This is a genomic window from Priestia abyssalis, from assembly GCF_002019595.1.
Classification (GTDB): Bacteria; Bacillota; Bacilli; order Bacillales; family Bacillaceae_H; genus Bacillus_BA; species Bacillus_BA abyssalis.
Genome location: NZ_KV917369.1, coordinates 850,516 through 965,858, shown reverse-complemented (window position 1 = coordinate 965,858; position 115,343 = coordinate 850,516). Strand labels below are relative to the sequence as shown.

Below are 115,343 nucleotides of genomic sequence, written 5' to 3'. Positions count from 1 at the left end.
CCGTTAATGCGGGATAAAAATCGCACTTATTTATGACCTTTGCCGCTTTCGTGCAAGCAGCCTTTGTCATTAAAAAGATGCAGATAAAATACCTCTTTTTAACTTAAAAAATTCCCAAAAACTTCTTCCGTTTCACCTTCTCCGGTTCCATTCGATCGACCATCTGTCCTTTGACTAAATACTCTGCATTCTCTGTAAAGAAGTACACCATGTCGACGCCGTATTGGTTTTCGATGAGGTCATACGCTTCACTAAGCTTAAATGTCCGGCCGTTTATATTATGGGCATCCGATGCGATGAAGTGCGTCAAGTTCGATTCGATGAGCTGCCCAGAGAACTTTTGGATTTTCTTTCCGAATAAGCCGGTGAGGCTGGAAGCGGTCACTTGGGTTAATGCTCCCTTTTTCACAAAGTTGTATAAGATGTCAGGCTGTTCCATAATTTGGGCGTTCCGTTCCGGATGAACGATGATCGGATTCAGCCCTTGCAGTTGGACGTCAAACAATAGCTGTTCTGCGTATTTTGGAACCTGACTCGATGGCAGTTCCATCATGACGTATTTGCCGCCGTTATTCAATGTAAGGATGTCACCTTTTTGATAGTCTTCGACGAGTTCTCCGTATATGCGTGGCTCTTGTCCTGGCAGGATCGTTAGTGGGATGTTGTGCTGTGTCAGTTGTCCGTTTAGTTCTTGTATCCGTTCGATAATACTACTTTTTTCATTGATGTAGCGTCCGTTTTGATGATGGGGCGTGGCAATGATGGTCGTAATTCCGTCTGCGACTGCCGCTTTCGCCATGTTGATGCTGTCTTCCATTGTTTTCGCTCCGTCATCAATTCCCGGTAAGATATGACAATGTATATCAATCAAGTTGAACACCTCTTAAACTATGAAAGTAGTATTTTAAAACATGTAGTATCGTACCACAAAAAAACTTTGTTGGGTATGGTTGTATTTTGTCGAATTATGACAAGCACTCTAGTGATAGGCATCGTTAAAATATGCCAAATCGTTTCTTTCCGATTCGAACAGGCTGCTCGCGGTGGACCATCTGGCCTTTCACGATGTAGTCTGCGTTTTCCTGCAGCATGTACAACTTCTCGATCCCTGCTTTTTTCTTGATTTCCGCATACGCATCCTTCAATGAATAGCTGTCTCTTGATTGATAAGCCCCTGATGCTATCACATGAGCGAGATTGGCTTTCAATAATTGAAACGCGAACTTTTTCACTTTCGCCCCGAATGCGCCTTGAATGCTTGCGGCCCCCAGCTGGACTAATGCCCCTTTTTTAACGAGCTGATAAATGATATCAGGCTGCCCCATGATTCGCTCATTGCGTTCTGGCTGAGAAATGATGGGCACAAGCCCTTTTAGCTGCATTTCATAAAGGAGGTTTTCGATATAAGACGGCAGCTCATGTTCCGGACAAGCCAGCAGCAAATACTTGCCGTTATCATTAATCGTCAGCAGCTTGCCTTCTTCAAACATCTCGAGCAAATCTTCCGTTAGATGAATCTCTTGCCCTGGCAATACTTTCAGCGGGATGTTGTGTTCAGCTAATAGCTTTGCATAGGTATTCACACGTTCTACTATCGCCGTTTTCTCATTTTGAAACGATTCGTTAAGATAACTCGGTGCTGCCACAATCGTATGTACTCCTTGTTTGTTTACCTGCTTCGCCATCTCCAGGCTTGCGGTCACATTTTTTGGCCCTGCATCCACATTCGGCAAAATGTGACAATGCACGTCAATCATTTTTTCCATCTCCTATCTTGATTTATACCCTGAAGTCCTAGTTCAAAAGTAACATATAGTTCTTGTTGACTACAACATATTCTAAAAATATTTTTATAAATTCCTTTTTTTAGAATATCACAGGATAAAAGAATGGGATACGGGTGAAAAATGTCGAAAATAGACTTTTTCTCCTATCCAGATAGAAGAAACTTCAAAACGCTATCATTCTAACAGAACTGGAACAGGGAAACAACCTTTCCATAAATCTTCCTTTCACTCCAAATATTCCCTGTTGATATAGGTTACAGCAGCCTATACACGAAAAGATTTGTCACAGATGATAAGTTGAGCTACAATTAGACAGATTTTGAAATAAATTCATGATGTGCGATGTGCTAATAATCTTGTTAATCAGATGATGAAAGATAGAATGATGAAATGACTATTGAAGAGGATTGTATTATGCGCAAACGACTATTAATCTTATTAATGCTTTCCATTTTTTATACCTCGAATACGCCAGGGCTGCGGGTGACGGAGCCGGCGACATGGATTTCCCTGCCGGCGTTGAAGGAGGATGTAAGTCTTTTCTCGATTTTGGAACCGGGAAGCCGTTTTTATAACCCAGTTGAATTGGAATTGGATCTAGAATTTCTCGCACGAAAACTGGTCCATCTGATATCTTTTGGATTGCTTGCTTTTTTGTTTTATTGTAACTTGCGAGATCGAAGAGGACGCTATATGTTGGCAGGTTTGCTGACAGCGATTTTTGCTTTTACGGATGAGGTTCATCAGGCGTTCATTTTGAATCGCGATGGACGATTGACAGATGTCATACTTGATACGGTAAGCGGTGTTGTGGTGATGCTAATTTTGTACCGCATCAAGCAAATGAAAAGAGACGATTGATTGTCTAAAGAGAAGTATTGAAGCGGGCATCTGTACTTACTGAAAAAGGTATACTTAAACAAAAACAGTCTTCCCATTCGGAAAGACTGTTTTTGTTTCGAAATATTATTTAAAAAAGGCTGCCTCTTTAATACGGTTAAAATAATCTGCACTTCTGATCATTGGAGTGCAGTCACGGTGATCGGAGGAACTTAGATTGATTTCGAACACAAAATCTGTATCCTTCACATATGGTTTCACCATTGCCCATTTGATGTTCCCCTCGCCTAATGGCAATGAATCATGAGTAACACCCATGCTATCGACAACGTGAAAATACTTTGCATATGGACAAAATCCCTCTAAGTGCTTTTGTAGTTTTTGGTTATCACCTTTTAGCGCGATAAACGAATGGCTGATATCAATGTTTAACGGTAACTGTAATGGATCGACCATTTCTGAAAGCAGGAATGGGTTTTCAGCCGAGAAGATCCCTCCGGTCGTATCTTCCCAAAGAAAAGACTTTTCACAAATCTGTAATACCGTTTCAATTCGCTTTCTCGTTTCTTTCCTTTTGGCCCGATCTTGATAATCCGAGCTTTCCGAGGATGCATAATGGCAATGAATGACACATTTGATCCCTTCTTGTTGACAAATGGATGCCAGAACATTGCAGGACCAGTCATAATGATCTCGCATCTCTTGATTTGAACTGATAATATCCAAGTATTGTCCTTTGTACGTCATCGGATGATGCAAGTACACACGAACATCTTTAGATTTTAACCATTGTACACATTCCACGATTCTTTCCGGGTGATACAAATCGTCTTCCACTAAGTGAAGCTCGATAATTTCTGGGTGGTATGTAAGCCGCTCTTGAATATGGTCCGCATTTAGCCCGGTTTTCAAGCGAATATAGCTCATCTTTCACACTCCTTTTTGAATGCTCCCCCCTATTGTAACCACCTTTTTTAGATCTCTAGAACACATTACATTAAAATCTTGTTCATTTTTCATGACCGTTAGAATGAATAACAACCCGTTCTTAGATTTCAATATCCACGACGATGCTGTCCACTCTTCCAACTTCTCGAATAAAAGCAGCGACAGCTTGATGCTCGGGATGCGGCCCATATGCTTCAAGCGCCTCACGATTTTCAAATCGAACAGTCAATACAACGTCGTAGCCTTGACTTTTTTCCGAAAAGTTAAGGCCCGCTTGAAGATCAATGACTCCTGATAGATGGTTCTTTAACGCTTTAAACCGTTCAACAACTTCTAGTAATTGTTCTTGCGTTGTCGTCTCACTAAATTTCACGATCACAATATGATCAATCATATTACAGCCTCTTTTCTCATTTTGATATCTTCGACTATATCAGCACCACAATCATTCTTGGCTTAGATTTAATATTTCGATTCCAATTTCAGCTATATATATATCCTACTTCATAACTCGACACGTCTTCATTCAATCGAGAGGCATCACAATCGGAGATCCAGACAACTTGATTGAATTCGCCCTCAAAGGTTCTCGTATAAGCGGCTGACAAGAGCCCTTAATGTCGCTTGGCAGCCGCTTATGCGTAAATAATATGACATGGGCGCTTTTTGCCCATATTAAATTATTTATGTGGATTTATATATTTACATATATCGACATATAACTAGTTAAGTATTATACTAAATTCTGTCAGCTATAAAGCATGCAGGCATATTTTCAGAATAATTTTCCACTCTATAAGGTATTCCATTATATACTAATAAGAGATGGACAAGAAGTAAATGCTGCGTCATGTGACAACAATTTTTATTGACAAACATATTTTCATGTGATATAGGAAGTGAGTTTCATGTTAGAACAACCGATGAGATATATGACCGTGATAAAGGCTGGCGGTAAAGGTGTACCCTCAACGATCGAGTGCATTGATTTACGTGAGGTAGACTTTATTGAAACGATTAACCGCAAAGTCATCTTCCATATAGGGACTGATCAGTATTACCAGATAACGAGTAAATCTGATTTCGATGAGTTTCTAATGAAGGAAGGATTCGACAACCTTGATCGAACAAACCTGGTAAATCTGAGGAAAATTAAAAAGTTTGATGAAGAGCTTGGCAAAGTGTACTTTACGGAAAATCCGGATAAGGACAGTAAATATGCTCTGGTGGCCAGGATTAAATATAAATTCATTTCCAGCCTTCTCAAGCGTATCGCTTCTTCCAATAACGGAACGACGCTGGAAGTTAAGACACAGTCGGAAAAGGGATGGAAACACATATTGAAAGGATTGATTGAACACAAGTGAATGGGCTGGAACTTAGCATACAAACGGTTTTTGGTATATTCGATGTACTTGCCATGCTATTTTTGTCTCTGGCTTTGTACCGTATCCCATATCGTTCCTATTTCTATGAAATGGGGATCATGTCTGTCATCATTTCCATTATCCAAACGATTGGATATGATGTCATACAATGGCACTTTATGTACAATGAATTATTACTCGTTTTTTCCACATTCGTTCTTCTGATGATGTTATGTAAAACGACGGTTTGGCACTCCTTTTTATTAACAATCAGTGGATATGTCATGACCAATTTATTCTTTGGACTGTATGGATTTTTCATTGAGCTGTCAGGGATTTATACAGTGGAAGATATGCTGCATAACACTCCCGTCACATGTACCGTTCAATTTACGCAATTTGTGGTAGCCTATGTCCTCTCGCAGCTATTTTACAAAAAGGGCTTAGGCTTTATGCTTATAGCTAAAAGTATGAGTTTTAAACCAGAAATAAAGAGATTAAATATGCTCATTATCACAACCACCCTGCTATGTTTCGTAGTAGTAGAAATTGCTATTGAATTAGTCGCTTATCACCGTGTAAAAGTTTTTATGCCTCTTATTATTGTGATTATCTTCTTTAACTCTGCTTTATGGGCGATCTATATGAGATCAAACAAAGAGTTGGAGCAATACTATGAAAAACAAGACCTTACTAAGTTTATGCCATAACGCTTTCAAAACTTGCAAAAAATGCATCAATCTTTTTGAATATGTATCGATTGCGAGTGCAAGGCTTGTGATTTCCTCAACAAAAACGGTCTTTCCGATGGAAAGACCGTTTTTGTTGAAACGTCTTATTTAAAATAATTCACGACCCCATTACTCATATTAATGGCGGACTGACGGAGGAAATTGCTGTCGCCTAAATATTTCGAGTCGTACGGACTGTCAAGGAAAGCAAGCTCTACCAATACAGATGGCACGCTGTTTTTCCTTAGTACATAAAATTCGTTTTGCTTCATTCCTAAGTTTTTCGTCGGCAGTTTGTCCAGCTGGACTTGAAGGGCATAAGCCAGCTTTTTGCTTTCTTCGGGATAAGGATTGACATCGTCCTTATACACTTGATCGTTGTAGTAGGTTTCAGTTCCGCTCGCATTATGGGAAGCGGTTGAGTTCATATGAATGCTGATAAAGATATCCGCTCTTCTCGGTGCAGAGAAAAGCGCCCGGTCATCCAGTGTCACAAACTTATCTTCAGGACGGCTCAAATAGACGGTAGCCCCTTTCTTTTCAAGCTCTGTTTTCAAATAGTAGGACGTCTTTAAATTGATGTTTTTTTCGACTAAAGACCCATAGACGGCACCGCTGTCCGTTCCGCCATGCCCTGCATCCACCACGATGACTCGTTTTTCTAAAGGAAGACCTTTTAGACGATAATATTCGAGATTATTGACCTGTACATATCCCGTTATATCTTTATAGGTAACTTTCACCCATCCTTTTGTGCTTGATGGTGTGATTTGCACAAGAGCCCTTTCATACAATGTTCCTGTGGCGGAGCTCGCTGTGTTCGGCTGGCTGCGTACATTCAATGAAGCCGTTCCCGTCCGAACCTTCATATACATCGGCGGTTTAAAGGAAGGCTCCAATGTTCGGGCCAGCATCATGCTGTAATGCTTTCTTGTTGTGTTTTGCTGCGGCTTGAACGTGTTGTCCGCATACCCTGTCACAATTCCGTTAGAAGACAGTGCTTGAATGTCCGCATAAGCCCAATGCGTATTTTTAACATCGATGAACGGAATGGCAAAGTGTGTTTGATATGTAAACTCCCGCTGTAAGATGGCGGACATTTGCCCTCTCGTCAATACATGGTCAGGGCGGAATGTGCCGTCTTCATAGCCTGAAATGATTCCTTTTTTAGCAGCTTCTATAATGTAGCGGTTGTCATCGCTATTGGCGGGAACATCCGTAAAGGGCGATGTGTCCGTTTGAGAAATATCCCAATTCAACGCCCTTCCCAACATGACGACCGCCTGTCTCCGCGTTACATCGTTATCTGGACGGAAGGTCCCATCCGAATAGCCGTTAATAATATCACGTTCGTACAAATAAAAAACCTCGGCACCGCCCGCTTCTGTTTTGTTAAGATCACTAAATTCAGCATGTGCGCCTCCAGCGGCATACATTCCGGCAAAAATCCCTAAGGCCGTTACGCCCAGAATTTTCTTCGGAAAAGACCATGCCTGTTTCACTTTCTCCAAAAACCTCATTCTGTCTAATCCTCCCTTGATGGTTACATCTTCAATGCTTTCTCAAAGAAAGAGAGCATTGAAGACAAAACAGAATTCGTTCGGGTGGATTTCTTTATGGAGGTCCTTTGTTGTTTTGATTCAAAATCTCCACGTCTACGTTTTGAACACGGACAAATATATATCTTAATTCATAGAAAAAAGAAAGAATTTGTCAATGCCAACCATTCCTTTTTGACAATGACATCTCTCTCTATATAAAACTAAAGCAGTCTCTCTGAAATCAGAAAGACTGCTTTTTCATGACCATTGTAGCTATGAAGTTGTCCTCTTTTGTTATACCGGTTTAGACGTTCATAATAGAAATTGTATGTTTAATTCGTGATATCGGCCGTTATCACTTATGAAGTTATTGTCAAAAATTGTCGAATCAAAGAATAGAAGTCCTATGTTACAATGGACAGAGCCACTGGAATGCTAGCGTTTATCACTAGAATGGAGGTGTGCTTCATGAAACAAACAATGAACGAAGTGTTTTGGCTTCGCAGTATCGCCTGCTTGACGGTCGTATTGCTTCACGCGATCTCGTCAACGATATTGGCTGCCAGTCCGGATCCGGAATCTTCGACAGCCATGGGCTTGCGTTCCCTGCAGTTGTTGATGATGTACGGAACGCCGATGTTCGTGTTCATTTCTGAATTTCTCATTGCCTACCGCTACCGCGATGGTGTGAGAAAAGGTTTTTTTCGTAAACGCGTAAAATTTATTTTACTGCCATATATCATCATGGGGCTGTTTTATGCATGGGTGTACCAACATAACCACGGGTTGGACTCCGTTCTTTCCAAATGGGGAGAGCATGTATTTTTCGGTGCTTATCATGGTTATTTTATTTTGATCATTTTTCAGTTTTATATTCTTCATATGCTGCTTGACCGCTTTTTGCGAAAAGCGAATATGAAGGCCGTCCTTTTGGCGGCATTGATCATCAATATCGCCTATTTGGCCTTTTTCAATTTCAATGAACCGGAAGCTTATGATCTTCTCCCTGTAGTCTGGACGCGCTTGACGATTCTTCCGTTTTTTGGATGGTTGTTTTATTTTGTGGCCGGCTATTATGCAGGGCGCCATTTTGATGCTTTTAAGCGATTCATTGCGTCGACACGCAAATGGCATCTTCCTCTCTACATCGGGGCGGCGCTTCTTGTGCTGAACCTGTATTGGACGGAGGCACTTGTCGATATCAGCTCGAAGCGGTTCGATATGATCTTTTTGACGATGGCCGTCATGGCTCTTATCGTGTCCTTCGCATCACGTATGAAGGATATCCCAGCGTGGCTCGTCACCGTCAGCCAATATTCATTCGGCATTTACTTGCTTCACCCTTTTTTCCAGCATACACTTTCACTGCATGCCAAAGATTGGATCAAAACGGACAACATCTTTTTACTCGTCTCTATCTTCTTTTTGGCAGGTGTCGTTCTTCCGATCATCGTCACCTATATGCTGAACCGCATCCCGTACGGTCACTATATCGTCGGGAAGGTCGGAATCGGAACGAAAAAGAAACGGACAGACGAAACGACTCAGAGAACAAACAAGGCAGCGTAATGCTTTATGCAAAGAAAGGATAGAAGATCAGATCATATCTGATTCTCTATCCTTTTTTGTATTCTTAAGACTATATATGCTATTTAACGGATGCATGCAAATGAAGTAAAAAGGATCTTCTAATCAAGATGACAGATGATCATGAATTATTGTAAAGCCTTTCACTTTGTTCGTCCCCTTTTTTCGAAGCATACATAAGACTCATAATGACCAACATCGAAAAAGATCCAGCAACTACACCTTGTATAAACAGTAACATATTATTATTCCTCCCTTTCGTTTTTCATAAATCGCAGGAAGGTTATCATATTCGGCAACTGGCTGGCATAGTCAAATTGACCTTAGCCCCTGTAGTTTTGCGCCCCCATTTTTCAATGGATTAGCCCTTTCGTACGACTTATGGAATTTCTTTCATTATAATCCATTATTTTCAGTGTGATATGTGTCTTTATGCTCATTTTGTCAAAACAAGTCGAAGATAGTAATAAAGAAGGATTGTTTTGGAACAAAGAGGAATTTACATCCTCATGCTTTTCCCGTTCCCTACTGCCCCCAAACAAGCATAAGAATACGATTAATGATGACTGCTAGGCAGAATATCCAGGCCAAAGTCGGTTTGCCGGCCGTAAACAGCGCCGCCGCAGGCAGACCGAATACCAGCACCGTTAACCTGTTATGAAAAAAACACCCCTTTTAAGAGTGTCCTCAGTCTCTGTCTACAGATTCAATTTAATAGTTCAACATTTACTATGAACTCTTCCTCTGCCTACGCTTTTCTGTTCTTCCATCTCGAATAAGTTTACAACAGTCTAGAAACGTCGACATGGTTGCTCTTTAACCATGTCGACGTTTCTAGTCAGGAATAAAAACCCATTTTTGGCACAAGCTAAAGAAAAAATAGTTGAGGTGATAGTATTGGGATTGTTTCATGCGATTTCGAATTGGCAAGCAGGAAGGGAGGAAAAGCATCGGGCTCATATGGAGGAACAGGGCAAGTGCCCGGAGTGTCATGGACGCGGGTTTCCAATCACATACAGCGCGGTTTATCCTGCCATGAGTTCCGTATATACCACTCCTGCTGATTGCCTCGGCTGCAGCGGCAGCGGACTTTATTCGGATTGGGTAGAAACAAATCAAGAGCATGTTTAAGAAAAAGAACCTGACTCCAAAGATAAAAAGCACCCTTTGGAGTCAGGCTCTAGAAAGGAGGGGATGGCTAAAGAACAGCCATCCCCTCCTTTTTAGGTCGATTTTTATTTTCATACCACTCTTCAAACTGGCCGACGGCGAGCGGCTTGCTGAAATAGTAGCCCTGCACTTCGTGGCAGTTTTCGTCTTCGAGGATTTTCACTTGCTCCGAGAGCTCGACCCCTTCGGCGACGACCGATAGATTCAAGCTTTGGGCGATGGCGATGATGGCGCGGACAATCGATGTTTCCCGCTGGTCTTGGCTCAAATCGAGAATGAAGGAACGGTCGATTTTGAGCGTGTCGATCGGCAGCTTTTTCAAATAGCTCAAGGACGAATAGCCGGAACCGAAATCGTCGATGGAAATGGCGACACCAATTTTCTTCAACGCTTCGAGCTTTTCAATGACATCGTCGATATTTTTGATGGCGACGCTTTCCGTAATTTCGAGCTCCAAGTATTGCGGTTCGAGTCCCGTTTTCTGCAAGATGCGAACGACGGTCTTGACGAAGGATCTTTGGGAGAATTCGATGCTTGAAATGTTGACCGCCACTCTCACTTTCGGATAGCCTTTATCCTGCCATTCCTTGTTTTGTCTGCATGCCTCACCTAGTGTCCATTCGCTGAGCGGGATGATGAGTTCCGTTTCTTCGGCAATGGGAATGAATTCTCCCGGCGACACCATGCCAAGTTCCGGATGATGCCAGCGAATGAGCGCTTCCATCCCGGTGATGTCTCCGGTCGCAAGGACGATTTTCGGCTGGTAATGAAGCTCGAATTCGCCGTTTGCGATCGCTTTGCGGAGCCCGTCTTCCAGCAGCATGCGCCGTGTCGTATGGGCCTGCATCGATTCATTGTAGAAGATGATGCCGTTTCGGCCCGCTTTTTTCGTTTCATACATCGCAAGATCTGCCTGGCGAATGAGCGTATCGAGAGTGGAGCCGTTTTTCGGATATAAGCTGATGCCGATGCTTGCATGCAAATACACCTCATGATCGTGTACATGAAACGGTTCCGCAATGGCTTTTTGCAGACGACGGGCAGCTTCGTATACATCGTCTTCACTTCCTCTGCGGACGAGCAGCAAAAACTCATCCCCGCCGAAGCGCGATAAAATATCGGTTGCTTCAATCGCATTCTGGAGGCGGCGTGCCACTTCCTTCAAAATCTTGTCTCCCGCTTGATGGCCATGCGTGTCGTTCGCTTGCTTAAAGCGATCAAGATCCATAAACAAAATCGCGAATTCTTCCTCTTGGCCCTTTTTCTTATCGATGACCGCCTGTGCGAGCGTGTCAAACAAGCTTCGATTCGGTAAACCGGTCAGCGAGTCATGAAACGCCATATGATGGAGCGTCTGCTTTGCCTTGCGCTGTTCGGTGATATCACGGACGACCGTCTGAATGTAATCTTCTTCATTGATTTTGATGACGTTCGATTTCGTCGTGATCCATCTTTCTTCACCATTCACGTCATAAATTTTCAATTCCTTCATAGCTACTTCCCGGTTCATTTTCGTTTCCATCATCTCTGCGATGATTTGCTGGACGCTTTCCATTTCATCACATGCGACAAACGAGTCAATGCCCTTGCCGATGACCTCGTCCATACTGGAAGCCCCGATAATGTTCAATACTTCCTGGTTGATGGACACAATTTGGCTGTTGCGGTGGACGACGATCGCCAGCGGCGAGGAATGAAACAAGCTTTGATAACGGTTGTTCGTTTCCTGCATCTGCTGTTCGAACTTTTTTTGTTCGGTCATGTCACGGAGATAAATGATGTATTCCGTCCCCAGCTCTGCTTTTACTTTCGTAACGGTTACTTCGGCGATTTTTTCATCTCCGTTTCCGACCATCATCACTTGTTCATGACGATAGCCGACAAGTTGATCAATTTGCCCTAAACGTGACAGAAACGATGCAGCGGATTGGCCGATCATCTCCTCTTTTGAACGCTGTAAAAAAACAAGAGCCATATGATTGACGTTCGTAATGACACCTTGTTCACTTGTCACGATGATGGAATCCATCGCCGCTTCGAAAATCGCCCCTTTCATCGTTTGCTGCTGGTTCGCTCTCCTGTCAAAAAAGATGGTAAAAAATAAGACGGCGAACATGATAAACGTAAAAATTGCTACGATAAGGGTGAAAAACGGCGGATCGATATAATACGTAATGCTCGAATTAATCGTCGCATAGGAATCCGGCAAAAAGGAAGCCGCGTTCATGCCCATATAATGCATGCCGGTAATGGCAACGGCCATCAGGACGGAAAAACCCAATTTTCCAATGACCGAACTGCCGCCGTTATTGACGTTCGAGTAAAAGGCGAGATACAGTGCCGCAATGGAAGCCGTAACGGCAATCACCATCGAAAGAAGAACGAGGAACGGATCGTACGTAATCTCGACAGGCTCCATCGCCTCCATGCCGGTATAATGCATAAAACCGATGCCTGCTCCCATCAATTGCCCGGCTATCATGAGATGTCCGATCGTGCGTTCAGAGCGGTGAACGAAAAATAAGCCGCCGTAACAGCCTAAAAGGGCCCATACGACTGAAAGGGCCACGAGCAATAAATTATAATGAATTTCCATATCCAAGTGAAACGCCAGCATGCCGACAAAATGCATCGACCAGATGCCAAAGCCGAGCGCTCCTGCCCCGCTAATAAGCCAAAATCGCTTCAACTCCCGGTCTGACGCCTTTACCCGATTGGCCAGCTCAAACGACGTATACGCCGCCACCATCGCAATGACAAACGATAAGGCGACAACCAAGATGTTGTAAGAGCTCTGTAAGTAATGTTCATGATTCATAATAAATGCCCCTTCAGAGAGTAGAATATAGAATGTATATCGGCGGAAAAATGATGTATTGAAGAGATTATATGAAAAAAGATGGTATTAATCCCATCTTTTTCTAACAGGCCGCGGAATGGGTAATAAAAAAAGACCCCTTCACGAAATCCTGATTTCGTGAAGGGGCCATCCTTTGTCTTCAAGAAGAGGGGAAAATATCTTTGTACCTTTTCTTCCCTTATAATCCTTTAAGTGTGTGTTCAAAAAGGAGGACAAAAAGGACCGAGAAGTTCAAGGAAGCGCCGTCTCGAGCAACGGAGCGTATGCTGTTAATACGTGAGTAGCGGAGAGACAAGCTTATGAAGCCCGACTAAGAACCGCCACGTCCTGTGGCGAACGTCGGATCAGTACGTCCTGTACAAGTAATTTCGACGGTTATTTTTCCCGATCTTTTTGAACATCCTCTTTAATGTAAGCTGAAGAAATATAACCTGCTGTCTTTTGATCTGCCGTGCTGACACGGTACCATACAAATTGATTTTGACTGTTCAGGTTTTGATCATATACAACGTTTCCTTGAATGATCAAGACGGTATTTTTGGCTAACTTACTGCTAGCAGAAGAAGTGCTAGGTTGTGCCCTTAAATTTACATCATCTGTTACAACGACTTTGTCTCCTGTTTTAAAAAAGTAGGCAGAAGTATGTGTCTCATCCGTTAGTGTATATTCCATCTTTCGGAATACAATATTTTCGCTGCTGTTAGGGTCATATTCAAAGTCAGCTGTATGAAAAGGGAACTGTCCTAATTTAGGACCGTTTAATTCAAGGTTTTTATTTAAGAAACTGTCGTTTTCAATATGGGTAAAAACTTGTTCTTGGTACGCGTTTTTATTTTTCTCTCCAGTTTTCTGGACAAGAGGACTGTTTACAGGTTTGATACCGTTGTAAGCCATGACAGGGAAGTACCAGTTTTCAATTACCTGCTGCCCTGCACCTTCTATTTTAGGAAGGTCTCCTCGATTGTACATCTTGCTAAGAATGTCAACGCCTGCCTTGATATTGTAGTAGATGTCGTATTTTAATTTCTGTTGATCGTAGTTTGATTGATTGGTAATTTGCATGAGACCAATTCCGCCATCTGCAGAGATGACAGGCTCACCGTTCTCATTAAATTGTTTCCAACCACCACTTTCTTGGGCAGCCACAGCTTTTACAACTTCAGGAGGAATTCCTTTTTCTATAGCCGCATTCGTCAGTAAACAGTTCATGTGTTGGAAAGAAGGGTTGGTATTTGGCTTAATTTCACCATACGATGGGCATTTGGTAAACGTTTTTGACAATGCACGATACATAAAAGTCGCAAATTGGCCGCGAGAAACTGGTTCTGTTGGACGGAATTCTTCTACTGTTGTCACTTCGTGTTGAGAAAGAATTTGGATATACTTGCGGGAGTCAGGACTCGCTTTATCTAAATCCTTTACGATGCTTTCTTTCCCCTCAACAGCTTCTAAGTCAAATGTTTCTACGATTACTTTTGCCATTTGTTGGCGAGTTAAGTTAGAAGCGGCATTAAATTTGCCGTTAGAACCAGTGAAAACACCAGCAGCTTTCATCTCAGATGCTGCCTTCACTAATTCCTGATCAGAATGGTTGGCTGGAAGGTCCGTAAATACTTGTTCCACTTTGCCTTCACCGGCCAAGTAACGAGCAAAAATTTTCGCCACTTGACCGCGAGTGATCGATTTTTCAAGACCGAATGTACCGTCCGGAAGTCCGTTGATCATTCCTTGTTCCGTTAACGCATTGATTGCTTCTGCATGAGTGTGTTTAACAGGAACATCTGAGAAGCCTGCTGCACTTGCTGCCGTTGGAATAAGGGAGCCGGCTAAAAAAGCTGCGGTGGCAGCAGAAGCTAAAAACTTCTTCACTTTCTTGTTTTTAAACATGAGTAATCCTCCTAGCTTGTTGTTAACCTCTATGTATCTATCTCACTAGCTGCTAGAATGATAATATCATGGCGGATTATGGAAAGAAACTATTTTGACACTGAATGGTTGAAAGATAAACACCAGTCTGAAAGCATGAGGATTGTGCTAGGGGCAGGAGTTCTATTACTTCGTATTCTTTATTTCATCACATATCATGAAGGGTAGAGCATATTTTAGACACTGATTAGGATATTACTTTTTTAATCTATAATAAAATGGTGACCGAAAAAAACGGTCACCATTGCAAGGACATTGTCAAAATTCCGAGATATTCTTTTAACGCAATGCCTGTGTAAGTGGAGCTCGTCGGAACGAAATTGTTCGGATGGGCCTCAAGGGCAAAGCTCTTTTTATAATCGGTCGGGTACGGCTGTGCCTTCAGCCCGGCCTGCGCAAAATTGCGCACCGCCCGCTCCATATGAAACGCAGATGTAACGACGATTGGCCGCTCCCATTTCTGCTTATCCATGATTTCTTTCGTATATAGGGCATTTTGCTTCGTATTCAAGCTTCTCGTCTCCGTCAGGATGTTCTCTTTCGGCACCCCTAAATCGATCAGCTGACGTTTGGCGATGTCCGCTTCAAGTCCCGAATCGCTGTAAACCGAACCTCCCGACACAATGACCGGCAGTTTCGTTTCATGATAAAGCCTCGCTGCCGTCAGCAGGCGATTGGCCGCAGATCCGGATAGATGGCCTTCCCCGGTAATGTCAGGCGTATCGGACGTCGCCCCGCCCCCAAGCATGACGATGACATCCCCTTTTACGACCTCCGGCGGCTCATATCGTGCCTCCAACGAATGAATCAGCCTGTCTCCCACATACGGAGTCGAAAACACATATAAACCGATCGTCACCAAAGTCAGCAGTTTTCCTTCCCATCTCCCCTGACGATACAACCGGATACTCAACCACAACAACGCCAAAATAAAAATCCCCGGCGGCAGCAAAAATCCATAAACAAACTTCGTTATGTATAACATCAATCCAAAACCTCCATCGTCCATTATACAAGGAAACTTTCTTCTGTGGGGAGGTTTTGGTTACTAAAAAAGGGAAAAAGAAACAGGCTCGCACATAAGCCGACATGAAAGAAGATATGCGGGTGAGCCAAAAGCTCCCCCCGCATCCTTCATGAAGCTACGATTTATCGGCAATCATATCGTGGTAAGGCAGAATCAGCTTTTCCACCTTTTCGTAGCTCAATGCACTGATTTCTTTCAATAATCTTGGAATGGCTTCTTCAGGATAGCCGTAGTAGCGAAGCAATTGTTCCTTCTTCTCTGCATGATCCATGACGAACACCTCCGTTATATATCATTCCCCATTTTATCAAGACACTAGCTGGTATTTTTACGTGATGATGGCATGAATGTCATTTTTGGTAGCTCCACAGCACCTTCCATTCCCCTTTTTCCTTTACGGCAAAGACATCTTGCTGCAAATCGAAATTTCCGTATTTGCCTTTATATGTTTGGATGACCGTTATTTTATATACATGTTTCAGCGGCTTTGCACCCTTTTCGATGCTCCAGCTGTCCAGCTTCTCAGCACTATCCATCGTAAACGAAAAAGTTTGGACGCCAAAATGGTTCATGAAGACATGCGCCCTGTCCTGCAAATAATGACCTTTTGGAAATTTGGCTTTCATCTCGGTATGAAACAGCTCCCACGACTCGGCAAAGGCCCCTTCCTGTTCATATGTATAAAACTGTTGGACGACATCCTTTGCCTGGCGTTCACCGGAGAAAAAGCCGGCGATCACCCAAACGAGACCCCCTATCATCAAAATCCCCAATACGAGCGGCAAGATGTTTTTCGGAATTCCCCTTCTTCTGCGCATTCTCCCGCACTCCTTTGTAAGAGGCTGTCTCTTCATGGATATTCAGTAACCTCATCAATTATCCCGCCTGAATGGACAGCAGGTCTCTCAGTGCTTAAAAGTTCACGATTATGAATTATAAAAAAGAGCGATTCTTCCCATAATGAAGAGGAAAAGCCGGACGTGAATCAATAAGGAGTGATTTCAATGGAAGCGCAAGGGAATTTTTTCGCCGGTCTGCTATGGGGAGCATCGCTGGGCATTCCGTTATGGATTTCTTTTTTTGGGTGGGTGAAGCTGCTTAGCCGCATTTTTTGATCTTAATAGCCGGACACTCTATCCATCCAATACGTCAGCTACATAATTTTCGGAGGCCAGATAAACGAGGTAATTCTTTTCCTTGCCCAATTTTTTCGCGATGGGCAGGGCTTTTCGTTTTTCCTCCAATGAGGCTTCAAAGAGTAAAAAAATGCGAATGGAGTGCTCCTGGACGAGGCGGTCTAGCCGCGTCAGCATAAAGTCAACCCACTCTTTGCTTTCTTGAAGGGTCAGCGGCGGATTCTCCCATACGATTCCGTCAATCCACGGGGCGGTCCGGAGAAAAAGCGATTCGATCCCATTATTTTGGATAAATAAATGATTTGGATATAACAAGTCCATCGTATAAAACAGATTGCTTAGTGCATCCATTTGATCGGCTTTTAACGCGGATGGAAGCTCCGCGAGCTCCAAATCTCCGACCGTATCCAGAAAAAGCCCGTCTGTACCCATTGAATGCAGACGATATCTTGCTTCCGTCAATAAATAATCCATCCACCTTTTGGAACGAAGATTCATTAAATACGTACCGAATGAATCGTTCCTGATCTTCCGCCCATTTACGGACAAAAAGTCTTCCTTTTTCAATGAAGCGAAAATCGGTTCAGACGGGTGGACTTCGATCAGACTGAGATAAGAGAAAACGAGCGTTTTTCGGTTTTGTATAGATTGAATCTCTTCAGGCCTCATCCCTTTCGGTTCGATGATGGCAATATCAAAAAAGGAAAGCTGATCGGCCTTCCCATATCCGTAATACAACGCAAATGTTTTGGACATATGCAGTCTATCTCTGCGCAAGCTGTTGACATCCACACTTGCTTTCCCCTTTTCCTCGGAATGACTCTTCCCGTATTCTTTCCAGCGTTTCCGTACACCGAAAGCAGAGATGGGGTGCTTTTCCATAAGTACCGCGAATTGCCTGATCCATTTCCATTGCTTCTTGGTGATCGTCTTAATCGGACCGATTTGGATGATGGTCCTTTCATTTATGACCATATTCAATAACGTCACTTCTCCTTGTTGAATGACGGCGGTCTTTTTCAGATCCTCATGGCAAGGAAGGCTGAGCGGTGGATGGTACCGTTCTTTTTCATATGGTACGAGGCCGCTGTAGGATGGCCCCACCTTCAATCGGGCATCCTCTTGAATGCGGACAGACTTTAACACATATTGCCCGTTTCGCACGTCTAATCGATACAATCCATATGTCGGGGCATAAATAGCTTCCTCCGCCATTTGCAATACCCGGCTTACATGGTGATCCAGGTCGTGAAACAGACCCACCTTCAGCAGCCGTTCCATCGACTGGCCTTTGTTTTTCATGATTCGCGCTTGGAATAGATATAAAAAGGCGAGGAGCGTAATGCTTCCCATGAATACAACCGATACATACAGAATGAAGAGGTCATCCATCATCGTCACTCAAATTCCTTTCTTTATCAGCTTGCGGACATGGATTGTGCGGCGCTGACGGTTCCTTTCCTTCATGATCATAGAAGGCCATATGCTGCGCCAAATCCTTGATTTTTTTGTTCAGCTTGGTCATTTCCATCGACTGATGCAGATTATATACCCATATGACAAGAATCGATAAAAGAAATAGAAGGGACGGAGGATAATCGATTCCTACCCGCCGGGCCATATGATCCAGCATGTCCGGATTGCCCGACAGCAACAGAACGCACCCCCCTCCCAACAGCCAAACAACCGAATATTTTTCGGTGATTTTACGGCGAACCAGCAAATATAAAATCATCATGAAAGACAGCACACCGCATAGAAGCAAAAAAGCCTCCAATTTTAGGTTCATTCCGCTCCCTCCTTTTTCAGCCATTTACAGCGGAGCCAGACGATGATGATACTCAATACCACTTGGGCGACATACAAGACCGGCCTAAAGCCCGCATGCATGCTGATGCCGTGCTCCCTGTTTTTCATGTTTACGGGTATTTCCACCAGATTATATTCTCTTAAAAGCAGCTCAATGATAAAATTGCTGTCGGGATATTCATTGGGGAAAGCATGCGTAAATCGGCGGTATACATTATGCTTATAACCGCGAAAGCCGGAAGTCGGATCGGTGATCTTCGCTCCCGTTATAAGCCAAATGAGGAAGCGAAAAAAGAAAATGACCAGCCTTTTCGATACACCGGTTTCCATTCCGCTTTTTCGTAAAAAGCGCGATCCTAATACAATATCAGCACCTTTATCGGAGAAAGCATGCAGCATATCCCCCACATAGTGCGGATCATGCTGGCCATCGCCGTCGAACTGGATGACGATGTCATATCCTTTTGCTGCGGCATATTTGAATCCCGTCTGCAAAGCCGCCGCATAGCCCAAGTTCGTCGGATGGGAGATGACATATACCGGGAATGCCTTGGCGATGTTTTCCGTTTCATCCGTGGAGCCGTCGCTGACGATGAGAATGTCCGCATCCGGCCGGACATCGGTAAGAGACTGTAATACTTTTTTTAAGTTTCCTTCTTCATTGTAGGCCGGAATCAAGATCAAATGCTTTTTCATCGACTAACCTCCTTGGCATATGACGCTGCCATTCCCTTTTCAAATAAAACAGAAAAAACGTACAATTGATAACCGAGCCGACAGCCGCACCATATCCAATAGCAGCCGCACCGTATAAAGGAACCAAAAACCAATCAAACAAAATCGATGTACAGCTCGATAACATAACAGCAATCAACGGCTCTTTCATTTTATTTCGCGCGATGAAATACCTTAAACAAACAAGAGAAATGCTTTGTCCCGTTATGGAAAGCGCATATCCCGACAAAATGCTTGATGTGATCAGGACTGATTCCCTATTGAACGCCCCCCTTTCAAACAAAAGAGCCACGATCGGCTCCCCAAAGAAAAAGAGAAGCGAGCTCGCGAATATGGAGATGGGCGTACATAACCATAAAGCTTTTTTCATTTGCAGGCGAATGGATGAATACCGCCGCAATGAGGCGTCCCGGGAAAAGTCAGGCAAAATGACGGTCGTAATCGCGGCCACGAATACCCACACCGGAAATTGCGCCAGGCGATACGCATAGCTTAAAGAGGCGATGGTCCCTTCCTGCAAGCGGGCTGCGAGTAAACGTTCCACCACCAATACACTCTGCGAACATAATAAAATCAATAAATAAGACCAAAACGTACGTAAGATGACGGCCGCATATTTGCCAGCATGACGGCCGGCCTCCTTGCCGATGTTGACGCCGAAATCCAACCTCCGGACATGATGCCATGTGTACAGCAATTGACACATGGCCGCCGCTGTAATGCTGGCGGAAAGGACTGAGCCTCCCCGCTCCGGCTCCAGAGCCGCCAGGGAGCACGATAGAGCAGCCAAAAGGAACATACTGTTGAATAGAACAGGACCGGAAGACGGAACAAAAAAGTTCCGATCGGACTGCAGAACGGAAGAACCTATGAATATAAAAGGAAAAATCAGCATGAGCGGAATGAGAATGATATAGTATTGAACATGGAACGATCGAAAAGACCCGGTCAGTCCTCCTCCATATACCTCTAAAAGCGGTTTACCGAACACCAGCAGTACGATGAAAGGCGGTCCCATCACGATCACGATCCATACGGCCAGCTTTCGGAGCACCAGTTTGAGCAGAGGAGTATTTTCCTTCGCGATCAGTCTCGAAAAAACGGGGATACAGGCAACCCCGAGAGCGGAGGCCGCCAAATTATTCCCAATCGTATCCGGAATGAAATAAGCCAAAGAAAAAGCATCCGCTATATCTGATGTTCCCAAGTATTCAGCCAGGAGCACATCTTTAAAAAAAGCACTTGCCGCCAGCAGCATGTTCATGATGACAACGATGGAAAGGGCATTTCCTTTCAAAAGGCTCCAGCCGTTTTCAGCCATTATTCTCCACCGTTTCATGACGTCAAATCGATGGAAGAATAAGAAGGATTTCGTAAGCTTTCTCCCATTGTTTGAAAAGAGAAAGACTGAAGCAGCCCTTCCATTTTCGTTTTGGTCGAATCGATGTTATAGGAGTGGACAAACGAAACGAGAGGTCCTTTTTTCACGTTACAGGCAGCTTCATCGAACTCCCATGGATGCACATACACGACGCCCTCTTGCCAGCGGTTCACCCGTTTCATCGCCTGCTTCACAAGGAACAATGGCATACACCTTAAATAAAAGCCCCCGGCAAACGGGATGCGAAGGCCCGCCAGCTTCATAACCGTCGGCGGAATTTCGAGGAGCTTCAGCCGACGTCCATTGATCACGGGATAAAATGGCTTGCACGGAATTCGCAAGCTTCCTGACAGCGGTGTCCAAAACGGCTGCAAGCTCGAATCCCCCAGGTACCCCTCCTCTTCCAATATTTCCAGGCGGTCCGCTCTTTCAAAAGGGATGGACCATGAAGGCGCCCGGTAAAACAGGACCGGCTGCCCTGTCATATCCTCCAATAATGCCTTGGAAGTACAAACATCTTCCCTGAACCTTTCGTCGGACAGCGTTCCTGCCAGCTCATGATACATGCCATGCGAGGCAATTTCATGCCCCTTTCCGGCAATCTCTTTCACTAATGAAGGGTCGTTTTTCGCCACATATCCAAGAATGAAAAAAGTCGCCTTCACATCGTACCGTTCAAACAGTTCAAGGATAATGCGGGTGTTTTTCGCGACCGTCTTGTCGCATTGATCCCATTCATTCCGCGGAATCTTCAAGGCGTTCGCGTGATACCAATCCTCTACGTCAACCGTCAATATATTCTTCATCACTTCAGCTCCTATAGATGACGCTTGAACATCTTCTTCCACATTTCCTTTTGGAGAGAATACCGCAGGCAGGCCAAAAAGAAGCCCAGTGCCGGCAGCGGGTCGGAAACGGAGAGAATGTCATCATATACGTTTTTTGCCTTGCCGCTAAAAAAGGAAGGGTGCATCCGGAAACGATCAGGATTTGTCACGTAATGCAGCACGTCTCCCGGGAGAACGTTGCGGCAGCGGATTCCCTCTTTGTACCAGCATTGCTTTTGAACGTCCCCCCGTACAGCCAATTCGTATAACATATACGGAAAATCGATGCCCGCTTGGATAGCGCACTGTAAAGAGTTCCAAAACCTCGGATTGGCCTCCATGAACTTCGCGGTCCCGTCCCTCGGATCGATCATGAATTCCAGTTCGATCACGCCATACCAGGGCAGTTTGCTCATGAAGCGAAGACTCTGTTCGACCAATTCGTCATGAATGACACTTTCCTGGACGGTACTTGGGCCCATCGGAATCGGGAAATGCCGGATCTCCCGCTGGACAAATGCACTTTTCATTTCGTGATGCTGATCGAACAATAAGCAAACATCGAACCGATCCCCCTGGGGAATATATTCTTGAATCATCGGGCGTTCATATTGCAAAGCCGCTCGTTTGTATGCTTCCAGCAAATCCTTCCCCTGCTCCACGACCTGGATTCCTCTTGAACCCGAGCTTTTTCGGGGTTTGATGATGACGGGAAAGGCCAGATCAATCATTTTCACCCTTAATTCTTCCAAGGATTGCGGAATATAGGTGCCGGGAACAGCCAATCCCGCTTTTTCGGCCAGCTGAACCGCTTCGTATTTATCTCTTGCTTTCCAGTAGCTTTCAGATGGAGGCAGAACGAGCCTGCATTTTGTCTCCCATTTTTTTCGATTATGCAAAGCGATCTCTACTGCGGCATCGTCCATCGGCAAAAAAACGTCCCACCGCTGTTTCTCCACATGGGTGTCAAACCATTCCGCAAATCGGTCCGGGGCTTGTTCCGGATCGGGATAAATGAACGAGCGGCGGCAAAATTTCGAAAAGGCGCTTGAATTCCATCTCGTTTTCTCGCCTACCGTGACGGAAATTCCCTTTTTGCCAAGAGAGCGGACAGCGGCGAGCGATTTCCGATGCAAGCCGTCCGTAATGAACACCGTCATCCCATCCCCCCTTTCTTAACGCGCGGCACCGCCATGATCCGATGCCCGGTCTTTTTCTAAGCATCTCTCCATAAATGTTTAATCCCCTTTTTCTTCGGCTGCACAATATGGAAATGATAGACGATGAAATTGGAATCTTCATAATAGACCTTGACTTTATAATGATGGGACATATAGGTGTCGAGCCATTTTCGTAAATTTCGGTTATCTGTCTCCCGCTGCTCATATTTCGGCTCTAAAAGAGAGTAAATGCTGTTTGTCTCGGATACTCGAAACACCGTTTTTTCATGGAACACAAAAATATCGGGCGGAATGTTTTGATCGGGTTTTCTCTCTCCCTTTTTCGTTAACGGAGGCTTCGCCGGGTCGTATACGTTCAGAAAATCTTCCATATACATATGAATTCCGTTTCCCAATACGGTCGAATAGCCTTCATCTTGGGATACGATCATCCACGTTTTCGGGAGATAGGCATCCCGGATGCGCAAATACTGCTCCACCGAGGCGTCCCGCTCCATTTTGTAGGCGTAAATGGGAGAAGGCTTCAGTTCAACGGCGGTAAATAAGATCAGCCCGCATAGGATAACCCCTTGCATATGCCTTTTCGCGAAAACGGCCGGGGCGCACCGGCAAACGGCAAACACGCCGACCCCGAGGCATACCGGAATCGTGATGGCCCACAAATCGACGGATCGTGCACTAATAAGCACGCTTTTCGTGATGTTTCCGCCGGCAAAGTAAAGAAAGAACACGGAGATGCCGAGCAGCAGTGAAAACAGGCTGACAAGCCGTTCCTTTATCGTCCTCCTCCCGCTGATGGAAACGAGCAGGAGAAACGGGAAAAAGGAAAGGGTCACATAGTCGATCGCATGGAGCTGTGCAAATCCGATGTCCGTTTGAATGGTTTCTATCAGATAATTAGCCGACGAGCTGTGAACATTCTTTCCAAGCAAATAGCCGATCCCTAATGGCATGATGGAAATGACGACAGACAGCAACGCGTATCGGACAACGGGAACGATTTGCGGCCAGCCGTTTTTTCCTTGCACGAATAGACCGGCAATCAACAGGAGGCCTATGCTTATCCCGAGATAGGCAAAAGCAAGGGAATGAACGAGCCCCGTAACGGCCGTTCCCATAAATGCGGTAACAAGTGCCGCCTTCTGCCGCTTCAGCATATAAAGCACATAAAAATAGAGGACTGGAAACAGAAAGACGAACGCGAACTCCTGTGAATTCGTTCCAATCTGTCGTTCGACCGCTCCTAACAGCAGCCACTCTCCCCATAATCCGTAAGCCATCGCGGCTGTAATCCCCGCCAGAAAACTGCCTGTCAGGCGCGCCGCAAAGAAATAAAATCCGAGAACGATGAAAAACGTATTTAACGGCCCGGTGTATTTCAAAATGTACATCGGGTCGATCGCGGCGAACTTCAGCAAGGTTGCCAAATAAATATGGAATCCTTGCGGGTAGATGCCGTCATGAAACAAGATCCTGCCATTGATGTATTTCATCCACGCCAATGTGACATAGCTGTCGGATAAAGGCGGGGCTGCATGGATAAGTGCGTCATAAAACCGGATGAAAAGCGAATAGCCAAACACAAACAGCACAATGAGCACTTTCGGGAGCCGCCCGGCAGATGCGTATGTCTTCGCTTTTTCTTTCACCGCTGTCCGCACTTCACCTGAAGCCATCTTCTTTATTTTTTTATGGATGGAAAAAAGACCGTCCAACACATCGAAAAAGCGGAGCGTCCATTTGAAAATGGAGTATTTCCCATCCATCGCCTTTAACTGAGGCAAAAACAGTACAACCATCACGACCGTATAGATAAACAGCAAGGACAATACTTCAAACAGCTTTGTGATGACGAGGGCATACCCGAGTATGATGATAATGAAAACGGCGCGGATGAAGTTGGAAACGGTCTGTTCGACTCTACGTTCAAACTGGCTGGGAAAAATGAGAGAAGGAGCGAGAACTCCTATGACCCAAAAGGAAAAACCATAATGCAGAAGGTGATAGATGTGATTCAAGAACGATGCATACATGATCCGGCAGGCCTCCTAAGACGCAGCATAAAGATAATAATCGACATTCTTTATCACCTTGCGAACATAATAGGTTGTCACAACACTCATATAGATCGTTCCGAGCAAAAGGCCAAAAACTGCGTATTGATAATGAAACCACCTCGTTAAAAGAAAGCCTGCCAAAATGTTGATCAGCAAAGCCGGCAGGATGGCGTAAATCACCATGTTCGGCTGGGAAAGGGCGAATAAGATGACGGCATTCATTAAGCAAATCGATAAAATCATGTAGGAGAGGATTCCCCAGAACAGAACGAATTGCGTGACATCGCTCGCCAATAAATCTTGCTCTCTTATATAAACGGACCATTCATTGTAATAAAGGGCGAATTTGTAAATGCAGATGGCACTCAATACGGCCGCTATGATGATGACGGCGAACATGTTTTGGTATTTGCGGAGAAAATGCCGGTACATGTTCTCGCTCTCTATCGCCAAGTAGCCTTTTTGACATGCTTCGAGATCCCGCATTAATTTGGATACAATGACTTCGCTCACTCCCATCGGGATAATGAGAGCCAGCAAGGCAAAGTCCAAGCCAAGTTCATACGTTCCCCTGAACCAAATCACATACGGCATATACTCTTCATTGGCCGACCATGCATTTAATCGGTCTACAAATAAAAAGGTGAAATAAAGAAAGCCGTAAAAGAAATAGCCCGCGACCGAATAGATGGTAATGGAAACCCGCGGCAATTTAAGCGATATGGCCTTTTCCGACTTGCGCTCTTCTTTCTTAAAGTAATATAAAATCAGCAGCATGCTCATGACCGACACGATACAAAGGGAAATAACCTGTGAGACGATGATATCGAGACGGACGAGTTCAAAGAGAATGAACACGATGAAAATGCCGAAAATGATCAATCCCGTAAAGGCGATTTCCTTTTCCAGAATGTACATGACCGTCACCGACAGCCAAATGGCATTCAGGAAAAAGAAATAAACGATAATATAAAGAAGCATTTTGTAAGGAAAAAAATTGAATATGACATTGCTGAAGAAAATCAACAGGCTGATCAGTATGCATATGAGGAAGCCGATCCGTATAAAGAGGAACGTATTTTTCTTCGCCAGATTGTAATAACCTTGTATCATGTAGAAGAAACCTCTTCGGGCAATGGCCTGTGTAAAGCCTCCGACCGTGATAAAGCTTAAGATCGTCCCGATTGCAATGGCGGTGGCCTGTTCCAGCGACAGATGCTCATACGCCCATAGAGAATATTGCAATGTCAGCATGGAGATGACCGATACAGCCATCGGAAAGGCAAAAATCAATCCCCTTAGGAAAGGGCGAATAAGTTGAATCATGACCTGCTTTCGTGAAGGCTTTTCTGCTGATGCAAACGAGGTGTGCACGATGCTGCCTTCTGCCGCTTCCCATATTCGGGCAGACAGTTCGAAGAGATCCTCTGCCCCGAACTCTTTCAAGGCACGCTCATCGTTCCAGCCCATCGATTCTAAAATAGCTGCAATTTCATAGAGGTCCTCAGGCTGAGTGCGGCCCTTTAGCACTTCCTTCATGAACTCATCGAAATTCTCTTGTTTACCATGCGGGAAAGAAAAAAAGGTGCCATCCTTCATGTCTCCGACTCTCCCCATTCCGGGATTTTCATATGGATGATCAGCTCTGCCAATACCCCTTCCCGGCTTGCTCTTTCGACTATGTCACTCGTGATCTTCGTATGTTCGGCAACAAGAAGATGTCCATTCAGGTCATATAAGTTGGCCCCCGCTATTTTTCCGACAATATACCTTTTTTTGATCATGTCTATCTCTTGTGCCGTGGCCTGCCCTTTTGCGGCTTGGTTTTTCTCCGCTCCGTGACCTGCCGCTGAAGGCAGGCCATCCCCGATTTCCCATCCCTCCTCGGTCGTCCGCTCTCTCTTCTCTTCCGCTCTTTCCGGCACCGGAATGGGTTCACCGTTCGACTGTCCCTTTTCCACCTTCATCCTTCCTGAATCATTGCTATCGCTAAGTCCCTTTTCCGTTTGCAATAAAGCTTTCGAAGATGAAGAGAGATCGACATCACCCCAAAAGGATGGATGTGGTCCATTAGATTGTTGTGGAACAGCGGGAGGGGAAGAAACGGGATTGAATTCTTGTTCCTCTTCATCCAGTGGGCTTTTGGATTCATCCAAACTTTCAATAACCGATTCAAACTGGCGGACCATTCTATTTAACAGCTTATTTCCGTTCTCAATTTCACGTTCTAGCTGCTGACACTGCCTTAAGATCATTTCATTCCGTTCGCTAAACTCATCGTAAAGCTTTTGGATTTCGTCTTCTGTCTGCCTTTCCAGCGCGGAAATGGAGAGCGGCATGAACGTCTTCGCTTGAAGAATGAGATTGTATTTTTCTTCATTGGACATCCGCTCTTCCACGGCTCTTATTTCTTTCTCCAATTGACGGTTCTCGTTACTGACTGATTGAATGTGGGCATCGAGTTCCTTTAATTCATTCGTGAAACGGCGTTCTGTGTCCTCAAAGAAGCGGGAAACAACCTTTTTATCCAGTCCAAACAGGCATTCCGCACGCTCCGTCATTCTATCCCCCTCCTATCCTGGATAAGGTGGACTCCAGCTGCTGCAAGCCCTCCTTTAATCGTGAAAACACGGCATCCCGCTCAAGATGCTTAGCGGTCAGCATCTTCATTTGTTTGTTCCTTCTATCTTCCATATGCGCTTTTGTTTCTAAGAGCCTGTATGAAAGCTCAAGATGTTTGCGTAAAAGAAGCTCTGTCATTTCGGATTTGATGGAATGCTGATTAAAAGGCTGTTCCTCAAGGTATTTCAATGTTTCTTTTAATCTCGCATTCTCCTCCTTTATGTTAGCCAGCCGGTTTTCGCGCTCGTTTTTTTCGATTTCATGCCGTTTTTTCATTTCTTCGAAGCGTGCCTGCACATATGTTGCTTTATATCCATATAACGCCCGCTTTCTCCATACTTCTCTCGATTTCATCGCTTCTCCCTCCATTAAACGGTGAATGATGCCGTACTTTCTTATACTGATACATGCTGAAGAACAAGAAGGGCCTTTATCCGTTCCACTTCATTCATCGCTTGATCACTCCTTCCCAATGCATCATACATCCCGGCAATTTCCGATAAATAAACGGGGACGGATGGAGATGCCGGATTTTCTTCAATGGCTGAACGAAAATGGAAAATTGCCTGCTCCACATGACCGAGTTCCATGAGAGCGTATCCTTTTTGGGCGAGCAGCCTTTGCCGCTCGTTTTGATCGGGAGATTTCTTGCTGCAGGCTTGAGGCAGCTTATCCTTCCCTTCTCTCGTATAGAGGCGATTGGAGGTCTTCGCTTTCTCTCTTTCTTTGATTTCGGAGTGTAAAGCAAGTTTCACATAGCTTTTAAAATGCTGTTCGAGCACACGCCCCAATGTAAAATAACTCAGCGCCCGTTTCCTCGCCTTCTCTCCCAATTCTGCCCGCAAATTTTCATTGATTAATAGGGAGATAAGGCCGCGCGCCAGCTCCGCCTGATTGCCCGGCTCTATCAATATTCCCGTTTCGCCGAGCGCTTCTTTAATACCCCCGACATCTGTCGTAACAACCGGTTTCCCTGTCATCATCGCTTCGACGACAGAATAGGGAAACGCTTCTGAAATGCTCGACAAGGCGATAACGTCACCGGAATGATACGCCTGTTCTATATTGCTCGTGTGCCCCGCAAATATGAAGGTTTCTTTCAATTGAAGCGTATCGCATAGAGCCATGCATTCCTCATAATATTCAGGTACGGAAACAGAACCATATACGATGAATTTTACATGAGGGATTTTCTCTTTTACGATAGCGGCCGCTTTCATCAATGTCACGATGTCCTTAATCGGATCGATTCTGGCCACCGTTACGACTGTCGGATTCTCCCTTTTTTGGGGAGCCGCTTCCGTAAAGATTGTTTTATCCACCCCATTATAAATAACTTCCACCTTGTCGGCCGGAACGCCGAAACGGCTTTCCCACCTTGTGTTGTAGTGACAAACGGGAGACACTTGATCGGCAAATTCATAATTCAATGTCGTAATGGAATGAATGAAACGAATTAAAAAGGTATTCAAGTAAGAAGAGAGCTTCCTTTTTCCAAGGGATAGGTATTGTTCCCGTAAATAAACGCCATGTTCGGTCAACAAGAACGGTGTCTTATGCTCAAGTTTTGACAATACGCATGGAATTCCGCAAAATGCCGCCGCTGATGCATGGGTAACATGAACTCTTGGCACGGGTGTATTCAAAATGTTTAAAAAGCGGTACACCCATCCAAGACTCTGAATCAGCCCATAAACATCCGGCTGGGAAATGGGGAAGTTTTTTTCGTTCGCTTTCTCGATCACGAGCTTTTTGAAAACGGACCATGTAAGTTCGGATTTGAAGCTGACTTTATATTCATATTCCTGGAAGAAGCGGTGGAGCTCCAGCAATACACCCCCAAGTTCAAGCGGGTTCTTCTCCACACTCAAAATATGGACAATAAGCTCATGAAAGAGCGGCAAAAAACGAGTGCGAATGACTTTGTTTGTTGTCCGTTTTTTCTTCAAGTAAACTAAAGAAAATGGTGCAGGCAAATGCTCACACGGCTCCTCCGTTCCCCATAGAGGCATTTTAATCAAATCCGATTGTATGGGAAGACTAAACTTTTGCGTAATGAACGGATCCATCATGACACTGTAAACGATATATTCGATTTCATCCATTTTTTGGACCAAACTATCGCACCACGTACTGACGCCGCCTTGGTTGAACGGGTATGTTCCCTCTGTCGTTAACAATACTTTCAGCTTATCCATCTCTCATCACTCAGCTTTCGATTTTGGCACAAAAAAAGACCATATTATTATCAAAATAATTGGCCGGTTGCACTACTTACTCCAGGTTATTAAAGTGCCCACATACAAATAACCCTTCAACGTATCCATATAAGGGATGAAGATGCTGGCTTCACCCATTTATTATCAGAGTATTCATATAAAAAATTCAATATTTCACTTTATTCGAAAAAATACTTTATCGTTCTTTCCAATCCTTGCTCGAAGGTTGATTCCGCCTTCCAATTCAGCATTGTGAACGCTTTGGTGGAATCTAAACAGCTCCTGTAAATGTCACCATCTTTAGGACTGACGTACCGTACTTCTAACGCAGAGGGCTTATACGGTTTCAACATGGAAACAAGCTGATTGATGGAGCATTCTGTGCCGGTGCTAATATTGAGTATCTCATTATCTCCGCCTCTCATCGCCATTATGTTGGCTTTGGCCACATCCTTCACGAAAACGAAGTCCCGCGTCTGCTCTCCGCTTCCATACACGACAGGCGACTGCTTTTTTAATAATCGATCAATAAAAAGCGAAATCACTCCAGCCTCCCCCTGCATGCTCTGTCTCATCCCATACACGTTACTGTACCGCAAAATGGTGTACGGAAGCTGAAATCGGTCATGGAACTGCTTCACATAAGCTTCTCCCGTTAATTTGGATAGTCCGTAAAAAGAAAGCGGGGACAGCTCATCCATTTCTCTTATGGGAAACGAGGCAGGATTCCCGTATACGGCGGCCGATGAAGCGTATATGAACTTTTGAACATTATGTTTAGCGGATTGAAACAAAAGATTAACGGTTCCTAAAACATTTGTTGAAGCATCGAACATCGGGCCCTTTTGCGATTTCGAAACAGAAACTTGTGCAGCCTGATGAATGACAATGTCCGGCTTTTCTTGCTGGAACACCCACTCCAAATCATTACTTCGAATATCCATTTGATAAAAAGCGGCAGAAGGATGGACAAACTTTTGATTTCCCGTACTTAAATCATCAACCACCACTACGCTATTCCCTTCTTTTATGGCTGCTTCACAAATAAAGGAACCAATGAAACCTGCTCCCCCCGTAATGAGGACCTTCATATCATTTTCTCCCCTTATCCTCCCTTATGTGATTAAGCGTCAGTAGATAAAAACTCCCGAAATAGATTCTTTAGACCTATCATCTCCTCCGCTCTTATATCTAAAGTATGTGTTATTCTTGATATTAAGACATTATTTTTTATCATGAATGTGCTCTTTCATTTAAAAATTATTTTTGGGCATTCACATATAAAAAAAGGTCTTGAAGTGGAGCTTCAAGACCTTTTTATCAGCTGATCATCACACCTCCGGCCCGTTCAATACAGCCTTTGACGATTCCGTAAAGGTCACGCAAAAACGGCTCGCGGATGAAAGCTTCTTGTTCGGCAGGAACGAGTTTGGCGAGTGTTTCCTGCCAGTTTTTTTGTCCATCCTCTTTTTCTATGGCCGGACATAGCTCTTCCTGGGCATATGCCAGCAAGTCTTGATGGAGAAAAAAGCAGATTCGCTCGATGGTCCGGTCTTTTTCCGCATAGGACGCTTCTGACAGTGACCAGCCGGACGGGTCTTTAATGAAAAAGCGGTATAACGCCTCACCCATGCATGAGGCAAAGGCGGCGGCGATTTGTTCCCGCTTTTGAATTTGCCCGCAAAACCGCTTCGCCCCTTCATAAATGGCCAGCGATACGGCGATGCTGACATAAATGGGGTGAACACGGCTTTCCCCTTTTGGAATCGTCGACTTTTCCAAAGCGTGCGTCAGTCTTTGCAGCGATTGAACCGTTTGGAGATCCGTGGAACGCCCGATAATATGGAGTCCGTTTTGCCGGCAAACACGGGTCAATGTCCTCGCCGCCTGTTCTCCTAATGTATCACCGATCGTTTCAATGCGTTCATTTAGTGAACGAAGAAGATGCTCGCACCTTTCCTCATATGTGCGGAGGCGGTTCCCGCTGATGTCATCCACATCGGTGAAAACGATCGAAAGCTTTTCCGTTTGGCCGGTAATGACCATTTCGTGCCATAAAGAAGACGGGGTGAGAGCGCCGCCCTTTTCGACCAAAACGGCTGCATCTGCCGCTGTTATTTTTTCGATTTGCCAAGCGGAAAGATGGCCGCCGGTCACTCTTCGCTCCGTTATCATTAATTTCGGAAACCCCTGTTCGTGAGACAGGGGACGAAACGGCCCCTTTAAGCGCATGCCTTCCACTAAAGACGACAGCTGCTTGCCGTCAAACGCCGGATCGTCACCGAATAGCTGATACAATACTTGCAAAAAGTAAGCGCGGTCTTTCGTTTTAAAGCGCCAGCAAAGCGGCCAGTCGTCTTCATGATACATGATATTCCCTTCTTCCAGCGCTCCAAAATTCCTCTCCACTTCTTCCACTAATGCTTCTGCAAGCTGCATGCAGCGAGCATCCCGCTCCCATGTCTCCTTGAACGACTGCGGTTCGGCAGCGGCATCCGGTTTGGAAAGAATCGCTTGCCGAACCCTTGACGCTTCCGATTGAAGTGCTTTGACGTAAGGAGCCCATCGTCGCAAATGGACTTTTTCATAAGAAGCCGGGAACCACCCGTACAAATTTGAAACCGATGAAGGGAGGAAACCAATTAAACTGCGAAGCATCCCTTCTTTTCCCATAAGGGCATCAATCATTTTTTGCTCCGAGCTTTCCAATGCATACGCCATCGCCGCCTGAAGGAGAGCCTCTTCAACATAGGCTTTTATCTTCATGAACGGAACGAAGGTGACGACCGCTTCATAACATTCTTGATCGGCCAAAAGCCATTCCGCTTCATAACGGACGCTGTCAGAGTAACCGGCTGCCGGAAAGGGTTCCGCTTCCTCATTCAATCCGAGAAGCTGCCGCAGCAAGAGCGTTTTTCCCGTTCCTCTATCTCCGATCAATTGGATGTTGGCATAGCCCTCCTCGCTTTGAAACGGGAGGCAGCTGTCGCGGACTCCCTCAAACGACGGTTCTTGCCATTGCCCGTAGACCGCGGCGACAACCCGCTCATCAAATAATGTTTTCGCCTTCATTTTCGCTTTCGGTGTCCAGAAGTTTTCATCCGCCACTAAATCTTGAAGCTGCTTTCTGAGCTTTTCCGCTTCTTCTTCATCTTTCGTATTGAGCCCTATCCGTACAGGTTGTCCCTTTTTGCCGTCCGCTGCTTTGCGAAACGGGTGCTCAAACATAACACACCAGCTTTTTCCGTTTTGCGAACGGCTCTTTTTCACCAATTCCACCGCCATCTTTTCGACATCCCCCTTATCTCCTCATTCATCATTTGTCGCCTAGATTCATATAATGCTAGAAAAGCGGAAGGCGCCTGCTTATCTATGCTTTTCTGTTTTTTCTCTTGGATATTCTCCCGTATAAGCGGTTATCCAAACAACTTGAATCTGTCCTCAAAGGTTAGAAAATTTGGCATGGCCGTTCTTTGGTCATGTCCAATTTTCTAAATCAATCTATATACTCAATATATGAAGGAAGCAGAAACGGTATGCCGTAAGAACTACATTGAATTTCGTACCGGCAAAAGGGTTTTTTCAAAATTATGTAGAAAAAGTAAAGAGAGGTGATATTGATGCTAGCGAAGATGATGACATGCCACGTTCACAACGATCAAAAAGATGTATTTTCTTATAAACAGCAGCATTGGGCGGCCCTTGCCCATGTAGACGGGTTTATCGGGCAGCTCGGGGGCTGGAATCTGGAACAGCAAGAGGAAGCGTTTGTATTCGGTTTATGGGAAAACGAAAAGTCATACCAAGATTTCATGAAGCATACCCACGACTCCATTTTTTATAAAAGCGGGCAAAGGTCGACGTACCATCATTTGCATGTCGACCTTTCCAAACAAGCTGTGACGCAAGGCGGGCGCTACAACTTTTTCCGTTCGAGCGCAATTGAATCCCGTTATATGATGGTCACCACATGCCAGATTCGTGAAGGCCAGCCCTTCACCGTCAAAGAGCTTACAGACCAACTGACACACTCCAACTATCGCTGTCTCTTCCATACGGCCGCACCGGTCACCCCCGAGACGCTCACGATCGTTTCATTATACAGTGTAGCCGTTCCGGATAAAACGGCCGATCAGCTTCTCCATCCCGCTGTCTCTTCCATCACACAGCACCTTTACAAACTTGAGCGCAATTGGCTCGTGCTTAAGGATCCTTCCTGATGGTTCATCTGAAAGATCCATCTTCCTTTCATGGTAAAACGGCAACAAGCCAGGGGGATCCCCCTGGCTTGTTATGATTTTGAAATATCCAAAAACCCTTCTCCGAATACATCACGCACATCATGGATGGCGATGAACGCATGTGTATCGGTTTTCTTCACGATTTTCTTCAGCTTGACGACCTCTTGTTTGCTAATGACGATATAAAGAATGTCTTTCGATGCTTTTGTATAGTACCCGTGGCCGGAAAAGACCGTCACCCCTCTATCCATCAACACGTTGACTTGTTGGGCAATTTCGTCCGGGTGTTCCGATATGATCGTGACTGCCTTTTTCGGGTTCAATCCTTCAATGATGAATTCCATCACTTTTGTTCCAATATACAGCATCATAACAGTCAGCATTAAGCCTTCCGCCCCGATAATAAAATAAGAAGAGAACGCCACGATTAAATCGAAAAACAACAGGCCGTGACTAATGCTCCAGCCAAGATATTTATTCGTGATTCGAGCCAGAATGGTCGTACCTGCCGTCGTACCCCCGACTCGAATAATCAACCCGATTCCGACACCTGCAAATATGCCGCCGAATATGGCATTCACGACGATTTCATCTGAAACAATTCTCCAGCTTTCGGTTAAATGGAGAAATAGAGAATGAAATATGACGGCCATGATCGTATAAATCGTTGTTGTCTTGCTCAAATATTTATATCCCACGATCAATAAAATCGCATTCAAGATTAAACTGACCAACCCCGGAGACCATTCGAACAGATAATATAAAATGATCGTAATACCCGTCACTCCGCCTTCACCGAGTTCATTCGGAATAACAAATAGATTGATAGCCAATGCAAAAAGAAAAGACCCCAATAAAATAAAAAGAATATCTGTCACTATTTTTTTCATTGCTTACTTCCCTGCCTTTTTACTCTTATATACATTAAACCCAGTATTTCACCACTCTATCTTACCATGAAACCCTGTGAACTCCTGTAAACTATTTTTTCGCACTACTTTTAATCTATGGAACTACTACGGATTCTGATTATTTGTGGCACTATTGGGCAAAGGACGTCCTGTTGCTACATAACTCAAAGAAGCTGGGTCAAAAAAGTCGTTGATCAACGACCTTTTGACCCAGCTCCTTCATTTATTAATTAAAAGAGGCGGCCTAAAAGCAATCATATTAACTACTTTTCTGCTTAAACAGCCTCTAAAGCAAAGCATTCATCATTATAGTAAACAACTTCGGAAAGAATTTTGCAGCCTTTCATTTTCCCGAACGCTTCCCGCGCTTCTTTTTCGCTGTCGAATTCAAACATGGTCGTATCATTGTCTGTTGAATACAGGGTGATCACCCACATGAAAAAATCTCTCCTTCTTGTTAGCTGTTAGCCTTTAGATCCTAACTCCTAATCGCTAAATCCTGATTGCTAATAGCTATTAGCTAAATAACCTCATACATCTCTAAAAATTTCGTGTTAAAATCCCCTTTTATAAACGCTTCATGCTCCAGCAATTTCAAATGAAAGGGAATGGTTGTGTGAATGCCGGTAATGAGAAACTCGTCCAGGGCCCGTTTCATTTTTTGAATCGCTTCTTCCCGGTCTTTGCCGTGAACAATGACTTTCGCGACCATCGAATCGTAGAATGGTGAAACCGTATATCCCGGATAAACGGCACTGTCGACCCTCACCCCAAAGCCTCCCGGCGGCAAATACATGTCCACTTGGCCGGGGGAAGGCATAAAGTTTTTCATCGGGTTTTCGGCATTCACACGGCACTCGATCGCCCAGCCGTTGATGCGGATATCGCTTTGGGTAAAAGAAAGCTCACGGCCTGCCGCGACCGCCAATTGCTCCTTGATCAAGTCGACCCCTGTGACAAGCTCTGTGACCGGATGTTCCACTTGAATACGCGTATTCATTTCCATGAAATAAAAATGCCCGTGTTTATCCAACAAAAACTCGACCGTTCCAGCTCCGTGATAATGGACAGCTTTAGCCGCCGCAACGGCCGCTTCACCCATTTCCCGCCGCAGTTCCTCGTCAAGCGCGGGTGACGGCGCCTCTTCGACCAGCTTTTGATGCCTGCGCTGAATCGAGCAATCCCTTTCACCGAGATGGACAACATTTCCATATCGGTCGGCCATGATTTGAATTTCCACATGCCTTGGTTCTTCTAAATATTTTTCCAAATACACTCCCGGATTGCCGAACGCCGTTTCCGCCTCCTGCTGGGCCTGGCAAATGGCCTTTTTCAGTTCTTCCTGGTCATAGGCGACCCGCATGCCTTTTCCGCCGCCTCCGGCTGTCGCTTTAACGATGACCGGAAATCCGATCTCTTTTGCGACCGTCAGCGCTTCCTCCTCATCTTCAATGAGCCCTTCCGTCCCGGGAACAGTCGGCACACCGGCTTTTTTCATCGTGTCTCTTGCGACCGCTTTTGCGCCCATCTTTTGAATGGCCTCCGCATCCGGCCCGATAAACACGATATTGCATTTCGCGCAGATTTCAGCAAAGTCGGCGTTTTCCGCCAAAAAGCCATATCCCGGATGAATGGCCTCCGCTTTTGTGATCGTGGCAACGCTTATTAAATTTGGTATGTGTAAATAGCTGTCTTTTGAAGCCGTCGGTCCGATGCAGTACGCTTCATCCGCAAGCTTGACATGCAGCGCTTCTGAATCGGCTTGTGAATACACGGCAACCGTTTCGATTCCAAGCTCTTTACACGCTCTAATAATCCGGACGGCAATTTCTCCCCGGTTCGCAATCAGCACTTTCTTAAACATGCAGTTTCCCCCTTTTTGATTGGTCAATCTTCCTTGATGAGAAACAACGGCTGGCCGTATTCGACAATCTGCCCGTCTTCCACTAACAAGTCAACGATTTCTCCGCTCACTTCTGCCTGAATTTCATTAAACAGCTTCATCGCCTCCACCACGCAAACGATTTGACCTTTCTCAACTTTTGTACCGACTTCTACAAAAGGTGCGGCCTCCGGATTGGAACGGCCATAAAACGTGCCGACCATCGGCGAAAGAACTTGATGGACATCTGCTTCGCTTTGTTTCGAAACGGCTTCCACCATTTTTTCCTCTTCTTTTCGTACAACGGATGGCTTCGCTTCTATGTTTTCAGGTGTTTCGGCTTGCCCGGAATGATGGTGGCTGCCTGCTTTTTTTTCGACCAATACTTTCAATCCTTCATACTCCACCTTAAATGTTTCAACGGAAGACTCGTCCACCGCTTTAATGATTTCTTTCATCTCATTGACACTTAACATTTTACCTGCTCCTTTATATAATTGACGTTTATTTAGATGAATCGATATTCAACAAAATGCCAACCTTCAGCTGTTCCATTTGCTGCTCTTGCTCCAGGTAAAGCCGCTCCGCTTCCTCCAGCGTCACTTCCTTGAAGCGAATGTTTTCCCCCGGCTTCAATTGGGCCATGACGGGGAGGTCGACCGTTATGACCTGAGCGATTTTTGGATAGCCGCCGGTCGTCTGCCTGTCCGCAAGCAATATGATTGGGTTGCCGTCATTCGGCACTTGTATGGTCCCGTTTGCAACCGCTTCTGATAGAAGTTCAAACGGCTCTTCTAACTGCAAAGCCGGCCCCTCTATGCGATACCCCATCCGATCGGACTTTGGGGTAATGCGGAATTCCTGTTCAAAAAGCCGAGTTTGACTCGACTCTGTAAACCGATCGAATTCTCCGCCCCTCATTACGCGAATGATTGGATTTTTTTTCATCGGGACGAACGCTTCCGAATTCACATACCACGAAGCTGCTGTAAAAGAACCGGAACTTTCGCTTCTTTTCAGCTGCTCCATGAGCCGGGCTGCCCGTTTGGACATCGTGTTAAAGCGCAATGTATCTTCCGCTTTCAAAGCCCGGCCCTCATAGCCGCCCATTTCCCCCCGCAAATACGTGCTTTTGCTGTTCATCACTTCTTTCACCGCAAAGCCGCCCGCGAATGCCATATAGGCGCGGCAGCCCAAACGGCATGCCTTGTAGTCAATGACACTCCCTTTTTTCACATAGACGGGCCTCCATAAAGGAACACGTTCTCCATCAATTTCTGGTGCCATATCCGCTCCTGTAATCGCTATTAACGTATCTTCTTCCACCAATAATGAGGGCCCCATCAAAGTAATTTCCAACGCGGCTTCTCCTTCCTCATTACCTACGAGCAAATTAGCGATACGAAGGGAATTCCGATCCATGGCACCGCTGACGATGACCCCGTATTTTTGAAAGCCGTACCTTCCCAAATCTTGAATACTCGTCAATAAACCTGGCCGATTCATGGTTATGCTCATCTCGATCTCTCCTTATAGCTCTTATATTCTTCAAGAGAAATAGGCTTGAACCGGACAATATCACCGGACTGGAGAAGCGTCGGGGGGGTTTGTTCCGGTTGAAAGAGATCGATCGGCGTACGGCCGATGATTTGCCAGCCGCCCGGTGTTGAAATCGGATAGACGCCCGTTTGCTTACCAGCGATTCCAACGGAACCTGCCGCGATTGATAGCCTCGGTGAAGCATGACGCGGTGTGGCGATTTTTTCCGACATCCCTCCCAAATAAGGGAATCCGGGTGCAAAGCCGATCATGTAGACGAGATATTCCGCTTGTGAATGAATGCTAATGACGTCACTCGTCGATAAATCGTGATACTTTGCCACCGCTTCCAAATCCGGACCTAACTCTCCGCCGTAACAGACAGGAATTTCAACAACCCGCGGTTTCGCTTCCGTTTTCTGTTTAAGTCCCGCTGCTAATTCTTCTACGATCGAACGAACGATTTGATATGGTGACGCTTCCTTTTCCATACTGGACATAGACTTCCTTCGTTCTTTATGCATCTGCCTAATCCGCAGCGGATTATAAAAAATGGTCACGCTTGTGAAAGCCGGGACGCATTCAATCAAACCGTCAAACGGATGTGCATCAAGATGGGCTGTTAACGCTTGTACATTCAGATGTGTTTCTTGATTCATTTCGCTTCCAAATTGAACAAGAATGGCCGAATCGCCAAGCGGCTTCATCTCCATCGTTATTTTTCCCCCTAAAATGGTCTTAGACATGTCCATCCCCTCCCCTTCCGAATTTCGGAACTTAAGTTTTATTTTTCGGACTTTATATATTTATTATAATTATCTGAATATAAAAATACAACCAATCCTTTGCATAAATAATGATCGCTACGGAAAAAATCTCACAAAACATGAATCAATTTTTCTTCCTATCAAAAAGAGACAAAATGATATAAAGGCTTTTTCCCCTGCAATATCAGGCTTTACTCTATATGTCAGCCTTCCTGACAAAATTATTTGAAAATTAAGTGATATGCAGTAAGATGATTTTATGGTACCATATTTGAAACAGTAGTTCCTAATTTCGGAATAAGAGACGGCTATTTTTATTGCTAAAGCATTCTGCCTTGAAACATCGACATCATTTATGAAAGCTCGATCACTATTAGGATGCCCCACATACTCCAGATGGTCAGAATATTTTGACAAAAAATTAATGAGCAAAAAAGATGTGAGCGCTTACTTTACGATTGTTCACTTCCTGATGCACAGCCGTATTCCGAATAAAGGAGACATTCATCATCTTTTGAATAGATAGGGGGAATTCCTTTGTATCAAATTGATTTGAATTGTGATTTAGGGGAAAGTTTTGGGGCATATAAGATGGGGCTCGATGAAGAGATTCTCCATTTTGTCACCTCAGCGAACATCGCATGCGGATTTCATGCCGGAGATCCATCGGTCATGCGCAAAACCGTCGGGCTTGCCCTTCAAAAAGACGTTAAAATCGGTGCACATCCCGGTCTTCCTGACTTAGCGGGCTTCGGCCGCCGCAACATGGCCATTTCACCACAGGAAGCCTATGACATCGTGATCTATCAAATAGGCGCTCTTTACGGCTTCGTTAAAGCGGAAGGCGCCAAGATGCAGCATGTGAAACCGCATGGCGCCCTTTATAATATGGCCGCAAAAAGCAAAGAATTATCAGAGGCTATTGTCGAAGCCGTTTATCGGGTAGACCCGCAGCTCATCCTTTTCGGACTTGCAGGAAGCGAGCTTGTGCGTGCCGGTGAAAAAATCGGCCTGCAAACGGCTCATGAAGTTTTTTCTGACCGAACGTATCAGCAAGACGGCTCATTAACATCGCGCAGTCAACCAGACGCGCTCATCCACGACGATGACCAAGCCGTTTCCCAAGTGATCCGTATGGTGAAAGAAGGAAAAGTACTCTCACAGCAAGGAGTCGATGTCTCCGTCAAAGCAGACACGGTTTGTATTCACGGAGACGGAGCGAAAGCGCTCGTATTTGCCCGCCAAATCCGGAAATCGCTTGAAGCGGCAGATATCGCCGTGAAAGCGATTAGTAAGTAAAAATAAAAGGAGGACTGTTTATGGAACCACTAAAAACATCACCGAGAAATGAAGACAAACCATCATCTGCACCAAAAATGAATTGGACGTTATTAATGGGGGCCGCCTTCTTGATGGCCACCTCAGCGATCGGTCCCGGTTTCTTGACCCAAACGACAGTCTTCACTCAAAACTTGGCCGCAAGCTTCGGCTTTGTCATTTTGATTTCCATTATCTTGGACATCTTTGCTCAAACGAATGTTTGGCGCATTATCGCCGTATCGGAAAAAAGGGGACAAGATATCGCCAACATGGTATTCCCTGGACTCGGCTATTTGCTTTCCTTCCTCATCGTGTTCGGGGGACTTGCGTTTAACATCGGGAACATCGCCGGTGCCGGGCTTGGCTTGAATGCGCTGTTTGGCATCTCTACTGAAATGGGAGCCGTCATTGCTGCTGTAATCGCTGTCTTCATTTTCCTTGTGAAAGAAGCCGGTAAAGCGATGGATCGCTTTACGCAAATTGCCGGATTTGTCATGATCGGCTTAATGATTTATGTTGCTATCACAACCGCTCCTCCTGTCGGCGAGGCTGTCGTCAAATCGATTGCGCCAGATACCATTGATATCTTGGCAATCGTGACATTGGTGGGCGGTACGGTTGGCGGCTACATTACATTTGCCGGCGGACACCGTTTGTTGGATGCCGGAGTAAAAGGTGTCGATGCACTGCCGGAAGTAACGAGAAGTTCCATCGTCGGAATTTTGATTACATCGGTCATGCGTATCGCTCTCTTTTTGGCGGTGCTTGGAGTCGTTTCAAAAGGATTGCAGATCGACCCGGCCAACCCTCCCGCTTCCGTGTTCCAGCTGGCTGCCGGTAATATCGGTTATAAAATATTCGGGATCGTCATGTTTTCGGCCGCGATCACATCGGTCGTTGGAGCGGCTTATACGTCGGTTTCATTCATCCGTACATTCAGCCCGCGTTTAGAGAAAAACTATAAACAAATCATCATTGCGTTCATTGTCATTTCAACACTTGCGTTTGTATCAATCGGAAAGCCTGTAAAAGTATTGGTGTTAGCCGGTGCATTAAACGGTCTTATTTTACCGATCGCCCTTGGTACATTATTAATTGCCGCTTATAAAAAGAGCATTGTCGGCAACTATAAACATCCATTATGGCTGACGATTTCAGGTGCGCTTGTTGTCGTGGTGATGGCGTGGATGGGTACGTACACGTTAATCAACCAACTGCCGGCGCTATTTAAATAAAAGTGAGATAGATATGGCTGTTTGCTTACTCGACCACAAGCAAGCAGCCATAAAAAACGAATGAAGACATTCAAGGGGAGATGAGAAAAAGTGATGAATAATCTAGCAGACATGAAGCCGGAACAATTACGGGAAATGATTCGAAGAAACGAATTGGTTAAACCGACCGCCGGGATGGCAAACGGGTATGCACAAGCGAATCTGGCCATTTTAAAGAAAGAAGATGCCTTCGACTTTCTTTTGTTTGCCCAGCGCAACCCGAAGTCCTGCCCGATTCTTGATGTCACAGAGCCCGGTTCTCCTATTCCGCAAATGGTGGCACCAACCGGGGACATTCGTACAGATATTCCGAAGTATCGCATTTATCGCCACGGTGAGCTGACAGAAGAAGTCATAGACATCACCGATTATTGGGAAGATGATATGGTCGGTTTTCTCATTGGATGCAGCTTCACTTTCGAACATGCCCTGTTAAATAACAACATTTCCGTTCGGCATATCGAAGAGGATTGTAATGTTCCAATGTATCTCACTAACATTCCGTGTGTCAAAGCGGGGAAATTCCACGGGATGACGGTTGCCAGCATGCGCCCGCTCCCGGCTGAAGATGTCGTGCGTGCCGTGCAAGTCACATCGCGCTTTCCTGCCGTCCACGGGGCACCGATTCATATCGGCAGCCCGGCTGAACTTGGCATCACAGACATTAACCAGCCCGATTTCGGAGATGCCGTCACCATCAAAGACGGCGAAGTGCCCGTTTTTTGGGCATGCGGCGTCACGCCTCAAGCAGTCGCGATGGCAGCCAAACCGGCCTTGATGATTACGCACGCCCCAGGTCATATGTTCATTACCGACCTGCGGGATGAAAAACTCGGAGTCTTGTAATTCGAGCTTTTCTATGCGTAAAGAAGGGATATGGGCAAAAAGCGCCCCTATCCCTTCTTTACATTGGTTGAATATATCCTAGTTTTTTTGAAATCTCCTGTGCTGCGCTTTTAACCTTTTTCACCAATTCAGGCAGCTTCTCTTCCTGGTAATTCACATCAAGCCCTGCAATGCTGATGCCTGCAGTGACCTCCCCTTTATGGTTAAAAATAGGAGCGGCGATGGCGGACGTATAGTTTTCAAGTTCAGAATAGCTGACCGTATAGCCTGTTTCTTGAGATTCTTTCAGTAAAAGACGAAGCTTCTCTTTATCCGTAATCGTTCCGGACGCAATCGGTTTCAATTCGATCTCATCCAAATATTCCTCCTGTTCATGATGCGGCATGAAAGCAAGAATCACGCGCGAACAGGCGCCGGCATAAAGCGGTGTTCTCCGGCCAATTGCCGTATAAAGCCTGACGGGCTGTTTTGTGTCTAATTTTTCGATATAAATGGCTTCCTTGCCATCTTGTACAATCAGATTCACGGCCTCCCCGACTTCATCATGAAGCTTTTGCATGATGGGCAATGCGACCTGGCGAATGTCGAGCCTTTCCGCGACAAGATGCCCAAATTGCAAGAATAATAGACCAAGCGAATATTTTCCATCCTCGTCTTTATCGAGGAGCCCCATCTCTTCAAGTGACATCACCATTCGATAGACAGATGTTTTCGGGATGCCCGAAAATTGTACTATCTCATTAAAACTTAACTTTGAATGCGTTAAAAACAGATTCAAAATATCCATAGATCTTACGACTGTCTTATTTTTGCTTTGCATGGGCATGTTCCCCTTCAATCAAGTTGGAACGTCTCAGTTCCGAATTTCGGTATGTAAATAATTATACTTGCTATGGTCAAAAACGCAATAATATAAACTCGGTTTGACGCCTGAGATCGGGTTTGACCAAAGCGGGTTTTGTCTTTTGTTGTCGAATAATCGATAAATCGGGAATTTCGTAGATAAACTCGGAAATTTCGTAGATAAAATCCGAAAGTCCACAGATAAACCCAGAAAATCGAAGATAAATTTGAAAAAGGACCTGAAGAGGAGCGCTCACTCCTGACTCAGGTCCTTTTCACAACGATATTTTTATCTTCACCCAAGGTCACCAGCATATCCGCCATCCCGACAAACAGGCCGTTTTCGACGACTCCGGGAATCATGTTCAGCTTGCGTTCCAACGTTTCCGGGTACGGAATGTCCGGGAAATTGCAGTCGAAAATATAGTTTCCATTATCGGTGATGAACGGTTTTCCTTCTTTCAGCCGTATTTCCGGCGAACAGCCAAGTTCACGAATATGGCGCTCTGTCACGCTAAAACCAAATGGAACCACTTCAACCGGCAGCAAAAAGGTGCCCAGCTTTTCCACGAGTTTGGAAGAATCAGCGACAACGATAAATGTTTTGGCCGCTTTGGCGATGATTTTTTCACGAAGGAGCGCGCCTCCGCCCCCTTTCGTCAAGTTCAAATGCAGATCAACCTCATCCGCCCCATCAATGGCAAGATCAATATGCTCGACTTCCAGAAAATTCGTCAGAGGAATACCGAACTCCTTTGCGATGATTTCTGTTTGAACCGATGTCGGAATGCCTTGAATGGAAAGCCCTTCATTAACAAGTTCCCCAAGCCTTTTCAATGTATAATACACCGTTGAACCCGTCCCGAGCCCGACGACCATCCCGTCTTTTACGAATTCGGCCGCTTTTTCTCCGACCCATTGTTTTTCGTTCATTCTTTTCACCTCTCTCTTCATTTTTACCGTTTTTGCGTTTCCAAAAACCTTTGAAATACAGGTGTCAGCAATTTGTCAAAAAGTAAAAGCGACATGGAATATTACATTCTGTTATAATGAAGAAAATGACATTTAAACAAGCTTTTCATTTTAAAACTTAGGAGCGATCTACATGAGCTTAGGATTCGGAGAAGTTGCGATTATTTTATTTGTAGCTTTACTTTTATTCGGACCGAAAAAATTGCCAGAACTTGGAAAAGCGGCTGGGAAGACATTAAGAGAGTTTAAAGACGCGACGCGCGGGATTATGGACGACGATAAACCTGTCGATAAAAAATAAACCAAAAAGCGTGCAGGGAATCATCATGTTCTCTGCACGCTTTTTGTTCTTTACGATCGGTATCGCTATCTTTTCGATTTCTGTCAAGAAGGGCTTTTTACTCGTGTTACATGACTGACCATTCTTAATACGGTTCCATACAGCACGTCTGTTCCGAGAGCCAAATCTTCATACGATGAATATTCTAATGGATTGTGACTGATTCCATCTTTGGAACGAACGAAAATCATGCCATAATCACATGCATATGACAAGATAAGGGCATCATGAAACGGTCCGCTCATCAGCTCCGGGACATCCAACTCCAATGTCTCACACTCTTTGTACATCATGTCTTTAATCCAGCCTGCACAATATCTCGGTTCGATGTTGATGTCTTCTGTAATTTCATAAGATAACCGATGCTTTTCCGCTATCTCCGTAATTCGGTTCCTCAGTTGGATTTCGTAACGGTTCCGCCGATCTTGATCGATATCCCGCAAATCGATTGTCAACACAACTTCTTCCGGAACAATGTTCGGGGAATCAGGGAAAACGCTCATACTGCCGACCGTCCCAACAGTCGGGGCATCGGGATTTTGCTTCACTATCTCATTTAGCGCAAGCGTCACCTCTGCCGCTCCGACAAGCGCATCCTGACGCAGTTTCATCGGTACCGAACCCGCATGTCCCGCCATTCCCCTTAGTTTAACCGTTAACCACAACGGCCCTGAAATTCCCGACACAATTCCAACCGGCTGATGACGGCTCTCCAATATAGGACCTTGTTCAATATGCAACTCAAGGTACGCATGAATACTGCCTGGAGGGTAGACCGATTCTGAAAACCGGTCCGGGTCGCACCCAAATTGGCGCAGCGCTTCTTCTCTTGTGATTCCATCCTTATCTTCTCTTAACCATTCCCCTTCCTCAAGCCTTCCCACCATTCCTCTTGAACCAAACAACCCTTTATTAAAACGCCACCCTTCCTCATCACAAAAGGAGACGACTTCAATCGGACGTTCCGGAACAATGCCGTGTTCTGTTAACGAAGCGACCGCTTCAATCGCACAAAGGACACCAGCAGATCCATCAAATCTTCCTCCGTAAGGCTGCGAATCTAAATGAGAACCCATCATCAATATGGGCGCCCTGGAATCCTTCCCTTCCAACCGGCCGAGCAAATTGCCAAAATGATCGATGCGTGTCGTCATTCCCGCTTCTTTCATCCATTCGGACACCACTTCAAACGCCCGTTTTTCCACTTCCGATAGAGTGGGACGGCATACGCCAGTTTCCCCGAATTTTCCAATTTGACTCAACACTTCAAAATGGGCCTTAAGGCGTTCTGCGTTAATCCTCATTCTTCTTTCCTCCTTTTGCATCGTTCAACAACAGGGCTGATCGATTAGGCTCCAATCCCACCACAAATGATGGGATTAGAGGTTTCTCTGTCGGATCTATGCTAAAGAATCGTTCAGTTCATATGCCTTATTTTTCTCTAAGTACCCGACCCACTTTTCCGATTTTTCATAGACATGGCCTACTTCAAGCAATAAGCCTTCCGAGTAAGGTTTACCGATCAATTGCATCCCCACCGGGAGCTGCTCTCGCGTAAATCCACAAGGAACGTTCAACGCCGGGAATCCAAGAAAATTTCCAATTGGCGTTCTGCCTAAATTAAAAATATTAGGAATGGATTGTTCCGGTCCGATCGTCCCGATGTCATACGGAATGATGGTATTGGTCGGAGTCAGCATCACATCACATTCGCTCATCGCTTCCAATGTAGACTGAATGAACTGTTTTCTCACTTTTTGCGCATGAAGATATTCGCTCGCAGTGACTGCCCTTCCCGAAGACAACCGAATATTCGAATCATCGCCGTACATCTCCGGATATTTCGTAAACATCGATTCATGGAAACTATAAGCTTCTGATTTAGAAATCATTTTTTGAGCCTCTAATGCTTCAGCTATTCCCGATAGATTAATCTCCACGATTTCGGCACCTAGCTCGCTTAACTTTCGGATGGCTTGTTCAACGATTTCTTTCATCTCGTGATCCATCTGTTCAAAAAAGTATTCATGGACAATCCCAATCCTCACTCCCTTGATCTGCTCCTTATTGAAATCCATACTTATATCCGTTTTTCTCAGCTGATCTTGTTCTGCCAATACCCGTAACATTATGGCACTATCCTCTACCGTTCTTGTCATTGGCCCGATATGATCGAACGTCCAGCTCAATGGAACACATCCTTTGCGACTCACTAAATCGTATGTTGGCTTGAGCCCTACAATTCCGCAAATGGCAGCAGGAAGGCGGATGGAGCCGCCTGTATCCGTACCCAATGCACCGTAGCACATGCCGGCTGCGACAGCCGCCGCCGATCCCCCGCTTGATCCGCCGGGAATTTTATTCAAATTCCATGGATTGCGCGTCGGACCGTAATGAGGATTTTCTGTCGTGGCTCCCATCGCAAACTCATGAAGATTCGTTTTTCCGATGATGATCGCTCCAGCTTCCTTTAACCTCTGGATCACAACGGCATCCCGATCAGGCTTCCAATACTCAAAAATTTTGGAGCCGGCGGTCGTCACCCGATTTTTCGTTTCAAATATATCTTTGATCGCAATCGGCACCCCGTGAAGAGGGCTGCGGACGTTGCCGGCCAGCAGCTCTTGCTCCGCTCTTTCCGCCTCTTTCATGGCATCGTCGGCGAGAACGGTAATAAATGCATTTAAGGACGGTTCGATTTTCTCGATCCGCTCCAACAATTTAGCCGTCAATTCAACAGGAGAAACCTCTTTGTTCTTCAGGTATTCCGAAAGCGACGAAATCGATCGAAAGAATATTTTATCCATGTTGTTCCTCCTTTTCAAACATATACGTAAAAGACGGTGCCGCATCAACGGGTACTGCTTTACTCTCAATCTTTAACACTTTTGATAAATACTCGGTCATATTCATTCATGTCCATTCCCTTTTAGCAAACTTAAGCACTGTAAAACTTCTTTTGGACATTCCCTAAGTCTCCGTCCAGTGTCAAAATGGAACCGAGCAGCTTCTTCGTCACATCCGTTTGAGGATTACGAAACAAACTGACGGTTGTGCCTGTTTCTGCAATCTGCCCCTTCGACATTACTGCCACCCTGTCACAAAAATAGGCGACTAAGTCTAAATTATGAGCAATGAATAAATAGGTTAGTTGTAACTCCTTCTGCAGCTCTTGAAGCAAATTGATGATTTGTGCCTTCACCGACACATCCAATGCAGATACCGGTTCATCCAACACTAAAAATTCCGGCTTCAGAATTAACGATCGGGCAATACCCGCCCTTTGTCTTTGCCCCCCCGATAATTCGTGGGGATAGCGGAGGGCAAAATCTTTTCGCAGCCCCACTACTTCCAGCATGTCATACACTTTTCGATTTACATCATCCTTATCTTCATATTCTCCAAACTTCAGTAAAGGGTAGGCAATTTGCTCCCCTAAAGTCATCCGCGGGTTAAAAGCGGAACCGGAGTCTTGAAAAACAATTTGAATTTTACGGCGAAGAACAGCCATTTGTTTCGCTGATAACTCTCTTAGCGATGTCCCATTATAGATAATGCTTCCGTTTGTCGGTTCGATTAATCGGAGAATCATTCGTCCGACGGTCGTTTTCCCTGAACCTGATTCTCCAATGAGCCCGAAAGTTTCCCCTTTTTGAATAGAAAAGCTCACATCATGGACAGCAGTCACCTTTTTATTGGGAAGAAGCAACCCTTGACGTCCGCCGTACACCTTTTGCAAATTCCGCACTTCCATTAAAGGACTCTTTTCCACGATTAATCCTCTCCTTCCGCTAATAAGCACCGTACCACATGATCAGGCTGAGTGTGGCTTCCCTTTTTCAATAAAGGTTTGGTGGAATGGCATCGTTCCTCCACTGCATGACATCTGTCGGCAAAGCGGCAACCTTCCATGGCATGTAAAAGATTGGGCGGCTCTCCAGGGATTTGCCATAATGCTTGCTTCCTCTTACTCTCATCAAATATCCAAGTTAAATCAGGGATACATTTTAATAAGCTTTGCGTATACGGATGTTTCGGATTGAAAATTACTTCACTTGTACGCCCCTTTTCGACGATTTGTCCGGCGTACATAACAGCCACCGTTTCGGCAATTCGAGCAACGACCCCAAAATCATGGGTAATCATCAACACGGCGGTCCCCAATTCTTTATTCACTTTTTTCAACAAATCTAATACTTGCAGTTGGACGGTTGGATCTAGTGCGGAGGTCGGTTCATCGGCAATGATCAAATCAGGGTCACATGCCAATGACATGGCAATGACCACTCTTTGCCTTAATCCCCCGCTGAGCTGGTGAGGATAGGATTGGTAGATTCGCAGCGGCTCGTCGATTCCCATTTGCTGCAGTAAATCAAGAGCCTTCTCTTTGGCATTTTTTTTTGATAGATTCGTCTTAGACGTGATAATTTCGACGATTTGTGATCCTACCTTATAGGATGGATCCAATGAAGTCATCGCATTTTGAGCGATGAGTGAAATTTTCCTCCCCCTTATCTGTTTCATGGCCTTTTCATTTAGTGAAAGAATTTCTGTCCCTTCTACTTCCACCTTTCCTTGATAACCATTTAAAAGCTTTTTAGGAATCACTTGCAAAATGGAGTGGATCGTCATGGACTTTCCTGATCCCGATTCCCCGACGATGGCCATCATCTCTCCTTTTTTCATTGTGAGATTAACATTTTCCAACACTGTGAGGATTCCATCTGGTGTTTTGATTTGAGTCGTCAAATTCTCCACTTTCAGCAAAGGATGGATTTTCTTTTCCATAACAGATGAAACAGCGCTCATTGATATCCCCCTTTATTTCCCTCGTATGAACCGGCAGCATTTCTTTACACATCAACACTTTCTTGATTTTCTAATAAGGCAAAAATCCCTCGTTTCTATAATCATGCTAGTTTTTGTATCCTCTCTTCCGTACGTTCCTTTTTCTTCACTTTTGATCGTTCATGAGGGTCTAAGGCATTTCGCAAGCCGTCTCCTACCATGCTGAAGGCAAAAGATAGCAGTAAAATGGCGAATCCCGGCAAGAAGGTGACATAGGCATGCCCTTGCATCAATACGTCACTTCCTTCACTGGCCATTCTCCCCCAATCGGGATTAGGCGGCTGAACACCAAGACCAATAAAGCTTAGCCCTGCCACTGTGATGATCGTGACACCCGCTATGGTCGTACTGTAGACGATTAAAGAAGGAAGAACGTTCGGCAAAATTTGTTTAAACATGATTTCCAATTTGCTGACACCAAATGACTTCGCTGCTTCTATATATTCCTTTTGACTTTCTTGCAGCGTATCCGTGTACACGACACGAGTCATATACGGGATACGAACAATGATCATGGCGATAATGACATTGAGAAGCCCCGGGCCTAAAATGGCCGCAATCGCAATCGCTAGAAGAACAGCCGGGAATGCAAAGAATACATCCATGACCCTCATAATGGCATTGCCGATCCAGCCCTGGTAGTAACCGGCTATAATCCCGAGCACGATGCTAATGACCGCTGAAATCAAGACCGGTATAACCGCCGAAACAAGCGATGTTTGGGTGCCGTAAATAAGCCGGCTCACTATATCCCTTCCCTGCTGGTCTGTTCCCAGCAGGTGCCCATCTGTCCCAGGAGGAGATAAACGGCTGCTTCCCTCTGCCACACCATTTGGATCATACGGGGCAATCCATTGGGCAAACAATGCCACAAATAGCGCTCCAATAATGATCAGCATTCCGGCCGTTGCGGCTTTATCGCTGATGAATGCTCTAAATGCCAGCTTCCATTGAGATGTGGAAAACATATAAGCTCCCTCCTTCATCTTCCATTGCTTTAAAGAGAATCGCGCAGCTTTGGACTCAGCCAAATGTTAATCATGTCAACAAGTAAATTGACCACAACAAAGGTCAATCCGATTAATAAAATGCCAGATTGAATCATGGGGTAATCGTTAGAAGTGATGGCGGCATACAGCAATTGGCCAATACCAGGCCAGTTAAAGACAATTTCACTAAACAAAGCCCCTCCCATAATGTAGCCAACTTGCAAACCAGTAATGTTGATAATAGGGGGAAGGGCATTTCTGATAACATGAAAGAAGTTGATTTTCGCATCGGATAAACCAAATGATTGAAAATACTTTACATAATCTTGCTGTAATACCTCGATTACCGTATTTCTTGAAAGCCTTGCTACGACGGCAATTGATACGGTTGCAGTGGCAAAAGCGGGTAAAACTAGATGGTGAAGTAAATCGAACAATCCCCCCGGGTTTCTCATGTTATACATTCCGCTCACAGGGAATAATTGCAGCTTGATTGCAAATAGCCACATAAGCATGAGGGCTACCCAAAATACCGGCATACTGGCACCTATGATGGCAAAACCCATACTGACTTTATCAAACACACTTCCATTCTTTAAAGCACTGACCAGACCGAATGAAATCCCCAATAAAATACAAATGAGAAGGCTCGCTCCAGTTAAGATCATGCTGTTTAAAAACTTGGGCAACAACTCTTGAACGATGGGTGTATGAAGAGTATAAGAATAGCCTAAATCTCCTTGAATAATCTCTGTCAACCATGTGAAGTATTGCACAAAAAACGGTTTATTCAATCCCATTTCTTCTCTTAACGTTTCAATCGCTTCTGGTGTCGCTTCACCGCCTAAAATGGTCCGTGCAGGATCTCCGGGAATTAATTGAATGAGCAAAAAGACGATAATCGTAACACCAAACAATACCGGAATGGTAGAGACCATTCGAGAAAACGTATATCGAAACATTCAGTCACCCCCGCTTTGATTTAAGATAAAATGGCTGTCTCATGAATTCTAAATAGGACACCAACATTCTTTTACTGAAAGGACTCGTCACTGAATGCTTGATTTTACTGGATTCTCATGACGGGCCCCTTCAGGAGGATAACTCAAAAGGTATGCTTTTCAACCTCTTAGGCCATCCTACTGCCATTATTTTCCAAGCCAAACCGGTGCCAATGTGTACCATTCTTCTGCAGGTACGACAAAATCCTTCACTCTTGAATGGACGACATAAGGTGCAGAGTCATTTACAATCGGTGCGAAAGCCGCATCTTCCATAATCATTGCTTCAGCCTTTTTCCATTGTTCCAACGCTTCTTGCTCATTAACGGAGGTTGAAGCCGCATCCATCACTTTATCCAGATTCGAATTGATATATTTACCTGAGTTAAAGCCGCCAGGTGCCTTGAACTGTGAATGTGCCACCATAGCTAAAAAGTATGGCGTTGTTCGGCCTGAAGACATTTGATTCATTCCTACATCATTCGGCATCCCTTCATTATATTGGGAAAAATAAGAAATCCACTCTTTAGTATCCAGTTTCAAATCAATGCCGACTTTTTTCAAATCCCGTTGGATCCACTCCGCAATATCGACAGGAAGAAGTTGCCCCGAACCATCGACTGATGTCCGTAAAGTCGTCGTGAAACCGTCTTTGTATCCTGCTTCTGCGAGTAATTCTTTTGCTTTTTCCGGGTCATATTCATACCATTTTTCATTCGGATCATGGCCCATGTTTCCTGGACTTTGAATCGTGTAGGCCGGATGGACCGTTCCTTTTAACAACTCATTGGCAATGCCTTCCCGATCAATCGCATAATTGATGGCCTGACGAACTTTTTGGTTTTTCATGATGTCATTTTCAAAATTAAAGGTCATGTACCATACATGAGGCGGCGTTCCGGAAACAATCTCATATCCTTTTTGTTTTAAATTCTCGATCGCGTCCGGCGGCGGGACGGCAATAATATCCACTTCGTCGTTTTGAATCGCCAAGACGCGGCTCGCGGAATCAGAAAGCGGTCTAAACACAACGCTATCAAGATGAGCCTTCGTTCCCCAGTAATCCTCATTTTTTACGAGCGTGATTCCTTCACCTCTTGTCCTCTTTTCAAACTTGAATGGTCCTGTACCGACTGGATGTTCTCCTAAACCGTCATTTCCATATTTTTTGATTGCTTCAGGGCTAATGATTTGCAAAGAGTTGATTTGTGCGAGCATTCTAGGAAACTCTGAAAACGGTTGTGATAAGGTCATTTGAAGTGTATTTTCATCTACCGCCTTGACACTTTCGAAAAATTTCCATGTTCTAAACGTTCTTGCTGCACCTAACTTATCATAATATTCAAAACTTTTATCTGTTAATCTTTTCACATTGAACTCAACAGCCTGGGCATTAAATGGGGTCCCGTCATGGAACTTAATGCCTTCTCTTAAATGAAACGTATACACTTTTCCATCCTCTGATACCTCCCATTCTTTTGCCAAAACAGGAATGAGTTCTGGTACCGGTGCTTCCTCTGATGATTTGCTTAAATCTTCTCCGATAAGCGGTTCGTACATTTGATTATTCACTCTCATCGTTACCCATCCACCCGCTCGATGAGGATCTAGCACATCTGTCTCAGATTCGATTCCAACAATCAGTGTACCTCCATCCTTCGATGGTGGATTGTTAGAGCCTTCTTCGCTCTTATTCGTCGATTGACTGGAGCATGCGGTTAGAGCAATGGTTAGTGCGATCGCTGCTAAAAGATAGGTGATTTTTGCTTTCATAACTTCCCTCCATTATCCTTGTTTTTTCAAAATGGCAAAACATAGATATGTACGAACGTACCTTCCTTTCTCTGTATATGATTTCTTTCCTCTTTACTGCCGTAACACCTTAACACTTGAACTATTAATCAGATTATCCCACACCTAAATGGCTTCTTCACCAATGTTGTAAGGTTGCCTTACATATTTTGTAAGGTATTCTCTTGTATTTTTTTGTCAAAAAATCTCATTGCATAATTTGAGGTTTATCCTTTAGTCATCGTATTTAACATCTTTAAATTAAGCTTTATCGCCACACCACTTGTCGGTATGCTTTCATCCATTACGGGAGCCATTCCGAACATTTTAAAAGTGGCTCTTCTTTTAGCCGCAGGCTGGGTAATTGCGTCCCTTCTTGCGATGCTCGTCCGCAGAGCCGGAAAATCAGCAAGTGTCGGCAGAACATTAACGAAAGTGAATGCAGCCAAAGCGGAAGCAGATACGGATGTCATCTCTTCTTTTTACATGTGTTTTCATGCGGCTCTCCTCCTGCTGCTTTTGAACCATTTATCATAGCATACCCGCATTTATCCCAAATCTAATGAATCATGGTGATAACTAGTAAACCAATTAATGTGACAATCGATAGGTGCACCCCGTTCATACGAATTCCGGTTTCAATTCCTGAAAAACCTGAAAGCCTGCTTACCAGCAAATTCAGTGGATTTAATGGACTTAGGACCGATGACACTGACCACGAAAGCATCAAAAGCATGGCGAGTACATGAGTGGTTGTCCCCAGTTCCACAGCATTCATTTGAGTGACCAAAGCGGTAACGGTGACTAGCTGATGTATCCCTGCAAAGGACATGATAATCACAATTGCCATCACTACGATCGCAAACAAGAGGAACGATTGATGCGCCATGCTGTTAAGGAAGTATTTAATTCCACTGCCAAAGCTAGTGTCTTGCAAAGAAGCACCTAAAAGCCCTGCACTCGTAAAAAGTAAAATTTCATTGTTCATGATTGGTACACCCTTATCCCGAAAGTCGATCAACTGTGAGAGAAGCAATTTCCATTTTTTCGTTACGATTCCCCATAATAAAGGAAATGCGATAGAAAAAAGACTAACGATTACAAGCATTGACCATTGAGTCCGATATTCCACTAACAAGGTAATACTCATAAACCCTGCAATTTTTAATCCTAAACGGAGTAGATGGCTTATTCTAATATTCGACGATTGTTCGGTAACAGGCTCTTCATGACCGATAGGATGACGGCGTGACCAAATCCAAAATATGACGTTTCCTGCAAATAGGAAAAGAAAAGCCATCCCAATTCCATAGGGCAAATACTCCCCCATCGGAACCTTCAGATAGTAAAGAACCAAGCCGACAGACGCATAATAAGGCGACCAGACCATCGTTGTTGAGAAGCCTACTAAATAACTCTTAGCGAGAATAACAGAAGGAAGCTTGAGATTTTTAAGTAAATCATCGACAACGCGTATGGAGCCTAGATTTAAAATAGGCCCCAACAGGAACACTACGCTTGTAATACCTGCAAAAAGCTTTCGAGGATGGTGCTTCAAACGGCGTAACACCGCATGGATAATTTCAAAATCTCCATCGAGTTTCAAAGGAAGCGAAAGAAGCGGAACCAAAATGACAAGGGTTAGCAACGGAAGATTCATGGACATCCCCCGGCTGATTCCTTCGATTCCCCCTCCTTTTTGAAACTCTAACACCATTCCCGATCCCATCATGATCATTCCTAGCCATCTTGGCATAGAACTGGCTTTCGTAACGCTTCCTGCAAAAGCAGCAAACGCCATGACCACAACCACGTATTCCAGCCAGCGGCTTTGAACAAAATATTGAATTAAAAATAATCCGCACATCAGCAAGATCAAATAGCTTCGCATATGTATCTTCTCCCGTCCCGTTATTGTAGAAATTCCCGAGTCTATTCTTCTAAACTTAGCTTTTATTAAACAAACTTAAGTTTCATTATACATTCATTTATATATTCCACTTAAAAACTCGACACATCTTCATCCCACCGAGAGACTTTCACAATCGGTTATCCGGACAACTTGAATAGGCCCTCAAGGGTTCTCACCTAAGAGGATGGCACCAACCCCGCAAGGAGGAGACAGCCGCTTAAGTCTAAGAAATTGGACATGGCCGTTCTTTGGTCATGTCCAATTTTCTAGACAAGTATAAAAGAGGATGACTCAAAAGCACAAAAAACTTGCTTTTGAGTCACCCTCCTGAAAATGAACCCTCATGGGAAATCCAATAAAATCAAAGGTTAATTGACAAAAACAAGATTCCCTTCCTTTTTCGGACTTATGGGTCAGCGCCTTTTTAAACCGCTTATAGTTTATAAATAACTCTAACTTATTGACCTGTAAATTGCGGTTTTCTCCGTTCACTAAACGCATTAAGGGCTTCTAATCGGTCTTCTGTAGGAATTGTCAGCTCATATGCCTTTGCCTCAATGGCAAGCCCTGTTTGCAAATCCGTATTCATTCCCTGAGTGATGGCATATTTCGCTTGTTTTAATGCAACCGGACCATTTTTCATCATGTCTGCAGCCAATTCTTCACAGACAGCTTGCAGTTCGGTACGCGGCACCACTTTCAAAAGAATGCCTAAATCAAGTGCCTCTTCCGCTGTCAACTTTTTAGCAGTAAAAATAAGCTCTTTCGCTTTTGCTTCACCGATTAGTCTCGGCAGCCGCTGTGTACCGCCAGCGCCCGGTATGATAGCCCAACTTGTTTCCGTTAGTCCTACTGATACACCTTCGGCTGCTATGGCAAAGTCACAAGACAATAGCCATTCAAGCCCTCCACCCAATGCATAACCATTAACGGCGGCAATGGTCGGCTGGGGAAGCCCTGCAATACTGTTAAACACATCTCGAATGGCTTTGACATTTCTTCTTACTTGCGTTTCATTTAATGTCTTTCTTTCTTTCAAATCTACACCCGCGCTAAATGCTTTGTCACCTGCTCCTGTGAAAATAACCACACGGATGTCCTGGTTAGCATAAATCGCATCCACAGCTTCTTGAAGTTCAATAAGGGTCTCATAATTAAAACAATTCAATACTTCCGGACGATTCACTGTTACATAACCGATGTAATTTTCCACTCTATATATAACGTTAGACATGAACATTCTCTCCTTTTCATAGAACAATAGGCAATGTCCCATAACTTCAAAACATGTTTGATTTTATGCAAAATGGGCCATTAATCAAAATCCTTTGTATTATTGTCCATTTTGCAAGGGAGTGACCCAAAAGGGGATGTTTTTCCCTTTTAGGTCACTCCCTTATTTTTAATTCTCTGTGTTTTTTATGATTACTGATATACCCTGTCCGACACCGACACACATGGTGGCAAGTCCATACTGGACATTTCGCTTTTTCATCTCATGAAGCAGTGTTGTTAAAATACGTGCCCCGCTTGCGCCCAGCGGATGGCCGAACGCAATCGCACCACCGTTTACATTCACTTTTTCCGGGTCCAACTTTAATTGGCGGATACACTCAAGTGATTGGGAAGCGAACGCCTCGTTTAATTCGACAAGTCCAATATCGCCCACTCTCAAATTTGCTCTTTCTAATGCTTTACGGGTTGAATAAATAGGGCCAAGTCCCATAACCGCTGGCTTCAGGCCGGCAACTGCACCGATAACATATTGGGCTAGAGGTTTTAATCCGAATTCCTTCGCCTTTTCTGCACTCATTAACAGCAAGGCTGAAGCTCCGTCATTTACACCGGAAGCATTACCAGCCGTTACAGTGCCGCCTTCAAAAATGGGTTTTAGTTTTCTCAGCTTTTCAATCGTTGTATCCGGACGCGGATGTTCATCCCGCTCGACAACTACCTCATTCCCTTTTCGGTCTATAAAACGGACCGGTACCATTTCATTCGCAAAACGTTCATTTTCGAATGCTTGTTTTGCTCTTTGCTGACTTTGAAATGCAAATTGATCTTGATCTTCCCGAGACACCGAACAGCATTGAGCTACGTTTTCCGCTGTTTGCGGCATGGAATCCGCTCCATACATCTCTTCCAGCTTTTTATTCGTAAAACGCCAGCCAATCGTTGTATCCTGAAGTTCTATTGCACCTCGAGGAAAATCATTTTCTGGTTTCGCCATGACGTAAGGAGCCCTCGTCATGCTTTCCGTTCCGCCAGCAATGTAAATGTCTCCTTCGCCTGCCGTAATGGATCTGGCAGCATACATAACAGCATCAAGACCTGACCCGCATAACCGATTAATGGTTGTTCCGCCCACACTGACAGGGAGTCCGGCTAATAAGGCTGACATTCTCGCCACATTGCGATTATCTTCACCAGCCTGGTTGGCATTGCCGAAAATGACATCCTCAATTTGCTCTGGAGGCAGATTAGGGTTGCGTTCAATAAGTGCCTTAATGACAACGGCTCCCAAATCATCCGGCCGCACACTTTTTAACGCACCTTTATACCTCCCAATTGGTGTTCTTACAGCGTCTACAATCACTACTTCTCTCATTTTCCAACCAACTCTTCTTTCTGTATATAGTCATAGACACCTTTACCTGATTTGCGTCCAAGTCGTCCTGCTTTTACATACTGCTCAAGTAATGGAGCCGGGCGATATTTTTCACCCAACTTTTCATGTAAATATTTCAAATTGTTTAATCGTGCATCAAGACCGACCAAGTCTGCCATTTCAAAGGGGCCCATTGGGTAATTAAGCCCGAGTTTGATCGCTTTATCAATTTCTTCTGGTGTTCCAAGTCCTTCTTGAAGCATATAAAAAGCTTCATTACCAACTAGCGCATTGATACGGCTCGTCACGAAACCAGGAAACTCATTAATGACAACCGTTTCTTTCCCCATCTGTTCCGCCATTTTTTTGATAGCTTCCGCAGTTTCATCACTTGTTTCAAGACCTCGAATAATTTCGACAAGCGGCATTTTATGTACCGGGTTAAAAAAGTGCATGGCGATAGTCAGAGCAGGCCGTTTTGCATAGGAAGCAATTTCTGTCGGGCTCATCGTGGAGGTATTCGTTGCAAAAAGGCAATGAACTGGTGCAAATTGTTCCATCGTTTCAAACACCTGTCTTTTAATTTCGGCTTTTTCAGGAACGGCTTCGATAATGACATCAGCAGAAGATGCGGCTTTTTGCAGATCGGTTGAATAAGACAAGTTCGCTTTTGCCTTCTGCTGCTGTCCATTGGAAAGTTTCCCCCTTAAGAGAGCTTTTTCAAAAATAGTGTTCAGTTCAGCTTCAGCATTTTTAAGTGCAGCTTCATTGACATCAACCAACGTAACGGTGAAACCGCCTACCGCTCCAACATAAGCAATTCCGCGTCCCATAACGCCTGAACCTACTACAACAAGACTGTTCATCGTATTCCCTCCTATTTAAATGATTGTTCTCCCTGGAATCATAAGTTTTAGTGTACATACTATGTCTTCGTACTAATGAAGTAAAAAATTTATTATTAAAATGCTTACATAGAACGGCTTTCGAAAACGCTTTCCTTTTGTTCGATCGGAACACTTTCTTTATTTTCAAATGGGTCATACATTTTTTCCCGGATAAACAGTGCAGGAATAAGGGCTGCTAAGACATAGGCAATACCTAGAGTAGCTAAGCCGAATCCGATTGATTGGTATTCCGCAATGACACCGATCATAAATGGAGCCATCGCTGACCCGACTCTACCAACGTTATATGATCCCCCTACAGCTGTACCACGAATATGTGTGGGAAAACTCTCACTCATGTATGTGGCATTGACCGCATATGGCATACCATATAGAAAACCTAGTAAAGTAAGTAACAGAATGATGTTAGTCGGCGAATTATAAAGATAAACGATTGGTAAAAGAAGGGCAGTAGAGAAACCACCAACAATAAACATCGTTTTTCGACCGTATCGATCTGCCAGCCAACCTGTAACGATCTTGCCTAAGATTGCGGCTGTGTAGGTTCCTACAAGATACCCCGTCATCTTTTTAAAATCAAAACCTAAGTCAGCTACAATATACGTTGGCAGCCAGGTACCAACACCATAATAAGCAAATTGTAAGAAGGTCGCAGTAATGCCCCATAATATAAAAATCTTTCTTGTTTTTGAATCTTTGAAGATCGCAGTCCACTCGTTTTTCTTCTTACCCTTTTGTTGTTTTTGCGCTTGCGCTCTTTCTTGCCACCCTTGAGGTTCTGGAATCTTGTATCTGATATAAATTGCCAAAAGAACTGGCACAATAGCGATAAAGTAAAGAGGCCGCCATCCGTATTCAGGCAAGATTGCACCTGCCAATAAAGCTGCCACTAAATATCCTAATGAATATGCTGCTTGTAGTGTACCTAAGATCGTCGTTCTTTTTTTCGTAGGGACATATTCAGCCATAAGCATCGTAACGATCGTATATTCCGCCCCGATCCCAATAGCAGAAATAAAACGAATAACGATAAATTGCTCATATGTTTGGGCAAGTCCAAGTAATGCTGTACCGATAGAAAATAGAACCATCATCCAGGTTGCCATTCTTACCCGGCCAAATCGATCAGATAACCAACCACCACCGATTCCGCCGACGGCCATACCCACTAAGGACCATGTAGCAATGAGCCCTGCATCTGCCTTACCAATATTAAACTCTTCCATTAGACTAGGCATCGTTATCGAAAGCATGATTAAGTCCATGCCATCTACCACAAGACCTAAAAAGCAAGCGACGAAAACTAAAATCCAAGTCCGACCTGATCCTGATACACTTTTATCCATCAAAACACCGCCCTTTTTATACATACTTGTTAACAATTTAACTCGGTTATCAAAAACAACGTTTTTTGTAAACGCTATCTTTTTTATGTTTTAAACACTACTGGTTGATAGGAATGGATGAGGAGGAGGCTATTTTCATGTTAATAACCTTTTCCTCCATGAGCGATTCAATTTCTTGGCTATCATATCCTAACTCTAACAATACTTCTTCAGTGTGCTCCCCATGTAAAGGAGGATGCCTTTCAATTGTAACAGGTGTATCTGAAAGTTTGAGAGGTGAACCTAAAAGTTTAACCATTCCAACTTGTGGATGTTCAACTTCCTGTATCATTTGCCTTTCAAGTACTTGCTTATCTTCAAACACTCTATCTAACGTATTGATAGGACCACAAGGAATATTATTTTCCTGGAAAGCCGTAAGCCACTCATCTGCTGTTTTCGTTAACAGTGCTTCTTGTATCCGAGGAATTAATGCTTCCCTATTCATGATGCGTGCGCTGGCTGTTGCAAAACGCTCATCACGAGATAGCTCATCCACCTCTAGTAAGGAACAAAGACGCTCGAACTGTCCGTCGTTGCCTACTGCAATAATAATCTCATAATCTTTTGTGTTAAAATTCTGATAGGGAACAAGGGTCGGGTGTTGATTCCCATATCGTACAGGAAGGTTCCCTGTATTTAAAAACCCTGTCCCGATATTAAGCAATGAAGATACCATGGAATCCAAAAGGGAAATATCACAATGCTGGCCGCGCCCTGTATGATTTCTTGCCTGCAAAGCGGCTAATATGCTAATGACGGCATATAGACCTGTGTATAAGTCGGCCATAGCGATACCAGCCTTTGTAGGTTCACCATCTGGTGTACCATTCACACTCATAAACCCGCTCATCCCCTGAGCAATAAAGTCATATCCCGGCAAATGCTTGTAAGGTCCTGTATGCCCGAATCCTGTGATGGAGCAGTGAATTAATTTAGGGTTTAACGCTTTTAATTCTTCATAGCCCAGCCCTAACCGTTCCATTGTCCCTGTTTTAAAATTTTCTACTACAACATCCGCTTCCTTGAGGAGTTTTTTAATGATTTGAATTCCCTTTTCTGTCTTTAAATCCACTGTGATTGCCCGTTTATTTCGATTAACGGCCATAAAATACAAACTTATCTCCTCAACATCAGGAGGAAACCACGTCCGCGTTTCATCTACTAATTCCGGTCCTTCTACTTTAATGATATCTGCACCCAAATCTCCCAACATACTAGTACAAGTTGGACCAGCCACCACCCGACTTAAATCAAGAACTTTAATCCCGCTTAATGCTTTAGTCATGATACTCGCCTCTATTCTTTATCGTTGTCATACACCTTATGGTAGAGATTGATTGTTTAGAGTTTCACAGATTGTTGTACATGTTTTAACAAAGCTTCTACAGCCTGATCTGGAACTTGATCCCAATCCACAATAGCATCAAACCATTGCAATAACGATGGATCAGAGTAGCTAAAATCATCAAAACCATTCGTAAGCAAATGACGATGTATATACTGCAAAGTCATATATAATTTACGGTAGTTTCCTTGTTCTGTAATTTGCACAGAAGCTTCATCTAGTAAAAGACTTGCTGCAAAGACATGATACATACGGTTCATTAATTGTTTAGCAGGCAATTCCCTCTCCGGCTCATTCAAATTCATTATTCTTTTCGCTTGCAATTCAATTTTATTGGTAACTTGCAGAAGGACCTTCCCAGTCTGCTGCGCCAAACAATCAGAGATGCTATCTATGGAATTGTAAATGGTGTTAAAAAAGATCTCCCCTGCTTGATCTTTCACTAACGCTCTTACTACGTCTAAGGCCACCATATTTGTCGTTCCTTCCCAAATAGAACCTACATAAGAATCACGCACAAGTTTCGGTTCAACCCAATCCTCGATATATCCGTTTCCTCCTCTTGCTTCCATCCCCTCAGAGGTAGAATTTCTAGCTCGTTTACAAATGTATCCTTTTAACAATGGCGTTAAAATTCGTAATAGCTTTTCATCGGCTTTGCTGCCTTGATCGGCTTTATCATAAACAGAAGCCGTGAAGAATGTCATAGCCGCAGCTGCTTCGGAATCTAGTAATAATTCAAAAAGTGTTTCTTTCATAAGCGGCTTTTCGGCTATAGAGCTGCCAAATGCTACTCGGCCCCGAGCTGAAACGAGCGCTTCCAAAAAGCTTCTTCGCATCATGGCAGTAGAACGTACGGCGTTCGATAATCGAGAGGAATTTACCATCGACATCATTTGCTTAAAACCATTTGTAATATCCCCCACAACATAAGCGACCGCTCCTTCAAACGCTACTTCACCCGAAGCCATGTCGCGTGTTCCAAACTTATCTTTTATACGATTGATTCTGAACTTATTTAGAGATCCATCCGGTAATTTTCTCGGCATTAAAAACATTCCAAGACCTTTCGTGCCCTCAGGAGCACCTTCAGGACGAGCCAAAACTAGCGCAAGGTCTGCTGATACATTGGAACAGAACCATTTATCGCCCCAAAGCTCCCACTGATCGCCAACTTTCTTTGCCGTTACCGTGTTAGCGCCAACATCAGACCCACCTTGCTTTTCAGTCATAAATTGGGCACACGTCCATAATTCATTCATATCTGTACTCGTCATATGAGGTAAATAGGTTTGCTGCATTTCTTGGTCAGCAAACTTCCTTAAAACACGCGCAGCAGAATCTGTCATACTCATCGGGCAAGCTAGACCAAACTCGGATTGTACAAACAAATACCAAAATGCGTACTTTAGTACGTGTGGAAGTTTCGTCGAAAACCCTAGTACTGGTTTATGTGACATAGCAACGAGAGCAAATTTGCTATATCCTAAATATTCCATTTCCTTGTAAGCTGGGTGGTAGTCAACTTTGTTTACACGCTCCCCCTTCCCATTGAAAGCAATTAACTCGGGAGTATGCTTATCCGCAGTACGAGATAACTCATCTAAACGTGTTCCGGCTATTTCACCTAATTCTGTTAAGTAAGATAGGGCGCGATCATAATCTTCTTTAGAAAGATAACGTTTTAGAGTAAAAGGTAGATTGAGATCTTCCTTAAAAAAATTCAAACCTTTTGTATCTGGCATTGCACCAATTTCAGCTTTTATAGAATTAGATATTAATAGTTCTGTACTCATAAAATTCCCTCCTAATAAGTGTTTCATGTTAATGATTAACCATGTACTATGCTGCGATATGCTTGCTTTTACTTTTTCTACCTGTTTACCGAACGAGGTTCTTCATAAAATAATCAGTTTTCAAATCACTAATTCACTTCCTTTCGACGATTTCCTTGTTATTAATTCATATTATAGGAATCCGAATTCCTATAATATGAATTTAAAGGTAGTTTTCTGAAAAGTCAATCACTTTTTCGCTCAAAAAATTGGCTTTTGCTTCTTTGAAACTGATACATTTTTGTAAATATGAAAAAGGCATGGCCGTTCTTTGGTCATATCGAATTTTCTAAATCGATCTATATAGTTGGCTCATTATCTGGGTATGATATAATATTTTTAATAATTAATTTGGAATGGAATTTAATCGGAGGATTTTATTTATGAGCTCAAAAATTTCATCTACGGTGCAGCGTGCAATCAAAATTATCAATTATTTAAATGAAGCACGCGGTCCACAAGGAATAAAAGATATCAGCGAAAATCTTAATATTTCTCCTCCTATCACACATCGTCTGCTCACTACGTTGAAAATGGAAGGTATGGTATTTCAAGATATAGATTCAAAAAAATATTCACTTGGTACAGTTTTTATTGATTATGCAAATAAAGTCATTACTGATGTACCTATCATTTCTTTAATGGATCCCGAATTAATTAAGTTAAGAGATGAAACTCAGGAAACCGTAGGATTGTATATGTTAACAGGCATGATTAGAATGTGTGTGGTTGAATATGAAAGCAAGCAGGAAATAAGCAGAAGAGCAGGAGTTGGGAATAGGATTCCACTGCACCTTGGGTCAAGCGGACGGGTGATTTTGGCATTCCTTAGTGAAGATTTACAGGAACAAGTACTAAGCCTCCTTCCAGAGGGAGAAAGAAAAACACTTCGGCAAAAACTAGAAGCGATTGTCAATACCGGGTACTCAATAAATGAAGAAGAACTCACGAAGAATGTAGCTGCGTTATCAGCTCCTATCTTTGGCGCAAAAGGAAAAGTCATTGGGGCCATTTCTATTTCCGGGCCATTCTTTCGATGGAATAAAGAATCGATGGAACAACATATCCCTTTACTGTTAAACACTACTCAAATGATTTCAAAATCATTATATTAAAGCAACGCTTTGATGCAAAAATCTACAAAACTTAGACTTACTCATAAAATAGTAAAAGAGGTAACTACTCAGCATCTCTATATAAAATACAAAAAGCTTGGAGAGAAAGACATACTTTCTCTCCAAGCTTTTTGTTTTGCCGACAGATGATTCCATAACATCTTCCATTTTCCCTTCTATTCTTTTCTCGAATCGAGAGCATCCCTTAATGCCTCGCCGAACAAGTTGAAAGCGATCACGACGACTAAGATCATCATACCCGGATACAGCATCAATGAAGGGTTATTTCTAAAAAATGGCTTGCTGTCATTAATCATCATTCCCCACTCTGCCCCTGGCGGCTGTATGCCAAGACCTAAAAAGGAGAGACCAGAAACAGCTAAAATAATTCCTCCGATGTCCATGAAAGCTAATACAATAACTTGAGAGATAATGGCGGGAAAAATATGTTTAATAACAATGGCCAGCTTTGATGTCCCGCATACTTGGGCCGCTAAGATAAAGTTTTGCTTCTTTACACTAAGAACCATCCCTCGAATGACGCGAGCATAAAAAACCCATTGGACAAGCACCATCGCCAAAATTAGATTGAAAAGACCCGGACCCATGATTCCGACCAAAGCTAAGGATAGAAGAAAGCTTGGAAATGCCATGAGAATATCACACATTCTCATGAAGAGATTATCAACCTTACCGCCTCTAAAACCCGCATATATACCAAGCGGGATACTAATCATCATCGTCAGCCCCATGATAAGGAAAGCCGCACCTAACGAGGTCCTTGTCCCATAGATTAATCGAGACAGTATATCTCTCCCTAAATGATCGGTCCCCAATGGAAATTGGGAAGAAGGCCCTTGCAGTTTACGAGTGATATCAATCAGATTCGGATCATTAGGAGCGAAAAAAGGAGCAAAAAGAGCCAGTACTGTCATGAAGAAAAGAATCATACTGCTGACCATCATAAGCTTATGTGACAGCAGCTTATGTTTCACGTTTTGCAACACTATTCTCTCTCTCCTTCCCATCGTATGCGGGGATCCAGGAAAGCATAGGCAAGATCTACGAGAAGATTGCAAACTACAAAAATCACACCCATAAACAATAAACACCCCTGAATCATCGGATAATCCCTGCTTAAAATAGACGTGACAAATAAATGTCCCATGCCGGGCCAAGCAAAAACAGTTTCAACAATAACAGCTCCGCTCAGCATGTTCCCGAGGCTCATACCAAGTCCGGTCAACATCGGCAATAAAGATTTTTTTAAAACATGCCCGCCAACGATTAATCTTTCGCGCAAACCTCTCGCTCTGGCATACATGACAAACGGCTCATTTAAATTTTCCAGCATACTGGCCCGAAGCAGCCGCATATACGTACATATATAAGGAAAAGCCAATGTCAGGGAAGGTAGCACTAGATGAGCGGCGGTCCCTCTTCCCAATACGGGAAATAAGTCTAACTGTACGGAAAAAAAATAGATTAAGAGAAATCCGAACCAAAAAGCAGGCATCGAGACACCAACAAAGGCAACGATTCTGCTCAACTGGTCAACCAATTTCCCCTTATAAATAGCAGAAATCGCGCCTGCCGGCAAACTAATAACAAGAATAAGAATACATGAAGCAAATGTCAGCTGAGCTGTCGGGAAAAAATGTAACACAATCTCATCCCATACAGATTTCTTCGATACATACGACATTCCTAAATCCAATTGAATCACGTTTCCTAACCACTCTAAATACTGGACATAAAGAGGCTTGTCCAGCCCCAGCTCCACTCGAAGGGCAGCCACTGCCTCATCCGTAGGAGGAATGTGTGATGCCCTTAAGTAAGCTGTTGCCGGATCACCGGGAGTTAAGTGGATCAGGATGAAAGTAATGAAGGAAATTCCAAATAATATTGGAATTAAGCTTGTAAGACGTTTAACAATAAACCAACCCATTTAATGCTCCTTAAACATATCCCCCCTTCAATTAACATCAATTGAAGTGAAAGGCACCTCATATTCTTGAGGCAAGAAATTTACTCCGCTCAAATCTTTATGATACACTGCTGCATTGGACTGATAAGAGATTGGTAAGTAAGCAGCTTGTTCGTGCAATGTAGTTAAAATATCTTTATATAACATGTTTCTTTTTACTTCGTCTGTACTTAATAAGACTTCCTTGATTTTTCCGTCTAATTCTTTCTTTACCGGCAGCCCTAATAGAGCTTTATGATCCGGACTTCCACCTTCTGAAGCTGTCGTTATAGCAGATAAATAGGAATGTGGATCAAACGGTACACCCCAGCTTGCCGTAAATAATAAATCAAAACCGCCCTCATTCGCTGTTGTCCAAAAATTCTCTTCTTCCTTACTAATCAACTTAATATCGATCCCCAATTTTCTAAACTCACCTTGGGCATATTCGGCAATCGCCTTTTGGATGTTATCTGTGCTAATAAACATTAATTCCAGTTGTAATGTCTCCCCATCCTTCTTTCGGAATGGTTTTCCTTCTACTTGTTTCCATCCCGCTTCATCCAATAACTGTTTCGCTTTTTCAGCATCGTATTCATACGGTTTTACATCAATCTTTGTGTAAGGAATGGTAGGCGCAAACAAAGTGTCAGCCTTTTTTTCCGTCCCGTAAAAGATATGATCGATCACAGCCTGTTTATTAAAAGCATGTTGGAGAGCTAACCGTAATTTAATGTCTTTGAGCGCTTCTCTGTTCGTATTAAAAAGCATCGCCCTTGTAGCTGTAGGTTCTGATAATTTCGTTTCATATTTTCCCGATTCCTTTAGAAACTGGAATGAATCTTGGCTAATGACCCCGTTGCCAAAAATAAAATCGATTTCTTCTTTCTCAAAAGCTAAAACTCTAGACTCACCGTCAGGAATGACTTTTACAACCACCTTGTCTACTTTTGGCTTAGTCCCCCAGTACTTTTCGTTTCTTGTAAATACAGCCTCTTCATTTTTCTTATATTCGCTCAATACCCACGGACCTGTGCCAATCGGTTCTTTGAGCCCTTCAAATGTATTTTGGCTGTCTGGAAAAGCCGCTTCTCCTACAAATCTTAAAGGCCTGATGTAAGTGAGTTCTTGAAGAGTCGGGTAATACGGATTGTGCAAAGTCAGTTTAAATGTGAATTCATCCACTGCTTCTGTCACTTTGATTTGGTTTATCAATTCCATCCATTCATGCTGCGGGGCGTTAGCTAAAACAGTATCAAAGTTTTTCTTGACGATGGCTGCATTAAATGGTGAACCATCGGAAAATGTAACATCTTCCCTCAGGTGAAATACATATTCTTTCCCATCTTTCGATATATCCCAGCTCTCCGCCAGCCAAGGCTTAATTTCTCCGCCTTCACCATAGTAAACAAGAGATTCATATACCATAGCCTGCGAAAACCACTGATTAGGAAAATATGTATGTGGATTTAAGTCTCCTATATCTCCAGACCAGGAAAAAGTAACAACTTTTGCTTGATCTTTGTCTGATGCATTGTCTTGATCGTTTGCTGCGTTGCTGCAGCCAGTTACAAAGATTGCTAGAATGACTAACAGCCCAATAAAAGATCGGAATAAATTAGATTGTTTTACAAACACGTTTTCTCACCTTCAATATAGAATTTCTATTATCAAAAAAAGCCATAAAAAAAAGCATTTCCAACCAGAACAAACAGGTTAGAAATGCCTATTATTTAAGAATAAATTGGTCTCCCAGCACTCTAACACCTCCCCATCTCCCGTAGGTCTAACAGCGTTTTTAGAACGGGCAGGTTTTCTGACTCAGGTTCATCATCTCCATGCGTCTTCCCGGATATGATCCAGTGACTTTTTGCATAGGACTCCCCTTTACAGCGACGGGACCGTGCCGGATTTGCACCGGCTTCCCTTTTAAGTACTCGTTATGAAACGACTACACCAATTCCAATACCATATGAAGTTCTTCCTTAACGGAATATCCACTTTATGCCGTTCATTTAATACCGGGACAAAAAGTTTACCTAACACAAATTATATTCGTTATTTCAAATTTACGCTATATCCAATTAAGGTCTTGGCGTTTTTCCAGGGAGGGAAACATCCATTGCGGCAAGGCTGAAAAAAATTAAGGTTTAACATCTGTCTCATTTAGGGTAACAACTACCATACAACACAAACAAGGAGTGAAGCAGATGAATCAAACTTACGTGTGGACGGATTGGTCCGACTACGCCGGGATGCTCCCGGAGTTTTTATTGGCATTAGCCGTTTTGTTGATTGGCTGGATTATCGCAAAAGCGATCGGCAACGGCACGGAAAAACTATTACATAAAACGAAACTCGATAACAAATTATTTTCGGGGCTGGATAACCGAAGATATCCTCCGGAAAAAATCATCGGAAAAATCGTCTATTACTTGACTCTTGTCTTTGTATTGATCATCGTATTCAATATTTTGGAATTAAGCTTTATCGCTACACCGCTTGTCGGTATGCTTTCATCCATTACCGGAGCGATTCCGAACATTTTAAAAGCGGCTCTTCTTTTAGCGGCAGGCTGGGTGATTGCGTCCCTTCTTGCGATGCTTGTCCGCAGAGCCGGAAAATCAGCGGGTGTCGGCAGAACATTAACGAAAGTGAATGCAGCGAAAACGGAAGCAGATGCGGTAAATATCATCGATCGCGTTGCTAAGCTTGTGTTCTACTTTACTCTGTTCTTATTCTTGCCGGGTGTTCTGTCAGCCCTTGAAATTGACGGCATTGCCGGTCCTTTCGCCGGTATGATGGAAAATATACTGGCTTTCTTGCCAAAACTGCTGGCAGCTGCCCTCATTCTATTTATCGGCTGGTTTATCGCCCGCCTTGTACGCGATTTGGTGACGGGCTTCTTACAAACGATCGGGACCGAAAAATTGACGGCTAAATTCGGGTTAGGGAGATTATTTGAAGGAACGTCCCTCTCCGCTGTCATCGGTAATATCGTCTATATCCTGATTTTGATTCCGACGGTCATCGCTGCATTGGAGCGGTTAGATGTACGGGGCATTTCAGAACCAGCCATTGCAATGCTGAACGACATTTTAACAATGCTTCCAAATATCGTTACAGCCGTCGTATTAGTGTTGATCGGTTTATGGATCGGAAAATGGACGGCCCAAGTTGTAACAAACATGCTGGAACGCCTTGGTATTAACTCACTGTTGAAAAACATGGGGATCGGCAAAGGAACTCGTTCCACCCCAGTCATTACGCTATCGCAAATCATTGGGAAACTTGTTCAAATCTTAATCGTCTTCTTATTTGTCGTAGAAGCATTGCAAATTATTCACTTGGATTTCCTTGTCACACTTGGAGCCGGTGTCATTGCTTACTTGCCGCATGTGTTTGCTGCCCTTGTCATTTTAGCGGTCGGCCTGTATGTCGGCAATTTGGTGCAAAATCTTGTGGCCAACCTTGTCAGCGGACCATCTTTCCGCATGTTATCATCCGTTGCGAAGTACGCGGTAATCACTGTCTCTTTCTTTATGGCACTCGATCAGCTTGGTGTTGCCCATTCAATCGTCAATGCGGCCTTTATCTTAATCTTGGGTGGACTGGCTCTTGCCTTCGGTCTTTCCTTCGGATTAGGCGGAAAAGAATTCGCTGCGAAATACTTGCGTAAACTCGATGAAAAAATCGAACAAAACAAAAACATTTAAGTAAAGCATGAGCGACATGATTTAACGTAAAAATTTCTGCATTGTTGCATGCGCAAGCTTACATCCACCACTCTTTGCGGCTTCGCCATTGGCAGGGCCGCTTCTTTCGTTTCTTTATAAAAAGACTCTTTCTTATTTTATGGATTATTTTTATTTCCGGTATTTCCTCCTTAATAAATGGCTTTCCAGGCATCTTGAATCCACTCCGCTTAGGTCTAGAAAGTTGGACATGACCGTTCTTTGGTCATGTCCAACTTTCTAAATCGATCTATACTAATGGGTTTATGTACCATCAATCCCCACCTCCCTTTTTTGCTACAATGTTACAAGATTAAATGTTTAAGAGAGGAAGACGAATCGTGACAAAACGCAAAATGCTTCTTATGTTCGTGATCATGATGACGTTTGCCGGCGGATTTACGGCAGGAGTGCTCTTTTCGAACAATCAGGAAGACCAAAAGGCGTTAGAAGCGCCCACATCCAAAAAAGCGTTACAGGCTCCAGTATCCCAAAAAGAGCTTAAAGCGAAAACACCTCCGAAGCCCGCACAGCCAAAAGTGCTGATGGGCTACGTGCAGGAGTATCGCAACCCAAACTCGGTTGATTACTCAAAGTTAACCCATGTCATTTTCTCCTTCGCTCACCCTACGAAAGATGGGCATATATTATTGAACGGAGACACGGCTTTAAATAATTTGAAGACAATGGTCAAGCTGGCACATGAGCATGACACAAAAGCGATACTTGCTGTAGGCGGCTGGTTCCATATGAACGGCGGAGAAACTTACGGCTATTTCAAAGAGGCCATCGCCAATCCGGCTTCCCGCACGACATTAGTGAATGAACTTTCAGCCATAGCCGAGCGAGAAAATCTGGACGGGATCGACATCGATTTTGAACACCCTCGTTCCAATAAGGATGCCCTGTTATTGAGCGCTTTTACGAAAGAGTTGAGCCAAAAGCTCCATGCTCACAATAAAGAGCTGTCCATCGCGGTCTATGCTAAAATCCACAGTGTGACCGGAACGGAAGTGAATGCGGTTGTGTTTGAGCCGTCCATGTTCAACTATACGGACCATGTAAACATCATGGCCTATGACGGACAATGGGACGGCGGATATGACGCTTCGAACTTATCCCCTTATCCATTCGCGGAAAACATCGTTCATTACTGGAAAGAACTATTCGAGAAACAAGGTCTTTCGAAAGAAAAACTCGTGCTGGGTGTTCCGGTTTACGCACAGCCCGAAAACGAGTCCGCCAAACAACTTTCATATGCTGCCATCGTTGACAGCAACCCGGACAATGCCTGGCGTGATGTCGCTGTCGTGAACGGGATGACATATCATTATAACGGTCGAAGTACGATGCAGCAAAAAACAAAACTCGCACTCGATAACGGATTCGGTGGAATGATGCTGTGGGAAGCAGGTCATGACGCTCCCGGCGGCGCTAGCTTAACCGCTGCCATATCCGAAGCGATACAGCAAAAGCAAGATTTGAATAAAAATACGGCAAAAAGTAAAAAGCAGTAAGAAATAATAGAAGACGATGATTCAAAAGGTGCAAAAAACATCTTTTGAGTCATCCTCCGAAAGGCCCCGTCATGAATTCTGCGACGGGGCTTTTCAGTAAAAAATTAGTTTGGCGACCTGTTTCATGAATTATGGGACAGCCACTTCTTTTATTTTTCTTTCTAGATTTTTATATGAATTTGTCATTCTCTAGCGTTATCTGTCATAACTATTACTATTGAGCTCAATCATGTTGGATGTATCCCCATAAATTTGTCTAAAGAAAGTAGGTTCGCTAAACGATTTATTAATAATTTGTAAAATTAATTCATTTACCCTTGAAGAAATTTGTCGAAAGGTATAGGATGGAATAAAAGTTAGAATTTTCACAAAATAAATCTTTTCATTTCACTAATCATCCATTTCCTTTGCCTTATTCAAGGATAAATCCTTATTTATACTTGACTTTTATTGCATAAACATAAAAAAAGGAGGATTTTCATGAGCATTGGTTCGAAGGTTCTTTATGATGGAAAAGAGTATGTTATTATTCATATATATCACAGCGGGTATTGTGAAATCCGCGATATCAACCAAAAATTTACGATCAAACTGGTTAAACAATATGAATTAAAGCCTTGTTCTCTTTAAATATGAAAAGCCCGGACTCTATGTTCCGGACTTTTTCGTGCCGCTGTAAAATAGGGTGTAGGACAATCACAACGACTTTTTCGTATTTTACGGCATTCCCGTTTGAATACCCGTTCTTAGTATACTCACCCTTTATTACAGTTTAACGGATAAATTGTAAAAGTATTTTTACAATTTATCCGACCATTTGACTATCTTAGGTGAAAAGGCCTTTTTAATGAATGGGATACTTTGCATACAACAAAGCTCGAAGCTGCCTTTCCAGTTGTTTTAAATGATTGCAGGATTTCTGCAGCAGATGACGACGCTGATCATAATACACTTTTGCCAGCGTTTCTTCCACGATTTGCTTTTCTTCTGCAAGAACATCCATTTTGTCTTCCAGTCCTTCAAGTGTCAACATTTTACACGTGGCCAGTTGATAAATGGGATTTCCATAATCGAGCAGCTTGATCATTTCCCAGAGCAAATGCTGATCATATAAATCGGTACTGTTCAAAAAGCCCAACAGTTCTGCCAGTTCATCTAATAAACGTTGATCTACATCCGCTTCTTCTTGGAGAATCGTCCCCACATACGTAAAGCATTCCTCATTCAATTGATGATAAATTTGTTCAATGCGCTGCAGCGCTTGCCCGATTCTCACCATCCAGGTTCCCCCTTTATATTGCTCTTTTCCTTTTATATGTACAGAAACCTGGATTTATGTGTCCTCCTTTTTGAACACACACTAAAAGCGGTTGTTCAAAAAGTCCGGGAAAAATGACTGTCGAATTTCTGCGTCAGCTTGCTTTTCCGTTACTCACGTATTATCACCATACGCTCCGTTACTCAAAGCTGCGCTTCCTTGAACTTCTCGGTCCTTTTTGTCCTCCTTTTTGAACACATATTTAAAGGACAGCGACAGGGAGAAATTCCCGCCGCCGCTTGCTAGATCATATAATCATATAGATTTTCTCTGTTTTCATGGCAGCTGTGGCAAACCGATTCGCCATGCATTGGATAGTCATCGTAACACATTGTACAAAACAGCCAGGAATCTTCCTCCGCTTCCTGCTGCGGAAGTGAACGAATTTCCCGGATTTGTGGAGTCGGCTCCATCGTGTTGTATGGATCAAATGTGTTAATTTCGATCATATCTGTTACGTCAACATCATCATAATCGATAAGTGTAACCGGCTGTATATAGAAACGCTCCAGCATGACATTATATGGTACAAAAAGCGGATGGCGCGGATGGTACTGGTGAGCCGTTCCGAGACAGAATAGTCCTCTTCCTTCAAACAACGAAGGCAAGTCGTTATTCCGGCCGTGAATAGAGGAATGTTCTCCCCATGCTGCTACAATCAAATCTGCATCAGCAATTGCATATTGAATATAGCGATCATTATCATAGCCGACTGCCTCTTCTTTCGTTAATTCATCTAATATATTGTAGCGATTGGTCTGATAGGCAAACAGCGTCACAATTTCGAGCGACCCGAACCCCCATCGTCTGGCAAGTAATATGCATTTATTAGCCGTTGCATCTTCTTTATATTCATCAGCCGTTCCCGGATGAAGCAACACAAATGTCACTTTTCTGTCATTGTTCTCGTCCCACACTCTCGAAAGCGAGTAGCGGTATGTTCCCGTTTCGTCAAAAATGGCTTCTCTTTTCATGGAAATGCTCCCCCTTTATTTGCAAGCTGCATTCTCCATATATTTATTTACTAAACCTTAACTCATGACAATTTTCAGGCGCCCGTAAAGCAATTTCTCCGGCGGCTGCCGATAAGTGAAAATGACATATATCAAGGCTTTGCCGATAAATCATCATGGAAATGTTGAAAAAGGACATGGTTAAGATGTGACCCCTTTTTATGATGTGTGCTATAATTTGAAAATGAGAAATGCTTTTATTTTGTAGGAGCTGACAACGTTTTGCTTTTAAGCGAATGGCGGATTCAGTTTTTTGAAAGGAAATGATAAACGATGGCCAATACCCATACGTTCTCTAAAGGAGAAGAGATCGCCAATTCCATTACACATGGCATTGGAGCGCTCTTAAGTATTGCTGCTTTAGTATTATTGATTGTTTTTTCATCTCTTTACGGCAATGCATGGCATGTTGTGAGCTTCACGCTCTTTGGGGTCACAATGGTTGTTCTATATACTTCGTCGACTTTAGTTCATAGTTTTCCTGCGGGTAAAGCAAAAGACGTATTTGAAGTGATGGATCATTCATCCATTTACTTTTTCATTGCCGGTACGTATACCCCGTTCTTATTCATTGCCGTCAAAGGCTGGCTCGGGTGGACATTGTTCGGAATTGTTTGGGGCCTTGCCATCAGCGGAACAGTGTTTAAAGCCTTTTTTGTGAAGAAATTTCTCTTCGCCTCTACCATTTTGTATGTGGTAATGGGCTGGTTAATTGTTTTTGCCTGGAACCCGCTCGTCGAGAACGTTCCATCAAAAGGCGTCATACTACTGGTCATTGGCGGAGTGCTGTACACGGTTGGCGCTGTTTTTTACGTATGGAGAGGCTTCAAATTCCATCATGCCATCTGGCACTTGTTCGTTCTTGGCGGAACCGTCACTCACTTTTTTGCCGTACTGCTTTACTTGCTTTAAACTGTAAGAAAAGAGACTTCAAAACTAGGGAGCGAATGTTTTTTATCCGCTCCCTCATTTTTATTTGGAGGAACATTTGCTTATTTTGAATTTAGATGCTATAATTAAGTAGTTATTTTTGTTCGGTATATGACTGAAAGAAAAACTATCTTCAAAAAGTGGTTTTCGTCTTGAAAGAATATGTTTGAGCAAGGATACTATAATACAATTGTGGAAACATCCACGCAGGAGGTACATTTATTATGGTACAAGGTAAAGTAAAATGGTTTAACTCAGAAAAAGGTTTTGGCTTCATCGAAGTTGAAGGTCAAGACGATGTATTCGTACACTTCTCAGCTATTCAAGGCGACGGCTTCAAAACTTTAGAAGAAGGCCAAACTGTTTCTTTTGAAATCGAGCAAGGCGCTCGTGGACCACAAGCTGCTAACGTTCAAAAGTAATAGCTTTTGGAAAAAGACTCCCCTCACAGGGAGTCTTTTTTGATATTTTCGTTTTTGCATACTGTTCAATAACAGATTAAGAGACAAAAAAAACTGCCAGCGCACAGGCTGGCAATCTTTGCTTACATCGATATATTCACCGTTTTTTTTCTTGCCCTGATGATTTTCTCCACGACCCCGCTCCCGCAAAGAACACCTAAAATAATAAAAATAAAGCCGAGAAGCTGCTGAAGGCGAATTGCCTCCCCTAAAAATAAACTGGATCCCACTAAAGCAAAAAATGGGCTTAAGTTGACAAAAATAGCCGATTCGGCTGCACCTATATGCTGAACCGCCTGATTATACACCATGTGACCAACAGCCGTAGCCAATATGGCTGAGGCTAAAAAGATAGCCCATAAACCGATATCGCCCGTCATCATGGTGGGGAGCCCTTTCGGTTCCATTAAAAGACTGATGATCAATAAATAACCGCCCCCTGTGACAAGCATCCAGCCCGTCATCACGCGTCCGTCAATCGTGGCAGAGGCTTTTCTAATAAACACATAGCTGATCGCTTGCACGAACAGAGATATAAAGATGAATAAATCCCCAAACGATCCTGATGATAACGCGCCTCCTCCATTCAATACGACAAATCCTACACCAATCAGTCCGAGCAGAATTCCGATAAAGCGAATCCCGGTCAAACGCGTTCCTAAAAATAAAATAGCCAGCACCGTCGTCATCAACGGAGCCAATCCCATAATGAGCCCGGCGTTTGTCGCCGTCGTTTTTTGCAAACCCAGCGATAAAAAGAAATGATGGGCCACTACATTAAACAAACCAACGAACATAATGAAGCCCAGCTCTTTTAATTGGAGCTTCTTAGAGACCTTCATCGCTTTCAATATAAGCAATACCGTTATCCCAGCCGTCAAAATCCGAAACGCTGTCATCGTTAACGGAGCAAAATGAGTCACCAATACTTTCGTGGCCGAAACGTTGAATCCCCAAAACAACATGACCATCATCAATATTACATACACTCTATATTTTTTCATCGTGTCTCTCCACTCTGTTGAATTTAACCAGCACTCTCATTTTACTATACTTTTTGTATTGAAATCTAGAATTACATTTTCCGAAATATTTACATTCTCATGGGAAAAAGCCAAAGCTGCCTGAGCTCAATTATTTCCCCGAAAATTGTCGTAAGCACTTTAGCATTAAACAAAAAAAGCCCTGGATTGATTGAACATCAGTCCAGGGTAAGATGAAGACTCCTCAGAAGGAGGGCAACTTCCTCATCTTCTAAATGATTCGAAATCGCAGGAGAATCATGTGATCTAATATCATCATATGACACCTCCCCTTCCCATTCCACTTTCATGTCAGTTTTTCTAACAAAGTTTTCTAATTAGATGAAAAAATTTAAGTTGTTCTACAATCTAACCTAAACATAAAAAGTGCACAATTCTTGTTACGGAATTGCGCCCGATAGTTGAAGAATGAAATGAAAACTTTTCACTAGGTGATCTGTTATCAAATTCAAATTTAGCTGTCTGTGCAAAATTTAGACCATTAGCGAGCCACGAAAACCTCTGGCAGCATAGTAGGATTCTGCTCCATTATGATACACGAAGACGTGACCGTAGCGACAATCGCAAAAAAGTGCACCGCCAAGTTCTCTAATATCAGTGGGTGTTTGCACCCAACTCGACGTTTTCATATCAAAATTTTCAAGTTTCTGCAACGCTCGATATTGTTCTTCCGTCAAAAGTTCTATACCCATAGAAGTTGCCATATCAATAGCGTTATTTTCAGGTTTATGTTTTTTTCTTGACTCTAGTGCTTCACGGTCGTAACAAACACTTCTGCGGCCTTTAGGACTTTCCGCTGAACAATCACAAAAAATGTATTCGTCCTTCTTTTTATCATAACCAACAACATCCGGTTCACCGCCAGTTCTTTCCATTTCATTGAGTGACCACAGTTTTTCAGTATTTGCATCCAGCTTTGCTTGAACTTTAGCCCATTCAAGACCTTTATGGCGGTTCATGTTTTTCTCAAAACGGGCTTTCAATACTCTGAGTAATTCTTCACTTTGTTCTTGTGACAACTCCTTTTTATCGCTGATTGTATTTCCCTTTGTCATGTTAGTTCCCCCTTATTGTTTTTACTCATAATGGTTTAAGTATAACTATCTATTTGTTTTATAATAAATGGTACTTCTTTAAGATATCCAATGTGATGTTTTTAGCTTTTGTACCCGTACTATCAATGTTTGTTACAAAAACATAAGAACGGTTGTCCACTTTTATAAATCCAACAAACCATCCTAAACCTAAATCAGACAATCTTGTTCCCGTTTTCCCGTAAAGTGTGTAGTGATCCCCTTCCACCTGGATCATCATTCGTTTTACAGTTTTCATTACAGGTCTATCAAATGGAAGCTCTTCTTTATACAATTTCTCCATAAAATCAACTTGTTCAAGCGGACTGATTTTCAAAGAGCTGCTTAACCAGAAACGATCGATTCCTCCACTAATATCCGCGTTTCCATACGAAATTTTTTGTACCCAATCATTCATGCGCTGCTCTCCAATATCTTTAGCCATTTCCTGATAATACCAAATAGCTGATTCACGCATAGCCGACCCAAGAGTATGGTCACGGTTCCATGTATCAAATTCATGTTTGACGCCGTCCCATCGTTTTACATCATACTCATCTCGAACAGCTTTGACTTGTAATCCAATTAATGCATTAGGGACCTTAAATGTAGATTCCGGAGTTTGTCTAGTGTTAGCTCTTTCCTGATTGTAGATGAAGGTTTTTCCAGTTTTAACATCACGTAATATAAACGTTCCATTATGATCAGAAAAAAATTCAGCAACATCTAATTTTTTAACGTTAAGTTTTTCTTTAGAAGTAACTTCTTTACTTGGTGTTTGAGCCTGAACTGTAAAACCTATTATCCCTGTAAACAATAAAAAAATGGAAAGGTAAATCAATTTTCTCATTCCAGACACCTCTTTACATTATTTAACAGGTATATTCTATTATTAGTTTTTAGAAAGTTCAATAATAAAGAAATGATAATTCAATGATAAAATCAAAAAAATCATATAACCCTCTGTTTTAGTCACAATTTATTGTTTATACATCCTTGATAAATCAACGTTTGCGCACGCTCAAGTGCACCTGATGTCTGTATAAAAGTTAGTTCAACTATTGGTTGATAATATATCGAAAATTTTCGATGTATGAAGCGTTCACTCTCTCCACTCGCCGTAAATGGTCGTAAAAACTAAAAGAAAATTTAAAGGTGTGTCCAAAATCCCAATTATTCCGGCTATAGTCTTTTGTCCAAAACCTGTACTCGGTTGGCAGAAATTCCGATCGATCTGCCTTTTGTAACGGTAAATGATCAACTGGTGAGATCAACTTTATTGGATCACCTGGTTTAACGTGGCGACTACTTCGAAGAACTTTAACCAGTTTGAGAAAAGGTGGTAGTCCTCTCTTAAAAAATGAAACGTGGCCTAGATCAAATAAAATGTTCAATGCATGAGAAAAAGTAATCATATGGCCAATAAACTTACTGCACTATAAATCACGTTATGGCCAACCCAGTGAAGGTGATCGATTGTTTTATTAAGTGTTCCAAGTATGATGTTATCAGCTATTTCTAAATCGCACCCAGAATAGTGCTGTTTCCTATTCATTACACAATTTTTTTCGATCATAGCTCTCGACTGCGAAAATACTTTATGTGCTAACTTGTTAGCCAGGTTATTATCCTTAACAAAAAAATAACTAGCAATAGCTGCAGCACCAAAATGGGCGTGCCAAATGTCTCCTGTTTCCCTTTTGCATTGTGAAATGATCGAAAGCCCATCCCCCAGAATTCTATTATCCATTTCTTTTTAACAACCACCTTGCTAGTGTATTAGCTTAATTATTTTGCCCTTCATCTCAATAAAAAGATTCTAACGAAATTTTCACATTTATTGCATTCTTGCCCCCGTTTCTTGAATAAAAAAATCGCTAAGCTGAAAAATGATGATTTTGGTTATTGCTCTCATAAATTCTTGAACTACTTCCCCAAGGATGGTATCCGTCACCTATATAAGTGAATCCATATTTTTCATAGTATCCAATGTGATTAGTGCAAAGGAAAACTTTATTGAATCCTGCTTTTTCAGCGTCAGCTTTAGCACGGAACAGTAGCTCTTTACCTAAAGACCTACCACGATAGCTATTTTCAATATAAAGAGCACATATCCAAGGCCATAAATCCATACGGCTAATAAAATCATTGCTAATAAGACCTGCGCAGCCAATGATTTCACCCGAATCCTCCATTAAATACCAAATGGGAAGCGGACTGTCGGTTAGTATGCTGTGTGTAATACAGTCCTCATATACTTTTATACTGTTTTCGTTTGCCCATTTGCTCTGAAAATATTTTATTGCTTTTTCTTTATACTCTGGATGTTCTCTAACGCTAATAATCCGCATAATGACTTTCCCTTCGTTATCTCATCTTATATAAATTTTTTTAGGCGCAATCCTTATTAGAGGATCGCGCCCGATTACGGAAAATCAATAAATCCTCTATTAGCTGTTTTTGTTCATAATACTTTGGTATTTGCCATCTATAAACATCCTTTATTTCTTTACATCAATCAATTCAAATCGCTCACAAACTAACATCAGATCCTCTGTATATTCACGGCCTATTTTACTCAGCTCTGCCTTAAAAAATTCTTCATGAACATCCTTCCAATAACGATATGTTTTATCCCCTTCTCCTTCTGCAATAGCAAAATCTTCTGGAACTTTGTTCATCGGCATTATTTCGACTTCTAATGTTTTAATGATTGCTACTGGTAGATCCTTGCTGTTTAGAATGATGCTATAGTCCCCCACAGAAGGTATTTGTTCATTTTCCAATTCATAATGAATAAGTGCTGAACACGTAGCTGTTTTTATACCGTCAATTACTAATTTAGCTAAATGGTCAGGGTTATCTCCAAATTGCCACGCACTAACAGACTTTGGCTTTTCTTTACCTTGCCCCGCCCAATATTCATTCCAATACCTTTTAGCTAACTGATTCATTATTTTGTCTCCTAAACATTTTAAACATATTGTATCAAAAATTCATGAATCTTTCTGAATAATCTGTGATGTTAAAAATGACACTTACCTTATTTCAGATCAGCGCCCCTTTATAAACATCGTAACCTTATTATAAAGCCACAATAATGTGACTAGATTTTTATGTCAAATAACAACAAAGTCTACAGTTTTGTGTCACTCGCCAACAATAAAGCATTAGAAAAAATTGAACGCTAATTGACGATCAATTTTGTTCTACAGAACCTCGATTTCTTCAATTTACTTTGTGTTGCTAGCAGAGCGTGTCAGCCCCCATTCTTAATAAAATTGACCCTGACAGATAAAAAGTAATAAAATAATATTGATGGCCTGGTTTTCAACATGATCAGACCATACTATTATTTGCATATTAGAAAGGAAGTCACATATGATTGAGCCTGTAAAACGCTCTAATGTTGGTGATTTGATTGTAAACCAAATCAAAAGGCTTATTTTGGAGGGAAAGTTGAAACCTGGGGATAGGCTTTTGCCGGAACGGGAACTTATGGACATGTTTCAGGTTGGTCGGACTTCACTTCGAGAAGGGTTAAAAGTTCTAGAGTCGCAGGGATTACTAGAAAGATCCCAAAAAGGGACGTTCATCTCTAAGAATTATCATCAATTTTTATCAGATTCGCTAATGTATCAAATTGTCTTTGCTGATACGGAATTGGAAGATTTATTTGAAGCGCGCCGAATCATTGAAAAAGAATTGGTCTATTTGGCTGCATTAAGGGCATCTAATGAGGATTTGGTGACAATTGCTAAAACGATTGAAGGTATGGAAAAAGCGATTGAAGCCCATGACCAAAAAGAGTATGTAATGATGGATATGCTTTTTCATGAGAGTATTGCTAAAGCTTCAAAAAATCTTGTCATGTGTGATTTATATAACTCCATTAAAAATCTGGTTTTTCAAGCAGTTAAAAAAGCAGGGATAATGAATGAGTCTCTTGTATTCCATAAAAAAATTTACGAAGCCATTAAACAACGGCAAGCCGATATAGCAAGCCAAATGATGTTAGAGCACATGCAGTCTGTTTATACCTATTTGAAGGATTGTGAATAGAGAATTACTTTAAACTCAGGACTCCGAAATCAATTATTCAGAGTCCTGAAGATGTTGCATTTCCATGGTCACTTTGTTGGAAAACTATCATTTTTTAAATGCACCCTATTGACAAATAATTTTCTGAAAATTATTATAATTACATCCCGTTTTATTTTTCCATCATCTTTAGATTCATATCCAGACCTTATTTTTTTATGCATATGGTCTGACCATGTGACATTCAAACAATACTTCTGTTAAAAGGCGGGATAGAAGTATCCAAATCGAAACTGGGAAAGGTGGTTAGCTGTCGAAAAGGCGCAATAAGGGATCTGACGATGAAATAAAAGGGGGAAATAGAACATGAAAAATTATCGTTACTTTATTATGGGAATGATTGTATTCATGACTGTGATTAACTACGTTGACCGTGGAGCAATTTCCTATGCACAAAAGGACATTATTGACGCTTACGGTTTTGATTCAGTAGCATGGGGAGCAGTTCTCGGATATTTTGGCTACGGCTATATGTTCGGCGCTTTATTTGGAGGGGCTTTGGCAGATCGAAAAGGACCCAAGTATGTTTGGATCCTTGCAGGACTGATTTGGTCAGTCTTTGAAATTGCTACTGCCTTTGCTGGAGAAATCGGTATGCTCCTCTTTGGAGGATCAGCATTGGCGGGATTTGCAGTGTTTCGTATTTTGTTCGGTTTAGCAGAAGGACCGACTTATTCAACGGTTAATCGTACGAATGCCAATTGGGCAGCTCCTAAAGAGCGAGGATTTGCAGTGGCAGTGGGACTTTTGGGTACACCACTTGGTGCGATGTTGACCGCTCCAGTGGCTGTTGGATTATTATCCATTACCAGTTGGAGAATGATGTTCATCATACTTGGAGTTATCGGTATGATTTGGGTAGTTATTTGGTCCAAAGTATTCCAAAACTTGCCGGAAGATCACCCAAAGGTATCCAAAGAAGAATTGGACATTATCCGATCAAAATCTGATTTGCTCTCTAACGAGAAAATGGTAGCCGCAAACGATCCTAATCTAAAGTGGTACCATTTTTTTAAGAACCCAACTCTGATTTTTAATACAATCGGTTATTTTGGGTTTATGTACGTAAACTTCCTTCTTTTAACTTGGACTCCCAAATATCTTCAGGATGTGTTTCACTTTAAACTTAGCTCTCTTTGGTATCTAGGTATGATTCCGTGGATAGGCGCCTGTTTTACGGTGCTTATAGGAGGGAAAATTTCGGATGCTTTACGACGTAAAACAGGAAACTTGTGGATCGCCCGATCCGGTTTGGCAGTAGTTTCGTTATTTCTAACAGCGGTCTGTTTTCTTCTCATTCCAACTGCTGACAGTATTGTTGGAGTCATGACGTTAATGGCCATCGGAAATGCATTCAACTTTTTGCCTAATTCAGTTTATTGGTCTGTCATCATCGATACAGCGCCAACAAGAGCAGGAACTTTCGGAGGAATTACCCACTTTTTCACCAATATTGCGACAATCGTTGCTCCTACTTTAACAGGATACCTGGTGGCTATATATGGTTATACTTCCATGTTTATAGCAGCGGTTGTTGCCGTTGTGATTGGAATGGTAGCCATGATTTTTGTAAAGCCAGGTCAATCCACTCCAGTTACAGTAGAAAAACATTTGACTCAAAAAGGATAGGAAGGTGCAAAAAATGAACGCTACAAATAGTTCAAACATTTTTCATTGGGATATGTATACATTGTCGAATTCCATTAGAGGAAAACACATTTCTCCGGTGGAAGTAACACGCCAACTTCTAGAGCGAATCAATTCAATCAATCCGCAATTAAATGCATTCATTTCGATATTACAGGAAGAAGCATTAAAGAGCGCTATACAAGCAGAAGCGGAAATTATCTCAGGTAATTGGAGAGGACCTCTTCACGGTATACCTATAGGAATTAAAGATATGATTTATACTAAAAACATAAAAACCACGAAAGGGTCAAAGATTTTTCAAGAGTATGTTCCTGATCATGATGCTACAGTTGTAGAAAAATTGAAACAAGCTGGTGCGATCATCGTAGGAAAACTAAATACACACCAATTTGCTTATGGTCCTACAGGAGACCGTTCATTTTTTGGCCCAGTGAAGAACCCCTATCATTTATCTAAAATTTCTGGCGGATCAAGCAGTGGATCAGGTGCAGCAGTAGCTTCTTCGTTATGTTATGCGGCGCTTGGAACAGATACAGGAGGTTCCATTCGAATCCCTTCAGCTTGTTGCGGTATTGTTGGAATGAAGCCTACCTTCGGGAGAGTAAGCAAATATGGTGTTTATCCGCTTGGTTTTACCCTTGACCACGTTGGACCGATGACAAGAACCGTTCGTGATAACGCAATATTACTAAACGTGTTGTCCGGTTATGACAAAAGGGATCCCTATTCCGTCAAGGCAGACACGGAGGATTTTACCCGTTATCTTAGTCAAGGAATTAAAGGCAGCGTTATTGGTTTACCAACATCCTATTACTTTGATCAAGTGGATGAAGAAGTACATATAAAGATAAGAGAAGCCATTAACGTTTTTCAAAATTTAGGTGCTGAAATTCGTTTGATTGACTTGCCTGCAATGAAGCAAACTCTATTGGCTCAACAAATTACTGCAAAAAGTGAAGCGTATGCGATACATGAAGAAACCTTGCGCAATCATCCAGAAAAATATGAAGCGGAAGTTAGAGAAAGGTTGTTAACTGGTCCTGAAACAATGGCATATGAATATGTTCAGGCTCAACAGTTCAAACATACGGCCATTCAACACTTTGACCAGGCTCTTAAAGATGTAGAGGTTATTTTAACTCCTACTATTCCGATTTTACCACCTGATATCGATCAGAGAGAAGTGTATGTAGGGACCTCTCAGGAGCAAGTTCGATCCACGCTTCTTCGTCTGACTTCACCAACAAATTTTAATGGGTTTCCTAGTATTTCAATTCCATGCGGGTTTTCGAGATCAGGATTGCCTATCGGACTTCAATTAATAGGAAAACGTTTTGATGAATCCAATCTTTATCGTTTTGCTTATGCCTTCGAGCAAGAGTGTTCAATACCAACTGTAAAAATGGATATGGGCAGTGACAATAAAGTTGTTTAAAAATGAACAAAACAAGTCTCATTTTTACAGGGAATTTATTCTAGTTATGGTGAAAATCTTGAATTTTGTTAAATTATAAATAAAAACACAAGATTAATACCGAATATTTCTGGTTTTTATACCATGAAAATTCGGTATTTTTTGTTTCTAATAATAATTGTCCATAGAGTAGGTAATATTCATAATGGTTTGTCTGTCTGATTCTTTTTGCATCAGAACCCTACCACATTGATGTATTCCCCCCCTTTCAAAAAATTAGCATCTGCTCATCGGCAGATGCTAATTTTTTGACGAGTTTCTTCCTAACTTATATAAGTTTATTTTCCCCTCCTTCATAATCCCTGACAAATTTATAATGGATCGTCTTTTTTAGGCCTACCTCCTGTAAGGCTTTAACAGCTGTCATCCCCCCTACTTTTCATCGATGGTACACTTCTTTAAACTCGTTTGTTACCTAAGCTTTCGATTATCCAAAAGTTGCGCCATTTTGCTGTGGCTCTCTTTTTTATTTGTCGTAATTATATGCCACCTCTGTCAGAGTCATTTGATTATTCCGTTTATAAAGGTATACCTTTGTAAACGAAACCTGTGAAGCTATCAAACTCAGTAAAATCAAGTTTAAAAAGGTGGTAAAATTATTTTATAAACGTTTATATTTTTAATAGCACGATGAATAACGGATAAGACATGATCTATCTTCTTAAACTTTCTGTACACGGATTATTACCGACATACAGTGTTCAGAAAGTCACAAATTATCTTGCAGAATGAAAAAGACGATCTTCATCTTGAAAAAAGCCTAGGACATTGATAAAACATAAAAAATTAGAATCCATTTTCCACTAACCATTTCATAATGCTTTCTTCTCTTTCTTTAATATCGTCATGCTGCGCATCGTATTTACGCATTTTCTTCTGTGCCACAATATTTCCATCTACCATATACAATACTCTTTCGGTTTTTGCTGCCACCTTTACATCATGTGTAACGATCATTACGGTTGTCCCTTTTTTATTAATCTCTACAAGAATTGACATAATCTCTTCTGTCGATTTGGAATCTAATGCTCCGGTCGGTTCATCTCCAAATATGATATCCGGATCATTAATCAATGCTCTGCAGATGCCGACTCTTTGTAGCTGTCCACCAGAGGCCTGGGTGATATTATGATCTGCAAGCTTTTCAATTCCTGTCATTTCCAATAGTTTTTTCGCTTTTTGATGTACCGCTTTTTTATCCGTATCTTTTGAAACAAGAGCAGGAAATATAACATTGTCAATCAATGAAAGATTCTTTAATAGATTAATATCCTGAAAGATAAATCCCATGTTTTTCAGTCGGATCTTTGCCAGTTCTTCTTCTTTTAGTCCGCGGATTTCACAGCCTTTAAATTTCACACTGCCAGAAGTAATTCTATCCATGCCACTTACATTATATAGCAGTGTCGATTTCCCGCTTCCGGATGGCCCCATGACCGATACGAATTCACCTTCTTCAATCTCCAAGTTTACATCCTTTAAAATATTCAGCTCATTATCTTTTCCTAATTCTACTTTTTTGTTCATACTTATTGCTTCTATTATATTGGTCATGTATATTTCTCCAATTCAATCAAAGTATATATCCACAGAGGCACCCCGAAATATTTTATTTTTCAGGAATCTGCATTCTTATTTACACCGGTGCTTCACGCAGGGGACTTCTTCCACCTTCGCAGGTACGCCTACTGTCCGGAACTTTTTCAGCCGTTCTAACTTCTAAAAACTACAGATAAATCATCTTCTTCTGTTACCTTACAGCACACAGATATCGTATATCCAACTACTACAATGAGTGCTAACGGACAGAGCAGCCAAGTCTGCCATGCAACATTAACTAATTCAATTTTTGCGGCTCCCATAGAGGACATTGCCATACTTACAAGAAATTCTCCTAAATAATTAGAAGCCAGCACTCCAACTATGATTCCCAATATCAGTACCATCATAGTTCCTGCCATATATTGATGTTTAATATTTTTAGAAGTTAATCCCATACTTCGCATGATTGCAATCTGAGACATATCCTTTGATAATAACATCCGAAGGAATAATGCAACTATCAATACAGCAATGATTACTGCTATTGCGATTCCGCCTATAACAATCAGGCTCATCTGATCAATGATATTTCCAAGAGTCTGTTGTGTATATTCTTTGATATCATTTACCTGCGCAGAATCGTAAGCATTCTGGTAGTAGTCCATTTTCTCACGAATAGCAACGCCCGGAGCTATATCCATGCTCACAATATACCAAAGAACGGTCTCTTCATTTACCCCAAGACTCGTATGCGCCTTTGCTGTTTTTCCCCCACTTGTAATATCCTGATAAATACCCGTGACTGATAAAGTCTGTTCTTCCCCGCCAACCCTGACGGTTACTTTATCTCCTACTTTCTTGTTTAATCCGTCTTTTGCGGCATTGGCAAAGGAAAGCGAGATTTCTCCTTCACCCTCCGGTGCTCTGCCTTCCAGATATTTTAATGGAAATACGGAAAAATCTCCGATCTCAATATTAATATAGTCCCAGGAACCTTCGACGTTTTTGACCTGGTAGGAACTTGTGATGTAGGCTGCAAACTTTTCAATATCATCATCATTTTTCAACTCTTCCTGCAGTTTTATAAAATCTTCTGTAATACTATCGGTTCTTCGAAGATCGATTCTCATGTCGTATTTTCCTATTCCCATATATGTGGAAAATTCCCGTGAATTCATGGTGTTATAAGTATTTAAGGGGAGTATGACAATAAACGTACATACGATAAAAATAACAAACAGCAGCCTGTATAATTTGAATCGTTTCCATACATCCCTCAACCCCATGTAAATATTGGTGCTGAAGAATTTGTTCTTTAGCAGTGGGAAACTGTATTTTCGGTTCTTTCCGCGCTCCATGATATCTGAACGTAAAGCTTCCACCGCAGAAATCTTATCGATTCTTTGCAGTACTTGCTGGCAGTACATCACAATCATGAAATATACAAGTAATGGAGCTATAAGCGATAGTACATATTTTAAGCTTCCTGATAAATCGGAAGATATATAAAGTCTCATATTACCGTTTAACAGACTTCCCGCTGCAAAGGAAAGCAGATAACCGATAATACCCGCTGCTACTGAGATGACTCTGTATTTGTTAAGATAGACCTTTTTTATATCTTTTTTGGATATCCCCATTGCTTTCATAACACCAATTTCTCTAATATCTTCATCAATCGTTGCCAGAAATGTAAGTCTGATACAGAGCGAAGAAATCACAATAAGCAGAATACTAATAAATATAATGACAATCGCAACTGCCATATCTGACATGGCATTAAACATCGTAAATATCTTTCCTTCGATTATAGGACCGTTTGCCGGAAGACCTGCTTCGATATAGGCAGTCTGAACAGCAGCAGAATCCCCGTTTTCATTCAGCTTGAATTCGATCAGATATTCCAGTTCCCCAGCCTGCATTTCAAGCATTTCATCATAGTCATTCTGATTTATCACAAACCGTTTCGAAGAAGTAAGGGAAGAGTTCATCTCAAAATCTCTTGCATACCCTGAAATGACAAACTCTTTCTCATACCCGCCGCTTTTCACCGTAATCGTATCACCTATTTTTAAGTCATGTTTTTCCATGAAATAGATGGGAACAGCCACTTTTCCTTCCTTTACATCCAGCTTTTCATTATCCAGATCCAATATAAAATCAAATTTCTTATTCTGTACAACAAATGAAATATCCTGTATAGTTCCAGCCATCGTTTGATTTTGGCCAAAATGAATATTGCTTCCATCAATATTCTGAAGAACCATCGTCTCCTGCATCGATATATGCTCACTGTATTGTTCTGTGAATTGGTCGATTTCTGCCTGGTCATATTCTCCGGCATGCATCACCGTAATGTCAGCTGGTACTGCACGTTCCTGCAGTTCCGATATCGACTGCATCAGATTCGCAATGATATTTGTTGCACTAGCTCCCAAAAGAACTGCCATCGTTATAAATATAAACACTGTCACATTTATGATTTTCTTCCTGTAGAAATCATTTTTTACAATTTTTAAAAACAAAATTTTTCCTCCTTTCTGCATAGAAAATATTTTTCTATAAATAGATATTTATTAATACTTACTCTTACCTCTGCCAAACCCAGTATCTTTTAAAATTTCAAAAGGGGTATACTAAAATCCTTTATGGTTTACAAAAATTAACTATTTCTTTACATTCATTTTTCAACTAAACTGCCTTTTCGTAATAAGAACTGTACCTAGAGGTGTTATAAAGATGATAGAATAAAACAATTAAACGGAGCAGACGCGTCTGAATATGGATATTTCGCTAAGGACGCAGCGTCTGATTTAGACATCACAACTTCCACATTAAGACGTTGGTCCATTGAATTAGAAAAAGTCGGATATAACTTTGAACGAAATGAAAAAGACCAACGCATTTATTATGAGCGCGATTTTAAAGCGTTTAGAGAACTTAAAAAATTAATTGTAAATAACGTTGCACTAATAGACGCCACAAAGGCTGTTGTATCAATTTTAGAAGCAAATGAACGAACGCGATCAACAACTTATGTCATTCATTCGAACTATTCAAGAGGAAAAAGAAGAAGTCAAAGAACTTATAGCTGCCTCATCTGAAAATCAAAAAAAGAGCATTTGGCAAAGGCTCTTTAACCGATAAAAATTGGAATATCCGTAGCAAAGACCGCCCATTATCCATCAGCCTATAAGGGGGTCCCGGCAGAAAAATGCGAAAAATATACACTAAGCCAATTTTTGGATGGAAAAAGCCGATTTCCCTTACGCTAAGCTAAGGACGGATCGGCTTTAATTTTTGGATTTAAAATTATATATTGCTTTATGTAGTCTGGTTACACCTTCTTTAATTTCTTCATTTTTTAGATGCCCATAACCTAAAATAATTCGATTATGATGTTTTCCTTTTTTAATAGTATGATCTTCTACAGGATATACTTTAACTCCAAACTGTTCGATCCACTCAAGTAACTCTTTTGAAAAATGGGATTCATTTAATTCAACAATTAGGTGTAAGCCTGTTGAGTAACCGAAAATATTAACTTTATTCGAAAATGTTGTTTTTAAACAATGGATAAGGAAGTCTCTTCGTTTTTTATAAATTTTCTTCATCTTCGTAATATGTCGTTCCAAGTAGCCTTCATCAATAAAACGGGCAAGGATAAGCTGATTTAAAGAAGGGGTATGTAGATCCGAAAACCATTTTAGCTTGCGACATTTTTCAATAAGTTGTGAAGGAAGAATTAAATATCCCATTCTAAGGGCTGGTGATAAGATTTTACTAAACGAACCAATGTATAATACACGATCCGAATCCAATCCCTGTAATGAACTTACAGGTGGGCCTTCATATCTAAACTCACTGTCATAATCATCCTCAACAAGATAACAATTCGTTTTTCTCGAGTAGTTAATCAATTGAATCCGTCGTTGAATTGGTAACGTTCCTCCTAACGGAAACTGGTGGGACGGAGTAACAAAGATGAATCTTGGATTATTATTTAATGGTAGCAACGATGTCTTCATTCCATATTCATCAACAGGTATAGGGTAAAGAAGAGCGCCTGAAGTTTTAAATATAGTTTGAATATCATTGGTGATTGGATCTTCCATTATCACTGTATCATTCGGCGATAAAAGTAATTTAGAAACAAGTGTTAGAGCTTGAGTCGCACCAGAAGTAATCACAATTTGTTCTGGATGACAATCAACACCTCTTGTTTTCAGTAAATAGCGTGATAAAACCTGCCTTAATTCCGGACGTCCTTCGGGAATATCGTATCCAAAAGTAGAAGGTGCAATGTCATTCCATATGGTATGAGATAATTTTGCCCATGTCTTACGCGGAAATAAATCCAGTGCTGGTATCCCTGAACGAAAGTTGATGATGTTATCATCTTTATTTATATCTTCACTCCAATTCACAGAATGAAATGAAGGTGTTTTATTCTGTTGTTCTAAAAAAGTCCCTTCAGCAACAAATGTTCCAGCACCCCTTTTTGCAACTAAAAACCCTTCAGCCAATAATTGATCATACGCTTCCAAAATCACATTCCTGGATACATTCAACTCAGAAGATAGTTCACGTGTCGACGGTAGTTTTTCTCCTGATTGTAAATCCCCGTTTAAAATCTGTTCTCGTATTTGCTGATAAACTTGTCTAATTAATGGTATATCTAACGACCGGTCAATGGGTATCCAAAGCATATTGACATTTACTCCTTATCTAAAATTGGTACTTTGAAAAATCATCATAAATGGTACTAATATAAACCATTTTACCATGATAAAGTTTATGCAAATAGGAAAAAGGAGATGTAAGTTATGATTAATCCAAAGGTTCAAGTCACCCAAGCCCTTAAATCGGTTGCACGAAATGAACATATTAAATCTTATATTCAACAATCCAATGAACTCTATCCTTTATTATTGCAAGCCGCCAAACGGTTTGTTACCTGAGAGCATAGGCAAGATGGGCTTGTAACAGCAAAAGAACTGATTTCAAGAGGTTATTCTATTTCACTGGAATACATCGGGGAAAATACAACAGATTTAGAGGAATGTCGAAAAGCCAAAAACGAGTTTTTGAATCTTATTGAAGAAATGGGTTCATTCTCTATGAAGTCGACAGTTTCGTTTGATTTATCACATATTGGATTATCTGTGGATCCAGAAACAGCTTATAATCATTTACTTGAGTTAGCCAAGAAAGCAAATCTGTACGGCGTTACACTTATGATAAGTATGGAAGAATCATCAAAAACTGACGATATTCTTGATATCTATAAAAAAACGACTAAACAATATCCTAATGTAGGGATCACTATACAGGCACATTTATATAGGTCCAACAATGATATTCAGGAATTAGTTCATTATCCTGGGAAAATACGAGTTGTCAAAGGGGCTTATCAAGAAACTGCTGATGCTGCTATGTCTAGATCAAAGGAATTAAATAATTGTTATCTTAAACTTGTAGAACAATTAATAGAAGCTAACCACCCAGTATCCATAGCCACACATGATGAGATGCTTATTCAAGAAATGGAAAAACGTCAATACCTTAATCATCCCAACGTAGAAATGGAAATGCTCTACGGAATCCGTCCAGATTTGTTAAGGGATTTAAAAAGTAAGGGATACAACTGTAAAGTATATTTGACTTACGGAAAAGAGTGGTACTTGTATTTATGTCATCGAGTAGCTGAATATCCGGAAAATCTATATCGTGCAGTAACGGATATGATCAATCCATCTTTAACAGAGAGAAGTAGATCATATTGAACGAACATTTAATCCCTACTTTGAAAAAACACATAGTCCAATTTCCAGTCTCAAAAACATTAATTAATGCAATTAGTGTATGAAATACAGTTTACCTAACGGAAGCTATAAAAGTCTCAAAAGAAAAAGGGTTCTGGTGCAAAAATTTGATAGAGACATAGAACCTACATGGACTATTTAATGACAGATGCATTGCAATTATCTTGAAGTTTTCGCACCAGAACCGAAAAAAACTTTATTCGGATTTATTTGGGTCCCCATCAAAAGCCTCTTCAGCTATTTTAATAGAATTAGTTGGACACCCTTCTGAGGCATCTAGTATATCCTCCTCGAATTCATCAGGTATGCTGGCTGTTCCTTCATTATTATCTAATATGACAAACGCAATACCTTCTTCATCGTAATCATAAATATCAGGAGCTGTAGCACCACATGCTCCACAAGCAATACAAGTTTCTTTATCTACGATCGTATATTTAGCCATTTTTACTATCCTTTCTACTCTCTAAGTTCCAGTTCAACAAGTAAATCACCTGATTGAATGGCCTCCCCACTTAATATATAAATATCTCTTACGATTCCATCAAAAGGTGCTTGGATAGTGGTCTCCATTTTCATGGCTTCTGTGATGATCAGATGATCCCCTTTTGATACTTTTTCTCCTTTTTGAACGAGTACTTTGATGACGGTTCCCGGCATAGTGGCGCCTAAATGGTTTGAATTGGCTGGATCAGCCTTCAGTCTGGATACGACGGTTGTCTTGATGCTTTCATCTTTAATGATGACTTCACGGGCCTGCCCATTTAATTCAAAGTACACCGTACGTGTGCCGTCTGGTTGAGCTTGTCCAATGGAGACCAGTTTAACCATCAGCGTCTTCCCTTTTTCGATTTCAACCTCGATTTCTTCACCCAAACGCATCCCGTATAAGAAAGTAGGAGTGTCTAATACCGATACATTTCCATATTGTTCTACGATTTTCTGATAGTCCATAAATACCTTCGGATATAACGCATAAGCAATGACTTCATGGCTCGTAACGGGACGGTTCATTGTATGATGTAACGTTTGTTCTATTTGGTGGAAATCGATACCCTCTAACAGCTCCCCTGGGCGAACAGTAATAGGTTCTCTTCCTTTTAGAACAATGCGTTGGAGTTCTTTTGGAAAACCTTCATAAGGCTGACCTAAATATCCCTCAAACAGTTCAATCACAGATTCCGGGAAGTCTAGCATTTCGCCGCGCTCGTACACATCTTCCTCCGTCAAGTTGTTTTGGACCATATAAAGGGCCATATCACCAACTACTTTGGAAGAAGGGGTGACTTTGACAAGATCTCCAAATAAGTGATTCACTGTTGAATACATGTCTTTTACTTCATCCCAGCGCCCTTCTAATCCCACCGCTTTGGCCTGTTGCTGAAGATTGCTGTATTGACCGCCGGGCATTTCATGCACATATACTTCTGTATGCGGGGCGTTCATTCCGCTTTCAAATGCTTGGTAGTAGGGACGAACGTCTTCCCAATAAGCTGAAAGCTGTTCCAAACGGCGAATATCGATATTTGGTCTGCGTTCATGGCCTTCCAACGCATAATACAGTGAGTTGGCACTTGGCTGTGAAGTTAAACCCGCCATGGAACTGACGGCGACATCGACAATATCCACGCCTGCCTCGATGGCCTTCGCATACATGAAAATTCCATTACCGCTTGTATCGTGGCTATGTAAATGAATCGGAATATCCACGGTTTCCTTTAAGGCAGAGATTAACTCATAAGCTGCCTGAGGCTTTAATAATCCAGCCATGTCCTTAATGCCTAAAATGTGAGCACCCGATGCTTCCAGCTCTTTAGCCAACTTCTTGTAGTAAGTCAAGTCATATTTTCTTCTCGTTGGATCTAAAATGTCTCCTGTATAACACATCGCGGCTTCGGCGATTTTTCCGCTCTCTCTGACCGTATCAATCGCCAGTGTCATGCCCTGTACCCAGTTCAAGCTGTCAAAAATACGGAACACGTCAATACCAGCTTCGGCCGATTCCTTCACGAACGCTTTAATGACATTATCAGGATAGTTTTTGTACCCAACGGCATTGGAGGAACGAAGAAGCATTTGAAATAATACATTGGGCATGTTCTTGCGTAATTGCAACAAACGATCCCACGGGTCTTCGCTTAAAAAGCGATACGCTACATCAAAGGTAGCCCCTCCCCACATTTCTGCCGAGAACAGTTGAGGAATTAAACGTGCCGTCGGCTCTGCAATCCGTACTAAATCATTTGTACGTATGCGGGTGGCCAGCAAGGATTGATGGGCATCACGGAAGGTCGTGTCGGTTAACAATACTTCTTTTTGTTCCTTGATCCATTTGACGACACCGTCCGCACCTTCTGTATCCAAGATTTGTTTGGTACCGGTTAGAATGGGTTCCGAGAATGTTTGTTTAGGGACAGAAGGTTTCGTAAATACCGGCTTCTTCTTTTTGCCGATGCCGGGGAACCCATTCACGGTCACATTTCCAATATACGTCAGCATTTTAGTACCGCGGTCCTTACTTTTCGGAAATAGAAATAATTCCGGTGTGGTATCAATAAAGGACGTATCATAGTCTCCGTTTAAAAACTTTTCATGCTTGACCACATTTTCGAGGAATGGAATGTTGGTTTTGATGCCGCGAATCCGGAATTCACGAAGGTTGCGCAACATTTTGGAAGCGGCTTTCTCAAACGTACTGGCTGATGTGGTGACTTTAACAAGCAATGAATCATAATAGGGAGTAATGACAGCCCCTTGGAATCCATTTCCAGCATCCAGACGAACCCCAAACCCGCCGCCTGAGCGGTACGCCATGATTTTCCCTGTATCGGGCATAAAATGATTGAGGGGATCTTCCGTCGTGACGCGAGACTGAATGGCATAACCGTTGATTTGGATGTCTTCTTGAGTGGGAATCCCCATCTCCTTACTATGTAAAGAGTACCCATCTGCAATTAAAATTTGCGACTGAACAATATCAATGCCGGTGATCATTTCGGTAATCGTATGTTCGACCTGAATCCGTGGATTCACTTCAATGAAATAAAACGCATCTCCTGAGACTAGGAATTCCACCGTTCCCGCATTTCGATAGTCCACATTTTTCATTAACTGAACAGCTGCTTCACAAATTTGTTGTCGCAAACTTTCAGATAAGGAAACACTCGGTGCGATTTCCACCACTTTTTGATGACGGCGCTGGATGGAACAGTCACGCTCATATAAATGGACGATGTTGCCGTCTTGATCGCCTAAGATCTGTACTTCAATATGCTTCGGGTTTTCCACGAATTTTTCTACATAGACCTCATCACTTCCAAAAGCAGCCTTCGCTTCCGATTTCGCCCGTTCATAGGCTTCTTTTAATTCAGCTGCCTGGCGGACGATGCGCATCCCACGGCCACCGCCTCCAAGTGCGGCTTTAATTATTAGGGGATAACCATAGTCTCGGCCGAACATTTCGGCTTCTTCCTGATTGGAAATCGGCCCATCGCTCCCTGGGATGACGGGAATATTCGCTTGAATAGCCTGATGACGGGCTTTTACTTTATCACCAAACATATTAAGATGTCTGGATTCGGGTCCAATAAATAGAATACCTTCTTCTTCACAACGTTTAGCGAATTCAATGTTTTCCGACAAAAAACCATATCCGGGGTGAATGGCATCTACCTCATGTGTTTTGGCCAGTTCAATGATTCCTTCAATATCCAAATAAGCTTCAATAGGCTTTTTCCCTTTTCCTATTAAATACGCTTCATCCGCTTTATAGCGATGAAAAGATCCTGCATCTTCTTTTGAATAGATGGCGACTGTCCTAATATTTAGTTCGGTACAGGCACGAAAAATACGAATGGCAATTTCCCCTCGGTTTGCCACTAATACTTTGTTAATGCTTCTAGTTATACTTACCATGTTCCCTTTCTCCTCTCATAAATAGGACTGTTTTTTTACCACATCGCGGAACAGGATCATCGATTTATTAAGAAACGCGTCCTTTCTAAGTTAGGTTTCAAGTCTTTTGACACAGCTGCATCTATTCTTTCTGGAGTAGAAGCCATGTATATGATCAAAAGAGAACAGATGGATTTACGGATCAGTCTGTCCAAAATTAGAAAGAATTCACCGGTTCTGGTGCAAATCTCGAGTTTTGTCAAAATACAAACAAAAATATAGGGTTATTTCCGAATGGTACAGTCTTTTTTTTCATAAATATTCGCAATGAATCTTTTCATTCCGAATAAAAATTGCTCGTGTAGTCGGTAATATTCATGTTGGGATAGCTGTCTAAATCTTTTTGCACCAGAACTCTTGATACTTACCGAAAAGAAACTTCCACTTTTCCTAACTCACTGAACTCAGCAGTAAACACATCCCCTTTTTGTGCAACTACTGCTGCGGATAAAGCACCTGATAAAATCACTTCTCCAGCTTTTAAAATGACATTATATTCAGACAATTTGTTCGCTAACCAGGCTACACATGTGGCCGGATGACCTAATACATCTGCCCCTGTCCCTTTGTTCATGAGCTCGCCATTTTTATAAAGATTCATTTCGATTTTAGTCAGGTCTAAACCATTGACAGCGAATTTTTCGTCTCCTAATACATAAAGCCCGCAGGAAGCATTATCGGCAACAGTGTCTTGGAGCTTGATTTTCCAATTCAGAATTCGACTGTCCACAATCTCTAATGCAGGAATGATGGACTCAGTTGCAGCTAAAACGTCTTCTGCTGTCACATTTGGACCTTTAAGATCCTTATTGAGAACAAAGGCGATCTCCCCTTCAACCTTTGGTTCGAAAAGCGAAGCGACAGCGATGCTGCCCTTATTTGGAACACTCATACTGTCCAATAAGTGACCGTAATCCGGCTGGTCGACTCCTAAAAGCTCTTGCATGGCAAAAGAAGTTAACCCAATCTTTTTCCCAACGATTTTCTGTCCAGCCTTGACTTTCTGATCAATCGCTTTTAACTGGACTTGATACGCTTCGTGAACAGTCAGGCTTGGATACAGATCGGTTAACGGCGTGACGGATTTTTTCGTTTGCTCTGCATGGAGCAAATGCTCGTATGCATCTTGTACTACAGCTGTTTTTTGTATGCTCAAAGAAAAAACCTCTTTCTTTTAAATGATAAAAAGAACTTTGATAGTACAGGTTTCTACACTTGCACTATCAAAGTTGGGTAAAAATATCAAAACTTACTTCACAAGAATTTTACTAAAAAAATCAATAATGACCTTGTTAAATTCTTGAGCCTTTTCCCATTGTGGCCAATGTCCAGCATCATTAATGACGGTTAATTCACTGCCGGGAATCATCTCTTGAATAGGTTTTGCTTCCTCGACTGTAGAGGTTGGGTCATGATCCGTCCATGCTAATAAGGTTGGAACATCAATCTTTCCACACCAAGATGGATCCCAGCTATAATTTTGTCGATATTCAATGTCCTGAAGGGCAACAATGTGATGAACAGCTTCTTGGTACGATGGCTGTGTATAAATTTTGTAACGAGCTTCAATAAGCTCATCGGTGACTTGACTCTTATCGTACATTAACCATTCAAGTCTGGTTTTTACATTTTCATAGTTTGCTTCCAGAACAGCCTTAACGGTGGATTCCTTCAGCTTTTTCATAACTTCAGCCTTGTTGTTAACATTTCCCGGAGTATTTAAAACTAATGCTTTGGCAATTCCAGGGTGATGGGCAGCGAACCATGCTGCGACCCAACCGCCTAGTGATTCACCAGATAGATAGACTTCTTTCAAGTCTAAAGCCTGGATGACCCATAATAGATGATCACTATAGGAATCAATTCCGTAAGGGTGATCTGGCTTTTCTGTGTAACCATGCCCGAGCATATCAATGCAGATTACACGGAAATGCTCACTCAACCCTCTAATGTTCCGGGCGTAAGCCTCAATATGACCGCCAGTACCATGAAGCAAAATAAGCGGTTCCCCAGTTCCTGCTTCTAGTACTCTCGTTTTGATTCCATTTGCATCCACATAATAATTTTTAAACTCTAAATCGGCTAAGTCTGTCCAAATTGTCATCTCGTTCTCCTCCTCCGTTTTTTGAAAGTCTTATACTTTATGGAACTTGACAACGCCCATTCCCGTCACCCATTCTGGGATTGGCTCATAACAAGCAACCTCTGGTTCAAGCCCTTGAAGAATTCCTAGCAGCACAAGCCAGTTATGAATTTCCTGACCGCCATTGCCGCCATTTTCCTCGATAAAATCAGGGCCCCATTGTCTTAGTGCCTGATAGTCTTTTTCTGTAATCAATCGTAAAAATTCACGATCCCACTCTTCATTGACCGGTCCGGATTTCAAACTTGTCACACGTGTTTTGCGCGTGTTCAAATATTCGTCAAGCTGCTCAATTTCTTGACGGCCATTTGTTAGGACTTTAATTAGCTCTTGATCTTCAGGCTTTTTACTATCGATCTTTGGAATTGGAACCCAGTGAGAGATCCCTCCTGAAGCGACAATCGCTACCTTTTTATCGCTTTCCCATGATTCAATTGCTTTGCGGACGACTTCTCCGACTTGGAAACAGCGGTCCATTGTAGGCAGCGGCGGCGCTGCTGTATTCACGGCAATCGGCACAACCGGTATCTTTAGATCAGGGTTTAAAAAGTGGATGGCTTGAGTGTGGCCATGATCCACTTTCATTCTCATCGAAAAAGCAAAATCTACATTGTTCGCCAAACCTGTATCAAGAACATGCTTCGCTAATTCTTGCTGCACAGGAATTTGATATTCAGGAATTTGCCAGTCGCCCCATCCTTCACATCGATCAATTCCAATCGTAAAGGATGGCATATGATCATAAAAATAACTATTGAAATGATCATCCGAAATTAAGACGATTACATCTGTTCCAATATCCTCCAGCCATTTTTTCATATCGGCAACGGTATTTAGAAAACGCTTCCCTTTTTCTCCGCCGCCAGCTTCATTTGTCATGATCATCGGACTATGTGACATTGCTACTCCTGCTACTATTTCAGCCATGTCTTCCACCCCTCTAACCTGAATATTTTTTTTACGATTCGGGCGGGGGCATTACCCCGTTTTAATCCATTTGTCAACTCAAATTAACAGCCCCCATTACGGCAACCAAACGGTGAATTTATTCACTCAATTTTTAGATCTCCCAAAATGATACCCGCTTGCAGTGCCAAGAAAAGCTGACTACTGGTTTGTAGATCATTGATATCAGCATCTAAAATTTCACCTATTTTTTGCACGCGATATCGTAATCCACCAATCGACAAATTCATTATTTTTGCTGCTTTACATATATTTTGGCCACTTTTAATGTAATAATATAGAGTTTTGGTTAACTCTGATTCTTTCCCTCGATCGTATTCAAGTAATTTCGAAAGCATTTTGTTGCAGAAATGCCGGATATCATCCATTTTTCCTGCGCGAAATAAAATCCCCACCGCCCCTAAATCATCAAAGTACATAATTTCTTTTTGCTGAGAGTTCATGTTCAATGAAATGAGAGCTTCATTGTACAGAATCGGTATATCTTCAAGAGACTTGGATCTTGAACTCATGCCAATTTTAAAAGGTATATTAGGGTATTTTTCTTTCAGAAAACAAAGTAATTTTCTGATAAATTCATCGACGTTTATAAAATATTTCGAGAACAAGTCAATAGGCATCAACGCAGCTATGTTTTGAGAGTCTTCCGAGATTAAGATATTCAGATTACGCTCCATAAAATATCTTGAAAAAACTTCAATCAAATTCATACCGCCGATTGGATCCTTTTCATTCGGATAAAGATTTGGATCCCCTTTCAAAACTAAAAATTGATACTCTTTGCCCAAATCCACTCCAATATGTCTGGCCCTTTTGAATAATACTACAGGGTTTAAACGATTATGGATCATATCTTCTAAAAATCCGCCTTTGATGTTTAACTTCAGTTCTGTATCCAGGATTGTTTCCTTGTTATAATTACTCACAGATCCGATGAGACACATTTGCTTCATTTTCAACCAATCAACTGCATTAAAAGAAGTGTTAATAAAGGAGCAGTAACCTACAATCTTGCCTCTAGATACCATCGGAGCAATTAATCTCTTATGTTCATCAGATTGGACCAGTTCGACAATTTGCTGCTTCTCAATAAGTTCAGTCAGTTTGATGTGATTATCTCCATCGAGATTATTTTTAACGATTTTCTTTAAGTTACTGCTATATTGTCTAGCCAGTTCCGGATCTAAGCCTATTGAATAAAGATAGTTAAATCCTAGATCTTCAAGAATGATGGGGATGTTTGTAAGCTGATAGCATACGTCAGCCAATCGTGCTTCCAAAATGCCATTTAGAAACTGTCCTATGGCTTGGTTATTGAAATCTAAGGCAGCCTGCAAGTTATTTTTTTCAGTTAAAACTGTATCAAGGCAGTTCAGAAGCATTTGTGGCAGTCCCGATTCGAACTCCTTCTCTGTGAAGTTATAGTTTCCAAAATGCGACGACATTTGAACAAACATTTCCAATGCTTTAGGATAATGGACCTTATTTTGCAATATATTCACCCACTTAAGAAAGTTACAAGCTTAATTAGCTCCCCTGAAAAATTAGCATTTTAAGATTATTCTACTTCTCCTGAGTGTGCTTGTCGATTCCTTACATCATCCCGTTAATGGCGGACTTTGAGGAACTAAGCAAAGCAAAGTCTATAGGGATGAAAGTGCGTCCATCGGACCAACCCACCGTTAGCATACGGAATCCATGCGATACAAAGCTGAATGATCTGAGCCATCAACTTCTACCCTCCCTAGCATATTTGTCATGTAACTTCTCCATGCGGGCACATCCTTCACAGAAAAACCCAAATATCCCATGTTTCCAATTGCCATGCTATCTCATTCTTCACCTAAACCGCTCTGATCGGTGAAATGGAATTAATAGTACTTTTTCAATCTCTAATCCTTAATTTCTCCAGCAATCCCTGACTTCCCGTTTTTCTGCGAAGACCTCGAATGCCCCAGCCTCCATCGAAATTCAATACCGCTCCTGTAGCCGGAATATTGTCATTTCGCGAGGCAAAAAATACGTAAGACCCAGCATAATCTTCTCCGGACAATATACGCCCGATCGGAGAGGCTGACTCTACATTCTCCTTACCCGGTTCCAAGTCATTGTCTTTGTACCATTCTTTATACATGCTCGTTATGGACCTATTGTCCATTTCCAGTGAGGCAGGTCCCCTCAAATCCGTCATTGCACCGCCAATGGCAATGCCATTCACTCGGATATAAGGGGCTAATTCAAATGCCAACTGGCGAACCAAACCAACAACGGCGTGCTTGGTGGATGTGTAAAGCGGTCCGCCTCCGTTTGTGTAAAAGCCTGCATTAGAAACCGTAAAGATCATATTCCCCCGGGTTTCCGCCAATTGCGGCAGACACGCCTTGGCCGCAAGCAAGTAACCCTTGACATTGATATGGAACAATTCATCAAATGCTTGATCAATCTTGTCTTCCGGAAGATCCACCAGCGACATGTTGTAATCCCAAATACCGACATTTGCAATTAACGTGTCAATTTTCCCGAAATGTTCAGTACACCGGCTTACCGCTGACTTGAGGTCACTGAACTGACGTACGTCTCCAACCATTCCAATGACATTTTCACCATACTCTTGTTCAAGCTGATTCAGACGATCTCCCGACTTGTCAAACACTGCAACTTTGGCACCTTCAGCCACAAATCGTTCCACAATGGCACGGCCGACGCCGGATGCACCGCCTGTAATCAAGACCACTTCATTGGTCAATCTCATAATTGCAGCTCCCCACTCGTATAAATAGTCACATATAGCATGATCATAGGTTGGTTACTCTTTTTTTTCAAAGTACCCGTCTTCAAAAGCCACATATACATCGTCTCCATCAACCCGTACCGGATACTTTTTCAAAGGTTTCCAAGGGGGGGCCATCTTTACTTCTCCTGTGCGGGCACAAAACTTTCCCATATGCAATGAGCACACGATGACATCTCCCTCTAGATAACCGCCTTCAGACAGCGACCATTTGGCGTGAGAACAGCGGTCTTGTGTTGCAAATACTTCGCCATTGACATTAAACACCGCTACTGCCGTGTCTCCTTCCACTACCTTTAACCCCTCATCATCCGGTAGATCAGACAACGTGCAAACCTTGGTAAATTTCATAATGCATCTCCTTTCCACTGTAGTAATGTTTAAAAAAAGACAGACAAGTTATTTGCCAAAATCGTACCTTGATCAATCAAAATGGTTCGGCGGGCAATTTTAAAGCCCAATCCTCCTTCTGAACGCCGCAGTACATCCCGGCGTTCGCCCGGAAAAATATCTGCCTGATGTTCTGAACGGTTGCGATACACGATAAATGACGATGCCACCTCATACGTGTTCGGTTCCTCCATCTCCCGAATAATGACGTTAGAAATAATGTGCCGTGTACGCGACAACGGATTCTCCGCCCAGTTCACCCCCGATACTCTCGCTCGAATACGTCCGCGCATCGTTTCATAGGTATCGTCGTAGTGCGCACCTTTTCCTAGAGGCGCATACTCCTGCAACATTTCTCTACCTAACCGGTTCAAACGAATCGGCATCCAATAATGAATATCCTTGTCCATCAGCTCGAACCACGCTTCAAACTTCGAGTGGTCTAGCAGCTGCGCTTCCTTGTAGTAAAACTGCTCAATTTCATGTTGCAGTTCCAGACTTGTGCTACTTTCCGCCCATTTAAACGGTTTGACTAACTCCATTATTTCCATGCCCCTTACCTCCCTTGTTTTAATCCTAAATCGTATCATCCGATCCCTCATATGTGTAAGCAACGACCTCAACTTAAGATTGGGGCCTCAATGTATCCCAACTCGGTTCCGACATCATGCGGGCCCAATGGGAATAAAACCCTCTAGCTGCTTCTTCAGAAAATACATAGGAGGTTTTACCCGGAAATTCCGGATTGTTTTTTCCCGGAACATTCAGCCCCATTTGCATAGCCAGCGGTGCAGTTCTGGCCTTGTACCCACGAAGAGCGGTCTGAATTTCAACCCAGTTCTCCCCGTCATCCTGCTCGAACACTCCACTGGCACTGAACGTACGGACATTTTGACGAGCCAGTTCATCCTTGATTTCCTGCGGCGCATCCTTATCAACGACGACGAAGGCCCATACCTCAATCTGATCCGGTCCCTTCGGATGCCAGGTCCGCACAGTGTTCATACCATACGGCAAGAATGAGCAGGTTGGAAAGATAGTCATGTGGCTTGTCGCCATTCTGTGGTATGGCAGCAGAGGGGCCAGACGTTCTTTCGCCTTTTCAAAAGCCGGGCCTTCGCTATAATATTTGTCGACTATGGGTCCTACACGTACCGAACCTCTTGCTGTATCAATATAAAAGCCGCATCCATGACCGCCCCATTTGGCTCGGAACTGATGTCCTTTCATATGAGGCTCAAAACTGGATATATCTTGCTCGGGTGGCAACCCTGCAACTACAGCAGCCATATGAGATGACAAGGCATGATACATGTCACTGGCAAATTGCTCTGCAGCAAACTTCCAGTTACAGGGGATTACCCACTTTTGCATGACCCCGATGGCTTCTGTCCCTGCCTCGGAACGATCCAACATGGTGTCCATGTAAGGGGTTGCATCACTCAAATAAGTCAGCAAATCCGGCGCTTCCGGATCCCAGTTGGCAAATACTAACCCCTTGTATATCTCCACCCTAGCCTGCATCGGCCCCCACTCTTCTTTCTTGAATCCGGAGAATACTTCTTCTTCAAACGGCACATTGACCAGATTGCCTGCTGTGTCATACGCCCAGCCATGGTAGGTGCACGTGAACGCCTTGGCATTCCCGCAATCCGCCCGGCAAATCTTCATCCCGCGATGTCGGCATTGATTATGGAACACCTTGATGCTTCCATCTCTCTGCCGCACCATTACCACAGGATCTTCTCCCATATAGGTGGTCAAGTAATCTCCCCGTTTGGGAACATGGCTCTCATGGCCAAGAAGCAGCCATGAACGTCCAAAAACCCTCTCCAATTCCAACTCATACAGTTCCTGATCCGTATAAATGCGTGGATCTAACACTCCCTTCTCTTCATCGATAAGGGCACGGATTGCTTCGGGTGTCCATTTTTCTGAATTAAGGCTCATAGATTAAAACCTTCCTTTCTATTTAAAATAACAAATTGAAATCGCTTTCTTTTATCAAGTTTAAATTTTTTGACGATTAAAAAATACAACAAAAAGTGCTTTTTATTTCTGTATTTTCTAAATATTTAGTACAAATAGGTTGATAAAAATTTCCATTTTACAACACTCGGAATATAAGCATATATAACCAAAGTCCTTCCGATGCCGCGCACTTTAAGCGTTAAATACAAACCAATAACACAAAACAAAATAAAAAAAATATTAGACAAAAGATTTAAACCCTAACATGGGAAGGACTCGTCTCTTAATGAATCGATGATCGTGTTCCACGATGTTGTTCAAATATTTCACTTGCCTTATATGGATGCATTCTGACATCTTTTTTTCTTCTTTTAACTCTTCAATTGCTACTGGATAAGCTGGATTCTTATCTACAGTAATGACACGAGGAGTAGGTACACGTGAAAAAGCCAAGGCTTTTTTCAAGAAGCGCTTGGCTGATTTGCCATCCCTCGTTTTACGAAGGAAAAAGTCAATAGTATTCCCATCCGAATCGACTGCACGATACAGGTACATCCATTCTCCTTTTACTTTTATGTGCGTTTCATCTACTCTCCATGAAGCATTAGTTTGTTTGAGATGATACCGGACTCTCTTATCCAGCTCAGGACCATATGGATGGACCCAACGCATAATAGTTGTGTGAGCTATGATAAGCCTCGTTTCTCCATTATTTCCACTAAATCACGAAAACACTTACTAAACAAGATTGGCGATAATTTAACGTACAGTTGCCGGGCTCTTAGCCTTCGCAATTTCTGCTGCTACATCTAAAATCATATCCTCTTGGCCACCAACAACTTTACGTTTGCCTAATTCGATTAAAATATCACGTGAATCGATATTAAATTTTTCAGCTGCGCGTTTCGCATGAAGAGCAAAGCTTGAGTATACTCCAGCATAACCTAGTGTAAGGCTATCTTTTGTAATTTCTTGAGGCGTTTGCAAAATTGGTGCCACAATGTCTTCTGCCAAATCCATCATTTTATATAAATCTACCCCTGTTTGAATTCCCATCCGTTCAAGAACGGCTACAAGTACTTCTGTTTGCGTATTACCAGCACCTGCTCCTAAGCAGCGAACACTACCATCAATACGAGTAGCTCCTTCTTCGATTGCGGCAAGTGTGTTTGCCATCGCAAGAGATAAATTGTTATGACCATGGAAACCTACGTTAATGCCTACAGATTGTTTCAGTGCACGAATACGTTCACGAACTTGATCTGGAAGTAGATAACCTGCTGAATCGACTACATATACAGTATCTGCTCCATAGCTTTCCATTAGTTTTGCCTGTTCTACTAATTTTTCAACTGGTGCCATATGGGACATCATTAAAAATCCGACCGTTTCCATTCCAAGTTCTTTTGCATAAGCAATATGTTGTGGAGCCACGTCTGCTTCAGTTACATGAGTTGCGATACGAGCCATTTTTGCTCCCAAATTGGCTGCTTCTTTTAATTCATGTAAAGTACCAATACCTGGTAATAATAAAACAGCGATTTTTGATTTATCCGCAATAGAAACTGCTGCTTCGATTAATTCCATTTCATTTGTTCGTGAGAGACCATATTGTAAAGATGATCCAGCTAAACCGTCTCCATGTGATACTTCGATATATGGGACATTGGCGTCATTCAATGCTTTTGCAACTTTCAGTACTTGATCTACAGTATATTGATGAGAGATCGCATGGCTTCCATCTCGCAACGCTACCTCAGTGATAAGAATATCTCTTTTATTTGTCATTGTTTTGTGTACCCCTTTCTACAGCTCAAACTGTTTCTTTCATTAATAAATTTTTGGCGAATTCTTCTGCTATTCTCACGCCTGCTGCTGTCATAATATCAAGGTTTCCTGAATATTTTGGTAAGTAATCTCCAGCCCCTTCTACTTCTATGAAGATGGTTACTTTATTTCCATCAAAGATTGGTTCCGTACGAAGGCGATAGCCAGGAACATAAGATTGAACAACTTTAGTCATTTCTTCAATCGATTGCTTAATCGCTTCTTCGTCCATTTTTCCTTCTTCTACAAGAGTATAAACCGTATCACGCATAAGAATTGGCGGTTCTGCAGGATTCAAGATAATGATCGCTTTTCCTTTTTTAGCACCTCCAACCACTTCGATCGCACGTGAAGTCGTTTCCGTAAATTCATCGATATTTGCACGAGTTCCAGGTCCTGCACTACGGCTTGAGATTGTCGCAACGATTTCAGCATATTCTACTGGGCATACACGATTTACGGCATGGACCATCGGGATGGTTGCCTGTCCGCCGCAAGTAATAAGGTTGATGTTATCTTTATCTAAATGCTCTTCAATGTTTACTGCCGCACACACATATGGACCTACAGCGGCAGGAGTCATATCAATCACTTTTTTGCCTGCTTCTTTTAACACTTTCGCATTATAGAGATGGGCCTTAGCGGATGTGGCATCAAAGATAATGTCAGCCAATTCTGGTGTTTCGAGAAATCCATCTATCCCATTATCAATGGCCACATAGCCTGATTCTCTCGCGCGACGCAATCCATCCGAATTTGGATCAATCCCAATTACAGTCGTCAACTCTAAAACTTCAGAGCGTCCTAGTTTTATCATAAGATCTGTCCCAATATTTCCTGAACCAAGAATGGCAACTTTTACTTTTGACAAAATAATTCTCCTCCTACATATAAATGTATTTTTAAAATCCCTCTGGCCTCGTTTTTATTAGATAATGATCATCTTTATAACCTAAACAAGTTGAAATCTCAGATGCAGCTCTTTTAATTCCCACTATTACCTTGGAAAGCCGCTCTTCGTCAAGTCTCATTTTAGGTGCAGCACAGCTAATTGCAGCGATTACACTTCCTTGATGATTAAATATTGGGGCAGCTATACATTTGAGCCCTAACTCTATCTCTTCATCATCGATGGCATAGCCTTTGTCCCGTATAGACTTTAAATGATTTTTAATATCCGCTATATTAGTCATCGTGTACTCTGTAAACGATTCCAAAATCGCAGATGATAAAATTCTATCTATTTCTTGTTCGCTTTGGTAGGCAAGAATCGCTTTTCCAACACCTGTACAATGAATGGGAGCTCTTTTTCCTACATGTGAGTAGATTGTAAGAGCTCTGGGCCCTTCCATTTTTTCAATGTAAATAACTTCGTCTCTCTGTAACATGACTAAGTGAACGGTTTCATTAAGTTCATCGACTAGATTTCTAATAATGGGTTTAGCAATTTTTCCAATATCAAGATGATTCCCCACAAAATTGCCGAGTTCAAAAAGTTTGATACCCAGCTTATACTTCAAATCATCTGGGTTTTGTTGAAGGTACCCTCTATGTTCCAAAGTTTTGATAATACCGTGAACTGTACTTTTTGATAAGTTCAGTTTTTGACTTATTTCTTTGACACTTAGTTCTGGATGAGAAGTTAAAAACAATTCAAGGACATCAGCTGCTCTTTCAACCGATTGGATGAGGCGTTCAGCCATTACTATCCCCTCTCTTTCGTTCGTCATTATCGAATGGTGTTCGCGTTTTTTAGTGGATGCTTTTATAGTAACGCTTGTCTATAAATGTGTCAATATATTCTAACAATTTAAAATTTCCGTAAAAAAAGGTCAGTCCCCTGCTGACTTAATACAGTGAGGGACTGACCCGGGAATTACTTCTTCATTTCCTTCTTTTCCCTTGTCATATTTTAAATTTTTAAGTGTTATTTTAAATAACCTCAAATTGCTTAAAACCAGTCTGATCTGGTATAAAATCTAATTTTTTGTTACTAAAATAATGGCACTCGCCTTTGTCAATAATAAAGTGCATCCCATCTATAGATATTTCAGTATCATTTGGCTGAATAGATTCTTCAAAAGTTAATTTCAGCTTCATAAAACAACTTTTACGCATTTGCATCCGGATTATTTGATTTGAGTCCGTTAATTTTAATCTGTTTTGTAGTTCTGTTTTTGCTGCTTCTGTTACCTTAAACACGAAATCACCCCATTTATGTTTGTTCGGTCAACCTTTCTTATCAAGATAATAATAAATCAGGACCTGTTCATTGCCCATACAACTATATAAAACTGATTTCAAGTTTCGGCCTTAGGCTTAAGCTTTTTCTATCGTGTTGATTTTTGACTCGTTTATACGAAGAAAAGCGCTTCTTGAAAAAATCCTTGGCTTTTTCACATGTACCCACTCCTCGTGTCATTACTGTAGATAAAAATCCAGCTTATCCAGTAGCAATTGGAGAATCTGAGCCATCTATTTGCCTTTTAATTGGATGTATTTGTAGTTGTCTAGGTGCAGGAATTGCCCTAGGTTTAGGATCTTACCTATCTAGAATTACTTTAAAAACAACTAAATCGGTTAATAAATAATATGAATATCATATACACATCTCTTCTTCAACTAAACTGGTTAACCTCATAATACGAACGCCACCCGTTAGCTGAAGAAGCCCTCACTCTTCCAGTTTGGAAAGTCTTCGTTATAATCGTGAAGGCACTCCTTCATTATTTTTGCATCAGACGGTAAGTTTTTTTCTAACTCAGACCATCCGTGAAAAATTATTTTATTCGGTAAAGGTGCCACAAGCCCCGTTATTGCATCCCAAAAAGCATCCCAATTTTCACCATAAAAATCAGGAAATTCAAGCTTCTCTTTGAGAAGTAAATGTAATTCTTTTGCAGTTTTTATATTAGTTACATCAATAGTCACAATTGATTCACGTTCAATACTCAATTAACAAACCTCGATTAAATTATTCATCTTATATTTTATCATTCTTTTCTAAAGAAGTTTGCCTTGTTGTTAAGCTAACCTCCGCGTTTGTTCAATAAAAAAGGCGGCACCATTTATTGAAGTAGTGCCCCTGTTAGTTCAACAAAGAATTTCTTTTAATTTCTTTTATAATCGGTTCACCAAAAGAAATCACATCAATTATATGGTCTAAACACGCTATTTCATAATGAATAAATGGTTCTTCTGGAAAGACATCTGTAGCAATAGTACCCTTTTTAATAAAATCTAAGTACCTTGACTTCTTAAATATTCGAAAAGAATTTCCCTCAAAGATTTCATAATCATCTAAAACAGTAAACGACTCATTCATAACCGAATAAGATACATATGATTCAAAATCTATCTGAATTATTGGTAATTCTTCATTCACTTCGATAGGGTGTGCATCTCTAAAAATCTGATCTCCTATCTCAATATCTTCACTTTCCTGACTTACTTTACATCTGCTAATAAAAATTCTTAACGAATTTGTTTTAGGTTCTGTTAAGCTATCGAGAAGGATATAACCTTCTCGTTTCATTAAGTGCTTATATTCCATTATTTATCTCCTGTTCTTTCTTCACTGTTTTATATTATTAATTTCGCTAATTTACCAAACTTTCCTTGTTAAACAAGCCTGCATCCTTTAGTACATTTTTTCACAATCTCACGCTAATATTAACATAAATATCCATATTTATTCGGGACCTCTATTCCGTTAAATGGTCCTATAATGGAACAACAAAGTGATTTTAAACACCTTTATTTCATTTATCTGTCTTTCTTATCAATTAACACCTATTTGGTTCGTTTCACAACATATAAAAGGAGAAGAAAAACGACTTGAGTTGAGTTTCTCCTCTCCTTATTGACTTTCATTCTGGTAAATTATGAAAAACCACACAATGATGGAAGTTTCCTTTATTTTTTTCGACAAATTTAAATTGCATCGTGCTTTTTCAACAATTACATCCATGACTCTTCCCGGTCATTCATGGATGTTTTTTCTTATAGCGAAGCAACTAAAGGTAACATTTATTACCAATTAATTATTGAACTGTATTATAATACAGATTTAAAACAATTAATTATTTTTTCAAAAAATAAGGCTTTATCTGTAATATAACAAACTGTCGATGAGTGTAGAATATACAAAAATAAAATAATTAAAATTTAATTTACAAATTTTTCTGATAACTATATAATTAACTCGAATATTGAAAGCGCTTTAATTAAGAAGGGAGGAAATTGTAACTTTTCCGCGTTTTTACGCTGTAGATGTTGTTTATTTGACATTGTGAACTACACGCCACTTAACACCCTTACGGATTGTTTGAAGTGGGAGAATTCTTTTCGGAAACCTAGTTAAAAGGGGGATTCAATATGTCATTACAAGGGACACAAGCTCAAACCGAGCAGCAGCCTCAAGACATCGATTACACGGAAATCGCTCAATCCGCTCCATTTAAAAGACTATTAGCAGAGAAAAGAAAATTCATCCTGCCGCTTTCATTATTTTTCTTAGCCTTCTACTTCACGCTTCCGATTTTAACGGCTTACTCTACCGTATTGAACCAGCAGGCCTTTTTGGGAATGACATGGGCATGGGTATTCGCTTTTGCCCAATTCGTCATGACATGGGCGCTGTGCATGATTTACTCCAGCAAAGCCGCAAAGTTCGATGTATTGGTCGAAGATATTATGCAGCAAATTAAAAGTGGGAGGTAACAAAATATGAACGTACTCGCATTTATACTATTTTTAGGAATTGTCGGACTCACACTTGTCATTACCTATTTTGCTGCCAAGAAAACAACCAACACAAGCGACTTTTATACGGCTGGCGGAGGATTAACAGGCTGGCAAAACGGACTGGCCATCGCCGGTGACTATATGTCGGCCGCTTCTTTCCTTGGAATCGCGGGAATGATCGCGTTAGCAGGGTTTGACGGATTCTTTTACAGTATTGGATTTCTCGTTGCTTACCTCGTCGTCCTTTACATAGTGGCCGAGCCTCTTCGCAATCTCGGTAAATACACCATGGCAGATATGATCGCTGCCCGCTTTAATGATAAGAAAGTTCGCGGTGTTGCTGCATTAAACACCATCGCCATCTCCATCTTCTACATGATTGCCCAACTTGTCGGTGCAGGCGGTCTTATTAAACTTCTTCTTGGTATTGACTACGTCTATTCGGTCCTCATCGTTGGTACATTAATGACAGTGTACGTTGTATTCGGCGGTATGACCGCAACGAGCTGGGTACAAATCACAAAAGCCGTTCTATTGATGATCGGTACATTCATTATTTCCGTCATGGTGTTCGCCAAATTCGATTTCAGTATCGCGAATATGTTCACACATATGAAAACAGCTACTCCAATCGGGGATACCTTCTTGAACCCGGGCAATAAATTCAAAGATCCACTTGATATGATTTCCTTGAATTTAGCGTTAGTGTTAGGGACTGCCGGCCTTCCGCATATTTTAATTCGTTTCTTTACGGTAAAAGACGCACCGACTGCCCGCCAATCGGTTGTATACGCGACTTGGATCATCGGTTTCTTCTATATTATGACGATTTTCCTTGGCTTCGGTGCAGCCGCATTCGTGGGCTATGATAATATTATTGCGGCAAACGCTGCCGGAAACATGGCAGCTCCGCTACTCGCCCAAGTGTTAGGCGGAGATTTCTTATTCGCTTTCGTATCGGCAGTAGCTTTTGCCACCATCCTGGCAGTAGTAGCAGGGCTTGTTTTATCAGCTGCCTCTGCGTTCGCCCATGATTTCTACAGCCACATCGTCCGCCGCGGCGAAGCGACGGAAAAAGAACAAATGGTTGCAGCCCGTTTAGCATCCATCGGTGTGGCCGTTATTTCCATTATCTTAGCGCTGTTCGCCCAAAAAATGAACGTGGCGTTCCTTGTCGCTCTTGCATTTGCCGTTGCCGCAAGTGCGAATTTGCCCATCATTTTATTAACGATTTTCTGGAGACGCTTTAACACAACAGGAGCCGTAACCGGAATGCTTGTGGGCTTGTTCAGCTCGCTCATCCTCGTGGCATTAAGCCCGAACGTGTGGAACCCAGAGCCAGGTATGGCCATCTTAGTAGGTGAAGCCATCTTCCCTCTTACAAACCCTGGAATCGTCTCCATTCCATTAGGATTTATCGCTGCCATTATTGGTACCCTCGTTTCCAGCAAAAAAGAAGACGCGAAGAAATTCGACGAAATCGTCGTGAAGGCCAATACTGGCTTAGGCGTTTCAGGTGTATCGAATCATTAAGAAATCTAACTGACGAAAGTCCCCTGGATCAAAAATCCAGGGGACTTTCATTAGATTACTGTAAACGAATATTTCGATTACTTTTTCTAATAATATTATTTGAGATTGGAAGTACAACCCTTTTCGAACTTGGGATAAAAGCAAAACAAGATGCCTGGATTGTTGTTTTAATTGCCTCATTTATCGGATCAGGCCTTGTATGGGTTACACAATTCCCAAAACTTTATCCTAATAAGAATACTGCTGAAATCGTATTGCCAGTCTTCATTATTTTTCTTATTTTCATTTTAATATTTTTTTAAGGAAGTCCAATCTCTCCTGCGCATTCTCTTCGATAATAATATCTATACCAGTATCAATAGTTTTTTCAATTTTTTCTCCCTTCATAACTTTCAGTGCGTTTTCAACGCTTATAAACCCCATATCATAAGGGTTCTGTGCTACTGTACCAGTTAAAGTTCCATCTTCAATTGACTCAACCATTTCGGTAATTCCATCTGTTCCTATAACTGGCATGTTACGCTCATGTTCCCCAATTACTTCTAAAGCATTTAGTGCCATTATGTCGGTTGTGGCAAATAAACCTTTAATATCAGGATGATTCTGCAAAATCGTTTTCATTGCTGTTCTAACTGGCAAAGATTCATTTGGTAATTCTACTTTTTCTGTCGCAATTTTGATTCCTACAGCTTCTAAACTAAATTTAGCTCCTTTTATCCGTTCACCAAAAACTGGACTTTTTAAGTCTCCACCAATAAGAGCCACTTCATCTCCAGGTTGCAGTAGCGAAGCTAATAATGCTCCTGCTTTTATGCCTAAATTAAAGTTATCGGTACCGATATAAGAAGTTTCATTTTCCCAAGGGATATTTGTATCTATTAGCAGCACAGGAATTTTATTTTCGACGAATTTTTGTAATATAGAAGTGACAGCAGGTGACTCAACTGGAGAGACCACTAATACATCTGGATGTTCTTTAAGAACATTTTCTAACATATAGTCCTGTACAGCTTCTTCTGATCCGTGACTGGGTGCAATCACTTTACCATCTATATCAAAATCTCGAAATCCCTTTTCTGCTCCTGCTTTAACAATTTCCCAATATTGTGTGTTTAGCTCCTTTAAAACAACGACTACTTTAGGCTTTTCGCCTATAAATGATTTAAATATAAAACCTATTAAGATGGCAGAAAAAACAACGATCATAAGGAGAAAAAGTAATTTTTTCTTCAACATTCAACCCTCCTTGTCGTTTTTTCCAAACCAGGAATTTCTCATAACGAGCTCTTTTCTATAAGCCTCCATATATGGTTCAATTTAAAACAAATGGTAATATACTGATAGTTAACGATTTAAAGATTTCCTTTTCCATGTAATTTTTGATTTTACTTGAAGTGAAACCCCTTTTCTAAAACTTCGCTTAAGTACTTCTAAGCTGGAGCTGTACATTGGATTTTCCTTTAATTTATGATTCATCTCTCCTCTTCCTGTACAAGCACGATCAAAATATACCGTCATTTTATAGGACAAGTCCCCTTCTTTTTCTACAACAGCTTGATATGTTCCAACATAATGACCTGCCTGATTATACCCCTTAATTTTTCCTTCCCATACTTCCACCTTAACCATCCCCTTATAAAAAAGTAAAAATGGAATTTAAGCTCATTGGTTTGACCTCTAATATGCTATGTATTTATTTCCCTCTTAAACTATGCATAGTAGAAACTTTTCACAAGGAAAGGGAACGAAAGTTAAAATAAAAAATAATTAAGGTTTTCGAATAACATATTGGACATCCGATATCACTAAAAATTATTAATATTCTAACTATTATAATTATAGGTATATCTTGTGAACCGATTACAGAAGCTGCTTGAATTGTAAATCGACTAATCTGTCGCTTTACCAAGTTTATTTTACTTGCTGTCCAGAAATAATTGAGCGCCAGTTTAAATCACCACGTTCTAAACCACGAATGATAATTTCTGCCGTCCCCATATTTGTCGCAAGTGGAACAGAATAAACGTCACAAAGGCGCATCAAAGCAGAAATATCTGGTTCATGGGGTTGAGCAGTTAAAGGATCACGAAAAAAAATGACAACATCCATTTTATTTTTGGCTATCATTGCTCCAATTTCCTGATCCCCACCAAGAGGACCTGATTGGAAACGCTCAACTATTAATCCCGTTGCCTCCATAATCTTCATTCCCGTTGTGCCTGTTGCATAAAGATTATGTTTTTCCAAAATATATTTATATGCTCTTGTAAAATGAATCATATCTTTTTTCTTTATATCATGTGCAATTAAAGCTATATTCATGTTTAACCCCCTTGAACTCTTTTTAAAAATACCTTCTGGACCGTATTAAATCATACGCGATCCAGAAGGTGTTTTTTTATCCACTCTCAACTGTAGCAGCTCCTGAAAGGATACTTTCCTATCATTCTCCGTTGTTTAAGCTTTTTAAAATGGATAAAGGTTAGATTAATGTAAAAGAATATTTCGTCTTGGTTCTATAAACTTGATTTGCTTCTAATACAGAGGAAGGAAAATTAGGATGATTAATCATATTCGGCGGTTTTTGTGTCTCAAGACATAATCCTAAATGTTTCTGAGATTGCGTTCCTCTTATCTCATAATGATCTTCTAACATATTCCCCGTGTATAAAACGACACACGGCTCATCGGTTTCTATTTCAATTTTTCTTCCACTTTCTCTGTCCAATAAAGTTATTTCTTTTTGGTTATTAGCATTAAGCAGAAATGGATGGTCATAACCTCCACCAACGAGTTTCGTTTGCGGATGTTCAGATTCCACTCCTTGCCATATCTGACGGCCCTTTCTAAAATCAAAGACGGTCCCTTCCACAGGTAATACCTTTCCAGTTGGAATAAGAGAAGAATCCAGTTCGAGAAAGCCGTCACTCTTTAACATTAACTCATGGT

The 115,343-nt window shown here is 42.1% G+C and carries 103 protein-coding genes, 5 pseudogenes and 3 riboswitches (1 of these 111 running past the window's edge); of the genes and pseudogenes, 27 read left to right on the top strand and 81 right to left on the bottom strand.

Annotated elements, in window-relative coordinates; genetic code table 11:
* Positions 1 to 103: 103 nt before the first annotated feature.
* Together BK575_RS04505 and BK575_RS04500 are read right to left on the bottom strand one after the other, a co-directional pair.
* Positions 104 to 871 carry a tyrosine-protein phosphatase gene (locus tag BK575_RS04505; RefSeq protein WP_078409094.1) on the bottom strand — a complete coding sequence of 256 codons (768 nt, stop codon included), beginning with the start codon at positions 869 to 871 and terminating at the stop codon, positions 104 to 106.
* Positions 872 to 995: 124 nt separating this feature from the next.
* Positions 996 to 1,757 (bottom strand): tyrosine-protein phosphatase, encoded by a 762-nt coding sequence (locus BK575_RS04500; protein WP_078409093.1) that lies wholly within the window; start codon positions 1,755 to 1,757, stop codon positions 996 to 998.
* A gap of 444 nt (positions 1,758 to 2,201) precedes the next feature.
* Here BK575_RS04500 and BK575_RS04495 point away from each other — a divergent pair, with 444 nt between their 5' ends.
* Positions 2,202 to 2,648, top strand: a complete 447-nt coding sequence (locus BK575_RS04495; protein WP_169907537.1) for a VanZ family protein — start codon at positions 2,202 to 2,204, stop codon at positions 2,646 to 2,648.
* A 105-nt stretch (positions 2,649 to 2,753) separates the two neighbouring features.
* On the opposite strand, the gene BK575_RS04490 is transcribed toward BK575_RS04495, so the two are convergent.
* Entirely contained in the window at positions 2,754 to 3,554 is an 801-nt protein-coding gene (locus BK575_RS04490) for a TIM barrel protein (protein ID WP_078409091.1), read from the bottom strand.
* A 121-nt stretch (positions 3,555 to 3,675) separates the two neighbouring features.
* Positions 3,676 to 3,969 carry a Dabb family protein gene (locus tag BK575_RS04485; RefSeq protein ID WP_078409090.1) on the bottom strand — a complete coding sequence of 98 codons (294 nt, stop codon included), beginning with the start codon at positions 3,967 to 3,969 and terminating at the stop codon, positions 3,676 to 3,678.
* A gap of 514 nt (positions 3,970 to 4,483) precedes the next feature.
* Between BK575_RS04485 and BK575_RS04480 the strand changes: the two genes are divergently transcribed.
* Together BK575_RS04480 and BK575_RS04475 are read left to right on the top strand one after the other, a co-directional pair.
* Positions 4,484 to 4,942: a LytTR family transcriptional regulator DNA-binding domain-containing protein gene (locus BK575_RS04480; protein ID WP_078409089.1), complete on the top strand. Its 459-nt coding sequence runs from the start codon at positions 4,484 to 4,486 to the stop codon at positions 4,940 to 4,942.
* Positions 4,939 to 5,652 (top strand): hypothetical protein, encoded by a 714-nt coding sequence (locus BK575_RS04475; RefSeq protein ID WP_078409088.1) that lies wholly within the window; start codon positions 4,939 to 4,941, stop codon positions 5,650 to 5,652. Before BK575_RS04480 ends, BK575_RS04475 begins: the two co-directional genes overlap by 4 nt.
* Before the next feature lie 125 nt (positions 5,653 to 5,777).
* Here BK575_RS04475 and BK575_RS04470 read toward each other — a convergent pair whose 3' ends face one another.
* Positions 5,778 to 7,193 (bottom strand): N-acetylmuramoyl-L-alanine amidase, encoded by a 1,416-nt coding sequence (locus BK575_RS04470; protein ID WP_078409087.1) that lies wholly within the window; start codon positions 7,191 to 7,193, stop codon positions 5,778 to 5,780.
* Between the two features lie 489 nt (positions 7,194 to 7,682).
* Here BK575_RS04470 and BK575_RS04465 point away from each other — a divergent pair, with 489 nt between their 5' ends.
* Together BK575_RS04465 and BK575_RS04460 are read left to right on the top strand one after the other, a co-directional pair.
* On the top strand, positions 7,683 to 8,783 hold the full coding sequence (locus BK575_RS04465; protein ID WP_169907535.1) for an acyltransferase family protein: 1,101 nt from the start codon (positions 7,683 to 7,685) through the stop codon (positions 8,781 to 8,783).
* Positions 8,784 to 9,092: 309 nt separating this feature from the next.
* Positions 9,093 to 9,178: riboswitch (cyclic di-GMP riboswitch) on the bottom strand.
* Positions 9,179 to 9,659: 481 nt separating this feature from the next.
* Entirely contained in the window at positions 9,660 to 9,932 is a 273-nt protein-coding gene (locus BK575_RS04460; RefSeq protein WP_235867301.1) for a methionine aminopeptidase, read from the top strand.
* 67 nt (positions 9,933 to 9,999) lie between these two features.
* Here the strand turns inward: BK575_RS04460 and BK575_RS04455 are convergent, their stop codons facing one another.
* The 18 genes from BK575_RS04455 to BK575_RS04375 form a co-directional block, all read right to left on the bottom strand.
* Positions 10,000 to 12,789, bottom strand: coding sequence for a bifunctional diguanylate cyclase/phosphodiesterase (locus BK575_RS04455; RefSeq protein WP_078409085.1), 2,790 nt, complete (start codon positions 12,787 to 12,789; stop codon positions 10,000 to 10,002).
* Between the two features lie 417 nt (positions 12,790 to 13,206).
* Positions 13,207 to 14,718 (bottom strand): S-layer homology domain-containing protein, encoded by a 1,512-nt coding sequence (locus BK575_RS04450; protein ID WP_078409084.1) that lies wholly within the window; start codon positions 14,716 to 14,718, stop codon positions 13,207 to 13,209.
* A 277-nt stretch (positions 14,719 to 14,995) separates the two neighbouring features.
* Positions 14,996 to 15,742, bottom strand: coding sequence for a YdcF family protein (locus BK575_RS04445; RefSeq protein WP_078409083.1), 747 nt, complete (start codon positions 15,740 to 15,742; stop codon positions 14,996 to 14,998).
* Between the two features lie 157 nt (positions 15,743 to 15,899).
* The gene (locus BK575_RS28305; protein ID WP_169907533.1) at positions 15,900 to 16,055 is read right to left on the bottom strand and encodes a hypothetical protein; all 156 of its coding nucleotides are present in this window, start codon (positions 16,053 to 16,055) and stop codon (positions 15,900 to 15,902) included.
* A gap of 79 nt (positions 16,056 to 16,134) precedes the next feature.
* Positions 16,135 to 16,602 carry a hypothetical protein gene (locus tag BK575_RS04440; protein WP_078409082.1) on the bottom strand — a complete coding sequence of 156 codons (468 nt, stop codon included), beginning with the start codon at positions 16,600 to 16,602 and terminating at the stop codon, positions 16,135 to 16,137.
* Between the two features lie 315 nt (positions 16,603 to 16,917).
* Positions 16,918 to 18,315, bottom strand: a complete 1,398-nt coding sequence (locus tag BK575_RS04435; protein WP_078409081.1) for a hypothetical protein — start codon at positions 18,313 to 18,315, stop codon at positions 16,918 to 16,920.
* Positions 18,305 to 18,709, bottom strand: a complete 405-nt coding sequence (locus tag BK575_RS04430) for a DUF2304 domain-containing protein (protein WP_169907531.1) — start codon at positions 18,707 to 18,709, stop codon at positions 18,305 to 18,307. The genes BK575_RS04435 and BK575_RS04430 overlap by 11 nt, the downstream gene beginning before the upstream one ends.
* On the bottom strand, positions 18,706 to 19,425 hold the full coding sequence (locus tag BK575_RS04425) for a glycosyltransferase family 2 protein (protein WP_078409079.1): 720 nt from the start codon (positions 19,423 to 19,425) through the stop codon (positions 18,706 to 18,708). Before BK575_RS04425 ends, BK575_RS04430 begins: the two co-directional genes overlap by 4 nt.
* A complete protein-coding gene (gene murJ, locus BK575_RS04420) occupies positions 19,388 to 20,785 on the bottom strand; it encodes a murein biosynthesis integral membrane protein MurJ (protein ID WP_169907529.1) in 1,398 nt (465 codons plus the stop codon). The genes BK575_RS04425 and murJ overlap by 38 nt, the downstream gene beginning before the upstream one ends.
* Positions 20,786 to 20,799: 14 nt before the next feature.
* A complete protein-coding gene (locus tag BK575_RS04415; RefSeq protein WP_078409077.1) occupies positions 20,800 to 21,651 on the bottom strand; it encodes a polysaccharide deacetylase family protein in 852 nt (283 codons plus the stop codon).
* Positions 21,652 to 21,662: 11 nt separating this feature from the next.
* Complete coding sequence (locus BK575_RS04410) at positions 21,663 to 22,832, bottom strand: carboxylate--amine ligase (protein ID WP_078409076.1); 1,170 nt, start codon at positions 22,830 to 22,832, stop codon at positions 21,663 to 21,665.
* A 56-nt stretch (positions 22,833 to 22,888) separates the two neighbouring features.
* Positions 22,889 to 24,886 carry a glycosyltransferase family protein gene (locus BK575_RS04405; RefSeq protein WP_078409075.1) on the bottom strand — a complete coding sequence of 666 codons (1,998 nt, stop codon included), beginning with the start codon at positions 24,884 to 24,886 and terminating at the stop codon, positions 22,889 to 22,891.
* Positions 24,887 to 24,901: 15 nt separating this feature from the next.
* Complete coding sequence (locus tag BK575_RS04400; protein ID WP_078409074.1) at positions 24,902 to 26,509, bottom strand: hypothetical protein; 1,608 nt, start codon at positions 26,507 to 26,509, stop codon at positions 24,902 to 24,904.
* Entirely contained in the window at positions 26,506 to 27,471 is a 966-nt protein-coding gene (locus BK575_RS04395) for a hypothetical protein (protein ID WP_078409073.1), read from the bottom strand. The genes BK575_RS04400 and BK575_RS04395 overlap by 4 nt, the downstream gene beginning before the upstream one ends.
* 1 nt (position 27,472) lies before the next feature.
* Positions 27,473 to 27,886 carry a hypothetical protein gene (locus BK575_RS04390; RefSeq protein ID WP_078409072.1) on the bottom strand — a complete coding sequence of 138 codons (414 nt, stop codon included), beginning with the start codon at positions 27,884 to 27,886 and terminating at the stop codon, positions 27,473 to 27,475.
* A 41-nt stretch (positions 27,887 to 27,927) separates the two neighbouring features.
* Positions 27,928 to 29,730 carry a GT4 family glycosyltransferase PelF gene (pelF, locus tag BK575_RS04385; protein WP_078409071.1) on the bottom strand — a complete coding sequence of 601 codons (1,803 nt, stop codon included), beginning with the start codon at positions 29,728 to 29,730 and terminating at the stop codon, positions 27,928 to 27,930.
* Positions 29,731 to 29,782: 52 nt separating this feature from the next.
* A riboswitch (cyclic di-GMP riboswitch) is annotated at positions 29,783 to 29,866 on the bottom strand.
* 64 nt (positions 29,867 to 29,930) lie between these two features.
* Positions 29,931 to 30,842 carry an NAD-dependent epimerase/dehydratase family protein gene (locus BK575_RS04380; protein ID WP_078409070.1) on the bottom strand — a complete coding sequence of 304 codons (912 nt, stop codon included), beginning with the start codon at positions 30,840 to 30,842 and terminating at the stop codon, positions 29,931 to 29,933.
* Positions 30,843 to 31,071: 229 nt separating this feature from the next.
* Positions 31,072 to 33,036 carry a hypothetical protein gene (locus tag BK575_RS04375; protein ID WP_078409069.1) on the bottom strand — a complete coding sequence of 655 codons (1,965 nt, stop codon included), beginning with the start codon at positions 33,034 to 33,036 and terminating at the stop codon, positions 31,072 to 31,074.
* Between the two features lie 335 nt (positions 33,037 to 33,371).
* Between BK575_RS04375 and BK575_RS04370 the strand changes: the two genes are divergently transcribed.
* Complete coding sequence (locus BK575_RS04370) at positions 33,372 to 33,971, top strand: YdbC family protein (protein WP_078409068.1); 600 nt, start codon at positions 33,372 to 33,374, stop codon at positions 33,969 to 33,971.
* A 71-nt stretch (positions 33,972 to 34,042) separates the two neighbouring features.
* On the opposite strand, the gene BK575_RS04365 is transcribed toward BK575_RS04370, so the two are convergent.
* The 6 genes from BK575_RS04365 to pxpB form a co-directional block, all read right to left on the bottom strand.
* On the bottom strand, positions 34,043 to 34,882 hold the full coding sequence (locus BK575_RS04365; RefSeq protein ID WP_078409067.1) for a YitT family protein: 840 nt from the start codon (positions 34,880 to 34,882) through the stop codon (positions 34,043 to 34,045).
* A 296-nt stretch (positions 34,883 to 35,178) separates the two neighbouring features.
* Positions 35,179 to 35,340: a hypothetical protein gene (locus BK575_RS28300; protein WP_169907527.1), complete on the bottom strand. Its 162-nt coding sequence runs from the start codon at positions 35,338 to 35,340 to the stop codon at positions 35,179 to 35,181.
* An 83-nt stretch (positions 35,341 to 35,423) separates the two neighbouring features.
* A complete protein-coding gene (gene accC / locus BK575_RS04360; protein ID WP_078409066.1) occupies positions 35,424 to 36,767 on the bottom strand; it encodes an acetyl-CoA carboxylase biotin carboxylase subunit in 1,344 nt (447 codons plus the stop codon).
* Between the two features lie 23 nt (positions 36,768 to 36,790).
* Positions 36,791 to 37,261 (bottom strand): acetyl-CoA carboxylase biotin carboxyl carrier protein, encoded by a 471-nt coding sequence (gene accB / locus BK575_RS04355; protein ID WP_078409065.1) that lies wholly within the window; start codon positions 37,259 to 37,261, stop codon positions 36,791 to 36,793.
* Between the two features lie 28 nt (positions 37,262 to 37,289).
* Positions 37,290 to 38,303: a 5-oxoprolinase subunit C family protein gene (locus BK575_RS04350; protein WP_078409064.1), complete on the bottom strand. Its 1,014-nt coding sequence runs from the start codon at positions 38,301 to 38,303 to the stop codon at positions 37,290 to 37,292.
* Complete coding sequence (gene pxpB, locus BK575_RS04345; RefSeq protein ID WP_407984337.1) at positions 38,300 to 39,076, bottom strand: 5-oxoprolinase subunit PxpB; 777 nt, start codon at positions 39,074 to 39,076, stop codon at positions 38,300 to 38,302. The genes BK575_RS04350 and pxpB overlap by 4 nt, the downstream gene beginning before the upstream one ends.
* 552 nt (positions 39,077 to 39,628) lie before the next feature.
* Here pxpB and pxpA point away from each other — a divergent pair.
* The 3 genes from pxpA (at position 39,629) to BK575_RS04330 (ending at position 42,531) form a co-directional block, all read left to right on the top strand.
* Complete coding sequence (gene pxpA / locus BK575_RS04340; RefSeq protein WP_078409062.1) at positions 39,629 to 40,390, top strand: 5-oxoprolinase subunit PxpA; 762 nt, start codon at positions 39,629 to 39,631, stop codon at positions 40,388 to 40,390.
* 77 nt (positions 40,391 to 40,467) lie between these two features.
* On the top strand, positions 40,468 to 41,646 hold the full coding sequence (locus tag BK575_RS04335) for an NRAMP family divalent metal transporter (RefSeq protein ID WP_139368120.1): 1,179 nt from the start codon (positions 40,468 to 40,470) through the stop codon (positions 41,644 to 41,646).
* 93 nt (positions 41,647 to 41,739) lie between these two features.
* Positions 41,740 to 42,531, top strand: a complete 792-nt coding sequence (locus BK575_RS04330; protein WP_078414633.1) for a putative hydro-lyase — start codon at positions 41,740 to 41,742, stop codon at positions 42,529 to 42,531.
* A gap of 58 nt (positions 42,532 to 42,589) precedes the next feature.
* On the opposite strand, the gene BK575_RS04325 is transcribed toward BK575_RS04330, so the two are convergent.
* Complete coding sequence (locus BK575_RS04325; RefSeq protein WP_078409060.1) at positions 42,590 to 43,351, bottom strand: IclR family transcriptional regulator; 762 nt, start codon at positions 43,349 to 43,351, stop codon at positions 42,590 to 42,592.
* 287 nt (positions 43,352 to 43,638) lie between these two features.
* Positions 43,639 to 44,307, bottom strand: a complete 669-nt coding sequence (gene rpiA, locus BK575_RS04320) for a ribose-5-phosphate isomerase RpiA (protein ID WP_078409059.1) — start codon at positions 44,305 to 44,307, stop codon at positions 43,639 to 43,641.
* Between the two features lie 172 nt (positions 44,308 to 44,479).
* On the opposite strand from rpiA, the gene BK575_RS04315 reads away from it, so the two are divergent.
* The gene (locus BK575_RS04315) at positions 44,480 to 44,647 is read left to right on the top strand and encodes a twin-arginine translocase TatA/TatE family subunit (protein ID WP_078409058.1); all 168 of its coding nucleotides are present in this window, start codon (positions 44,480 to 44,482) and stop codon (positions 44,645 to 44,647) included.
* A gap of 83 nt (positions 44,648 to 44,730) precedes the next feature.
* On the opposite strand, the gene BK575_RS04310 is transcribed toward BK575_RS04315, so the two are convergent.
* From BK575_RS04310 to BK575_RS04280, 7 genes are all read right to left on the bottom strand, one after another.
* A complete protein-coding gene (locus tag BK575_RS04310) occupies positions 44,731 to 46,011 on the bottom strand; it encodes a M20 family metallo-hydrolase (RefSeq protein ID WP_078409057.1) in 1,281 nt (426 codons plus the stop codon).
* Positions 46,012 to 46,086: 75 nt separating this feature from the next.
* Positions 46,087 to 47,493 (bottom strand): amidase, encoded by a 1,407-nt coding sequence (locus BK575_RS04305; protein WP_078409056.1) that lies wholly within the window; start codon positions 47,491 to 47,493, stop codon positions 46,087 to 46,089.
* A gap of 131 nt (positions 47,494 to 47,624) precedes the next feature.
* Complete coding sequence (locus tag BK575_RS04300) at positions 47,625 to 48,458, bottom strand: ATP-binding cassette domain-containing protein (RefSeq protein ID WP_078409055.1); 834 nt, start codon at positions 48,456 to 48,458, stop codon at positions 47,625 to 47,627.
* 2 nt (positions 48,459 to 48,460) lie between these two features.
* Positions 48,461 to 49,495: an ABC transporter ATP-binding protein gene (locus BK575_RS04295; RefSeq protein WP_078409054.1), complete on the bottom strand. Its 1,035-nt coding sequence runs from the start codon at positions 49,493 to 49,495 to the stop codon at positions 48,461 to 48,463.
* 101 nt (positions 49,496 to 49,596) lie between these two features.
* Positions 49,597 to 50,502 carry an ABC transporter permease gene (locus tag BK575_RS04290; protein WP_078409053.1) on the bottom strand — a complete coding sequence of 302 codons (906 nt, stop codon included), beginning with the start codon at positions 50,500 to 50,502 and terminating at the stop codon, positions 49,597 to 49,599.
* 29 nt (positions 50,503 to 50,531) lie between these two features.
* Positions 50,532 to 51,485: an ABC transporter permease gene (locus BK575_RS04285; protein WP_078409052.1), complete on the bottom strand. Its 954-nt coding sequence runs from the start codon at positions 51,483 to 51,485 to the stop codon at positions 50,532 to 50,534.
* A gap of 186 nt (positions 51,486 to 51,671) precedes the next feature.
* Positions 51,672 to 53,297: an ABC transporter substrate-binding protein gene (locus tag BK575_RS04280; protein WP_078409051.1), complete on the bottom strand. Its 1,626-nt coding sequence runs from the start codon at positions 53,295 to 53,297 to the stop codon at positions 51,672 to 51,674.
* A 258-nt stretch (positions 53,298 to 53,555) separates the two neighbouring features.
* Here BK575_RS04280 and BK575_RS04275 point away from each other — a divergent pair, with 258 nt between their 5' ends.
* Positions 53,556 to 53,852 carry a mechanosensitive ion channel family protein gene (locus BK575_RS04275; protein ID WP_328589544.1) on the top strand — a complete coding sequence of 99 codons (297 nt, stop codon included), beginning with the start codon at positions 53,556 to 53,558 and terminating at the stop codon, positions 53,850 to 53,852.
* 22 nt (positions 53,853 to 53,874) lie between these two features.
* Here BK575_RS04275 and BK575_RS04270 read toward each other — a convergent pair whose 3' ends face one another.
* The 7 genes from BK575_RS04270 to BK575_RS04240 all read right to left on the bottom strand — a co-directional run bounded on the left by BK575_RS04270 (position 53,875) and on the right by BK575_RS04240 (position 63,272).
* Positions 53,875 to 55,206 carry a hypothetical protein gene (locus tag BK575_RS04270; protein ID WP_078409049.1) on the bottom strand — a complete coding sequence of 444 codons (1,332 nt, stop codon included), beginning with the start codon at positions 55,204 to 55,206 and terminating at the stop codon, positions 53,875 to 53,877.
* 478 nt (positions 55,207 to 55,684) lie between these two features.
* Entirely contained in the window at positions 55,685 to 56,461 is a 777-nt protein-coding gene (locus BK575_RS04265; RefSeq protein WP_078409048.1) for an enoyl-CoA hydratase-related protein, read from the bottom strand.
* Positions 56,462 to 56,629: 168 nt separating this feature from the next.
* Positions 56,630 to 57,835 (bottom strand): acetyl-CoA C-acyltransferase, encoded by a 1,206-nt coding sequence (locus BK575_RS04260; RefSeq protein ID WP_078409047.1) that lies wholly within the window; start codon positions 57,833 to 57,835, stop codon positions 56,630 to 56,632.
* Positions 57,832 to 58,701, bottom strand: coding sequence for a 3-hydroxyacyl-CoA dehydrogenase (locus BK575_RS04255; protein WP_078409046.1), 870 nt, complete (start codon positions 58,699 to 58,701; stop codon positions 57,832 to 57,834). Before BK575_RS04255 ends, BK575_RS04260 begins: the two co-directional genes overlap by 4 nt.
* Before the next feature lie 104 nt (positions 58,702 to 58,805).
* Entirely contained in the window at positions 58,806 to 60,089 is a 1,284-nt protein-coding gene (locus BK575_RS04250) for an MFS transporter (protein WP_078409045.1), read from the bottom strand.
* A gap of 97 nt (positions 60,090 to 60,186) precedes the next feature.
* Positions 60,187 to 61,416, bottom strand: a complete 1,230-nt coding sequence (locus BK575_RS04245) for a CaiB/BaiF CoA transferase family protein (RefSeq protein ID WP_078409044.1) — start codon at positions 61,414 to 61,416, stop codon at positions 60,187 to 60,189.
* Between the two features lie 56 nt (positions 61,417 to 61,472).
* Entirely contained in the window at positions 61,473 to 63,272 is a 1,800-nt protein-coding gene (locus tag BK575_RS04240) for an acyl-CoA dehydrogenase family protein (protein WP_169907525.1), read from the bottom strand.
* Positions 63,273 to 63,694: 422 nt separating this feature from the next.
* Between BK575_RS04240 and BK575_RS04235 the strand changes: the two genes are divergently transcribed.
* Positions 63,695 to 64,426, top strand: coding sequence for an IclR family transcriptional regulator (locus BK575_RS04235; protein ID WP_235867299.1), 732 nt, complete (start codon positions 63,695 to 63,697; stop codon positions 64,424 to 64,426).
* A gap of 176 nt (positions 64,427 to 64,602) precedes the next feature.
* Here BK575_RS04235 and nikC read toward each other — a convergent pair whose 3' ends face one another.
* Genes nikC through nikA form a run of 3 tightly spaced genes read right to left on the bottom strand, consistent with a single transcriptional unit; the run spans position 64,603 to position 68,030 of the window.
* The gene (gene nikC, locus BK575_RS04230; protein ID WP_407984336.1) at positions 64,603 to 65,454 is read right to left on the bottom strand and encodes a nickel ABC transporter permease subunit NikC; all 852 of its coding nucleotides are present in this window, start codon (positions 65,452 to 65,454) and stop codon (positions 64,603 to 64,605) included.
* Positions 65,433 to 66,374 carry a nickel ABC transporter permease gene (nikB, locus tag BK575_RS04225; protein WP_078409040.1) on the bottom strand — a complete coding sequence of 314 codons (942 nt, stop codon included), beginning with the start codon at positions 66,372 to 66,374 and terminating at the stop codon, positions 65,433 to 65,435. Before nikB ends, nikC begins: the two co-directional genes overlap by 22 nt.
* Before the next feature lie 27 nt (positions 66,375 to 66,401).
* Positions 66,402 to 68,030 carry a nickel ABC transporter substrate-binding protein gene (gene nikA, locus BK575_RS04220; RefSeq protein ID WP_078409039.1) on the bottom strand — a complete coding sequence of 543 codons (1,629 nt, stop codon included), beginning with the start codon at positions 68,028 to 68,030 and terminating at the stop codon, positions 66,402 to 66,404.
* A gap of 151 nt (positions 68,031 to 68,181) precedes the next feature.
* Positions 68,182 to 68,368, bottom strand: a riboswitch (cobalamin riboswitch).
* 234 nt (positions 68,369 to 68,602) lie between these two features.
* Here nikA and BK575_RS04215 point away from each other — a divergent pair.
* The 3 genes from BK575_RS04215 to BK575_RS28295 all read left to right on the top strand — a co-directional run bounded on the left by BK575_RS04215 (position 68,603) and on the right by BK575_RS28295 (position 72,273).
* A complete protein-coding gene (locus tag BK575_RS04215) occupies positions 68,603 to 70,108 on the top strand; it encodes a mechanosensitive ion channel (protein ID WP_078409038.1) in 1,506 nt (501 codons plus the stop codon).
* A 359-nt stretch (positions 70,109 to 70,467) separates the two neighbouring features.
* Positions 70,468 to 71,643 (top strand): glycoside hydrolase family 18 protein, encoded by a 1,176-nt coding sequence (locus BK575_RS04210; RefSeq protein WP_078409037.1) that lies wholly within the window; start codon positions 70,468 to 70,470, stop codon positions 71,641 to 71,643.
* Positions 71,644 to 72,123: 480 nt separating this feature from the next.
* The gene (locus BK575_RS28295) at positions 72,124 to 72,273 is read left to right on the top strand and encodes a hypothetical protein (protein WP_169907523.1); all 150 of its coding nucleotides are present in this window, start codon (positions 72,124 to 72,126) and stop codon (positions 72,271 to 72,273) included.
* Positions 72,274 to 72,487: 214 nt separating this feature from the next.
* On the opposite strand, the gene BK575_RS04205 is transcribed toward BK575_RS28295, so the two are convergent.
* Positions 72,488 to 72,922 (bottom strand): hypothetical protein, encoded by a 435-nt coding sequence (locus BK575_RS04205; protein WP_078409036.1) that lies wholly within the window; start codon positions 72,920 to 72,922, stop codon positions 72,488 to 72,490.
* A gap of 281 nt (positions 72,923 to 73,203) precedes the next feature.
* Positions 73,204 to 73,935 carry a DUF1643 domain-containing protein gene (locus tag BK575_RS04200; protein ID WP_078409035.1) on the bottom strand — a complete coding sequence of 244 codons (732 nt, stop codon included), beginning with the start codon at positions 73,933 to 73,935 and terminating at the stop codon, positions 73,204 to 73,206.
* 312 nt (positions 73,936 to 74,247) lie between these two features.
* Here BK575_RS04200 and trhA point away from each other — a divergent pair, with 312 nt between their 5' ends.
* Complete coding sequence (gene trhA / locus BK575_RS04195; RefSeq protein WP_078409034.1) at positions 74,248 to 74,886, top strand: PAQR family membrane homeostasis protein TrhA; 639 nt, start codon at positions 74,248 to 74,250, stop codon at positions 74,884 to 74,886.
* 242 nt (positions 74,887 to 75,128) lie between these two features.
* On the top strand, positions 75,129 to 75,326 hold the full coding sequence (locus BK575_RS04190; RefSeq protein ID WP_028396679.1) for a cold-shock protein: 198 nt from the start codon (positions 75,129 to 75,131) through the stop codon (positions 75,324 to 75,326).
* Between the two features lie 122 nt (positions 75,327 to 75,448).
* On the opposite strand, the gene BK575_RS04185 is transcribed toward BK575_RS04190, so the two are convergent.
* The 6 genes and pseudogenes from BK575_RS04185 to BK575_RS04160 all read right to left on the bottom strand — a co-directional run bounded on the left by BK575_RS04185 (position 75,449) and on the right by BK575_RS04160 (position 80,435).
* Entirely contained in the window at positions 75,449 to 76,369 is a 921-nt protein-coding gene (locus BK575_RS04185; RefSeq protein WP_078409033.1) for a DMT family transporter, read from the bottom strand.
* Positions 76,370 to 76,881: 512 nt separating this feature from the next.
* Entirely contained in the window at positions 76,882 to 77,463 is a 582-nt protein-coding gene (locus tag BK575_RS04180) for a DUF4256 domain-containing protein (protein WP_078409032.1), read from the bottom strand.
* 58 nt (positions 77,464 to 77,521) lie between these two features.
* Entirely contained in the window at positions 77,522 to 78,331 is an 810-nt protein-coding gene (gene blaOXA / locus BK575_RS04175) for a class D beta-lactamase (protein WP_078409031.1), read from the bottom strand.
* 208 nt (positions 78,332 to 78,539) lie between these two features.
* Positions 78,540 to 79,231: pseudogene (locus tag BK575_RS04170) on the bottom strand (hypothetical protein).
* Positions 79,232 to 79,358: 127 nt separating this feature from the next.
* Entirely contained in the window at positions 79,359 to 79,832 is a 474-nt protein-coding gene (locus tag BK575_RS04165; RefSeq protein WP_078409030.1) for a GNAT family N-acetyltransferase, read from the bottom strand.
* Between the two features lie 150 nt (positions 79,833 to 79,982).
* A complete protein-coding gene (locus tag BK575_RS04160) occupies positions 79,983 to 80,435 on the bottom strand; it encodes an ASCH domain-containing protein (protein WP_078409029.1) in 453 nt (150 codons plus the stop codon).
* A gap of 427 nt (positions 80,436 to 80,862) precedes the next feature.
* On the opposite strand from BK575_RS04160, the gene BK575_RS04155 reads away from it, so the two are divergent.
* From BK575_RS04155 to BK575_RS04145, 3 genes are all read left to right on the top strand, one after another.
* On the top strand, positions 80,863 to 81,543 hold the full coding sequence (locus BK575_RS04155) for a FadR/GntR family transcriptional regulator (RefSeq protein WP_078409028.1): 681 nt from the start codon (positions 80,863 to 80,865) through the stop codon (positions 81,541 to 81,543).
* Positions 81,544 to 81,888: 345 nt separating this feature from the next.
* Positions 81,889 to 83,211: an MFS transporter gene (locus tag BK575_RS04150; RefSeq protein ID WP_078409027.1), complete on the top strand. Its 1,323-nt coding sequence runs from the start codon at positions 81,889 to 81,891 to the stop codon at positions 83,209 to 83,211.
* A 13-nt stretch (positions 83,212 to 83,224) separates the two neighbouring features.
* On the top strand, positions 83,225 to 84,667 hold the full coding sequence (locus BK575_RS04145; protein WP_078409026.1) for an amidase: 1,443 nt from the start codon (positions 83,225 to 83,227) through the stop codon (positions 84,665 to 84,667).
* An 825-nt stretch (positions 84,668 to 85,492) separates the two neighbouring features.
* Here BK575_RS04145 and BK575_RS04140 read toward each other — a convergent pair.
* Entirely contained in the window at positions 85,493 to 86,260 is a 768-nt protein-coding gene (locus BK575_RS04140) for an ABC transporter ATP-binding protein (RefSeq protein ID WP_078409025.1), read from the bottom strand.
* A 158-nt stretch (positions 86,261 to 86,418) separates the two neighbouring features.
* Positions 86,419 to 88,773, bottom strand: coding sequence for an ABC transporter permease (locus BK575_RS04135; protein ID WP_078409024.1), 2,355 nt, complete (start codon positions 88,771 to 88,773; stop codon positions 86,419 to 86,421).
* A gap of 487 nt (positions 88,774 to 89,260) precedes the next feature.
* Here BK575_RS04135 and BK575_RS29540 point away from each other — a divergent pair, with 487 nt between their 5' ends.
* Positions 89,261 to 89,395 carry a DUF3967 domain-containing protein gene (locus BK575_RS29540; protein WP_078409023.1) on the top strand — a complete coding sequence of 45 codons (135 nt, stop codon included), beginning with the start codon at positions 89,261 to 89,263 and terminating at the stop codon, positions 89,393 to 89,395.
* 146 nt (positions 89,396 to 89,541) lie between these two features.
* On the opposite strand, the gene pdxR is transcribed toward BK575_RS29540, so the two are convergent.
* On the bottom strand, positions 89,542 to 90,957 hold the full coding sequence (gene pdxR, locus BK575_RS04120) for a MocR-like pyridoxine biosynthesis transcription factor PdxR (protein WP_078409022.1): 1,416 nt from the start codon (positions 90,955 to 90,957) through the stop codon (positions 89,542 to 89,544).
* 117 nt (positions 90,958 to 91,074) lie between these two features.
* Between pdxR and BK575_RS04115 the strand changes: the two are divergent.
* Positions 91,075 to 92,034: pseudogene (locus tag BK575_RS04115) on the top strand (proline dehydrogenase family protein).
* A 235-nt stretch (positions 92,035 to 92,269) separates the two neighbouring features.
* Here the strand turns inward: BK575_RS04115 and BK575_RS04110 are convergent.
* A complete protein-coding gene (locus tag BK575_RS04110; protein WP_078409021.1) occupies positions 92,270 to 92,518 on the bottom strand; it encodes a ferredoxin in 249 nt (82 codons plus the stop codon).
* 14 nt (positions 92,519 to 92,532) lie between these two features.
* The gene (gene pyc, locus BK575_RS04105; protein WP_078409020.1) at positions 92,533 to 95,988 is read right to left on the bottom strand and encodes a pyruvate carboxylase; all 3,456 of its coding nucleotides are present in this window, start codon (positions 95,986 to 95,988) and stop codon (positions 92,533 to 92,535) included.
* 42 nt (positions 95,989 to 96,030) lie between these two features.
* Between pyc and BK575_RS04100 the strand changes: the two are divergent.
* Positions 96,031 to 96,188 (top strand): annotated as a pseudogene (locus tag BK575_RS04100) (DDE-type integrase/transposase/recombinase); the annotation flags it as partial.
* 203 nt (positions 96,189 to 96,391) lie between these two features.
* Here BK575_RS04100 and BK575_RS04095 read toward each other — a convergent pair.
* The 14 genes and pseudogenes from BK575_RS04095 to BK575_RS04035 all read right to left on the bottom strand — a co-directional run bounded on the left by BK575_RS04095 (position 96,392) and on the right by BK575_RS04035 (position 108,317).
* Positions 96,392 to 97,183: a 2-keto-4-pentenoate hydratase gene (locus tag BK575_RS04095; RefSeq protein WP_078409019.1), complete on the bottom strand. Its 792-nt coding sequence runs from the start codon at positions 97,181 to 97,183 to the stop codon at positions 96,392 to 96,394.
* Between the two features lie 93 nt (positions 97,184 to 97,276).
* Positions 97,277 to 98,131: an alpha/beta fold hydrolase gene (locus tag BK575_RS04090; protein ID WP_078409018.1), complete on the bottom strand. Its 855-nt coding sequence runs from the start codon at positions 98,129 to 98,131 to the stop codon at positions 97,277 to 97,279.
* A 30-nt stretch (positions 98,132 to 98,161) separates the two neighbouring features.
* Positions 98,162 to 99,097: a DODA-type extradiol aromatic ring-opening family dioxygenase gene (locus tag BK575_RS04085; protein WP_078409017.1), complete on the bottom strand. Its 936-nt coding sequence runs from the start codon at positions 99,095 to 99,097 to the stop codon at positions 98,162 to 98,164.
* Positions 99,098 to 99,219: 122 nt separating this feature from the next.
* Positions 99,220 to 100,629: a PucR family transcriptional regulator gene (locus BK575_RS04080; RefSeq protein WP_078409016.1), complete on the bottom strand. Its 1,410-nt coding sequence runs from the start codon at positions 100,627 to 100,629 to the stop codon at positions 99,220 to 99,222.
* A 189-nt stretch (positions 100,630 to 100,818) separates the two neighbouring features.
* On the bottom strand, positions 100,819 to 100,896 hold the full coding sequence (locus BK575_RS29535; RefSeq protein WP_407984366.1) for a hypothetical protein: 78 nt from the start codon (positions 100,894 to 100,896) through the stop codon (positions 100,819 to 100,821).
* A gap of 125 nt (positions 100,897 to 101,021) precedes the next feature.
* On the bottom strand, positions 101,022 to 101,888 hold the full coding sequence (hcaB, locus tag BK575_RS04075) for a 3-(cis-5,6-dihydroxycyclohexa-1,3-dien-1-yl)propanoate dehydrogenase (protein ID WP_078409015.1): 867 nt from the start codon (positions 101,886 to 101,888) through the stop codon (positions 101,022 to 101,024).
* Positions 101,889 to 101,942: 54 nt separating this feature from the next.
* The gene (locus BK575_RS04070; protein ID WP_078409014.1) at positions 101,943 to 102,278 is read right to left on the bottom strand and encodes a non-heme iron oxygenase ferredoxin subunit; all 336 of its coding nucleotides are present in this window, start codon (positions 102,276 to 102,278) and stop codon (positions 101,943 to 101,945) included.
* Positions 102,279 to 102,307: 29 nt separating this feature from the next.
* Positions 102,308 to 102,907, bottom strand: a complete 600-nt coding sequence (locus BK575_RS04065; RefSeq protein WP_328589478.1) for an aromatic-ring-hydroxylating dioxygenase subunit beta — start codon at positions 102,905 to 102,907, stop codon at positions 102,308 to 102,310.
* A 34-nt stretch (positions 102,908 to 102,941) separates the two neighbouring features.
* A complete protein-coding gene (locus BK575_RS04060; RefSeq protein ID WP_078409012.1) occupies positions 102,942 to 104,267 on the bottom strand; it encodes an aromatic ring-hydroxylating dioxygenase subunit alpha in 1,326 nt (441 codons plus the stop codon).
* Between the two features lie 267 nt (positions 104,268 to 104,534).
* Positions 104,535 to 105,031: pseudogene (locus tag BK575_RS04055) on the bottom strand (IS6 family transposase); the annotation flags it as partial.
* 16 nt (positions 105,032 to 105,047) lie between these two features.
* The gene (gene dmpG, locus BK575_RS04050) at positions 105,048 to 106,076 is read right to left on the bottom strand and encodes a 4-hydroxy-2-oxovalerate aldolase (protein ID WP_078409011.1); all 1,029 of its coding nucleotides are present in this window, start codon (positions 106,074 to 106,076) and stop codon (positions 105,048 to 105,050) included.
* Positions 106,077 to 106,101: 25 nt separating this feature from the next.
* Entirely contained in the window at positions 106,102 to 106,986 is an 885-nt protein-coding gene (locus BK575_RS04045) for an acetaldehyde dehydrogenase (acetylating) (protein ID WP_078409010.1), read from the bottom strand.
* Positions 106,987 to 107,017: 31 nt separating this feature from the next.
* Complete coding sequence (locus tag BK575_RS04040; RefSeq protein ID WP_078409009.1) at positions 107,018 to 107,818, bottom strand: IclR family transcriptional regulator; 801 nt, start codon at positions 107,816 to 107,818, stop codon at positions 107,018 to 107,020.
* A gap of 229 nt (positions 107,819 to 108,047) precedes the next feature.
* A complete protein-coding gene (locus BK575_RS04035) occupies positions 108,048 to 108,317 on the bottom strand; it encodes an iron-sulfur cluster biosynthesis family protein (protein ID WP_078409008.1) in 270 nt (89 codons plus the stop codon).
* 164 nt (positions 108,318 to 108,481) lie between these two features.
* Here BK575_RS04035 and BK575_RS28840 point away from each other — a divergent pair.
* Positions 108,482 to 108,574, top strand: a pseudogene (locus BK575_RS28840) (IS6 family transposase); the annotation flags it as partial.
* A gap of 199 nt (positions 108,575 to 108,773) precedes the next feature.
* On the opposite strand, the gene BK575_RS04025 reads toward BK575_RS28840, so the two are convergent.
* Both BK575_RS04025 and BK575_RS04020 read right to left on the bottom strand, forming a co-directional pair.
* A complete protein-coding gene (locus BK575_RS04025; RefSeq protein WP_078409006.1) occupies positions 108,774 to 109,070 on the bottom strand; it encodes a barstar family protein in 297 nt (98 codons plus the stop codon).
* 133 nt (positions 109,071 to 109,203) lie between these two features.
* The gene (locus BK575_RS04020) at positions 109,204 to 109,668 is read right to left on the bottom strand and encodes a hypothetical protein (protein ID WP_078409005.1); all 465 of its coding nucleotides are present in this window, start codon (positions 109,666 to 109,668) and stop codon (positions 109,204 to 109,206) included.
* Between the two features lie 824 nt (positions 109,669 to 110,492).
* On the opposite strand from BK575_RS04020, the gene BK575_RS04015 reads away from it, so the two are divergent.
* Genes BK575_RS04015 through BK575_RS29455 form a run of 3 tightly spaced genes read left to right on the top strand, consistent with a single transcriptional unit; the run spans position 110,493 to position 112,696 of the window.
* The gene (locus BK575_RS04015; RefSeq protein ID WP_078409004.1) at positions 110,493 to 110,837 is read left to right on the top strand and encodes a DUF485 domain-containing protein; all 345 of its coding nucleotides are present in this window, start codon (positions 110,493 to 110,495) and stop codon (positions 110,835 to 110,837) included.
* Between the two features lie 6 nt (positions 110,838 to 110,843).
* The gene (locus tag BK575_RS04010) at positions 110,844 to 112,394 is read left to right on the top strand and encodes a solute symporter family protein (RefSeq protein ID WP_078409003.1); all 1,551 of its coding nucleotides are present in this window, start codon (positions 110,844 to 110,846) and stop codon (positions 112,392 to 112,394) included.
* Positions 112,331 to 112,696 carry a GerAB/ArcD/ProY family transporter gene (locus BK575_RS29455; RefSeq protein ID WP_328589543.1) on the top strand — a complete coding sequence of 122 codons (366 nt, stop codon included), beginning with the start codon at positions 112,331 to 112,333 and terminating at the stop codon, positions 112,694 to 112,696. The genes BK575_RS04010 and BK575_RS29455 overlap by 64 nt, the downstream gene beginning before the upstream one ends.
* Here BK575_RS29455 and BK575_RS04005 read toward each other — a convergent pair.
* The 4 genes from BK575_RS04005 to BK575_RS03990 form a co-directional block, all read right to left on the bottom strand.
* The gene (locus tag BK575_RS04005; protein WP_078409002.1) at positions 112,677 to 113,630 is read right to left on the bottom strand and encodes a sugar ABC transporter substrate-binding protein; all 954 of its coding nucleotides are present in this window, start codon (positions 113,628 to 113,630) and stop codon (positions 112,677 to 112,679) included. The genes BK575_RS29455 and BK575_RS04005 overlap by 20 nt on opposite strands.
* Positions 113,631 to 113,738: 108 nt before the next feature.
* Positions 113,739 to 114,014 (bottom strand): hypothetical protein, encoded by a 276-nt coding sequence (locus BK575_RS04000; protein WP_078409001.1) that lies wholly within the window; start codon positions 114,012 to 114,014, stop codon positions 113,739 to 113,741.
* 291 nt (positions 114,015 to 114,305) lie between these two features.
* Positions 114,306 to 114,716 carry a methylglyoxal synthase gene (mgsA, locus tag BK575_RS03995; RefSeq protein ID WP_078409000.1) on the bottom strand — a complete coding sequence of 137 codons (411 nt, stop codon included), beginning with the start codon at positions 114,714 to 114,716 and terminating at the stop codon, positions 114,306 to 114,308.
* 160 nt (positions 114,717 to 114,876) lie between these two features.
* Positions 114,877 to 115,343: the 3' portion of an aldose epimerase family protein gene (locus BK575_RS03990; RefSeq protein ID WP_078408999.1), read on the bottom strand. 580 nt of this gene lie beyond the right edge of the window; only the last 467 of its 1,047 coding nucleotides appear in the window; the start codon falls outside the window, past its right edge — the gene reads right to left on this strand; its stop codon occupies positions 114,877 to 114,879.

Coding starts and splice junctions, on each gene's coding strand:
- BK575_RS04500 (WP_078409093.1), bottom strand. CDS start 1,757: ATGATTGACGTGCATTGTCACATTTTGCCGAATGTGGATGCAGGGCCA.
- BK575_RS04495 (WP_169907537.1), top strand. CDS start 2,202: ATGCGCAAACGACTATTAATCTTATTAATGCTTTCCATTTTTTATACC.
- BK575_RS04490 (WP_078409091.1), bottom strand. CDS start 3,554: ATGAGCTATATTCGCTTGAAAACCGGGCTAAATGCGGACCATATTCAA.
- BK575_RS04485 (WP_078409090.1), bottom strand. CDS start 3,969: ATGATTGATCATATTGTGATCGTGAAATTTAGTGAGACGACAACGCAA.
- BK575_RS04480 (WP_078409089.1), top strand. CDS start 4,484: ATGTTAGAACAACCGATGAGATATATGACCGTGATAAAGGCTGGCGGT.
- BK575_RS04470 (WP_078409087.1), bottom strand. CDS start 7,193: ATGAGGTTTTTGGAGAAAGTGAAACAGGCATGGTCTTTTCCGAAGAAA.
- BK575_RS04465 (WP_169907535.1), top strand. CDS start 7,683: ATGAAACAAACAATGAACGAAGTGTTTTGGCTTCGCAGTATCGCCTGC.
- BK575_RS04455 (WP_078409085.1), bottom strand. CDS start 12,789: ATGAATCATGAACATTACTTACAGAGCTCTTACAACATCTTGGTTGTC.
- BK575_RS04450 (WP_078409084.1), bottom strand. CDS start 14,718: ATGTTTAAAAACAAGAAAGTGAAGAAGTTTTTAGCTTCTGCTGCCACC.
- BK575_RS04445 (WP_078409083.1), bottom strand. CDS start 15,742: ATGTTATACATAACGAAGTTTGTTTATGGATTTTTGCTGCCGCCGGGG.
- BK575_RS28305 (WP_169907533.1), bottom strand. CDS start 16,055: ATGGATCATGCAGAGAAGAAGGAACAATTGCTTCGCTACTACGGCTAT.
- BK575_RS04440 (WP_078409082.1), bottom strand. CDS start 16,602: ATGCGCAGAAGAAGGGGAATTCCGAAAAACATCTTGCCGCTCGTATTG.
- BK575_RS04435 (WP_078409081.1), bottom strand. CDS start 18,315: ATGATGGATGACCTCTTCATTCTGTATGTATCGGTTGTATTCATGGGA.
- BK575_RS04430 (WP_169907531.1), bottom strand. CDS start 18,709: ATGAACCTAAAATTGGAGGCTTTTTTGCTTCTATGCGGTGTGCTGTCT.
- BK575_RS04425 (WP_078409079.1), bottom strand. CDS start 19,425: ATGAAAAAGCATTTGATCTTGATTCCGGCCTACAATGAAGAAGGAAAC.
- murJ (WP_169907529.1), bottom strand. CDS start 20,785: ATGGCTGAAAACGGCTGGAGCCTTTTGAAAGGAAATGCCCTTTCCATC.
- BK575_RS04415 (WP_078409077.1), bottom strand. CDS start 21,651: ATGAAGAATATATTGACGGTTGACGTAGAGGATTGGTATCACGCGAAC.
- BK575_RS04410 (WP_078409076.1), bottom strand. CDS start 22,832: ATGACGGTGTTCATTACGGACGGCTTGCATCGGAAATCGCTCGCCGCT.
- BK575_RS04405 (WP_078409075.1), bottom strand. CDS start 24,886: ATGTATGCATCGTTCTTGAATCACATCTATCACCTTCTGCATTATGGT.
- BK575_RS04400 (WP_078409074.1), bottom strand. CDS start 26,509: ATGAAGGATGGCACCTTTTTTTCTTTCCCGCATGGTAAACAAGAGAAT.
- BK575_RS04395 (WP_078409073.1), bottom strand. CDS start 27,471: ATGACGGAGCGTGCGGAATGCCTGTTTGGACTGGATAAAAAGGTTGTT.
- BK575_RS04390 (WP_078409072.1), bottom strand. CDS start 27,886: ATGAAATCGAGAGAAGTATGGAGAAAGCGGGCGTTATATGGATATAAA.
- pelF (WP_078409071.1), bottom strand. CDS start 29,730: ATGGATAAGCTGAAAGTATTGTTAACGACAGAGGGAACATACCCGTTC.
- BK575_RS04380 (WP_078409070.1), bottom strand. CDS start 30,842: ATGAAGGTCCTCATTACGGGGGGAGCAGGTTTCATTGGTTCCTTTATT.
- BK575_RS04375 (WP_078409069.1), bottom strand. CDS start 33,036: ATGGCGGTGGAATTGGTGAAAAAGAGCCGTTCGCAAAACGGAAAAAGC.
- BK575_RS04370 (WP_078409068.1), top strand. CDS start 33,372: ATGCTAGCGAAGATGATGACATGCCACGTTCACAACGATCAAAAAGAT.
- BK575_RS04365 (WP_078409067.1), bottom strand. CDS start 34,882: ATGAAAAAAATAGTGACAGATATTCTTTTTATTTTATTGGGGTCTTTT.
- BK575_RS28300 (WP_169907527.1), bottom strand. CDS start 35,340: ATGTGGGTGATCACCCTGTATTCAACAGACAATGATACGACCATGTTT.
- accC (WP_078409066.1), bottom strand. CDS start 36,767: ATGTTTAAGAAAGTGCTGATTGCGAACCGGGGAGAAATTGCCGTCCGG.
- accB (WP_078409065.1), bottom strand. CDS start 37,261: ATGTTAAGTGTCAATGAGATGAAAGAAATCATTAAAGCGGTGGACGAG.
- BK575_RS04350 (WP_078409064.1), bottom strand. CDS start 38,303: ATGAGCATAACCATGAATCGGCCAGGTTTATTGACGAGTATTCAAGAT.
- pxpB (WP_407984337.1), bottom strand. CDS start 39,076: ATGGACATGTCTAAGACCATTTTAGGGGGAAAAATAACGATGGAGATG.
- BK575_RS04335 (WP_139368120.1), top strand. CDS start 40,468: ATGAATTGGACGTTATTAATGGGGGCCGCCTTCTTGATGGCCACCTCA.
- BK575_RS04330 (WP_078414633.1), top strand. CDS start 41,740: ATGAATAATCTAGCAGACATGAAGCCGGAACAATTACGGGAAATGATT.
- BK575_RS04325 (WP_078409060.1), bottom strand. CDS start 43,351: ATGCAAAGCAAAAATAAGACAGTCGTAAGATCTATGGATATTTTGAAT.
- rpiA (WP_078409059.1), bottom strand. CDS start 44,307: ATGAACGAAAAACAATGGGTCGGAGAAAAAGCGGCCGAATTCGTAAAA.
- BK575_RS04315 (WP_078409058.1), top strand. CDS start 44,480: ATGAGCTTAGGATTCGGAGAAGTTGCGATTATTTTATTTGTAGCTTTA.
- BK575_RS04310 (WP_078409057.1), bottom strand. CDS start 46,011: ATGCAAAAGGAGGAAAGAAGAATGAGGATTAACGCAGAACGCCTTAAG.
- BK575_RS04305 (WP_078409056.1), bottom strand. CDS start 47,493: ATGGATAAAATATTCTTTCGATCGATTTCGTCGCTTTCGGAATACCTG.
- BK575_RS04295 (WP_078409054.1), bottom strand. CDS start 49,495: ATGAGCGCTGTTTCATCTGTTATGGAAAAGAAAATCCATCCTTTGCTG.
- BK575_RS04290 (WP_078409053.1), bottom strand. CDS start 50,502: ATGTTTTCCACATCTCAATGGAAGCTGGCATTTAGAGCATTCATCAGC.
- BK575_RS04285 (WP_078409052.1), bottom strand. CDS start 51,485: ATGTTTCGATATACGTTTTCTCGAATGGTCTCTACCATTCCGGTATTG.
- BK575_RS04280 (WP_078409051.1), bottom strand. CDS start 53,297: ATGAAAGCAAAAATCACCTATCTTTTAGCAGCGATCGCACTAACCATT.
- BK575_RS04270 (WP_078409049.1), bottom strand. CDS start 55,206: ATGCGAAGCTATTTGATCTTGCTGATGTGCGGATTATTTTTAATTCAA.
- BK575_RS04265 (WP_078409048.1), bottom strand. CDS start 56,461: ATGTCTAACGTTATATATAGAGTGGAAAATTACATCGGTTATGTAACA.
- BK575_RS04260 (WP_078409047.1), bottom strand. CDS start 57,835: ATGAGAGAAGTAGTGATTGTAGACGCTGTAAGAACACCAATTGGGAGG.
- BK575_RS04255 (WP_078409046.1), bottom strand. CDS start 58,701: ATGAACAGTCTTGTTGTAGTAGGTTCAGGCGTTATGGGACGCGGAATT.
- BK575_RS04250 (WP_078409045.1), bottom strand. CDS start 60,089: ATGGATAAAAGTGTATCAGGATCAGGTCGGACTTGGATTTTAGTTTTC.
- BK575_RS04245 (WP_078409044.1), bottom strand. CDS start 61,416: ATGACTAAAGCATTAAGCGGGATTAAAGTTCTTGATTTAAGTCGGGTG.
- BK575_RS04240 (WP_169907525.1), bottom strand. CDS start 63,272: ATGAGTACAGAACTATTAATATCTAATTCTATAAAAGCTGAAATTGGT.
- BK575_RS04235 (WP_235867299.1), top strand. CDS start 63,695: ATGAGCTCAAAAATTTCATCTACGGTGCAGCGTGCAATCAAAATTATC.
- nikC (WP_407984336.1), bottom strand. CDS start 65,454: ATGGGAAGGAGAGAGAGAATAGTGTTGCAAAACGTGAAACATAAGCTG.
- nikB (WP_078409040.1), bottom strand. CDS start 66,374: ATGGGTTGGTTTATTGTTAAACGTCTTACAAGCTTAATTCCAATATTA.
- BK575_RS04215 (WP_078409038.1), top strand. CDS start 68,603: ATGAATCAAACTTACGTGTGGACGGATTGGTCCGACTACGCCGGGATG.
- BK575_RS28295 (WP_169907523.1), top strand. CDS start 72,124: ATGAGCATTGGTTCGAAGGTTCTTTATGATGGAAAAGAGTATGTTATT.
- BK575_RS04205 (WP_078409036.1), bottom strand. CDS start 72,922: ATGGTGAGAATCGGGCAAGCGCTGCAGCGCATTGAACAAATTTATCAT.
- BK575_RS04200 (WP_078409035.1), bottom strand. CDS start 73,935: ATGAAAAGAGAAGCCATTTTTGACGAAACGGGAACATACCGCTACTCG.
- trhA (WP_078409034.1), top strand. CDS start 74,248: ATGGCCAATACCCATACGTTCTCTAAAGGAGAAGAGATCGCCAATTCC.
- BK575_RS04190 (WP_028396679.1), top strand. CDS start 75,129: ATGGTACAAGGTAAAGTAAAATGGTTTAACTCAGAAAAAGGTTTTGGC.
- BK575_RS04185 (WP_078409033.1), bottom strand. CDS start 76,369: ATGAAAAAATATAGAGTGTATGTAATATTGATGATGGTCATGTTGTTT.
- BK575_RS04180 (WP_078409032.1), bottom strand. CDS start 77,463: ATGACAAAGGGAAATACAATCAGCGATAAAAAGGAGTTGTCACAAGAA.
- blaOXA (WP_078409031.1), bottom strand. CDS start 78,331: ATGAGAAAATTGATTTACCTTTCCATTTTTTTATTGTTTACAGGGATA.
- BK575_RS04165 (WP_078409030.1), bottom strand. CDS start 79,832: ATGCGGATTATTAGCGTTAGAGAACATCCAGAGTATAAAGAAAAAGCA.
- BK575_RS04160 (WP_078409029.1), bottom strand. CDS start 80,435: ATGAATCAGTTAGCTAAAAGGTATTGGAATGAATATTGGGCGGGGCAA.
- BK575_RS04155 (WP_078409028.1), top strand. CDS start 80,863: ATGATTGAGCCTGTAAAACGCTCTAATGTTGGTGATTTGATTGTAAAC.
- BK575_RS04150 (WP_078409027.1), top strand. CDS start 81,889: ATGAAAAATTATCGTTACTTTATTATGGGAATGATTGTATTCATGACT.
- BK575_RS04145 (WP_078409026.1), top strand. CDS start 83,225: ATGAACGCTACAAATAGTTCAAACATTTTTCATTGGGATATGTATACA.
- BK575_RS04140 (WP_078409025.1), bottom strand. CDS start 86,260: ATGACCAATATAATAGAAGCAATAAGTATGAACAAAAAAGTAGAATTA.
- BK575_RS29540 (WP_078409023.1), top strand. CDS start 89,261: ATGAACGAACGCGATCAACAACTTATGTCATTCATTCGAACTATTCAA.
- pdxR (WP_078409022.1), bottom strand. CDS start 90,957: ATGCTTTGGATACCCATTGACCGGTCGTTAGATATACCATTAATTAGA.
- BK575_RS04110 (WP_078409021.1), bottom strand. CDS start 92,518: ATGGCTAAATATACGATCGTAGATAAAGAAACTTGTATTGCTTGTGGA.
- pyc (WP_078409020.1), bottom strand. CDS start 95,988: ATGGTAAGTATAACTAGAAGCATTAACAAAGTATTAGTGGCAAACCGA.
- BK575_RS04090 (WP_078409018.1), bottom strand. CDS start 98,131: ATGACAATTTGGACAGACTTAGCCGATTTAGAGTTTAAAAATTATTAT.
- BK575_RS04085 (WP_078409017.1), bottom strand. CDS start 99,097: ATGGCTGAAATAGTAGCAGGAGTAGCAATGTCACATAGTCCGATGATC.
- BK575_RS29535 (WP_407984366.1), bottom strand. CDS start 100,896: ATGACAAATATGCTAGGGAGGGTAGAAGTTGATGGCTCAGATCATTCA.
- hcaB (WP_078409015.1), bottom strand. CDS start 101,888: ATGAGATTGACCAATGAAGTGGTCTTGATTACAGGCGGTGCATCCGGC.
- BK575_RS04070 (WP_078409014.1), bottom strand. CDS start 102,278: ATGAAATTTACCAAGGTTTGCACGTTGTCTGATCTACCGGATGATGAG.
- BK575_RS04065 (WP_328589478.1), bottom strand. CDS start 102,907: ATGATACGATTTAGGATTAAAACAAGGGAGGTAAGGGGCATGGAAATA.
- BK575_RS04060 (WP_078409012.1), bottom strand. CDS start 104,267: ATGAGCCTTAATTCAGAAAAATGGACACCCGAAGCAATCCGTGCCCTT.
- dmpG (WP_078409011.1), bottom strand. CDS start 106,076: ATGACAAATAAAAGAGATATTCTTATCACTGAGGTAGCGTTGCGAGAT.
- BK575_RS04040 (WP_078409009.1), bottom strand. CDS start 107,818: ATGGCTGAACGCCTCATCCAATCGGTTGAAAGAGCAGCTGATGTCCTT.
- BK575_RS04020 (WP_078409005.1), bottom strand. CDS start 109,668: ATGGAATATAAGCACTTAATGAAACGAGAAGGTTATATCCTTCTCGAT.
- BK575_RS04015 (WP_078409004.1), top strand. CDS start 110,493: ATGTCATTACAAGGGACACAAGCTCAAACCGAGCAGCAGCCTCAAGAC.
- BK575_RS04010 (WP_078409003.1), top strand. CDS start 110,844: ATGAACGTACTCGCATTTATACTATTTTTAGGAATTGTCGGACTCACA.
- BK575_RS04005 (WP_078409002.1), bottom strand. CDS start 113,630: ATGTTGAAGAAAAAATTACTTTTTCTCCTTATGATCGTTGTTTTTTCT.
- mgsA (WP_078409000.1), bottom strand. CDS start 114,716: ATGAATATAGCTTTAATTGCACATGATATAAAGAAAAAAGATATGATT.